Here is a 114,711-nt window from a genome sequence, read left to right as displayed (position 1 = left end):
GTCGAGGATTGCGTCCGTGTCGTAGCCTTCCTCGAACGCGGGGATGATGAAGGCCATGACGCCGGCTGCGTTCAGCGCGGCACGCACATACTGGTGCTGGACGGCATGCCAGTTGGCACCGTCGAGGGTGCGGATATCGGCAGGAACGGCGACGATCGGCTTGGTCATTTTCGGTCCGGAAAGCTCTCGATTTTTCTATTGTGAGAGCCGAGATCGGCGTCAATGTCAACGTCTCCGCGCAATGACGGGCCAAATTGCGGCTATCGGAGCCATCCAGGCGGAAGGCGCCTGCTAAACTGCTGATTCTTGATGGAAACACGGCGTCTGCCCAATTGCTGCCGTGATGCGAAAGTCTCATCGACTAAAGCTTGAAACGCAGGCGGCCACATGCTTAGCTCGCCTCCATTGCACCGGGTAGGGAAGAATTGTCCGTGCATACCATCTATACGGGAGGTTTTTGATGGATCGTCGTTCGTTTATTAAGAAGGCCGGAACTGCAGGGGCAGGTGCCGTTGCGGCAAGCGCACTCGCCGCACCAGCGATCGCGCAGGAGAATCCGAAGATTTCGTGGCGCATGACCTCTTCGTTCCCGAAGAGCCTGGACACGATCTTTGGTGGCGCGGAAGATATCGCCAAACATGTTTCTAATGCAACCGGCGGCAATTTCACGATCCAACCTTTTGCGGCCGGCGAGATCGTCCCCGCGCTGCAGGCAGCAGATGCAGTGACTTCCGGCACGGTCGAGGCGGCGCACACTACCTCCTATTATTTCGTCGGCAAGGATCCGACTTACGCCATCGGTACGGCCATTCCGTTCAGCCTCAACAGCCGTCTGACGAATGCATGGTATTATCAGGGCAACGGCAACACGTTGATGAATGAGTTCTTTGCCACGCAGGGTATATACGGCCTGCCGGCCGGCAATACCGGGGCGCAGATGGGCGGCTGGTTCCGCAAAGAAATCAATACGCTGGACGACCTCAAGGGCGTCAAGATGCGCATCGCCGGTCTTGCCGGGCAGGTCATGTCCAAGCTCGGCGTCATCCCGCAGCAGATCGGCGGCGCGGATATCTATCCGGCGCTCGAAAAGGGTACGATTGATGCCGCGGAATTCGTCGGTCCTTACGACGACCTGAAGCTCGGCTTTCACAAGGTGGCGAAGTACTACTATTATCCGGGCTTTTGGGAAGGCGGCCCGACGGTGCACGGGCTGTTCAATCTTGAAAAGTGGAGCAGCCTGCCGAAGCACTATCAGGCGGCCCTAACCGATGCCTGCGCCTTCGCAAATACGAACATGCTGGCGAAATACGATATGAAGAACCCTTCAGCGCTGAAGCAGCTCGTCGCCGAAGGTGCGACGCTGCGTCCCTTCAGCCAGGAAATTCTGGAAGCTGCTTTCCAGGTTTCGACCGGCCTCTACGCTGATATCTCGAGTTCGAACCCGTCTTTCAAGAAGATCTACGACGACCAGACCGCATTCAAGCGTGACGCTTATCTCTGGATGCAGCTCTCGGAATATACGTTCGACACTTTCATGATGATCCAGCAGCGGTCGGGCAAGCTCTAGGCGGCTGATTCCTTCTGCGCGTTCATCACATCTGCCAAAAAGAAGCCCCGGATCGAAATTCGGGGCTTCTTCATTGCATTCAATTGATCTTCGGCGGCTGGCTGAGATCGGGTGGCGGTGCCGGCTGTGCCGGATTGGCCGGCGCGGGCGTCGCAGGAGCCGGTTGCTGACCGGGCAAGCCGTTCAGTGGCGGCAAGGTGAGACCCGGAATCTGTGGTGAACCGCCGCCGCCAGGTGCCGGCGGCAACGAGAGCTGGTTGCCGCCGAAGCCGGGTATTTCGATCTTGATCGTATTGAGGTCGACGGCCGGACCCTTGTTCAGCCAGTAGGTCACGGATTGCGGCCAGAAGATCACGACTGCAACAAGGATGAGCTGCATGACGACCCAGGGGATTGCGCCCATGTAGATATCCCGCGACTTCACGTCGCGGCTTGCGATGGAGCGCAGATAGAAGAGCGCGAAGCCGAAGGGCGGATGCATGAAGCTGGTCTGCATGTTTACGCAGATGAGCACGCCAAACCAGATCAGGTCGATACCGAGCGCCGAAGCAACGGGTGCCAGCATTGGGATGACGATGAAGGCGATTTCGAAGAAATCGAGGAAGAAGGCGAGGACGAAGATGAAGACGTTGACGAAGATCAGGAAGCCGACCTGGCCGCCGGGGATGCCGGACAGCATGTGCTCGATCCAGCGCGAACCATCCATGCCCTGAAAGACGAGGCTGAAGCAGGTTGAGCCGATCAGGATCATCACCACCATCGAGGTGATATGCATTGTCGATGTCATGGCTTCGCGGACTAGCGGCCAGGTGAGGCGGCGATGGAGCGCTGCGAGTACCATGGCGCCCACGCCGCCGAGGGCGCCGGCCTCCGTTGGCGTTGCAAGGCCCATGAAGATCGTGCCAAGCACGAGGAAGATGAGGACGACGGAAGGCACCATGCCGGCCAGCACCTTCATTAGCAGTCCCCAGTTGAACTCGCCGCGCACCTCCTTCGGCAGCGGCGGCATCAAGCCTGGTCGGAAGATGGACAGGAACAGGATGAAACCCAGGAAGATCGCGACCTGCAGGACCGAAGGGCCGATGGCGCCGAGATACATGTCGCCGACCGATCTGCCGAGCTGGTCGGCAAGAACGACGAGCACGAGCGAGGGCGGGATGACCTGCGTGATCGTGCCCGATGCTGCAATGACGCCGGTCGCGAGCCGCGGATTATAGCCGTAGCGCAGCATGATCGGCAGCGAGATCACACCCATGGTGATGACCGATGCCGCAACCGTGCCGGTGATGGCGCCGAGAACAGCGCCGACGAGGATGACGGCATAGGCCAGACCGCCTGGAACGGCGCCGAAAAGCTTACCCGTTCCTTCGAGGAGATCCTCCGCCAGGCCGCACCTTTCCAGAATGGCGCCCATGAAGGTGAAGAAGGGAATGGCAAGCAGCAGGTCGTTGGAAACGATGCCGAAGACGCGAAGGGGCAGGGCCTGCAAAAAGGCCTCGCTGAAATGGCCGGTTGCTATGCCGATGATGCCGAAGAAAAGGCCGACGGCCGCGAGCGAAAAGGCGACCGGAAACCCGTAGAGCATGAAGATGACCATGCCAAGAAACATCGCCGGCGGAATGATACCGAAGTCAAACAAGTCCGTTCCTCCCGGAGAGCTTTATTGCAGGGGCTTTTCGTATTTCGTTTCGAGCTGGATGTAGCCACTCAACGCGGCGACCCTCTTGATGAGTTCCGAAATACCCTGCAGCACCAGGAGTGCGAAACCTGCGAAAAGAATAAGCTTGACCGGCCAGCGAATGAGCCCTCCGGCATTGGCGGATATCTCACCTTGCTGGAAGGCGATCACGAAATAGGGCCAGCACAGGTAAGCCAGGAAGAAGCAGGCCGGAATCAGGAAGACGATCAGGCCGATGATATCGATCCAGATTCTGGCTTTGTCGGAAACCGATCCGTAGATCAGATCCACCCGCACGTGCTCGTTGTTGCGCAGCGTATGAGCTGCTCCGAGCACGACGATGTAAGCAAAGAGATACCATTGAATCTCCAGCCACCCGTTCGAGCTGTAATTGAAGAGATAGCGGACGGTTGCGTTGCCCGCGCTGATGAGGCAGCAGAAAAGCACCATGTAATCCGCGGTTTTTCCGATAAACTGGCTGACGCTATCGATCAGCCGGCTGACGCTTAGGAACGCCGGCATGCCTTCTCCCCTTATCTGCCTTTGCGGCAAGTTCTCCCTTTTTGAATTTGCTTAAACTACGGTTTCCGAAATTGAAAGAATAAACGGCCCTGTAGGATTTTAGTCGTAGATACTGGCTGCCGCGGCATGGCTGCAGCATGTACGATCAGCAACCTAAGCGTGGTTTATTTTTCCACGAACCTCGCCATAAGGCTGTGAAGAGTGTTTTAAACTTTGAAATTCCCTCTAAGGTTTTAGAAAAAACAACCAAATACATAGAGTCAAGGAAATCAATTTTTAAAGGGTTCTCCGTATTATCCCGGCGCACAGGGAAAGTATGGATGAAGCCACATAACCCGAACAGGGTCCCTACGGACGTGTATCTGTCGTTTGTGAGTTCTCTTTCCGGGAACCGCATGACGCTCCTTGCCGGCGTTATTGTGCATGTCGCGACCTTCCTGGCGGTTGCAGCCAAGACGCAATCCCTCGTCTACGTGCTGCTGTCGGCTGCAGCTCTCCTGGTCTTCTGCATCCGCATGGTCATCTTCCGGCGGTTCGATCGTGTGGACAAGGCGAAACTGTCGCGCGTCGGCATCGAGCGCTGGGAGCGGATACTCGTTGCCGCTGCAGCCTGCACCACCGCCATCCTCGGCATCGGCAGCGGCTACGCCATCTTCGTCGTCCGCGATTCCTTCGCTGAGCTCGCCTGCATCTCCGTCACCATGGCGACCATGGTTTCTGTCGTCGGCCGCAATTATGGCTCGCGGCTGGCGGTTGACCTGCAGACTTTCTCCTGCTGCCTGCCGATGATCGTCTGCAGCCTGATGGCGTTGGATTTCTATCGCGGCATCCTCTCGATCTTCCTCATTCCCTTCTGGCTGACGACGCGGGCGATGGCCAATGGCGTGCGCGAGTTCCTTTATGAGAATGTCATAGCCCACCGGCAGATATCGCTGATCGCCGATCGTTTTGATACCGCGCTCAACAATATGCCGCACGGCCTAGTGATGGTCGATCCATCGAACCGTATCCAGGTGATTAACCGCAAGGCCTGCGAGCTTCTCAAGATCGGCGATCCGGACCGATTGAAGGATCGCGATCTTGGTGCCGTCCTGCGCTACGGCGCGCGCTATAGCTTCATGGACGCCTCGCAACCGGAGCTGATCCTGCGGCAGCTGACCCAGGTTGCCGAGGAAGGCCTGTCGCGCACTCTGATCCATTTCCCCGAGAGTCTGTCGCTGGAATTTTCTGCGAAACGCCGCGCGGACGGCGGCGCCGTTTTGATCTTCGAGGACGTGTCGAGCCGCGTGAAGGCGGAGCAGAAGATCCTGCATATGGTCCGCTTCGATGCCCTGACCGGCCTGCCGAACCGCGAATATTTCGGTCATCTCGTCCAGGAATACCTCGACCGTCACCCGAAACGGCGCGGGCCGCTGGGTTTCATGGTTCTCGACATCGACGAGTTCAAGCACGTTAACGATATGCGCGGCCATATCACGGGTGACCATCTGCTCTGTGCGATCGCGGCGCGGGTCAAGGTTGAAGCAGGCAATGCCATCGTCGGCCGTCTCATGGGCGACCAGTTCGTCATCTTCTTCCCGCATACCAAGAGCAGCGAAGCGCTCGATGCCGAAATCCGCAGGGTGCATACCGCTATCCAGGGCAATTACGACGTGGACGAGGTGACCTTCCTCGTGTCGCTCAGCGCCGGCTATGCGGTCCTCGAAAGCAATGCATTTGCAATGGAAGAATGGAGCATCAAAGCGGACCTCGCGCTCTTTGAAAGCAAATCGCGGTTGCGTGGCGGCATCACCGGCTTCGAACACGAAATGGATGGCCGCTATATCGAGCAGCAGAAGCTGAAGGCGGATTTGCGCGAGGCGGTGGCTGCGGACGCGTTGAGCGTCGCCTTTCAACCGATGTTCAAAGCCGATGGAACGCGCATCGAATGCGCCGAGGCGCTGGCGCGCTGGGTCCACCCGGAAAAGGGCGCTATTCCGCCGGATGTCTTCATCGGTCTTGCCGAGGAGATGGGCATCATATCGGACATCACGCGGTTCATACTTTTCAAGGCCTGCATCGAATGCGTGACTTGGCCCGATCACATCGCGATATCGGTCAATCTTTCGGCACGCGACCTGCGTGACAACGATATCCTTGCCGTCGTTTCGGAGGCGCTTTCGACATCCGGCCTCAAGGCGTCGCGGCTGCATCTCGAAATTACGGAAAGCTGTCTCATCGATGAGCCTGCGGCGGTGCGCGCCATTCTCGCGGAACTGCGCTCCCACGGCATCACCATAGCGATCGACGACTTCGGCACGGGCTTCTCCAGCCTTAGCTATCTCGATACATTGCCGCTTGATATTGTGAAGATCGACCGCTCCTTCGTTCGCAATATCGCGGAAGATACGCGCCGACTGAAGCTATTGCGCGGCACGGTCAACCTTGCTCGCGAACTCGGGCTCAAGATTGTCATCGAAGGTGTGGAAACTCTCGAGCAACTGGCGTTGCTCAACAAGCATCGCAGCGCGGATCTCGTGCAGGGCTATGTCTTCTCTGCGCCAGTACCCTCAAAAGAGATCGGCATCCTTTCGCAAGCACTGAGCCGCCGCGCCGCCCAGCGCCGCCGCAGCAAGGTCGCTTGAGCCGACCGCGCCCTCGCTGTAAGAGCCCGCCTAACCGCGGCTGTTAACCTTAATAATTCAAATACGTCAAAAATTATTGATAGTTCTTGCTCTTTGCTCGGCCAGATATGATTAATGGCCCGTTAACAGCGGGGGCATTAATGGCGTCAATCCCTTTGAATACAAGTGACTTTTCAAGGAAGCTTCTCGAAATTCTGGATCACGTTGAATATCGCCGCATCGAAAGCACCGAGGACATGGAGGATGTCGAGCGGTTGCGCTGGAAGGCCTACAAGGCTCACGACGTGCTGGCGCTCGCCCCCAAGGGGCTGTTGGACGATAGCGATTTCGACAGCCATGCCTATGTCTTCGGCCTCTACTACTACGGCGAATTGGTCAGCACCATCCGACTCCACTATGCGACGCCGGAGCATCGCGTCACCCAATCCGGTGGCGCCTTTCCCGAGGCGATCGATGCGCTTCTGGACGCGGGGCTGACCCTGATCGATCCGGCGCGCTTTGCGGCCGATCCCGAACTGACCGCTGACCTGCCGTGGATTCCCTATCTGACGCTGAGGCCCAGCATCGTCGCGGCGGCGTATTTCCGTGCCGCCCGCGTTCTTCAGTTCTGCCGGCCTCCGCATGCCGCTTTCTACAAGCGTGTCTTCTATGCTGATACGATCGTGCCAGGCCGGCTCGCGAAGAATTACGGAATCGACATGACGCTGATGGCGACGAATGTCATCGAAGTCGGCCGCAAGCTTCTGACGCGCTATCCCTTCTTCATTTCCAGCGCCAGCGAACAGCGCATGATGTTCTCCCGCGACCCCGACAGCACGCTGCCATCGCTCACCATCATCCCCACCGCTCGCTTCGTGCCGGAGGGCCAACTCGGCACCGATCTGCCGCTTTGAAAGCCGCGCTCATGAAATGCCGAAGCGTACCGGCTGCGGCATTCTCATGCATTGCGCTTTTCCCAGGCTTTGTGTAAGCCCTGAATGGGATCAGTCCCTCGCGAAGGCAGGGGAATCATGGCATTCAGGCGGCCCGTATCATCCATGCGGGCGGGTATTGAGGGAGACGAAATTTCATGGCCGAAGAAAACAATGGACCCGTCGAAGTCGGCGCGCCGATGGACTACACGGAACATGAACAAACCTATAATCTGTTCATCTCGGCTGCGAAATACGGCACGATGTTCCTCGTCGCTTTGCTGCTTGGCATGGCAGCTGGTTTTTTCACCAGCAGCGGCTTTCTCGGCGGTCTTCTGGTCTTTCTCATCATCTTCGTTGCCGGCATCGTCCTGCTACGCTGACCGCAGCAGGCGAGGAGCGGCATTTCCGAATTTTTGAATAGGTGCTTGGCCCGAGCGGGTGAGCCCGCGGTGGTCTGGCTGACCCGGAGGAGGGGCAGTTGGGCAATATCGTTTTCATTGCAAAAGAATCGACCGGTTCCGAGACACGTGTTGCGGCGTCCGCAGAGACCGTGAAGAAGATGAAGAACATCGGCTTCGACGTTGTGGTCGAGGCAGGCGCGGGCGCTCAGTCGCGCATACCGGACAGCGAATTCGAGGCTGCAGGGGCGCGAATCGGCTCCGCAAGTGATGCGGCAACTGCGGACGTGGTGCTGAAGGTGCGCCGCCCGACAGAGGCGGAGATCGCAGGCTATAAGAGCGGTGCAGTCGTCATCGCGATCATGGATCCCTACGGAAACGACGAGGTGATTGCAGCGATGGCGAAAGCGGGCCTTTCTGTCTTCGCGATGGAACTGATGCCGCGTATCACTCGCGCGCAATCCATGGACGTTCTTTCATCTCAGGCAAATCTTGCGGGCTATCAGGCCATCATCGAAGCGGCGGCGGCTTATGATCGCGCCCTGCCAATGATGATGACAGCGGCAGGCACCGTTCCGGCCGCCAAGGTTTTTGTGATGGGGGCAGGCGTGGCAGGCCTCCAGGCGATTGCGACGGCGCGCCGCCTCGGCGCTGCGGTCTCGGCCACGGACGTTCGCCCCGCTGCCAAGGAGCAGGTCGCCTCGCTCGGCGCCAAGTTCATCGCTGTCGAGGACGGGGAGTTCAAGGCGGCGGAGACGGCGGGCGGCTACGCCAAGGAAATGTCCCAGGAATACCAGGCAAAACAGGCAGCCCTCGTTGCCGAGCATATCGCCAAGCAGGACATCGTCATCACCACGGCACTGATCCCTGGACGCGCTGCGCCGAAGCTCGTATCGCGCAAGATGCTGGCTTCGATGAAGCCCGGCGCCGTTGCCGTCGATCTGGCGGTCGAGCGTGGCGGCAATGTCGAAGGGGTGGTTGCAGACGAGGTCGTTGAGGTCGAAGGCGTGAAGGTGATCGGCTTTGCCAACATGCCGGGCCGGATCGCCACCAGCGCTTCGGCGCTCTATGCCAAGAACCTCGTCACCTTCCTCGAGACCATGGTCAACAAGGAAACGAAGAGCGTTATCTTGAACCTCGATGATGAACTCATCAAGGCAACCATGCTGACCTATGCGGGCGATGTCGTGCACCCGGCATTCGGCGGGACGAAGAAGGGGGACAACTGATGGCCAGTGAAGCAATGGACAAGGCGCTGGAGCAGCTCGACCAAGCGGTCAACGCAGTCGTGACTGCGGCCGCGCAGGCACCGGAAGCGGCAAGTGCGGCGACGGGCGGGGCGATCGATCCCTTCATCTTTCAGTTCGCGATATTCGTGCTGGCGATCTTCGTCGGCTATTACGTCGTCTGGTCCGTGACCCCTGCGCTGCATACGCCACTGATGGCCGTCACCAACGCCATCTCCTCGGTCATCGTTGTCGGCGCTCTGCTTGCGGTCGGCATTTCGGCAAGCGGGCTTGCGACCGGCCTCGGCTTCGTCGCGCTTGTTCTCGTCTCGGTCAATATCTTCGGCGGTTTCCTCGTCACGCAGCGCATGCTGGCGATGTACCGCAAGAAAGACAAGTGAGGCCGGACGAATGACCAATATCGCAGCTTTCCTCTATCTCGTCTCCGGCGTGCTTTTCATCCTGGCGCTCCGCGGCCTCTCCCACCCGGCCACCAGCCGCAAGGGCAATCTCTACGGCATGATCGGCATGGGGATCGCGATCCTCACGACGCTGGTGCTGGCAACGCCTTCTTTCACCGGCTTCGTGCTGATCGTGCTCGGACTGGCAATCGGCGGCGGGGCGGGCGCCTATATCGCCCGCGTCATTCCGATGACCTCGATGCCGCAGCTGGTGGCAGGCTTCCACTCATTGGTTGGTCTTGCCGCCGTGCTCGTTGCGGCCTCCGCGCTTTATACACCCGCCTCCTTCGGCATCGGCGATATCGGCTCGGTCCGTGGAGAGGCGCGTATCGAGATGGCGATCGGCGCTGCGATCGGTGCGCTCACCTTTACCGGCTCGATTATCGCCTTCCTGAAGCTCGACGGGCGGATGTCCGGCAAGCCTATCCTCCTGCCCTTCCGGCACATTATCAACATTGCGCTGCTGGCACTGATTGTGCTCTTCATCGTCGGGCTCGCTGCAACGGAAAGCCATTTCGACTTTTGGGCCGTGGTGGCGCTTTCGCTGGCGCTTGGCGTGCTGCTGATCGTGCCGATCGGGGGCGCGGACATGCCGGTGGTCGTCTCAATGCTGAACTCCTATTCCGGCTGGGCGGCCGCCGGGATCGGTTTCACGCTTGGCAATCTCGCCCTGATCATAACCGGTGCGCTGGTCGGCTCTTCGGGCGCGATCCTCTCCTATATCATGTGCAAGGGCATGAACCGTTCGTTCATATCCGTCATCCTCGGAGGCTTCGGCGGCGAGACTTCTGCAGGTGCTGCGGATAATTCCGACAAGACCGTCAAACTCGGCTCGGCGGAGGATGCAGCCTATCTGATGGCGAACGCTTCCAAGGTCATCATCGTGCCGGGCTACGGCATGGCGGTCGCACAAGCGCAACATGCGCTGCGTGAACTGGCCGACAACCTCAAGAAGGCAGGCGTCGAGGTCAAATACGCAATCCATCCGGTCGCAGGCCGCATGCCCGGCCACATGAACGTGCTGCTGGCCGAAGCAAATGTGCCCTATGACGAGGTCTTTGAGCTCGAGGACATCAACTCCGACTTCGGCCAGGCCGATGTCGCTTATGTCATCGGTGCCAACGACGTCACCAATCCAGCGGCGCGCGATGACAAGACCTCGCCGATCTACGGGATGCCGATCCTCGATGTCGACAAGGCCAAGACCTGCCTCTTCGTCAAGCGCTCGCTTGGCTCCGGCTATGCCGGCATAGACAATACGCTCTTCTACAAGGACGGCACGATGATGCTGCTTGGCGACGCCAAGAAGGTTACCGAAGAGATCAACAAGGCGATCGGCCACTGAGCCATGGCCCGGCTCCGAGCCGAGTGTTCATAGCGGCGTGCCAGTCGAAGAAAAAGGCCCGCCTGGGCGAGCCTTTTTCCATCTCCGCTGACCTTTATCAGGTAGCAGCGGGCGCCAGCGTCATTTTCTCCACGCCGATCGCGAGATTGAGGCCCTCCTGGGCCTGGACATTCAGCGGCTGCAGCATGAAGGCCTGGTTGGTTCCACCGGCGATCACCTTGGCGCCGGCACCTGCGCCGAGGCTGGCATCGGCACCAATGCCGTAATATTCGCCAGCAAGCGCAAATTCCGGAATGTTGGTGCCGGTCCTGGCAAGAACCTGCCAGATCATGACGCTCTTGCCAGTCTCACCGATATCCAGGCCGAATTTTTCGATTTTCCCGGCATAGACGGCCTTAGGGCCGCCGCCAGCAGGGGTGTAGGTGCAGATCAGATTCTTCCGTGAAGTGACGATCAGTCCCTGACCGCCTTCCGATCCGCAGACCAGACGGCCGAGGCTGACATAGTTTGCAGCGCTTGCCGGGCTTGCAAAGGCTGCTGCCGCCACTGCCGTCGCTGCGATCATCATGTGCTTGATCATGGCCGTTCTCCTTTCGGATGACCTATCGGAAACGAATTGATCCTTTTGATTGTTCCGGCGGTTACTCGCGCTCGAGCGTGCTGCGCGGAGCTGTCAGCGTCCAGGTCATGCCTTCCGGCAGGTAGTCCACCTGCACCGTTCCTCGAAAAGCGGCCGCGGCATGCGTCTTGATGACCGTGGTTCCGAAGCCGGAGCGGGATGGGGTCGCGACCTCAGGGCCGTTCCGTTCTTCCCAAATGAAACGCAGCATCGCTTCGGGCTGATCCTCTGTCTGAATATTCGCCCAGGAGAAGGAGACGCGGCCCTGCGGTATGGAAAGCGCCCCATATTTAACTGAATTGGTGGCCAGTTCATGCAGCGTCAAGCCGAGGTTTTGGACGGCCTCGGGCTTGACGACAAAGTCCTCACCGGAAATCTCAAGCTGTTCTGCCGCCTGCGGGAAAGCCTCCAGATGAATGTCGATGACCCGGCGGAGCGATGCGCCGGACCATTGTTCGCTTGTCAAAAGCTCGATCGAACGGACGAGGCCGTCTAGGCGATCGGAAACGGCGGCTTGGAAGCTCTCGACACTCTCGGCCTGTTTGGCGAGCTGGCGCATCATTGCCTGGGCCAGCGTGAGCAAGTTCTTCGTTCGATGCACCAGCTCATGCATTATGAAATGCAGACGGTCTTCCGTCTGGCTGCGGTCGAAAGAGGCATTGGACAGAGCTACGGCGACCTGGTTTGCCTCGATGACGCTAGTATCGATCGGCGCCACGATATGGCCCTCTCCCATGCGGCTTGCCATGTCGGCGATGTCGCGGATCGTGGTGCGCACCTGCCGCGCCACGGCATAGGCCGCGAGCACCGCGACCAGAAGTAATGCGATGCCGCCGACAATCAGGAAGCGCCAGGTCGTGAGGATCGATGCCTGTGCCGTGGCGATTGGCCCCCAAACCACCGTTTTCCAGGACCAGCCCGGAATTTGAGCATAGCCCAGGAGCTGATCCGGCAGAATATCCTCGTCCTCGAAGACGCCGCGCGAAGCGATAAGCGACGGCAGGATGCGCGTGTCGAACGGCGTTCCGGGGTCAATGCTCGCCATGCCGCTCGAAGCCACCACATGGCCACCCTGATCGATGACCGCAGCCGACCACCCCGATGGAAGCCCTTCGGTCGTGACAAGTCTGGCGAGATCCTTGGCGTTCTGGGTGACGATCAGCGCCGCAACCTGACCTGCATCCAGGGGCATCGTGACGTTGTAGACCCATTCGCCGCTCGTCGTTCCCTTGAAGACATCGGATGCTTCGATGCGGCCGGAGTTGAGGGCCGATTCCATCGCCGGGATGTTGGCCGTCTTGCCAAGCGGCGTGCCGAAATCACGGCGCGTGTTCAGAAGTTGCTGGCCGCTTCGGTCGACGGCCAGGACGTAAAGCGTGTCGCCGCGCAGGGCCGTTTCTGTGCGTTCATGGAAGGCAGCGAAATCGTTGTTCTCGAGCTCCGGCGAGGTCGAGAGCAGGCGAAGGGTCGTCGCCATGTCCTGCAATTGACGGTCGATCGTGCGGGAGAGGGTCAGCGCGTCTTGCGCCGTCTCGCGTCTTAACGTCGTCCGCTGATTGTCCTCGAGCTGCAAAAGCAGGAGGGTGACAAAGGCAAAGATTGGCACAGCGATCGAGACCGCCATGGCGACGAGATAGGTGCCAATAGAGGCTTTCGGAAACAGCCGCGCGCGCAGACTCATGGGCATATTCTTTGCAGGCTTTCGAGGGCGAATTGCCCGGCCGGATTTTCGCAAACAGTTGCGAAAGCAAAAAACTGCATCGCCGTCAGTGCCCTCAATGCGTTCGGATTCCCGATAGCCTGCTATCGAAGCAGGGGCATGTTAGGGGCAGGGGGAAGTGGTTGCAACACACTAAAACATCCTGACGGAAGAATTGTAATCGCCATACAATTGCGCCGTCAGGCAAACCGGGAGAACCGAAATGGGCTCAAGCTTGCGTCAGTTGCGCCTGACAGAATCTCGTTTGCCGCCAGCGCGCCGATCAACGGAGCAAGCGTCACGCCGGAATGCATGACCGCAACATAGAGGCCACTGATGCCACAATTGCCGATAATCGGGAAGCCGTCCCGCGGCGTCGGGCGGTATCCGACCGTGAGGAAGTCCATTGTCAGCGCATCGCTTCCAAAAAGGTTTGCTTTGACTTTTGCAAAGAGAGTCGCGGCGGTCGCCAGGCGGTCTTCACCGGGATCGCCGCCGCCGAAGTCGCTGCCGGCGATGATGCGCCCTTCGGCGGTTTGGCGCATATGCAGCTCCGTCGCGATCACCAGGCTGTTCAGCCGCTTCCCGAAGGGGCGGGAGTGCACGATCAGGCCAGGCGGCGCATCGATCGGCAGTGTGATCCCGGCCGATGCAGCGATCGGAACGGATCCTGCCCCGGAAGCGAGGACGACATGGTCCGCTTCGATCAAACCTTGGGACGTGACGATGCCCGTAATGTGCTCGCCGCTGCGGATGAGGCCGCGAACGGCACCGCCGATGAATTTTGCGCCTCGCGCTTCTGCATCCGCCAGCATCATGCGCGCTGCGGCAACCGGCTCGACTGCGCCTTCCTCAGCGACGGCGAGGGCGAAATCGGGAGGATTGCGGAGATAGGGTTCGCGACGCGAGATTTCGCTGCGATCGATACGGCTGATTCCGTAGCCCCAGCCGCTGTGCTCCTTCTCGAACGCCGCGAGTTGATCGGGAGGCAGGTCCCAGCAGATACCGCCGCACCAGGAAAGCGGCAGGCCCGGAAGCTCGGCGGCAAACCGCTTCCACTCCGCCATGGAACGGCGCCGGAAATGAAAGTAGAATTCCGGGTTTCCCCAGCTGGCGTTAATCCAGGCAAAGGAATTGGGTGTCGCAACGCCGCCCGTTTCTTGGGCGATAACGGTCACAGCGGCATCGGCCTTCGCCAAATGCCAGGCGATCGATGCGCCGATGATGCCGGCGCCGACGACGATCACATGCTGTTTCGCCGCCATCGCTGGTTCTCCACGATCTTCGGGTATCAGCCGCTGGTGGTGGCACCGACGCGGGCCAGGCCGTCACGCGCCGGCTGGTATTTCGGGTCCAGGCCGATCGCATGGCGATAGGAACGGGCAGCCTTCGCCTTGTCGCCGCGACGTTCATAGACAAGCGCCTGGTTGGCCCAGGATTCGGCGATGTTGCCGTTGAGCTCGATCGCATGGTTGAAGTCGGCGAAGGCATTGTCGTCGTCGTTCAGCGCGATATAGGAAATGCCCCGGCCGTTATAGGGCTCGGGCGAATTTGCTGACAGCGAGATCGCCTTCGAGAAATCGTCGATCGCCTTGTCCTGCTGATTGCGCTTCTGGAAGATCAGGCCGCGATTGTGATAGGCGCGGCCATCCGTCGTGTTGAGCTGGATCGCACGGTCGAAATCGTTGAATGCCGCATCGTCCTGGCCGGCCTGACGATAGACGTTGCCACGGCCGATATAGGCGACGTCATAGCTCGGGTTGATCTGCAATGCCGCATTGTAGTCGGAGATCGCCTGTTGTGGCTGGCCCATGTTGCGATAGACAAGCGCGCGGTTGGCATAGGCCTGGAAGAAGCGCGGATTGATCTGCAGAGCGGTGTTGAAGTCGTTTAGCGCGGCCTTGAATTGACCGCCGCGGCCATAGGCCGAACCCCGCACGTTATAGCCCTCCGGATCACGCGGATTGGCATTGATCACCGAAGTTAGCGAGGCGATGTTCCCTTCAGAGCCCTGGGCCTTGTCGAGGCGGATCACAGCATCGGAGGTGTTGTCGGTCTGGCAGCCGGCGAGACCGACTGCGGCAAGGACTGCGAGCACCGGCAGCAGCGTCGCCTTCGGCGCGCGCAAGGACCGGGGCGAGATGAACAAGAAATCAGCCATTCGTGCGCTTTCCCCATGCGTCATATCCGCGGTAATCGGATATGCGATCTTCAGCGGCAAAATAAAAAGGCGGCGGCGACACGTAATCGCCCCCGCCAACATGCATCTGAAAACGTCGAAATAACGACGGCTCCGCCTAGCGTGCAACCAGACCTTCGCGCTGTGCCCGCTTGCGAGCCAGCTTGCGAACGCGGCGAACGGCTTCGGCCTTCTCGCGAGCGCGCTTCTGCGACGGCTTCTCGTAGTAGTCGCGCATCTTCATTTCGCGGAAAATGCCTTCGCGCTGCATCTTCTTCTTGAGAGCGCGGAGAGCCTGATCGACATTGTTATCGCGGACAAGTACCTGCACGAGAATCACGTTCCTTTGGTTTTGGTTGACACCAGCGGCGACAGCGCCAGGGCAAAATAATACGGTTCGCGCGGCCGGAGCCTTGCGATTGGTGATGGGGGATACCAGATCGGAGGGGTGAAGTCCAGACTGATATGGCGATCTGCCGAAAAAATGGCGGGCGCGGCCCTCCGCTACCCTGGCGGACACGGCATCTCGATGCATTTGCTATTGCCGTATTTGAAAATGCACCTATATGTAGCGCATCGAATATTGCTTGCGACCTTTGTCCACACGCCGAAAGCGTTCTGTCAGATTTCCTCTCAACATCGATAAGAACCGGCGAGTGTTTCTCCGGTAAGGCAACGATTGAAAGGAGATCGTTCATGAATTCAGGCACAGTTAAATGGTTCAACAGCACCAAGGGTTTTGGTTTTATCCAGCCGGATGACGGTTCGACTGACGTCTTCGTGCATATTTCCGCAGTGGAACGCGCCGGGATGAGCACACTGTCCGATGGACAGAAGGTACGCTACGATCTGGTCCGGGATAAAAAGTCCGGCAAGAACGCAGCGGACAATCTCCAGGCCGCATGATTTGTCATTAGCCCTGGCTGACCACGGATGTACTGGCAGCAGGCTGAATGATGGGAGAGGTCGGGTAAAGCGCCCGGCCTTTTTGTTTAGGCGATCCGACCATCTGACATTTGAAAGGGTGCCGCGATGCCAAAGCCGAGCTATTCGAACTATAAAGTCGGCGACCTTGTGGTGCTGAAGTCCGGTCTCACCCGAACGGCGGCGGCCAACAGGCGATGCAAGGTTGTCGGCGTACTGCCGAACGACCATGGACATGTGCAGTATCGTGTCCGGTTCGAGGCTGAAAACTTCGAGCGCAGGATAACTGCACTTGATATCGATGCGACCGAATCCCCACCGCGGATCGTCGGTACTCAGGCAATTCAAACTTCCAATGCCGAGCCTTGGTTGAAGGTTTCCAGCATCAAGATTCGAAAGTAACGTCTTCACTCGTTAACAGCACGGCATGTCATGCCGGCGAAAGGAAAAGATTTTGCAGGTTCTCGTCAGGGACAATAATGTCGATCAGGCTCTTCGCGTGCTCAAGAAGAAGATGCAGCGCGAAGGGCTGTTTCGCGAAATGAAGGCGCGTAGCGCCTATGAAAAGCCGTCCGAGAAGCGGGCCCGCGAAAAGGGCGAGGCTATTCGCCGGCAGCGGAAACTCGCGCGTAAGAAGATGCAGCGCGAAGGTTTGCTGCCGATGCCCAAGAAGGCGGCAAATACGCGCTAATGACCGCTTGCGGGGCTGGCTTCCAACTACGCTAACCATCCAAGGGAAAAGCGAATGACTGCCACAAAGGACGCATTCTTCAACGCCACGAAGATGTCGGCCCGTGACAAGGCCGAAGCGACGGATCACACGGCGCGGGCGATCATCGCAGATGAGGCGAAACTGCGCGAAAAAAAGACGGAGAAGTTGAAAGCTCTCCGTCTTCAGCGGGAAGCCGAAGCTGAGCCGGAGCTTCCGGCAGCAAAACGGAAACGCAAGGCCTCAGTCAAATCGGCCGGCCAATAGGTCTATTGCAAACGTGATCCTCTCCTCCGGCCGGTAGTCTGCCTAGCCCCATTTCCGCGCTCCGACACAATTTGTCTTTATGCTGCGAGCCAGTTCGTAAGACAGGATGGTGTTCAGGGCTAAAGCGGCGTAGCTTTTCCTTGCTGCTCAGCAAGCTTGCAGCGTAGGGGCGCCATCGGTTCATGACACGCACGCAGCAAATCGGCGTCATCATCGGCTTGGCGATTGTTGCCATGCTCACGCTGCTGCGGGCCGGTGATCCGCAGCTCCTGCGATCGATCCGCGATGTGACCTTCGACGAGTACCAGCGCGTGTCGCCGCGGCCGTTCGAAGAGCTGCCCGTGCGGGTGATTGATATTGATGAGGCGTCGCTGCGGGAATTCGGCCAGTGGCCGTGGCCGCGCGATAGGTTGGCCCTGCTTGTCAACAGACTGTCCGAGATGGGTGCGGCGGCGATTGCTTTCGATATACTTTTTGCCGAACCGGACAGGCTTTCACCTCGCGCTGTCGTCGGCAATGTGCCGGGGATCGATCCGTCGCTTCTGGCGCAGTTGCCGGACAATGACAACATTTTTGCTGATTCGATTGCCGATAAGCCCGTCGTGCTCGGCTTCGGCTTATCCAACGAGGGAACATATCGTCCATCGGTCAAGGCTGGTTTCGCCTTCACCGGCGAAAGTCCCGTCGAGGCACCTCCGCATATCAAAGCTGCAACGCCGTTGCGGCCGCGTCTTGAAGCGAATGCCGCCGGTGTTGGCCATATTAGCCTTAACCCAGGCAGCCCCTCATCGGTAGTGCGGGCGGTTCCGCTGTTTCTGACGGACGGCGAGCAGCTTTATCCTAACCTGGCGCTCGAAGCACTGCGTGTTGCCCAGGGTGCTTCGACCTATGTGCTGGCAGGCGCACCGGACGCAGTCGGTGTCATGACATCGGCCAAGATCGGCGACTTCGTCGTTCCCGTGACGGCGGCAGGCGAGCTCTGGCTTTACGTCAGCGCCGACCATGCGGAGAGATATGTCTCCGCGCGGCATGTGCTTGCGGCGGAAGGAGCATCGCCGGAGGTCAGCGCGGCGATCAACGGCAGCATCGTCTTTGTCGGCACCTCGGCTGCCGGATTGCAGGATATCCGCGTTACGGCGCTTGGAGAGAATGTGCCGGGGGTTTCGCTGCATGCGCAGACTGTCGAGCAGATCCTGAACAGCCGCTATCTGTCGCGGCCGGATTGGGCCGATGGCCTGGAGATATTCGCCATCGCGATGCTGGGCAGCCTTCTGGTGATATTGACGACCTTCGTCAGCCCGGCCGTGGCGCTCGCCTGCGGTTTGGCGATCACTGCGCTCGCTCTTGTCGCGTCTTGGCTTTGCTTTTCCTATTCCGGGCTTCTCTTCGATCCGTTGGCGCCGATCATCAGCGGATCGATCACCCATTTTTCAGCGACATCGTTCCGCATCCTTGTAATCGACCGGGAGCGGCGCGAGGTTCGCCGAGCCTTCGGACAGTATCTGTCACCGTCACTCCTCTATCGTATCGAGCATACGCGCGACGCATTGCGCCTTGGCGGCGACGATCGGGAACTGACGGTCATGTTCGTCGATGTACGTCATTTCACCGAAATCAGCGAGCGCCTATCGCCAACGGCCGTCGTCAGATTCCTCAACACGCTGCTCGATGCGTTGAGCCGCCATGTCGTCGCCAATGAGGGCACGCTCGACAAATTCATCGGCGACTCGATCATGGCCTTCTGGAATGCACCAGTCGATGTTGCCGGTCACGAGACGAAGGCGGTGCGTGCGGCACTGGCCATGCGGGAAACGCTTGCCGAACTAAATGCTGCCGACGCCTTCGGCTTCGGCACGGACAAGCCCGTCGGTATCGGCATCGGCATCCATACCGGCGTTGCCTGCGTCGGAAACATGGGGGCCGAAACGCGCTTCAACTATTCGGCCGTCGGCGATGCCGTGAACGTTGCTGCGCGCATCGAATCCTCCTGCAAGGAAGTCGGTTTCGATATTCTGATTTCGGAGGATACGGCGCGGCTGCAGCTAGGTGCCGCGCTGCTAGAGGCGGGCATTATCGGTCTGAAGGGAAAGAGCAGCCGCACGCGTCTATTCGCTGTCGTTGGCGATCAGCGCTTGGCACAATCAGCGGAATTTGGGGAACTGCAGCGCCTCCACAATCAGCTTATTGAAGCCTTTCGCTCGCGCTCGCCCGACGCTCGCCGGATCGTCAGCGCCATCAGGCTGAGGGCCAAGATGATGGCTCCTGGATTGGCAGAATTTTATCGCCGGATTTCCCGCAGGGCTGATCATTTCCGCGATGAACCGGTTTCCGAGGAAGCGCGGCCGGCTGAGTGAGGTGTTAACGATGGCGGTTCCGTTCGCCACGATCCCTGTCATGATCCTTGTCATGACGATCGGCCTTATCGCGACCTTTGTCGTGATCCCCCCGGTGGTGGTCATATGATTTATGCGGCCCGTCAGGGTCGTGCGGCCTATCGGTGTGATCACGCGGCTTGTCCGTGTGAGGCCTGCCAGGTTCCCGCGGCTTCTCGGGCTTTGGTTCCGGAGGCGGGGTGCTCGGTGCCTGTCGCTGAGGCGCTTCAGGGCGCCGTTGCAACGCCGCGGTCAACCCGCAGCCGCCGCCCATCATGCCGGTAAGCGACTGGCCGCCGGAAAGGAATGGCAGCGCGTCTGACGTTCCGAGCCTGCGAAGGACGCCCTGGTTGACGCGCGCCACATCCGTCATGTTTCCGTTAGGTGTCGCAACGACGCAGTCGCAACGGCGTGTCAGCTGCCGGCAGCCGCCGGGGCCGCAAAACTGAGCGGCACCATTCAGCATAACGACGGCTGTTGTTCCATCGGGGCCGACATAGAAATCGAAGGCAGTGCCGCGCACACCGATCGTACCTGCAGGCGTCAGGATCTGGTAGGCGGACGATTTCGAACTGCCGCTGATCCAGCGGAACGTTCCCTTCGCTGCGCGGATGCTCAGCCTCTTCACCGATTGCGAATCATCGAAGATGTATTTGTCGATGACGACCGACGAGCCCCAGCCGACCGCAAGCTTCGTACCGTCCCGGAAGACAAACTGGCCAAGTCCGGATTGCGAGGTACGAATGCGCTCGTCGCGATGGACAGCGGCATTTACCGTCAGCGGTCCCGATTGACCGGTGACCTCCGTCTTGATCCGGATCGCCTGGCCGACCTGCTCGGTTGCGGAAACCGGCATGGGGCTGGAAAGCACCGCGCAGAGCACCGCAGCTGTAACAGGACGCAGATACGACATGGAAATACCCCTAAGCATAGGAATATTAGCATATGATACTGCCACCCGTCTGCCTGCCCTCTTGGGTTAGTTCGACTAATCCGGCACGAATGCGGTTCAGCCGGTGGAGTGTCATCAGCACTTGTTTCAGGCATGTCAAACAAAAGCCCGTTCGCGTCGCAAAAGAAACGTTGTGCCGCATTTCGATTTGCGATTTGTATGGCCACGAAGGAAATGCCTTTCCCTGAAGGAGACGAAGGCGGATGCGGAAATATTCGGTTTTTGCCGTGGCACGGGAAGCGCTCAGAGGCCATAAGGGCTGGGACAGGCAGTGGACTTCGCCGGAACCGCGCGCGGAATACGACGTCATCATCATCGGCGGCGGCGGGCATGGTCTGGGGGCAGCCTACTACCTTGCCAAGGAGCATGGCATTACCAATGTCGCGGTGCTGGAAAAAGGTTGGCTCGGCGGTGGCAATACCGGTCGTAACACTACCATCATCCGCTCGAACTATCTCTATGAAGAGAGCATGCACATCTACGAGCATTCGATGAAGCTCTGGGAGAATCTGTCGCAGGATCTCAATTACAATGTGATGTATTCACCGCGCGGCGTGATGATGCTCTCCCACAACATTCACGACCAGCAGTCCTTCAAGCGGCATATCCATGCCAACCGGCTCTACGGCATCGACAACGAATGGCTGACGCCAGAGCAGGCAAAGGCTTATTGTCCGCCGCTCGATATTTCGGCAACGGCGCGCTACCCGATCAACGGCGCGGCTCTGCAGCGCCGCGGCGGTACGGCACGTCACGATGCAGTCGCCTGGGGTTATGCTCGTGCGGCGTCGGATCGCGGCGTTCACATCATCCAGAATTGCGAAGTCACAGGCCTCCGCCGCGGTCCTGATGGCAGGGTGACGGGCGTTGAAACCAATCGCGGCTTCATCGGCGCGAAGAAGATCGGCGTCTCCGCAGCCGGCCATACGACGACCGTGATGAAGATGGCGGACGTTCGCGTGCCGCTGCAATCGAGCCCGCTGCAGGCCCTGGTTTCCGAACCGCTGAAGCCGATCTTCCCCTGCGTCGTCATGTCGAACACGGTGCATGCCTATATCTCGCAGTCTGACAAGGGCGAGCTCGTCATCGGCGCTGGCACGGACCAGTACAATTCCTATTCGCAGACCGGCGGCCTGCAGATCATCACGCATACGCTCGATGCGATCTGCGAGCTCTTCCCGATGTTCCGCCGCGTGAAGATGATGCGCTCCTGGGGCGGTATCGTCGACAACACGCCGGACCGTTCGGCGATCCAGTCGAAGACGCCGGTTCCGGGACTCTATGTCAACTGCGGCTGGGGCACTGGCGGCTTCAAGGCGACACCGGGCTCGGCTAATCTGTTTGCGCACCTGATCGCCCGCGACGAGCCGCACAAGTTCAACGCCGGGCTAACGCTGGAGCGCTTCCGCACCGGAAGGCTCATCGACGAAGCGGCCGCCGCAGCGGTGGCGCATTGATGAGGTCGCCGATTGATTTGCACGGGACGGTGCGATGGGTCTTCCCTTCTCCCCACTGGGGAGAAGGTGGCCCGCAGGGTCGGATGAGGGGGCGGCACGGTGGGCCGTTAATTGCCCTTCGCTTCCACTCAGGCCGTTCGCCGCGTTCGCTCCTCACCCCCCTCATCCGCCCTTCGGGCACCTTCTCCCCGCGGGGGAGAAGAGGGAGAATAAAATGCTACTGATCTACTGCCCATACTGTCAGGAAGAACGTTCCGAGCTCGAATTCCGCGGCGCAGGCGATGCGCATATTGCGAGGCCGCAGAACATCGCTTCGATTTCCGACGAGGAATTTGAAGAGTATTTCTTCCTGCGCGACAATCCGAAGGGTCTGATCTTCGAACGCTGGCGGCATATCCATGGCTGCGGCCGCTTCTTCAATGCGGCGCGCGATACAGTCAGCGACAAATTCATCATGACCTACAAGGCAGGCGAGCCGAAGCCTGAAATAGGCGCTGCCAGTGTTCCGCACGCCCCCGTCGAAACCTATGAAGCGACGGAAGGAGAGGCGAAATGAGCGGCGCGAACCGAATTGCAGGCAAGGGACGCCTGACGCCGGCGAGGACCGCCCGCTTCACCTTCGACGGCAAGAGCTATACCGCGCTCGAAGGCGATACCGTCGCCTCGGCGCTTATTGCGAACGGTGTGCATCTCGTCGGCCGCTCCTTCAAGTATCACCGCCCGCGCGGCATCCTTTCAGCCGGCGCGGAAGAGCCGAATGCGCTTATCGACGTTTCCCGAGACTCGGCTCGCAAGCAGCCGAACGTGCGCGCAACGGTCCAGGAAGTCTTCGACGGAATGATCGTCAATTCGCAGAACCGCTTCCCGTCTCTCGCTTTCGACGTCGGCGGCGTCAACAATCTGCTTTCGCCGTTCTTCGCGGCGGGCTTCTACTACAAGACCTTCATGTGGCCGAAGGCCGCCTGGAAGCACGTCTATGAGCCAATCATCCGACGTGCTGCCGGTCTCGGCGTGGCGCCGACGGAAAGCGATCCGGATCATTACGCAAGCCGCTACGCGCATTGCGATGTGCTGGTGGCAGGTGCGGGCGTTGCCGGGCTTTCGGCCGCCCTTGCCGCGGCTGAAGCAGGTGCCAGCGTCATTATCTGCGACGAGCAGGCGGAATGCGGCGGCGCGTTGCGATTCGACAGTGGCATGAAGATCGACGGCATCGAGGGTTACACCTGGGCGCAGCAGGCGACTGCCAAGTTGAAGGCGATGGACAACGTGCAGGTTCTGACCCGCACGACGGCCTTCGGCTACTACAACCACAATTTCATCGGTCTTGCCGAGCGCGTGACCGACCATATCGCCAAGCCCGACCGCGGCCTGCCGCGCGAGCGCCTCTGGCAGGTCCGCGCCAAGCGGGTGATCCTCGCTGGCGGTGCGATCGAGCGGCACATGGTATTCCCGAACAACGACCGTCCGGGCATCATGCTGGCGTCCGCCGCGCGCATGTACCTGAACCATTACGGCGTCGCCGTCGGCGCAAAGGTTGGCGTCTACACGGCGCATGACTCGGCCTATGAAGCCGCCTTCGATCTGAAGCGAGCAGGCGTGGCAATCGCTGCGATCGTCGATTGCCGCCAGACGCCGGGGGCTGCAGTTCTTGCCGAAGCGCGTTCGCTCGGCGTCGAGGTGCTGACTGGACAATCGGTTATCAATACTTCGGGCAAGCTTCGCGTCTCATCGATGACCGTTGCGCGTAACGGCGGCGGTTCGCCGCGCAAGATCGTCATCGACGCATTGCTGGTTTCGGCCGGCTGGACGCCGTCGGTGCATCTCTTCTCTCAGTCGCGCGGCAAGGTGAAGTTCGAGCCGGAAAGCCAGCGGTTCCTGCCCGGCACCTATGCGCAGGACTGCCTGTCGGTCGGCGCTTGCAACGGTACGGACGGCCTGCAGCAGACGATCGAAGAGTCGCTGGCGGCCGGTGAGCTGATGGCGCAGGCCGTCGGAAAATCCGGCAGCGGCAAGATCAGTATTTCGGGCGAACAGGCCCATGACTGGACAGGCGGCATGATCGGCGCTGCCGAAGGCGCCGGACCGGAAGCGAGCGCCAAGGCCTTTATCGACTTCCAGCACGATGTCTGCGCCAAGGACATCCGTCTTGCGGTGCGCGAAGGCATGCACTCGATCGAGCACATCAAGCGCTTCACGACGAACGGCATGGCTTCCGACCAAGGCAAGCTCTCTAACATGCACGGTCTGGCGATCGCCGCCGAAATGCTCGGCAAGGAAATCCCCCAAGTGGGCCTCACGACCTTCCGTGCGCCCTATACACCGGTCACCTATGGCGCGCTCGTCGGCCATTCGCGCGGCGAACTCTTCGACCCAACGCGCAAGACGCCGATGCATCAGTGGGAAGAAGATCACGGCGCTGTCTTCGAAGATGTCGGCAACTGGAAACGTGCCTGGTTCTATCCGCGTGCCGGCGAGACGATGCATCAGGCGGTTGCCCGTGAGTGCAAGACGGCGCGCGAGGCTGCGGGCGTCTTCGATGCCTCGACGCTAGGCAAGATCGAGGTCGTCGGCCCGGATGCGGCGGAATTCATGAACCTCATGTACACCAATGCCTGGGATACGCTGAAACCGGGCAAGTGCCGCTACGGCATCATGACCCGCGAAGACGGCTTTATTTACGACGACGGCGTCGTCGGACGCCTGAGCGAGGGTCGCTTCCACGTCACGACGACGACCGGAGGCGCGCCGCGTGTGCTTCATCACATGGAAGACTATCTTCAGACGGAGTTCCCGCATCTGAAGGTGTGGCTGACTTCCGTGACGGAACAGTGGGCGGTGATTGCCGTGCAGGGGCCGAAGGCGCGCGAGATCGTCGCACCGCTCGTCGAAGGAGTCGATATTTCCAACGAGGCCTTCCCGCATATGAGCGTTGCCGAGTGCAAGGTCTGCGGCGTGCCTGCGCGCCTCTTCCGTGTGTCGTTTACCGGCGAAGTCGGCTTCGAAATCAACGTTCCTGCCGACTTCGGTCAATCGGTGCTGGAAGCAGTCTGGGCGAATGCCGAGCCACTCGGCGCGTGCGTCTACGGTACCGAGACGATGCACGTTCTTCGCGCCGAGAAGGGCTATATCATCGTTGGCCAGGATACGGACGGCACGGTTACGCCGGACGATGCTGCTCTTTCTTGGGCTGTTTCGAAGAAGAAAGCGGATTTCGTCGGCATTCGCGGGCTGAAACGTCCCGATCTCGTCAGGGAAGGGCGAAAGCAACTCGTCGGCCTTGTCACCAAGGATCCAAAGGTCGTGTTGGAAGAAGGCGCACAGATCGTCGCCAACCCGAACGAGCCGAAGCCGATGATGATGCTCGGTCATGTGACCTCGTCCTACTGGTCGGAAAACCTCGGCAAGTCGATCGCCTTCGCACTGGTCGCGGGCGGCCGGGCGCGCATGGGCGAGACGCTTTATGTACCGATGCCGGACAAGACGATTGCCGTCGAGGTGACGGACATGGTGTTCTTTGACAAGGAAGGAGGCCGGATCAATGGTTGATGTGGCAATTCGTAAATCCGCCCTTTCCGGTCGCCACGGCGGTTCTGCCGCCGTGCGGCTGACGCCTGCACCGGCGGCGAGCCGGTTGGCGCTCCGGGCGCCGGCAGAATCCCTCAAGGCTCTTTCTTCGGCCCTTGGCGTGACGATCCCGGATGCGCCAAAGACATCAGGCCACAAGGACGGACGCTCGGCTCTGTGGCTCGGTCCGGACGAATGGCTGGTGATCGATGAAAGCGGCGCGGACCTGATGGCCGCCTTTTCCGGCGCGGACGTGCTGCATTCGGCGACGGATGTATCCCATCGCAATGTCGGCATCATCGTTTCCGGCCCGGGCGCCGAAGTGACGCTTTCGGCCGGCTGCCCGCAGGACCTTTCGATCGGCGCATTTCCGGTCGGCACCTGCTCGCGCACGCTGTTCGGCAAGGCGGAAGTCGTGCTCTTCCGCACCGAGGATCATACGTTCCGGATCGAATGCTGGCGGTCGTTTTCCGACTATGTCTTCGGCCTGCTCGCCGAGGCGGCGGGAGATGCTGGCCATTGACGGGCTGGCGGCGAAATTGCTGAAAGCGGCTAAGGACGCAAAGCCGTTCTCAGCAATTCAATGGCCTTTGAAACGGAAGGGCCTTTGATCGGCGGCGGAACCGCTCGTTCGCAAAATTCCCGCGATACGAAGAGCGTCAACTCCGCGCCATCAGTGGTCTTGCCGGGAGATTCGGTAAAGCCCTCAAGCACCCGATATCTCGCATCCTCCCAGAAGCGTGTTTCCACCCAATCATTGGGAATCATGTGGAAATGGATCGGATAGCCCGGGGTGTGTCCGTATCGACCGATATAGACGCGCCGCGCTTGCAGGACCTGTTGCAGAGCGTCCTGAGCCTTTGCCAGCAGCGGGCCCAGTTCTGTAAGCGCGCTGTCGGTCAATTCGGAAAGTTCACTTGCAGGCGTCTTCGAACCGACCATGAGATAGCCCGGCAACGCTGAATTCATCCTGTGGTTTACAAGCCATCTCCCGGTTTCGAGGACATGGAACTGTGCTGGGATTTCCAAACAGCCTGCTCCTTAGGTTTCCTCCGGCCGGTCCTTCGGGTCGAACTGGATGATGGTGATCCAGTTGGCGGTAAGCGCTGGCTTCCTCTCGTTCTCGATCTCGATGGACACCTCATAGGTGGTCATCAGCATGCTGGCGCCGCGGAAGCGTGCGTCCGCGAGGACGAAATGGCCGCGGATGCGGGTGCCAGATTTGACCGGAGCCATGAAGCGCACCTTGTCGAACCCGTAATTGATGCCCATCGTCTGCTCGCGAACTTTTGGCAGCGCATTGTAATTCATGGCGGAAAGCAGCGAGAGTGTCAGGAAGCCATGTGCGATCGTGCCGCCGAATGCACTCTCGGCTGCGGCGCGGACCGGATCGGTATGGATGAACTGATGGTCGTTGGTGGCGTGCGCAAAAGCGTCGATCATCGGCTGATCGACAAGAATCCAATCCGAAAGGCCTGTTTTCGTGCCAATGAGCCCGCGGACTTCCGCGAGCGAAATTTCTTTGACCATAAATTCCCCGTGAAGAAGCCGCCTGCTCAATTGCTTACAGTGGATTTGTGACAATTACGACAACGATTCACATCCGTTGCGGCTTGAATCAATTCCCAACGCAAAAGATGACCGACCGCGGCGGAACGGTCACTGTTCCGCCAAGCTTCCTGGAGTTACCCGATGCACTCAATAGCCGCCACACGGCAGTGTCCGGGGCTGGGAGAAGGAAGTCGTGTGCCCTGTCCGATCGATTGAAAAGCACGGCCAGACGCACCTCCCTGCGGCTATCGCCATCGCGTGTTGTGAGTAGCATGCCAAGCGTGGAAAAATTCGCCGTCTCCCACTCGCCGATGGTCATCGGGTTGCCGGAGGGCGATATCCATTCGACATCGCCATCGCCGTCGAAGAAACCGCTTTCCGAGAAGACGGAGAAGCGCTTTCGCAATGCGACGACGAAGGCGGTATGAGCGATCAGTTCCTCATCCAGCGCCTTCCAATCGACCCAGGTTATCTCGTTGTCCTGGCAATAGGCGTTGTTGTTACCGCGCTGGGTTCGCCCGCCTTCATCACCCGCAGTCAGCATAATGCTGCCGCGGCTGGCAAAGAGCGTCGAGATCAGCGCTTTCAGATCGTCGCGGCGTTTCTTGATGATATCCGGATAGCGCGTCTCGCCTTCGATGCCGTTGTTCCACGAATGGTTCTCGCTGTGCCCGTCGCGGTTTTCCTCGCCGTTCGCCTCGTTGTGCTTGTGACTATAGGAAACGAGGTCCTTCAGCGTGAAACCGTCATGGGCGGCGAGGAAGTTGACGCTGCGCGTCGCTGTCCCGCCGTTCCGCGAGAAGATGTCGGAGGAACCCGCCAGTGCTGTTGCGAGCGGCCCTGTCTTCCAGTCGTCGCAGCGCCAATAGCAGCGGATATCGTCGCGAGTGCGGTCATTCCATTCGAGGAAGGGAGCCGGGAAATTGCCAAGTTGGTAACCGCCAGGACCGATATCCCAGGGCTCGGCGATCATTATGCGGTCGGAGAGCACGTCATCGTCAAGGATCGCCGAAAGGCTGCCCCCCTGGGCTTCGAAGCCGTTTGCCGTGCGGCCGAGCACAGGCGCCAGATCGAAGCGGAAACCATCGACGCCGGCCCCGAGGACAAAGTGGCGGAGGCTGTCGATGACGAGCTGGCGGATATAGGGGTGATCGCAGGCAACCGTATTGCCCGTCCCGGTGTCGTTGACGAGCTCACCGGGGCGCTCGGGCTGATGGCGGAAGAAGGAGAGATTGTCGAGGCCGCGCAACGAAAGTGTTGTGCCGTATCGATCGCTTTCGCCAGTGTGATTGAAGACGAGATCGAGGATAACGCCGATGCCTTCGGCGCGAAGCTTCGCGACCGTATCGCGCAGTTCCGCCATGCCACCCGGCACGAGGCGGGGATCGAGCGCCATGAAGGCAACGGGATTGTAGCCCCAACCGTTTGCGAGCTCGAGCGGAGGCAGGTGGCGCTCGTCGATCCAAGCGGTGATCGGCATCAGCTCGACCGCATCGACGCCGATACGCTTGAGATGAGCGATTACCGAGGGATGGGCAAGTGCAGCGACGGTGCCGCGCTGCGTCTCGGGAATATCCGGATGGAGGATGGTGAACGGCTTGACCGCGACCTCATAGATAAAACCGCCGGGCTCGAAGAGCGGCTTTTCCAGCGTCACTTTCGTATCGCGGGTCACCATAGCCTTCGGCATCAGGTTCTGGGTGTCTTCACCAAAGACGCCGAGGCGCGGATCATGACGGAAGGGCCGGTCGAGCTGCTTGGCGTACGGGTCGACCAGAAGCTTGGACGGGTCGAACCAGAGGCCGTTTTCCGGCGCATAGATGCCGTCGGCTCGAAAGCCGTAACGGGTGCCTTCCTTCAGACCGTCGACAAAGAGCCGGTGCACATGGCCGTCTTCGCGCGCCATCGGCAGGCGCGCGAATTCCTTGTTGCCGGTTTCATCGAAGAGGCACAGCTGGATCTCCGCGGCGTGCTGAGACCAGACGGCGAATTCGACGCCAGTTTCGAAGAGGATCGCGCCTCCTTTAGCCCTGTTGTCCGCCCGCATGAGCCTCCGATCAGGTGATCACAGAAGGTGCATCACGGCCCGTGCGCTTGCGGATATCCGCAATGCTTTCCGCAGCGGCGATCAGGTCGGCCAGCGCCTCCTGCGTCTCGATGTTGTGCCGGGTCGAATCCGGCTCGTAACGCTCGAGGTATACGCGCAGCGTCGCGCCGGACGTACCGGTGCCGGAGAGGCGGAACACCACGCGCGAGCCGCCCGTGAAAAGAATGCGAATGCCCTGGTGCTCGCTGACCGACTTATCGACCGGATCGTGATAGGCGAAGTCGTCCGCCTTCTCGACGGTCAAGACGCCGAAAGTCTTGCCCGGCAAGGTCGAAAGTTGGCTGCGCAAGTTATCGATCAGCACGTTGGCGGCATCGGTATCGACGCCCTCATAGTCATGGCGGGAATAGTAGTTGCGGCCATAGGTCTGCCAATGTTGGGTGACGACGTCTTGAACGCTTTCGCCGCGGACAGCGAGGATGTTCAGCCAGAGAAGCACGGCCCAGAGACCATCCTTTTCGCGGACGTGGTTGGAGCCGGTGCCGGCGCTTTCTTCACCGCAGATCGTCGCCATGCCGGCATCGAGCAGATTGCCGAAGAATTTCCAGCCGGTCGGCGTTTCGTACATGCCGATGCCGCGTTTTTCCGCGACACGGTCGGCGGCGCCGCTGGTCGGCATGGAGCGCGCGATGCCTGCCAGGCCGCCGGAATATCCGGGCGCGAGATTGGCGTTGGCTGCTAGAATCGCCAGGCTGTCCGATGGGGTGACGAAGATGCCGCGGCCAACGATGAGGTTGCGGTCGCCGTCGCCGTCCGAAGCTGCGCCGAAATCGGGCGCGTCGTCGCCCATCATCTCGTCATAGAGCTCCTTGCAGTGGACAGGGTTCGGGTCCGGATGATGCCCGCCGAAGTCCGGCAGCGGCATGAAATTGCGCACCGATCCCAGCGGCGCGCCGAGACGGTTTTCGAAGATTTCCTTGGCATACGGGCCGGTAACGGCGCTCATCGCATCGAAGGCGATGCGGAAACCGAGGCTGATCAGATTGCGGATCGCGCCGAAATCGAAGAGCTCCTCCATCAGCGCGGTGTAATCCTCGACCGAATCGATGACCGAAAGCATCATGCCGCCGGGCAGTTCTTCCTTGCCGATGCGATCGAGGTTCACGTCCGGGAAATCAGCGATCTTGTAGCTGTCGATCACCTTGGTGCGGGCATAGATTGCGTCCGTGATCTTTTCCGGCGCCGGCCCGCCGTTATTGACGTTGTATTTGATACCGAAATCCTCGGTCGGGCCGCCGGGATTGTGGCTGGCAGAAAGGATGATGCCGCCGAAAGCCTTGTATTTACGGATGATGTGCGAGGCCGCCGGGGTCGAAAGGATGCCGCCCTTGCCAACCATGACTTTTCCAAAGCCATTGGCGGCGGCCATTTTGATCGCCTTCTGGATGACTTCGCGATTGTAGTAGCGTCCGTCGCCGCCAATGACGAGGCACTTGCCCTGATAACCTTCCAGCGAATCGAAAATCGATTGGATGAAGTTCTCAGCATAGTTCGGCTGCTGGAAGACCGGGACCTTTTTCCTGAGACCCGACGTGCCGGGTTTCTGGTCCTGATAGGGCGTTGTGGATACAGATTTGTTCATTTCTGTCACTTGCCTTTCGGGGCGAGGCTTGAATAGAGGGCAGCGTAGCGCTCGGCGCTCTTCTCCCACGAGACATCCGATTTCATGCCTTGCTTTTGCAATTGGGTCCAGACTTTTTGGTCTGCGAAGAGATGTAGTGCACGCCGGATTGCCTGCAACATACCCTCTGCGGTGACGGGAGAAAACTGTATCCCCGTTGCGACTTTCGCTGCAAGCGCGGCGTGATTGGCGTCGATCACGGTATCGTTGAGACCGCCGGTGCGTGCCACGATCGGCACGCAGCCGTAACGCAAGCCGTAAAGCTGGGTGAGACCGCACGGTTCGAAACGCGAGGGAATGATGATAGCGTCGCAACCGGCCTGCATCAGGTGTGACATCGGCTCGTTATATCCGATCGAGACGCCGATCCGGCCAGGATGACGGGCGGCGGCGGCAAGCAGCGAGCCTTCAAGCGCTGGATCGCCGGAACCGAGAATGGCAAGCTTGCCACCAAGGGCGACGATTGCGTCGGCGGTCGCGGCGATCACGTCCATCCCCTTTTGCCAGGTAAGGCGGCTGATGATGCTGAAGATCGGCGCACCGTCGTCATGCAGGCGGAAGAACTCGGCGATCGATTTGCGGTTCTCTTCGCGATTTCTCAGCGTCGTGATGCCGTAATGGGTATGGACGACCGGATCAGTCGCCGGGTTCCAAACTTCAGCGTCGATGCCGTTGACGATACCGTGGAGCACCTCGCGGCGGCTGGCGATGGCGCCTTCCAGCCCCATGCCGAACTCGTTCGTCAGGATTTCTTCGGCATAGGTGGGGCTGACGGTCGTGATCGCGTGCGCAGTCTGCAGGCCGCCTTTCAGGAAGCCGATATGGCCGTAGTATTCGATGCTTTCAGTCGAGAACGCATGCGGCGGCAGGCGCAGGCCCGGGAAAATATCAGCGCCGAACTGGCCCTGGAAGGCCATGTTGTGGATCGTCAGAACGCTTGGCAGCTCTGGCGTCGGATAGTAGCGCATATAGACCGGCGTCATCGCAGCCTGCCAATCATGGGCATGCACGAGGTCCGGGCGCCAGTCCGGCATCAGGCCCGCGGCGATTTCGGCAGCTGCCAGCGACAGCGCCGCGAAGCGCCGCCAGTTGTCGGCATAGTCCTTGCCCGTCTGGTCGAGATAGGGACCGCCCGCACGATCGTAATATGCGGGGGCGTCAAGCACGAGGATATCGAGGCCTTCATACTCCACTTCCAGCACCGTCGCGGGCGCTCCCAGCAGATCATCGAACTGCAGGCGGACGACAGGATCGCGAATGACCTTCATGACTGCCGGGTAGCCGGGCATGAGGGTCTTCGTCTCGATGCCGAACCGCTTGAGTGCGATTGGCAGGGCGCCGGCCACGTCGGCAAGGCCCCCTGTTTTGATCAAAGGGAAGACTTCGGACGAAACCGAAAGAACTTTCATATGTCTAAAGATCCAACTTATCGATCATCGGTTGCGTAATCAAGCAAATACCGCTTTCCGTGCGCCGGAACCGCTTAGCATCGAGTTCCGGATCCTCGCCGACGACAAGGCCCTCCGGAATGACGACGCCATGATCAATCACGACGTTTTTCAATTGCGCGCGCCGGCCGACCTTTACGCTCGGCAGGACGACGGCTCCCTCCAATTTGGAATAGGAGTTAGCGCGAACACCTGTGAAAAGAAGGCTTTTATGAAGCGTGGCGCCGGAGATGATGCAATCGCCGGCAACGACCGAGGAGGTTGCCGAGCCTCGGCGGTCCTCGTCGTCATGGACGAATTTTGCCGGCGGCGAGATTTCCGCATAGGTCCAGATCGGCCAGGATTTGTCGTAAATATCAAGCTCCGGAACGATCGCCGTCAGGTCGATGTTCGCCTGCCAGTAGGCTTCGATGGTCCCGACGTCGCGCCAATAGGGCTCATGCTCGAAATCCGAACGGACGCAGGACTGGCCGAAGCGATGGGCGACCGCATTACCGTTCTTGACGATATAGGGGATGATATCCTTGCCGAAATCCTTGCTGGAATTCGGATCGGCGGCGTCGCGGCGAAGCGCGTCGATCAGGAACTTCGTGTGGAAGACGTAGATGCCCATAGACGCCAGCGCGAAATCGGGTTTGTCCGGAATGCCTGGCGGATTGGCGGGCTTTTCGACGAAATCGATGATCCGGTCGGTCTTGTCCACATGCATAACGCCGAAGCCGACGGCTTCCATGCGCGGCACTTCGAGGCAGCCGATGGTGACATCCGCGCCCGAATCGACATGCTGCTGCAGCATCCATTCGTAATCCATCTTGTAGACGTGATCGCCCGCAAGAATGACCATGTACTCGACGCCGTAATCCTCGATGATGTCGATGTTCTGATAGACGGCATCAGCAGTGCCTTCGTACCATTGCGTTTCCGAGACGCGCTGGCTGGCAGGCAGGATGTCGAAGCTTTCGTTTCGCTCGGGACGGAAGAAGTTCCAGCCACGCTGCATATGGCGGATCAGAGAGTGCGCCTTATATTGCGTCGCGACGCCGATGCGGCGGATGCCGGAATTCAGTGCGTTCGACAGCGCGAAGTCGATGATGCGTGATTTGCCACCGAAATAGACCGCCGGCTTGGCGCGCCGGTCGGTGAGTTCCTTGAGGCGGCTCCCCCTGCCGCCGGCCAGAACGTAAGCCATTGCGTCGCGGGCAAGTGGCTGAATGCGCTTTTCTACCATTGTCTACTCCTCCCACCAGTCTTCAAGTCTCAGGTTCAAGCATGATCGTCGCCAGCGGCGGCAGGGCGATTGACGCGGCAATGCTGCCGCCGGCGTTGACGGCCTGCACGCGCCCGCCATTACCCTTGCCGCTGCCGCCGTAGATATCGGCATCGGTGTTCAGGATCTCCCGCCAGCGGCCTTCGAACGGTAGGCGGATGGAATAGTTCTCGCGGTAAGCCGGCGTGAAATTGGTGATGACGGCGATCGGCTTCAGGTCCGGCGCCTTGCGTAGCCATGCAAAGACGGAGTTTTCGTGATCGTCGGCGATCAGCCATTCGAAACCGTCGCCCTCGCAATCGCGGGCATGCAGCGCCGGCTTGGAGCGGTAAGTGAGGTTGAGGTCGCGGACGAGACGGCGCATGCCCTCGTGCATGCGGTATTGCAGCAGGTTCCAGTCGAGCGAGGTTGCCTCGCTCCATTCGCTCCATTGCGCAAACTCCTGGCCCATGAAGAGCAGTTTCTTGCCGGGGTAGCCCCACATGAAGGCATAGTAGGCGCGCAGGTTTGCGAATTTCTGCCAGTCGTCGCCGGGCATCTTTGCAATCAGCGAGCCTTTGCCATGCACCACTTCGTCATGGGAGAGCGGCAGAACAAAGTTTTCCGAATAGGCGTAGAGCAGGCCGAAGGTCAGCTCGTTGTGGTGATGTCTGCGATATATCGGATCACGTTTCATGTAGCTCAGCGTGTCGTGCATGAAGCCCATGTTCCACTTGAAGCCGAAACCGAGACCGCCGTCATGCACCGGCTGCGAGACCTTCGGCCAAGAGGTCGACTCCTCGGCAATGGTCATGACGCCGGGGTGCTCGGCATAGATGCGGGTATTCATGTCTTGAAGGAAACGGACGGCCTCCAGGTTTTCGTTGCCGCCATATTCGTTCGGGATCCATTCTCCGTGTTTGCGCGAATAATCGAGATAGAGCATCGAGGCGACGGCATCGACGCGCAGGCCGTCGAGATGGAATTTCTCTGCCCAATAGAGTGCATTGTTGACCAGATACGACTGAACCTCGGTACGGCCGAAATTGTAGATGGCTGTATTCCAATCCGGGTGGAAACCCTTGCGCGGGTCCTCATGCTCGTAAAGTGCGGTGCCGTCGAACCAGCCCAGGCCGTGTTCGTCGGTGGGGAAGTGTGCGGGCACCCAGTCGAGAATGACGCCGATGCCGACCTTGTGGCAGCCATTGACGAAGCGGGCAAAACCCTCCGGTTCGCCGAAGCGGGCGCTCGGTGCGTAAAGCCCGGTGGTCTGGTAGCCCCATGACGGGTCGTAGGGATGTTCGGTGATCGGCAGGAATTCGATATGGGTGAAGCCCATGTCGACGCAGTAGGGGATGAGGGTGTTTGCGAGTTCATCCCAGGAGAGGAACGAACCATCCTGGCGGCGTTGCCATGAACCGGCATGGACCTCATAAATCGAGATCGGCTGGCGGCGCTTGTCGGTTTCGCTCCAGTGCTTGAGGTGGTCTTCGTCCTGCCATTCCGGCAGAAGCTCGGGCGCCACGACGGAAGCGGTTTTCGGGCGCAATTCGCTGCGCCGCGCAAATGGATCGGCCTTCAGCGGCAGGAGGACGCCGTCATGGCCCCGAATCTCGAATTTATAAGGAACGCCCGTCGGAACATCCGGCGCAAAGATTTCCCATATGCCGGCGCTGGCGCGGAAGCGCATCACATGACGACGGCCGTCCCAATTGTTGAAATCGCCGACGACGGAGACGCGCTGGGCGTTCGGTGCCCAGACGGCAAAATGGATTCCCTGCGCGCCCTCATGCTTAATCCAGTGCGCACCCATCTTGTCGAAGAGGCGAAGATGCGAGCCTTCACGCGCGTAGTAATCGTCCATCGGACCAAGCACGGGCCCGAAGCTGTATGGGTCGGTGACGGCCCATTCCGCATCGCCGCGCCGGGCGCGGTAGCGCACGGGTTGCCGTTTCGTCAGCGCTGCTTGCCCTGCGAAAAAGCCATCCGCATGGAGCTGCTTCAGTTCACCAACAACGCTGCCGTCGAGCGTCAAGGCGGTGACTTCTTCGGCGCCGGGAATGAAGCACCGGGCAGCGTAGCTGTCGCCTGCATGGTGCACGCCAAGTACGGCAAATGGATTTGCATGCGAACCGGCAAGGATTGCCGCGATTTCGTCTGCCGAAATTTCCCAGGGACGCTCTACTTCAAGGGCGGCTTTCGGCGTTTTCATCCGGCTCTCCAGATTTCATCGGCATACTGCCGAATCGTGCGGTCGGAGGAGAACCAGCCCATTCGAGCGGTATTGTTGATGGTCTTGGCATACCAGGAGGACGGCTTGTTCCAGATCTGGTCCACGTCTCTCTGCGCGGCCGCGTAGGCATCGAAATCGGCGGCGACCATGAACCAGTCGTGCGAATAAATGCCATCGATCAGCTGGGCGTAGCGATTGCGGTCATCCGGCGAGAAGACGCCGCCGGCGATCGAAGCCAGCGCCTGCGACAGTTCGCGGGAGCTTTCGATGATGGCGCGCGGGTTGTGTCCGTCGCTGCGGGCGTCGGAGACTTCGTCCGCTCGAAGGCCGAAGATGACGATGTTGTCGGCACCGACATTGTCGCGCATTTCGACATTCGCCCCGTCCAGTGTTCCGATCGTAAGCGCCCCATTCAGACCGAATTTCATGTTGCCGGTGCCGGAGGCTTCCATGCCGGCGGTCGAAATCTGCTCAGACAGATCCGCTGCGGGCACCATGACCTCGGCAAGCGAGACATTGTAATTGGGTATGAAGACCACTTTCAGGAGGCCACGGACAGCCGGGTCGTTATTGATCGTGCGGGAGACGTCGTTGATCAGCTTGATGATGAGCTTGGCGTTGTGGTAGCTCGGCGCCGCCTTGCCGGCGAATAGCTTCACGCGCGGCACCCAGTCGAGTTCCGGATGCGATCGGATCTGGTCATAGAGGGCCACCGCCTCGATAACGTTAAGCAGCTGGCGTTTGTATTCGTGGATGCGCTTGATCTGAATGTCGAACATCGCGGAAGGATCAATCTTCACGCCCATGCGGCTGGCGACAAGATTGGAAAGCGCCACCTTGTTCGCGCGCTTTACGGCGCCGAACCTTTCCTGGAAGCTCGGATCGGTGGCGAATTTTTCGAGCGGCTTCAGCTTCTCGGCGTCATCCATGAATTCGTCGCCGATCGCCTCGCGGATGAGGCCGGTAAGCCCGGGGTTGCATTGCTGCAGCCAGCGGCGCGGGGTGATGCCGTTCGTCTTGTTGTTGATGCGGTTCGGATAAAGCTTGTGCAGGTCCGCAAAGACCGTGACCTTCATAAGTTCGGTATGCAAGGCGGAGACGCCGTTGATCGAATGCGAGCCGACGAAGGCGAGGTTGCCCATGCGCACCCGGCGATCTCCGCTTTCGTCGATCAGCGAAATCGACCGGATTTCGGTGTCGGTGAAGTTCTTTTCCCTGCGGGCCTCAAGCAGGATCTTGGCGTTGATCGCGTAGATCAGCTGCATGTGCCGCGGCAGCAGCCGTTCAAAGAGCGGGATCGGCCAAGTTTCGAGAGCTTCCGGCAGGAGCGTGTGATTGGTGTAGGAAATCGTGCGGCGGACGATGTCGAAGGCTTGCTCGAAATCCATGCCGTGGACGTCGCACAGCAGGCGCGTCAGCTCGGCCACCGAAACGGCTGGGTGGGTGTCGTTCAGCTGGATCGCGACCTTGTCGGGCAATGAGGTGAAATCGTCATATTGCTGCAGGTGGCGGCGCAGGATGTCCTGAAGCGAGGCGGAGGAGAAGAAGAATTCCTGGCGAAGACGCAGCTCCTGCCCGGCCGGCGTTGCGTCCGCCGGATAGAGCACCCGCGTCAGGCTTTCGGCCTTGTTGCTTTCGCGCAGAGCGCCGATGTGGTCGCCGGCATTGAAGGCGTCGAGCAGGATCGGGTCGATCGGCTGGGCCGACCAGAGACGCAACGTGTTGACGCGCTTGCCGCGCCAGCCGACCACCGGAGTGTCGAAGGCAGCGGCGATGACGCGCTCTGCCGGTTTCCAGACATAGCGCGGCTCGCCTTCGGCGTCGTTGGCGACGTCGACGGCGCCGCCGTAGCCGATTTCATAGGCGCTTTCGCGGCGTTCGAACTCCCAGGGATTGCCGTGCGCCAGCCAGCTTTCCGGCAGTTCCACCTGCCAGCCGTCGGCGAGTTGCTGGCGGAAGAGGCCGTGGACGTACCGGATGCCGTAACCATAGGCCGGCACCTCGACCGTCGCCATGCTTTCCATGAAACAGGCCGCGAGGCGTCCGAGGCCGCCATTGCCGAGGGCGGCATCCGGCTCGAGGCCGGCGATCACGTTGACGTCGACGCCGAGGGAGGTCAGCGCATCGCGCACCTGCTCCATCAGGCCCATGTTCGTGACGGCATCGCGCATCAGGCGGCCGATCAGGAATTCGAGCGACAGATAGTAAACGCGCTTGTCGCCGGTCGCGTAGACCTTACGCGTAGACTCCATCCATTTGTCGATGATGCGGTCGCGAACGACGAGGATAGTCGCCGTCAGCCAGTCATGCGGCTTGGCAACCTTTGCATCCTTGCCGATGCGGTAAGTCAGGCGTTCGATGATTTCTTCGGCGAGAATTTCCGGCCGGGAACTGCGCGGAGCGGGAGAGGGGATGGTCGGCTTGGAAACGGTATTCATCGTCATATCTCGCCAATTTTGATTTATTTTCAGTGCGTTACGTCTGACGAAGCCGACTTTGCACGCACGCCGGTCACGGCAGTTTATGCATCGTTACCAAGCACTTGCAACAAGGGATTTAGCGAAAGCAAAAATTTGCGGAACCTTCACATTCGCCGGCATAAGGGACTTGATTTCAATTGGTTTTCCCGGTCTGATGCACGAGATTAGCGCTAAACGAAAAGCCGCCCCGGTTTGTTCCGGAGCGGTTTTTTTGTTGAGAGCGCGGGGTTTATTGGGTGAGGCGCACGCTCTGCTTGGCGGCCGAGGAACCGATTATCTTGAAGGCGGCGACAAGCGAGGCCATGTTCTCGGCGGCGAAATAGGTAGAAGAGCTCGTCGCGCAATAGCTAAGCAGCGCCTTGCCGCGATCAGGAGCCATGAACGCAACCGTATAGACCGTGATATTTTTATCGCGCGCCAAGTCGCACCATTCTTTGGTTTCAGTGTCGGCTGAAGTGTAATTGTTGTTGCCGTCTGTCATGAAGACAATGTATTTGTCTGGCGTCAGGCCGTTCTTATTCAAATGTGCTGTATTCTCGGCCGGGTCGCTAAGCTTGTTATAGGCGGCCTTGAAGGCAGCACTTGAATTCGTCCCACCTGTCGCGGTTAGAGCGTTGACGTAGGTCGAGACGCGCGACGTTCCCCAGGCCAGCTTCAATGCTGACTGCATTTGGTCATTGTAAGAGACGCTGCCGGTGCGGACGTATTGCAGATTAGGATCGGCGGTATTCAACTGGGTCAGCAGGCTGGAAACTGCCAGCTTCAATGCCTCGATCTTGGTGTAGTAGTCCGTAACAGTTCGTTCACAGGTCTTTGGGCTCCATTGCGTGCCACAGTTGTAGCTTTCCGTCTTCGTATACGAAGACGTGGTATCTTCAGCCATCGAGCCCGAACGGTCGAGCACGAGATACATTGAGAGCGAGCTCTCTGTGACGGTATTTTCGGTGCTGCTTTCCGTCTTGGACAATGAACCGATTTCGGTGCTCTCTCTGCCCATGATGCGCACCAGGGCGCTGTTGGCCATGTTGTAGGCAGTTTTGACCTCAACTTTATAAGTCTTGCCGCCCGAACCGGATGTAGTTTCGGTGACAACGACAGACATTCCATCCTTTAGGGCCGCGATGGTATCCGAATCGTCGAGGTAGTTTGACATCTGGCCAATGACAAAGTTCTTGGCAAGCTCCTTGGCGCCATTCACATCGACGTCTTCGGCGACGAGCGCGGAGGCCGCGGCCAGAGCAGCCGAATCGGAGGCTTCCTGCAACTGGCGTTGCGAAAGCATCATACTGGATACATCGACTGCTATACCGGCCGCACCAATCGCCACCGGCATTAGAATCGCCGTCATCATGGCGAAATTGCCTGAACGGTCGCGTAGGATGCGCGCAATATTGGAGCGTAGAAAAGATATGGGGGACATCATGTCACCTGAAAGTAAGAAGGTTTATTCGGCCTTCATACTTACAGCGCGGTTGTTACCGCAGGTCTTAATGTAATCGTTAAAATTGCAGATAACTTGCGATTTCGGGACATGATCTACTGCGTTTGTCGATAATCCTTCTCGCCAGGCGGATAGCTGGCGCGTTTGCGCATTAACGTCTGTGGCGGCGGTTGCTGCCTCAGTCCTGCACGCTTTCCATCGCCGTTGGTACATTCCGGCACGGAGGCCAGGAAAGCATGCCGATGCTTCGGCGAAGTCCGGTTGATTTCGGGATTCCAGCAGGCAAAAAGCTATTCCTCTTCCGATTACTTGATCGGAATAACGTCGACCGCCTGGACGGCGCGGTGGCCGCCGTAGCTTTTCAGGACGCCGATGACGGGGGCGACGTCGGAGTAGTCGCGGCCGTAGGCGACGACGATGTGGTCGGTGCCGGCGGGCATGTCGTTGGTCGGGTCGAGCTCAATCCAGCCCAGCGTTTCGCCGCACCAGACGCGGACCCAGGCATGCATGGCATCCGCCCCTTCGAGCCGTTCCTTGCCGGGCGGCGGGATAGTGCGCAGGAAGCCTGAGACATAGCCTGCCGGAATGCCGAGGCTGCGGAGTGCGAGGATCATCACATGGACGAAATCCTGGCAGACGCCGCGTTTCAGCTTGAAAGCGTCGAGGGCGGTGGAATCCACCGTCGTCGCTTCCGTGTCGTAGGTGAAATCCCTGTTGATGCGGGTGCACAAGGCGTTGGCGATCTGCAGGACGGTGAGGCCGTGCAGAGCGCAGTCCCTGGCATAGTCGGAAATCGCGCGAGTTTCCGTGAGGCGCGGGCTGCTGGCGAGGAAATGATGTGGAGAGTCCGGCTCCAGCGACCAGATGCCGGCGACTTCCTCCGGAAGGCGGTCGAGGTCCGGCGAGAAATCGGCGGCGATCGAGCGGCTATCGACCTGCACGCGGGCCTGCATGCGGATATCCAGCGTCTCGTGCGGCGACCGCAGCAGGAAGGACGTCGCCGGATGGCGGAAGAAATCGGTAAAATGCGATTGCTCATCCGGCTGCGGAGAAATGGCAATCGAGCCAGCAACCAGCCGCTGGCGATCGGGCAGAGACAGCGGCATCAGCCGCATGATGTGGCGCGCGCCGGAGGCTGGCGTCTCGTAGGTGTATTCCATGTGCAGGGTGAGGTCGTAGAGCACGGCGGTCACCCGAGATAGGTCTGGGCGAGAAGGTCGGAGAGCTGCTCCAGCTCGCGTTCGAACTTCTTGTAGATCTCGCCCGTCATCGCTTCCGGCGTCATGACGGCGAGGCCCGAATGCAGACGCATGGCCTCGCGGTAGAAGGGCGACATCTGGCCGTTGACGAAGGCGTTCGGCAGTTGCTCGACCTCGCGATGGATCTCATTCATCTGGAAGAGAACCGAGCGCGGGTTCAGCGGATCGAGCGCCAGAAGATCGGTGACGGTCAGGCGCGCGGTGTTGACGTTGTAGCGGCGGCGGTGGGTCATGACGCTGTCGCCGATTTCGAGCAGCATGTCCAGCGCGCCATCCGGAGCTTCGGGACCGGACATATGGCCGAGGAGCCGCGTCATGTGCAGTCCGCGCTCGATGTAGCGGCCGAGCGAGAGGAAGCGCCATCCGGTGAAGCGATACATGTTTTCGTGCACGAGACCTGCGAAGCCCGCGAGCTTGCGCAGCAGGATCGTCATGGCATGGCTGGCGTCGTCGCCCGCGGCAACGCTGACGTGGAAACGGTGCGCGGTCTTGGCAAGATCGTTGAGCGCCAGCCAGCCGTCGGGCGAGAACCGGTCGCGGATATTGCTGGCGGAATAGACGGCGCTGTCGATGTTGCGCAGCAGCGTTTCGGGCACGGCTTCTTCCGTGTCGATGTCGACGGCGGCGAGATATTCCGAAACATCGGCAAGCAGCGGCTGGCTCGGATCGGCGGCTTCGGCATAGCGCGCATGCCAGGCACGAAGGATACGCAGCGCTCCTTCGGCGCGCTCGATATAGCGGCCGAGCCAGAAGAGATTGTCGGCCGCCCGGCTCGGCAGGCTGCCCGGCATGTTGCGCGTGAAGCTTCCTTCGGCGGGCAGCAGCGTATGGCGCTCGACCGGCTTGTCGCTGACGATCCAGACGTCCGCCGCCGCGCCGCCCGACTGCATGGCGATCGCGGCAGCATCGGCGCCGGCGCCGATGCGGGCAAAGCCGCCCGGCATGATCTGCCAGCCATTGGCGGTGCGGGCAGCAAAGACGCGAAGCGACATCGGCCGCGGCGTCAGCTTCCCGTCCACCCAGGCCGGCGTTGTCGACAGCGTCACGACTTCCTGGCCGACGAGTTTCGGACCGTCGGAATTCAGCCAGTCGGTGATCGAGTCCTTTGCGGTTGCGCGGAGTGACGAGCCGAGCACGGATTCGCCGCTGTCGTCGAAGAAGGGCGCGCGCGAATAGGCGGGACCGATCACCATCTTCTCGATGTTCTTAGCGACATGCTCGCGTTCTTCCTTTTGCCCGCACCACCATGTGGCGATCGACGGCAGGTGCAGTTTTTCGCCGAGCAAGCGGCGACAGATCGTCGGCATGAAGGCGAGCAGGGCGCGCGTCTCGAGGATGCCGGTTCCGAGAGCATTGACGATCGTCACCGATTCGGCACGCAGCGCCTCGACCAGACCAGGCGTGCCGATATGCGAATTCTGGTTCAGCTCCAGCGGATCGGCGTAGGCGGAATCGAGGCGGCGCCAGAGCACGCCGATCGGCTTCAGGCCGGCCACCGTGCGAACCATGACGCGGCCGTTGACCACCGTCAGATCTTCGCCTTCGAGCAGCATGAAGCCGAGATAGCGGGCGATATAGGCGTGCTCGTAATAGGTCTCGTTTGCCGGGCCGGGGGTCAGAACGCCGATGCGGTCGTCGCCGGAGTGCTTCATCGCCTGCAGCGCGTCGCGGAAGGCGCCGAAGAAGGAGGCGAGGCGATGGACCGGAGTTTCGGCATAGATATCGGAAAAGGCGCGGGTGGTGGCAACGCGACTTTCGAGCGCGAAGCCTGCACCTGACGGCGCTTGCGTGCGGTCGGCTAGTACCCACCAGTTACCGTCCGGTCCGCGGCCGATCTCGAAGGCACAGAAATGCAGGTAGTGGCCGGTCGCGGGCTTTATCCCGGCAAGCGGGCGCTGGAATTCCGGATTGGCCGCAATCAGGGCGGGCGGCAGAAAGCCTTCCTCGACCAGTTTGTTGTCGCCATAGATGTCGGCGACGATCGCCTCGAGCATATCGGCGCGCTGCACGAGGCCGGCGGAAAGCGCCTGCCATTCGCGCTCGTCGATCAGGACCGGGATATGCGACAGTGGCCAAGACCGCTCGCCGGTGCCCTTGCTGCCATAAGCGCGGTAGAACACGCCGGCATCGCGCAGATAGCGGTCGGCACGGGCGAAACGCTCGGTTAGTTCCTGCTGCGGAATTGCCCCGAAGCCCGCAAGAAAGCGCTGCCAGACCGGACGGATTGCGCCGTCGTTGTCAACCATCTCGTCGGCAATGCCGGGCAGAGGCGCATAGCCGAAGGCCGCATCGTTGCCGCCGCGGCTTTGAACCTCGTCCCTGCGCTTCGCCACTGCCGGTTTCTTGCCCATTAAAACCTAGCTCGTCAAATGCCTGTGGGCCTGCGGAGATCCAGCGTCAGCGGGAATTCCGGCGAACCCGTCTCGGCGAGCGGAATGAAGCCGCCGGCCGTATGCCCCCACGGCTCGAATCGGGAGAGCCGCCTTGCTTCCGCTTCGTTGCCGTTTACCGGGAAGGTGTCATAGTTGCGCCCGCCCGGATGGGCAACATGATAGATGCAGCCGCCGATCGAACGCTTCGACCATGTATCATAAATGTCAAATGTCAGCGGCGTGTTCACCGGCAAAACCGGATGCAGGCCCGAGGACGGCTGCCATGCCTTAAAGCGGACCCCGGCGACGGACACACCGGACGTGCCTGTTGGCGTCAGCGGCACGGTTCGGCCGTTGCAGGTGACGGTGTAGCGTGAGGAATTGCTGGTTTCGAGGCGAACCTGAAGTCGCTCGACCGAGCTGTCGACGTATCGAACGGTGCCGCCGATCGCGCCTTCCTCGCCCATGACGTGCCAAGGTTCGAGCGCCTGACGGAGCTCGAGTTTCGAGCCCTCGTATTCCACTTCGCCGCAGAAGGGGAAGCGGAATTCGAGTTGCGCCTTGAACCATTCCGGACTGACATCGAAACCGTTCTCCTTGAGATCGGCGAGCACGTCCAGGAAATCGGCCCAGACGAAATGCGGCAGCATGAAGCGATCGTGCAGGGAAGTGCCCCAGCGCACGAATTTGCCATCCGCGGGATTTTTCCAGAAACGGGCAATGAGGGCGCGGACCATCAATTGCTGAGCCAGCGACATGCGGGCATTCGGGGGCATTTCGAAGCCGCGGAACTCGACGAGACCGAGACGGCCGGTTGGCCCATCCGGCGAAAAAAGCTTGTCGATGCAGATTTCGGCCCGGTGCGTATTGCCTGTCACGTCGATCAGCAGATTGCGGAACAGACGGTCGGCCAACCAGGGAAGCGGTTGCGGGCCGCCGCCGGGTGCGGGGACATGGGCAAGCGCGATTTCCAACTCGTACAGGCTGTCGTGCCTGGCCTCGTCGATGCGCGGCGCCTGGCTGGTTGGTCCGATGAACATGCCGGAGAAGAGGTAGGAGAGCGAAGGATGCCGCTGCCAATGCAGCACAAGGCTCTTCAAGAGGTCGGGCCGGCGCAGGAACGGACTGTCGTTCGGGTTGGCGCCGCCGACGACGACATGGTTACCGCCGCCCGTGCCCGTATGACGGCCGTCGATCATGAACTTGTCGGCGCCGAGGCGGGTCATCCGCGCTTCTTCGTAGATCGCGGTGGTGATCGCGACGCAATCCTGCCAGTTCGAGGCGGGATGGATATTCACCTCGATGACACCTGGATCCGGTGCGACACGAATGACGTTGATGCGCTCGTCCTGTGGCGGCGAATAGCCCTCGATATGGACGGCAAGGCCAAGTTCAGCCGCCGCGTTTTCGGCGGCTGCGATGAGCTCGAGGTAGTCTTCGATGCGCTCGACGGGCGGCATGAAGACGCAAAGCCGGCCGTCGCGCGGCTCGACCGATATCGCCGTGCGAACCGCGCCGCCGATTTCGCCGAGCGTCTGTTCCACGCGGCTCTGGCCGCTCTCGTCGCGCTGAAAGGAGGCCTCTGGCATGGCGCGGCCGGCGGGCACCAAAACTTCGGGCAGGGGCTGGCGGGGGATCGATGGGTCGGCGATGTGGATATAAGGATATTGCGATGGCGGCACGTAAGGAAGTGTGCCAAGCGGCAGACGGTATCCGACCGGACTGTCGCCCGGCACAAGGAAGATCTTGCCGCGCCGGGTCTGCCATTTCTCGCTGATCCAGCGGTGTCCCGCGGCCTTGGCATTCCAGGCCTGTACCGGAAGAATGTAGCCTGTCGGAACCGTCAGGCCCCGTTCGAAGACGCGGGCGATGCGGCTGCGCTCTTCCGGATCCTTCAGCTTGGAATTCGACGGATCGACATTTTCGGGAAGGCTTCCTTCCTTGACGATCCATTCAGCGGGATCTTCATAGGCGGGCAGCACCATGTCAGGCGCAATCGCCAGCTCGCGCGCGATGCCGGTGAGCAGCCGCTCGGCGTCGTCGGCCTTGGCGGCGGTATCGGCGCCTTCTGCCGCGATCAAATCCGGATTCTGCCAGATCGGCATTCCGTCCTTGCGCCAATAGAGCGAGAAGGTCCAGCGCGGCAGGCTTTCGCCGGGATACCACTTGCCTTGTCCGTAATGCAGGAAGCCGCCCGGAGCGAAGCGCTGGCGCAGCCTGCGGATCAGGCTGTCCGCCTTCTCCCGTTTTGTCGGGCCTACGGCGGCGGTATTCCACTCTTCCGATTCGAAATCGTCGATCGACACGAAAGTGGGTTCCCCACCCATCGTCAGGCGCACGTCTTCTGCTTTGAGGATGCTATCCACTTTTTCGCCAAGCGCGTCGAGCTCGTTCCAGCTCTCCTCCGAGAATGGCTTGGTGATGCGCGGATGTTCGGCGACACGGGCCACGTTCATGTCGAAGGCGAACTCGGTATTGGCTTCGCCGAAATAGCCGCCGGAGATCGGGGCAGCATTGCGGTAATGCGGGGTCGCTGCCAGCGGGATATGGCTTTCACCAGTCAGCAGCCCGGATGTGGGGTCGAGACCGACCCAGCCAGCGCCGGGTAGATAGACCTCGGCCCAGGCATGAAGGTCCGTGAAATCGACTTCCGTGCCGGAGGGGCCGTCAAGAGCCTTCAGGTCTGGCGTCAACTGGATGAGGTAGCCGGAAACGAAGCGCGCGGCGAGGCCGAGATGACGGAGAACCTGAACGAACAGCCAGCTGGTATCGCGGCAAGAGCCTTTGGCTATTTCGAGTGTTTCCTCCGGCGTCTGGACGCCAGTTTCCATGCGGATGACATAGCCGATCTGCTGCTGCAGGCGGGCGTTGAGGCCAACAATCATGTCGACGGTCGGCTGATCCGGCGAATAATCGAGCGTTTCGAGGAAAGCCTTGAGCCGCGGGCCGGGGTCCTCCGCCTTCATGTAGATCGAGAGGTCTTCCTGGATCGTCTCAGGATAGTCGAAGGGCCATTTGGTAGCTTCCTCCTCGACGAAGAAGTCGAAGGGGTTATAGACCGTCATGTCGGCGACCAGATCGACCTCGATCTTGAATTCGGTCACCGGGTCGGGAAAGACGTAGCGGGCAAGATAATTCCCGTAGGGATCCTGCTGCAAGTTCACGAAATGGTTCGACGGTGTGACCTTCAGCGAATGACTGAGCACGCGCGTCTTCGAATGCGAGGCAGGCTTGAGGCGGATGACCTGCGGCCCGAGGCGGACCGGTCTGTCGTATTTGTAATGCGTCAGATGATAGATGCTGGCTTTGATCGACATATGTTGCCTTATCCGGCGCCGCCTCACTGTGCGGCATGAGCTGGTCCCATTGTCGATAGTGTGCAATGCAGCGAGAGAAAGCAAGGCGGAAGGCTAACGCTGCAGCCTTTACGACACTTTTGCAAAGGCGACGACGGCTTTGAGCCCCTTGCCGCGGGCCGCTGGCGAGAGCGTGAGCATCGCATTGAAAAGATTGGCGATTTCCTCAACGATCGGGAGGCCGAGGCCGGCGCCTGGCGCATCGGAGTTGCCGCCGCGTGAAAAGCGGCGGCGCACGGCTTCGAGCTTCTCCGGCGGAATACCGGGACCATTGTCCTCAACCTCGAGACGCACGGCATCACCTTCCTGCGCGATCCGCACGGTGACCTCGGCACCCTTGCCGGAATATGCGATAGCGTTTCCCGCGAGATTGCGCAGCAATTCGCCGATCAGCAGGGGTTCGGCGCGGATCATCGCAGGACCTTCACCTTCGAACCCCAGGTCGATACCGGCTTCGGCGGCAGCGGGGATCAACTCGCCCGTGATGTCCTGGGCGATGGCGGCGATGTCGATCTTCGAGGCTGCCAGAGCCTCCTTGGCCGTTGCGGCGTCAATCTTTGCCATCAGCAGCAGCTGGGCGAGGATGCGTTCGGCATGCGCGACGGCCTGGTCGCCCTTCAGGGCCGAGTCCTGCGCTTCAGGCAGCGTTGCGGCGCGGGCGGAAAGCGCGAGCTGGGTCCGGATGATGGCAAGCGGCGTGCGCAATTGATGGCTGGCATTGCCGGTAAAATTCCGAAGGGCGTCAAGGGCGGACTGCAGGCGCACCATGAAGCTGTTCACCGTATCCACCAGCGGCTGCACCTCGCTCGGCACCGATTGCTCGATCGGATGCAAGTCGTCCGGGCTGCGCTCGCCGATCGCATCGCGAAGTTTGTAGAGCGGGCGAAGCGCGACCGAGACCGAGATCCAGACGATCACGGCCGCACCGGCGATCATGAAGGCGAGGCGGACAGCCGAACGAAGAAGGATGGCACGTGCGAGATGGCGCCGGGCGATCGTCGTTTCCGCGACGGTGACGACGAAGGGAACGGAGCGGATACCGGTCGAGGCGGAGCGCTCCAGCGTGGCGACGCGGATCGGTTCGCCGCGGAAAATATCGTCTGCGAAGACGGCCGCGTCGCCTTTGGTTTCCTTGAGAACCGGAAGCTCCTGATAGCCGGTGATGAACGTTCCGGGCGGGCCATCGACGCGGTAGAACACCCGATCCTGCGCAGCAGACGTAAGCATTTCCAGTGCGACATAGGGGATATCGACTTCCAGCGTACCGTCCTCTGCCACGACAACGCGCTCGGCAATGGCAAGCGCCGAACCGGCAAGCACACGGTCGGACACGATGTTCGAGGTCTCGACCGCCTCCCGGTATGTGTCGGCAAGTGCTAGCGTGCCGATGACGGCGGTGGAGATCAGCAGCCAGAAAAGCAACCGGCGCCTCAGCGAATAGGCGGCTTTCATGAGGCCTCGTGAAGCTTGTCGAGATAGTAGCCGATGCCGCGTGCGGTCTTCACGGTCAATCCATGCGGCGCAAGGCGCTTGCGCAACCGGCTGACATATTGCTCGATCGCGTTGGCGGAAATGTCATCGTCGAAGGCCGTCAGCGACTGGGTGATTGCCTCCTTGGACACGACCTTGCCGGCACGCATGAAGAGGATTTCAAGCAGTCCGACTTCGCGAGCGGGAATATCAAGCTGCATGTTTCCGGCGGAAAAAGTTCGGGATTTGAGGTCGAAAGACACGCAGCCATACATCACCGTCGCTGAGTGCAGGCCCGCCTGGCGCCGGAGCAGCACGCGGACACGCGCTTCGAATTCGGCAATGTCGAAGGGCTTGATGAGGTAATCGTCGGCGCCGAGATCGAGGCCCCTGACCCGCTCCTCCGGCGCTCCGCGTGCGGTCAGGATCAGGACCGCCGCCTGGTTCTGCCGGGCGCGCATGCTGCGCAAGACGTCCAGCCCGTCCATCTCCGGCAGGTTGAGGTCGAGGATCACGAGATCGAAATTTTCCGCCGCGATGACCGCATCGGCGGATGCGCCGTCATGGACGACGTCGACGGCATGCCCCGTACCGCGCAAGATCGCAGACAGGCCGTCGGCCAGCGCGATGTTGTCTTCGGTGAGCAGGATGCGCAACAGTGTTTCCCCAATGTTCTGCGAGAGATTATCAGGTATGGGGAATGGATGTCATAGTGAAATTGTGTGGGGTGATGGTTGGGTGCGGAGCCCCTGGCCGGCTACACAGTACACCGCTCCCTACCCCCCTCGATCCGTTCGCGCTCCTTCATCGCCTCCGCCAGCAGTTTGCGAAAGCGGGGGTCGTCGCGCAGATTGTCCAGGTCCGAATCGTGGGTGAACCACTTGATATGGTAAACCGAGCTGCGCGGCAGCAACTCCTCCAGGATATCGATCGCCTTGTCCACGTTTCCCAGCACGGCATGGACGCAGGCGAGGTTGTACTGGGCGACGATGTCGTCTGGATCGATGGCGATGGCCCGTGCTGCCCAGTCGCAGGCGCGCACTGCATCGCCGAGATGGGCAAGCGCCAGCGCGCCGCGATGAGCCGGGCCTGAATTTTCCGGGTTGAGGTTGAGCGCCCGTTCGGCCCGCTGGAGGCCGAGGCGGGCCCAGTTTTCCTTATCCAACGTCCGGCCGAGCGATAGATAGGCGGACATCAGGTGGATGGGAGAGACGTAGTCATCCGGCCGGATTTCGGCGGCGCGGGTAAAATATTGCACCGCCTCGGCGAAATTGCCACGCATGAAGAAGAAGCGGGCATAGTGGAAATTCGCTTCGTAGAGATTGGGGTCGAGGGCAAGCGCGCGCTCGAAAGCGGCCATGGCCTTGTCGTCCTCGCCGTTCTGGTGGAGCGCCAGGCCGCGGGAGGCATGGGCCTCGGCAAGGTCCGGATCGATCTCCAGGGCGCGGGCACTCATTTCGAGAATGCCTTTCAAAGGCACATCCGCCGGTGCCCAATCGCGGATTGCCGCGTCGCAATCGGCGATGCCAGCATAGGCCCGGCCGTAGTCCGGGTCGAGTTCGACCGCCTTGAGGAACATACGGCGCGCAAGCTGCAGGTAGGATTTCGTCCAGGTATGGGAGAGCTGGCGGCCGCGCAGATAATAGGTATAGGCCTCGACATTGGCGGTCGGCTCGACGGCAATCGCCTTTTTCTCCTCCGGCAGCAGGCGCACCTTCAACTGGCTGACGATGGCATGGGTGATCTCATCCTGAATGGCGAAGATGTCGGTCAGGTCGCGATCGTAGCGTTCGGCCCAGAGATGGTCGCCGTTCATCGTGTCGACCAAATGGCTCGAGATACGCACGCGCTTGCCGGCGATGCGAACGCTGCCTTCGAGCATATAGCGAACGCCGAGTTCCTGAGCGACCTGCTTCACCTTTACCGACGTGCCCTTGTAAGTGAAGACGGTGTTGCGTGGAACGACGTGCAGACTGGAGATCTTGGAGAGGTCTGTGATGATGTCTTCGGTTATCCCGTCCGAAAAATAGTCTTGATCGGCGTCGCCGCTCATGTTCGTGAAGGGCAGGACGGCGACGAAGCAGGTATTGCGGTTCTGTGCCACGAAGCGCGCCGAAGTCGGCGCGTTGAAGGCGACCGTGTAGACCGGGACGGCCTGCCTGATATTTTTGAACACGTGTTCACCTAAAAAGTCGAAGCCGAGATTGAGGCGCGAGCCCACCTGATCGCGAACGATGGAGGAAACGGCGATGCCGCCCGGAGGCGCGACGCGCTCCAGCCGCGCCGCCAGATTGACACCGTCGCCGAAGACATCGCCATCCTCGACGATAACATCGCCGAGATTGATGCCGATGCGGAACTCCACGCGCTCCTCCTTCGGTACGTCCTCGTTGCGGACGGCCATGCTGCGCTGGATCTCGGCGGCGCAGGCGACCGCGTTCACCACGCTCTGGAACTCGGCGAAGATGCCGTCGCCAGTAAGTTTGAAGATGCGGCCCTTGTAGTCTGAGATTCGAATATCGATCAGTTCGCAGCGGTGGCGGTTCAGCGCCTGCAACGTGCCGGACTCATCGATACCCATCAGCCGGCTGAAGCCGACGACATCGACGGCGAGAATAGCACTCAGTCGCCGTTCCATGACTCTCTCCATGGATTCTCTCATGTCAGTCTCGCTTTTCCAGATTTTGACCGCGCAAAGCCATCCCCCTGCAAGACGCGTCTTGCGATATCGGCGTGCTTCGCGGCTGGTTGAACCTATTATGTTGTGGCCACGCATCAATACACCGTTCGGGCGAAGATTGCGCCAAACGCTAATCCTTTAGGATTGGTTGGCGGTGGCAACCTGCCAAAAGCATATTTTGAGGCAGTGCCTCGATTCGCAACACGAGCCGATCCGCGCCTCAGCGGCACTCTCTTGAAATTCCTGATGCGGTCGGCTGCTTGTGCCCTTGCGGCCGCTGATGCATTGTTGGGCGCATGAGGATCCGTTTCATTCTGCTTTTGTGTCTTACACCGCACCTCGCGCTTGCGGATCAGGCCTTTTATCCCGCGAAATCCGGCAAGGCGGATGCACGAGTGCTGACGGTCTATTCCTCGCTCGACGAGCCGCTAGCCCAACCGATGATCCATGGCTTTCAGAAGGCCAATCCGGATGTCGCCGTGCGTTACGAAGACATGCTGACGGGCGAGATCTACGACCGGATCGTGCGGGAGACGGATGCCGGGAAGAAAACGGCGGATTTTGCCTTTTCGTCGGCGATGGACCTGCAGGTGAAGCTCTCCAACGACGGCTACGCGCAGGTCAGCAATCTGCCGATGAGCGGGCAATGGCCGAAATGGGCAAACTGGCGGAACACCGCCTATGCGCTCACTTTCGAGCCGGCCGTTTTCGTCTATCACAAGCCGAGCTTCACGCATGAGCCGGTACCAAGTTCACGGGCGGAATTCGTCGATTATCTGAAGCGCAAGGGCAACGCGGTCTACGGCCGGATCGGCACCTATGACATCGAACGCTCCGGCGTAGGCTTTCTTTTCATGGCGCGCGATCAGGAGCAGTTCGGGGACATCTGGTCAGTGATCCGGGCCATGGGAGCTGCTGGCGTCAAGCTTTATTCGACGAGCTCGGCGATCCTGGAGCGGGTCGCCGACGGGCGCTTCGTGCTCGGTTACAACATCCTCGGCTCCTATGCGGCGGACTGGGCGTCCCGGCACCCTGATGTCGGCATCGTGCTGCCAAAAGACTATACCGTCGTAATGTCGCGGATCGGCCTAGTGCCGCAGGCCGCTGCCGAGCCGGAACTCGGGCGGCAATATCTCACCTTCTTCATGTCGAAGGAGGGACAGACGATCATGGCCCGCGAGCTCCAGATTCCCGCTGTCAGCCCGGAGGTCGCGGGCGAGAATACGGCCAATACCCTGCAGGAACTTCTCGGCGCCCAGCTCCGGCCCGTTCCGGTAAGCCCTGGCCTGATGGTCTATCTCGACCAGGTCAAACGCGCGCGGCTGATCGCCCATTGGAACGAGGTGCTGCGGACGCGGTAGATGATGGCGGCGTTCGCATTCCCGTCCTTTGCTGAAGCGGATTTGAGGTGTGTGCCGCTGGCGTGACCGGGCGCCCCATGCTCGAATTACGGCAAAAAAGTGTCATCGGCGCTGGATATCCTGGTAATGTCAGCTAAATGACAGCTTGATGTGGTGCGGTTCTGGCACTTCTCTCCGTGGAGGCGGAGGGCAGACGTTTCGGGAGGAGTTTCCGTCGCTATTGCGGACCATCAAGTCCGCTGCCCGGCATTGCTTCCCGATTCCCTTGAGAACAATACGCGGCGCTCACCGCGGTCACGGAGGACACATCGTGAAGCATACTTTCCTTGCTACGCTTTTCGCAGCGGCTATCGCGCTGCCGGCCTATTCGGCCGACTACACCATCATGGCGCCTGCCGCACCTGGCGGCGGCTGGGACCAGACGGCCCGTTCGCTGCAGACGGTCATGCAGAAGGAAGGCATCTCCGGCAATGTTCAGGTTCAGAACGTTCCGGGCGCCGGCGGCACCATCGGTCTGGCGCAGTTCGCCAGCCAGAACAGCGGCAATCCGAACGCCCTGATCGTTGGCGGCTATGTCATGGTCGGTGCGATCCTGACCAATCAATCGCCTGTCACGCTGAAGGACGTCACACCGATCGCTCGCCTGACCGGTGAGTATGAAGCCATTGTCGTTCCGGCGTCGTCCGACATCAAGACGATGGGCGATCTCGTTGCCAAGCTGAAGGCTGATCCGGGTTCGGTGTCCTGGGGTGGCGGTTCGGCCGGCGGTACCGACCACATCGCGGTCGGTCTCATCGCGAAGGCCTCCGGCGTCGATCCGACGATGATCAACTATGTCGCCTTCTCGGGCGGCGGCGAGGCGCTTGCCGCTATCCTCGGCGGACAGGTGACGGCCGGGATTTCAGGCTATGGCGAATTCGAATCGCAGGTAAAGGCCGGGCAGCTCCGCCTGCTCGCCGTCTCGAGCGATCAGCGCATTGAGGGCGTCGACGCCCCGACGCTGAAAGAATCTGGCGTCGATGTCAGCGTGCAGAACTGGCGCATGGTCGCCGCCGCTCCCGGCCTGACGCCTGAGCAGACGGCTGCTGTGACTGCTGATTTTGACAAACTTTCCAAGTCGGCAGGCTGGCAGGAAATCCTGAAGACGAAGGGCTGGGCCGACACATACCTCGCCGGCGATGCCTTCAAGGTGCAGCTCGAGAAGGACGTTTCGGCTACCGAGAGCATCCTCAAAGAGATCGGGCTTGTTAAATGAGCAGGGGCAACGCACCCTTGGCAACGAAGCGCCGCCCGGATTGGGCGGCGCTGATCATTGCCATCTGTCTTTTCGTCGTTGCGGCCGTCATGCTTTGGGACGCCACGCATATGAGAGCGATCGCGCAATATGCCCGCATCGGGCCGGCCACCGCGCCCAAGGTCGTGGCGTTCGGGTTGATTGGCCTCGGCATCTGGACTGTCTTTGAGGCGTTGCGCGGAGATTTTTCCGAGCGCGAACGCCAGGAAGTCGCTCCCGTCATCTGGATCGTTGCCGGTCTTGCGGCACAAATGCTGCTTCTGAAAACGGCCGGCTTCTCGATTGCCACCGGCATTCTCTTTGCGTTTACGGCACGCGGCTTCGGGCGCCGCAAGCTCTGGCTTTCGATTCCCTTCGGCATCGTCTTCAGCTTCATCGTCTGGGCCATCTTCTCACAACTGCTGCAGCTCACCTTGCCTGCCGGGCCGCTCGAAAGACTCTTCTTCTAGGATTGGATGCGATGAGCACCTTTGAATTCCTCTTCCAGGGTATACTGGTCGCCATGCAGCCGATGAACCTGCTTTACGCATTCGTCGGCGTTACGCTTGGCACGGCTGTCGGCGTTCTGCCAGGCATTGGCCCTGCGCTGACGGTTGCCCTTCTCCTGCCTGTCACCTACCGGCTCGATCCGGCCGGCTCGCTGATCATGTTTGCCGGTATCTACTACGGCGGCATGTACGGTGGCTCGACGACCTCCATTCTGTTGAATACGCCGGGCGAGAGCGCCTCGATCGTCACTGCGCTTGAAGGTAATAAAATGGCACGCGCGGGCCGCGGTGGTCCGGCGCTGGCGACAGCGGCAATCGGTTCGTTCGTGGCCGGCCTCATCGCCACGCTGGGGCTTGCTTTCGTCGCGCCTTATATCGTCAAACTGGCGCTGATCTTCGGCCCGCGCGAATATTTCGCCCTGATGGTACTCGCTTTTGTGACCGTTTCGTCGGCCTTCGGGGACTCAGCGCTGCGCGGCTTGACCTCCCTCTTCATAGGCTTTGTCCTTGCCATGGTCGGTATCGACCAGCAAACGGGTCAGGCACGGCTTTCGTTCGGGATTCCCGATCTCCTTGACGGTGTCGAAGTGACGACGCTTGCGGTTGCCATGTTTGCGATCGGAGAAACGCTTTACATCGCCGCCCAAGGCAATCGCGGCGAGGAAAAAGTGGAAGCCGTCCGGGGCTCGCTGTGGATGACGGCGCAGGATTGGTCCCGTTCTTGGAAACCCTGGTTGCGCGGCACGCTGATCGGCTTCCCGATCGGCGCCATGCCGGCCGGTGGTGCCGAGATAGGCACGTTCCTTTCTTATGCGACCGAGAAACGTCTTGCGAAGAATCCCGAAGAATTCGGTCAAGGCGCGATCGAAGGTGTTGCAGGTCCGGAAGCGGCAAACAATGCGTCGGCGGCTGGCACCCTTGTGCCGCTCCTGACGCTCGGCCTGCCGACGACGGCAACGGCGGCGATCATGCTCGCCGGCTTTCAGCAGTACGGGCTGCAGCCTGGGCCGCTGCTGTTTGCGTCCAATCCGCAGCTTGTCTGGGGGCTGATCGCCAGCCTTTTGATCGCCAATGCCATGCTGCTCGTGCTCAACCTGCCGATGATCGGCCTATGGGTGCGTCTGCTGACGATTCCGAAGCCCTGGCTCTATGCCGGCATCCTGCTGTTTGCGACGCTCGGCACGATCGGCGCCAATCCGTCGGTGTTCGAACTCGGCATGCTGCTCGCCTTCGGTGTTCTCGGCTATATCATGCGGCTCTTCGGCTATCCGATCGCGCCTGCGGTCGTCGGCCTCATCCTCGGGCCGCTTGCCGAACAGCAGTTGCGGCGGGCACTCGCCATCAGCCAGGGCGACGTGACGACGCTTGTCATGTCGCCGATTGCAGCCGGGCTGCTGATCGTTGCGGCTGCGGCCTTTATCATTCCGCTGATCTTGAGAATACGCGGCCGCGGCGAAGTTCTTTCGCAACTTGCTGCAAGCGAAGACTAAAAGAAAAAATACTGCTCGAACCCCTGCCTTGCGGCCGGCCATGAAACATGGGCCGGCTGCTTGTTTTTGCATGGCAGGCCTGAATTCCCGTCACTTGTGGAAAATGCTGCGGCGCATCATATGTGAGCAGTCAATAATGAAGCTAAGTGAGAAAAATAAATGTCCTCCTACAGCAAGTCCATTCGGGAAGGTTTCTTCGGCCGTGCCTTCGCTGTGATCGGCGCCGCAAATGCCGTAAGCGCAGCTTTCGAAGCTGGTCGCCGTCCGAAGGGTCGGGACCTCAAGGTTCTCGGTATCGCGCCGGACGCCTTCGACCATATCGGCCGTTAATCTGCCGATATATTACGAATGAAACAGCCCGCAACCGGTTGGTCGCGGGCTTTATTTTTGCCCCGGACAAGCCGCAACGCATGAAACGCTGCGGCTTTGCTTGCATCAGGCCTTCAGCCGCTCGCGGGCAGGTGAACGGGCTTCGGCTTGCGCCTTCGCTTCCGCTTCCGCTTGGGTTTTCTTGCCTTTCCGCTTGTTGTGGCGGATCGAAGACCAGAGCGAGACGCCGATGAGTGCTGCACCACCGAGACCGGTGACGACTTCCGGAATGTGGAAGAGGGTCTGGACGTACATTATGATCGCAAGGATCAGGATCGCGTAGAATGCGCCATGCTCCAGGTAGCGGTAATGCGTCAGCGTCCCCTTTTCGACGAGCATGATCGTCATCGAGCGTACATACATCGCGCCGATGCCCAGACCGATGGCGATGATGAAAAGGTTTTGCGTCAGGGCGAAAGCGCCGATGACGCCGTCGAACGAGAAGCTTGCATCCAGCACCTCGAGATAGATGAATGCGCCGAGGCCGCCGCGTGCCGCCTCTGACATGGCCCTTTGCGAGGCATCCAGCAGTGCGCCAATCACTTCGACGACCAAGAATGTGACAAGACCGTAGATCGCGCTGTAGACGAACGTCGTCGATTCTTCGCCCTCAAGCAGTGAAGCGAAAGTGAGAATCAGCAGGAGAACGAAGGCGATCTCGATGCCCTTGATCGTTGCGCCACGCGACATCAGTTTCTCGAGAGAGACGATCCAATGGACGTCCTTTTCATGGTCGAAGAAGTAAGTAAGGCCGACCATCAGAAGAAAGGTCCCGCCGAAGGCTGCGATCGGCAGATGGGCCTCGTTCATGATGCGTGCATATTCGGCCGGTTGCCGCGCTGCGAGGAGCACGGCGTCGATCGGGCCGATATTTGCGGCAATCGCCACGATTGCCAGCGGAAAGACGATGCGCATGCCGAAGACGGCAATGATGATGCCCCAGGTCAAGAACCGGTGCTGCCAGGCTGGCGTCATTTCATTGAGCTTGTTGGCATTGACGATCGCGTTGTCGAAGGAGAGGGAAATCTCCAGCACTGCCAGAACCGCGCAGATGAAGAAGATCGTCGCCATGCCGCTGATCGTGCCGGTGGACTGCCAGCCCAGCAAAGCGCCGAGCGCCAGGCCAAATGCCGTCATGATGAAAGCCCAGCGGAAATAGCCAAGCGTGGGTTTATGGCTGATGGATTGCTTCATGGCCGCACTCCTTTGGTGCGGACATCGTTTTTGAAGGATGATGTGATTGAAAAGCGCGGCATATCGCAAGGGATATGCGCGTGAGGAATTGTGAGCTTTTTCATCGAATGAAAATCCGCCGGCTATTTGCAGGCGGTACCGACATCACGAGAGCGCCGTAAAAACTCTCGCCAGAGGGGCCCGGCACCAGTGTTTGTCCTGCAGCCGATGCTTCTGCACGGGGGGCAACCATGCGCATCATTTTGGCTGCAGACAGCCTTCTAGGTAGTTAACCTGCGGCGGCAGTCAAGGCGGCCGCAGTACGCGCCGGAGCTTTTCTTTGGAACCATGCAGCCGCCCGCCCGTTAGGCTCTGGTTGAGGCAATGGAACTCCATTGCCGGCGCGATAAAAAGGAGGGACAACGATGCAGGCTTCGACTCATTCTCCCGACAAGCGGGCGGAAGCGGCTGACCGCATGAAGCGGGCAAAGCCAAACCGCATGCAGAAGGTGCAGGTGCTGCCGCCGCACCATGTCGATCTGACGCTGCCGCAGACGCCGATGGACGACATTCATTTTCCGGCTCATGTCACCGGTGCTGATCTTTCAAAAGGCGGTCCCGACACTGCAGCGTCCAAAGGCCGCAAACAGCGCCGCTAGATTTTTTCAGACGGCGCGGGAACCGTCGTCGGGGTTTTTGCATTTAAAGCCCGGACAAAAATGTGAGGACCACATGACGACTGATCTCGTGCCGCAGGACATCTATTTGAAACACGAAAGCGAATGGCAGGCTCTCAAGGAAGCCTTCGGGAACGGCATCGATATCCAGAAGCGCAAAACGGCACTCGGGAATATCACTGGCGGTGGGACGAACGTGCCTCCCGAGAACGACAGGTCAACAGGGCAGCCCGCTAATTCTGATCGCAATTAAAAGGAAGCGCTTGCATGCCTGGCGTTTTCTATGAGTCGGCCTCATCCTCCGGCGGCAGATTTTTTCCGGAATCGCGTTCCAGGCGCTGCTCCATTTTACCCAGAGCAAACAGGACGCAGACTGCAGCCGCCGTCGCGAAGAAGGCGACCGGCCAGTAACCGAAGCCCATGGCAAGGCCGATCGCGCCTGAGAGCCACATGCCAGCTCCGGTCGTCAGTCCTTTCACCTTACCTCTCGAGAAAACGATCATGCCTGCGGCCAGAAATGCGACGCCCGCCGTCACGGCCTCGATGACGCGCAGCGGATCGATGCGGACCTGCTGGTCGTTGGCAAAACTCGGCACCTGCACGGCTTCGATGGAAATGATCCCGAAGAGCGCTGCAGCAAGGCTCACCAGAATATGAGTGCGGAGGCCCGCAGGATGGTCGCGCACCTCGCGTTCGAAACCGATGACGCCGCCGAGGACGATCGCGCCGATGAGCCGCGCAAAGATGACCGAATAATGAATACCGGTTTCGGGGAACATGTCGGCAAAAATGACGTCCATGACGGGAACTCTTCCGGTGAAAACATCTCCGCGAGCTAACGTCCTGCGTGGCTCTTTGTTCGCCGGGAGGAGTGTGAGCGCTCATGCCAACCTTTCGGAAAGGATTGGGAGGCGATAATCGGCCATCACGGGATTCGGACCAGATGGCTAGAACTGCACCTCGCGGCCGCCGCCGCAAATCATCCGCAAAATCGAAGGGCAGGGGGCAGGGCGGAGCCTTGCCCTGGCTCTTCGCAGGCGCCGTTGCCGTAAGCGGCATTGCTCTTTACGACAACTGGAAGAGCGTGCGGCCGATCCTTGCCTCACGGGCGCTGGATACAGCTGCGATTACCGCTGCAATCAAGCCAGATGCGCCCAAAGCGGCTGTCGCCAAGAGTGTGCCGAGGCAGGCCGCTGTTTCGCAGCCGCAGCGCCCCGTGCCGCCTGCCGCCGTTCCGGTTCCTGCCGCGCAGCCTGTGAAGCTGTCCTCGACGGCCGCATCACCCGCCAGTTCGGAAAACGCCCGCGCTGCCTTCGGCTATTGCGGGCAGGGCGAGCATATGAACTGCGTCGGAGACGGCGGGACTTTTTGGTATAAGGGTGAAAAGATCCTGATCGCGGATATGGCCGTGCCGGACGTCGGCGCCGCGCGTTGCGAAGGAGAGCGGAGGATCGGCTTTGCCGCAAAATCGAGGCTGCTCAAATTTCTGAATGCCGGGCCCTTCGTCATGAACGCTGCCGGCAAGCCGGTCGGTGCCGGTGCGCCGCACGTGATTTCGCGCGGTGGCCGTTCCTTGGGCACTCAACTGATTAACGAGGGACTTGCCCGCAAGCCAGGCGCTGCCGGTGGGTGGTGCACCTGAGGTCTATTTCTGCTTCGGAGCCTTACCGCTGGTGCGGAAGCTGCCGGTGAAGGCCGTATCCTTGCTCTCGGCGGTGCATTCGATCACGATAGGCTTGCCGCCGTAAGGATTGCCGAAGGTGCAGGTGCCTGCCACCTTGACCTGGCCTGTCATTTTCTCGCCGGCGCCCGTCGTTACCATCTTGAGCGGAATGCGGGCATTGCCGTTGGATGCCGGCTTGATCGCGGTGCCATCGCCTTGAAAGCCAAGCATCTTGCCGCCTGACGTGAAGATGAAGGTCACTTGACCGTTCGGCAGTCCCACGCTGGCGAGTTCGCCCTTGCAGCCCTTCGTTGCATCCACTTTGCCAACGACGAGTTTTGCGCATTTGCCCGCGAGTGTCGAAACGCCGGCACCTGGAAAATTCTGGGAGGCGGCGCTGGCGCCGGAGGCGAAAGCTGCGGCGGAAAGCGCCGCGGCTGCAATCACTATCAGTCTCATCTGTTCAGGATTCCTGTCATGCTGGTTTGCCGGACGGGCGTCGCATGTTTCTGTGTCCGAAATTTGCCGCACTCAAAGAAAACGGGCCGCTGCAGGGATAGCGACCCGTTCCGGGAAGCGTGGCCGTCAACAACAACGGCCGGCCTCAGTCTTCCGTCTTGCTTGAGCGGGGCTGAATAGGTCTTCGCCTGTTCAATGGCGCCGGTTGGCGTCCTCGACGGACCAGCCGAAGCGCCATGCTTCGTAGCGGGCGTACCACACCTCAAGCTCCGTGACGTCGCGGATCGGCATCAGTTCCGGCCGCGACATGGGGTTGTCGCTCAAAGTGTAGCCAAGGACCCGGTCGCGGATTCCGCGCTCCTGCATGTCGAGCAGTTCTTCGATTTCCATCGCTTGCCCCCAACCGCCGGCCCCTCAGCCAGCCTGCCTAGGCAAACATTTCTCCTTGCTAATGTCCAGAGGGCCGGTGTCGATTCCCGCTATTCACAGGATTAGCTCAAATGGAGCAATACCTTCGTCACGGTCATGGAACCCTCCTTCTTCCGGCTTATAAGCCCCCGCGGGAACAGGAGAGACTCTCCAAAATGTGTTGTAAAAATATCGTTAAAATGCTCTGTCACAAGTTTTTGTTCATCTCCCGTTCAGAAAACGGTTTGGGAAAGCTCCGATATGGGTCAAGCTGTTCCTTGTGAATAAGGAGATACTGAATGATTCGATTGACCGCGGTGCTGACGCTGTTCTCAGTCTATGCGTTCACGATGTTCTTCATCGCAGCCATCCCTGAGACGCCGAACCTGCAAACCGCAGCAACTCTATCTGAAGACGCCACGCTTACGAAGTAAAAGTGCTTGTTGGGGTTTTGGCTGGCTTGTCAGCCGTGTTGAGCGAGAGCGCAGTTCTGCGCTGTGAGGCGCGATTGCTCGCTTCCTGGAAGATAACTCGCCTACCAGCGGCTTGGCGAAATCCCCTTTCTAGCGTGGAACAACGCTTTGACCGCTCAATATGGGGAAGATCCGGCTTCATGGACCAAGACGGTCTTTGCAGATCTCCTCAACGAGCGCCTGCAAGTCCTTCACGCGAGTGACAAGCCATTGCAGCTCTTCACTGCTGATCGTGTATTTCGACGAGTATCTCGCCTCGACGTACGCGCGAGACAAAAGCTCAAAGCAACGGCGGGCAAAACGCGTGTCGCGCGGCCAGGCGGAAACCAGTCGCGCATCGGCGCTTTCGGCTTGCGAGCGCAGCACCTTGATGCGATGAGATTTCGGACTGTATAGCGTCAGAGTCAGTAAGACGCAGTGGTAAAAGCGCTCTGTCGCTTGGTGAAGGTCGAAGGCTGCCTCAACTGAGTAACTTTTCGAAGCTGCAATCTCTGCAAGTTCGAATCGATGGCAAGCGGTCGGAAACCACTGATCAAAATACCGCTGCGCTTCAGCCGTTGCCTCCTCTGGTGTCAGCGCCTTCGGCTGGGCGAGAGGATGGCCGGGCTCCTCGTAGAGCACGATGCCATCCCTGGCGATGTCGGTAAAAAACGGCCGGCCGCGTGCCAACTGGTCGTTGACGTCTGAAAGGCAGTGCACGATCGGGATCACCGGCGTTTCGATCCGGTGGCTGATCTGCTCCTGCAGCAAGCGTTCCTCCAGCGCCTCCCACAGCTCATGCTCTTCGGCAAAGCTCTTGGTGTTGACGACGATCAGAAGGTCATAGTCGGAGCGATAGCCGCTTGAGCGATCCTCGACCCAGTCGCCGCGGGCAAACGAGCCGTAGAGCACCACCTTGAGCACCTTGCCGGCCGCTTTCTTGCCGGACAGCTTGCTGGCGCGGAACTGCTCGACCTCGAAAAACAGGATCTGCAGAATGCGGGCGAGCTCCCGGCGCTTCTTGTCGGGCAAATGGTCGAGATGGTCTGTCAGGGTCACGGCCGCGTCAAAGCCTTCGGTGGGAATCGTATCCATCGTAACGGCTCATCGGTTGTTGCGCATCTAAACTCTTTACGAGAGACGCGCATTAAATGCAACCGATAGCTATTTGTTCTGGCGGCAAATCAGCAACATTGCATGCTGCTGGCGCGGTGGCGATAACCCTCTCGAGTATTGATGTCGGCTTCGTTCACGGCCGTACAGGCCGCTCCGGTCTATTGGGTCGCTGATAGTGAGCGCCACTGGCAAGCGCCCACTGCAGTAATCCAGCCTCGCTTTCCTCCGGGCAAGTGCTTTGAAGAACTTGAGGATGGCTTCTTGTCGGTCTTTCGGAAGCTCCGAAAACGGCACTGGATGATAGTGTTTCAAGGTTTGCTGAATCTGGGAGGAGCACTATGTAAAAAGGGCCTCTCGATTTCTCGAAAGGCCCTGAATTTTAAGCGATCTGAATGGTGGGCGTGACAAGGATCGAACTTGTGACCCCTACGATGTCAACGTAGTGCTCTCCCGCTGAGCTACACGCCCATCCGATGGCGGCGCATAGATCACAAAACCTTGGGAGCCGTCAATAGGCTTTTTTGAAGTTTTGTGACGCGCCGGCCGCAAGCCTTATGCGGCAAGCATTTTGTTTACTTCATCAACGAGATCGCGAAGATGGAAGGGCTTGGAAAGCACCTTTGCATCCTTCGGCGCCTTCGAATCGGGATTGAGCGCGACGGCTGCAAAACCGGTTATGAACATAACCTTGAGGTCCGGGTCGAGTTCGGTCGCCCGGCGCGCGAGCTCGATGCCATCCATCTCCGGCATGACGATATCGGTCAGGAGCAGGGAGAAGGGCTCTTCACGGAGCCTGTCATAGGCGCTTGCGCCGTTGTCGTAGGACAGGACCTTGTAACCGGCCTTTTCGAGCGCCTTCACGAGGAAGCGGCGCATGTCGTTGTCGTCTTCGGCGAGCAGTATCTTCTGAGTCATTATCCAGACCGATTGTGAATAGGTTTTGGTGGGAGGTGCCAGCTATTTACACTAGACTTTAGCCGGTAAACAACCGGTGAATTGCCTACCCCAGGCTGTCATCCCCGCTACATAGTATGGACTTGAGGTGAGGCAACTGGCAACATGGGCGAAGCAGCCGTCCTGTGACATGGTTAAGAGGGAAAAAGGTGCCGGAAATTCGCGAATACGAGCTTTTTGAGATCCGTGAGCCCGTGTCGCAGACCATTCCCTTCGTTTATAATTCCCCCCACAGCGGCCGTATTTATCCACCGGAATTTATCGCCCAGTCGCGGCTCGAGGGCATTTCCATCCGCCGGTCGGAGGATCACTATGTCGACGAGCTCTTTTCCGCCGCCAGTCGGCTCGGCGCGCCTTTGCTTCTCGCCAATTTCCCGCGCGCCTATCTGGATGTGAACCGCGAACCCTACGAACTCGATCCGCGCATGTTCGATGGGCTGTTGCCGCCTTATGCGAACATCAATTCGCTGCGTGTTGCAGGCGGGCTCGGGACCATTCCGCGCATCGTTGCCGAGAATATGGAAATCTATGCCCGTCGGCTGCCGGTGCAGGAAGGGCTCGATCGGGTCGAGAGTATCTATAAACCCTACCACGCCGCGCTGCGTCGCCTGATTGCGCGCACCCACGTGCAGTTCGGCTTCGGCGTGCTGATCGATTGCCACTCCATGCCGGGCAATGTGCGTGTCGCAGGCAGCAATACGCGGCCCGACTTCATCATTGGCGACCGGTATGGCACCAGCGCATCGGCCGAGCTTTCGCGTATGGCAATCAGTATTCTCGAGGAGATGGGTTTCACCGCCATCCGCAACAAGCCTTATGCTGGCGGCTTCATCACCGAACACTACGGTCGGCCGGCGCGAGGGTTGCACGCCCTGCAGATCGAGGTGAACCGGGCGATCTACGTGGACGAAGTGACCCTGGAAAAGCACACGGATTTTCCGCTGATCGTCAACGCCGTAACGGGTTTCATGCGGCAGATGGCGAGCTACGTGGAACAATTCTCGATCGATACGGCGCTTGCTGCCGAATAAGCTCCTAGACAGTCGCTCAAAAAAGAACCGCGCTGTTCAGCGCGGCTAAGTCTAGGGAGGAAACACCCAAGGAGGGTATTTACAGTCAGAAGACTGTATGAAGACGCTACTGCTGCGCTGCACAATTGTCAATCATTATTTTGCAATGCAAAATCTTTAGGCAGCTATCGAGAAAATGCCTGAAACGTTTGCATTCGAGCGCAATTCCGCTAAGAAATGCGCGCGACACGGCCCAGAAAAACGGATTGCCCATGCTCCCTGACCGCACGTTCTTCAATCGCCTGGCGGAAGCCGCCAAGGCTGAAACGCTGCCGCGATTCCGGTCCGGCCTCGATGTCACAAACAAGCTTTCGAGCGGTTTCGATCCCGTTACCGAGGGCGATAAGGCAGCGGAAGCTGCAATCCGCAAGCTGATTGAAGAGCGTTTTCCTGATCATGGCATTCTCGGCGAGGAACATGGCAATGTCGGGCTGGATCGCGACTATGTCTGGGTCATCGACCCGATCGACGGCACGCGGGCCTTCATTTCCGGCGTGCCGGTCTGGGGAACGCTGATCGGGCTGCAGAAGAACGGCCGGGCGATCATGGGTATGATCGAGCAACCCTTCACTGGTGAGCGCTATTTTGCGGATCAGAACGGCTCGATCTATTCCGGGCCGGAGGGCGAACGGCGCTTGAAGACACGCGATTGCGGCATGCTTTCGAAGGCGATCCTCTTCACCACGTCGCCGCATCTCTTCACCGGCTTCGAAATGGAGAGATATCGTGAGATCGAAAGCCAAGTCCGGCTTTTCCGCTACGGAACGGATTGCTATGCCTATGCACTGCTGGCGGCCGGCCATGTCGATCTGGTGATCGAAAACGGCCTCAAGCCTTACGATGTCGGCGGGATCATTCCGGTGATCGAAAATGCCGGCGGCATCATCACGACTTGGGAGGGCGGGCGGCCGGAAAACGGTGGCTCGATCATCGCTGCCGGCAGCCGTGCTGTTTACGACCAGGCACTTGCGATCCTGCAGCGCTAAGCTACCGTCCGCTCAGACACCGATCCCCTCGACCTCTTTCCTGGCCTCGGCGTCGCTACCGGGGATAAACGCATGGAACGCTGCGAGTGCTGCGGCGCGATAGGCATCGCGCTCCTGAAAAATCTCATGCCGCGCGCCATTGATGGGCACGAGCTGGCCGGCACGGAAATAGCGGGAGAGCCGTTCCTGCGCGATATAAGGCACGACGCCGTCGCGGGTCGGGGCAATGACGATCGTTGGGATGGTGATCGAAAAGAGATGGCTCGGCATTAGAACCCTCTCGATCGCCTTGAAGGATTCGTGCAACCAGCGTGCTGTGGGCGGGCCGAGTGTCAGTTCCGGGTGCTCCTTCATCATAGCGACGTTCCGTTCGAAACGCACTTCGTCCGATGTCAGCGGATTGTCCTGAAAAGGCAGTTCCCGGAGTTTGCGGCTTAGCGGCAGCGAGCCGAGCCCGAGCGCGCAAGCCGTGGCGGCGAGGCGGCGGATGGTCGAGGCTGACGCCGCCTGGCCGATCAGGCCGATGAAGGGCGCGGAAAGCACCATGCGTTCGATGCGCGTCGTCAGATAGGGTGCTGCCGAAAGCGCAATCAGGCCGCCGGTCGAATGGCCGAGCAGATAGAATGGCAGGCGGGTGTCGGGCAGCACCACCTTCTCCAAAAAGGTGTCGAGGTCCCGTTCATAGTCGGAAAAGCGCCGCACATGGCCATGCTGCCGCTTCTTGATGAGCCGTGGCGAACCGCCCTGACCGCGAAGATCGAAGATCGCAACCCAGAGGCCCTTTGCCGTCAGATCGCGGATCGTCTCGAAATATTTCTCGATACATTCATTGCGCCCCTGGAGAATGACGACCGTGCCTTTCGCAACGGAGGTATCGGACCGGAATACCGCATAGCGCAGCTTCCAGCCGTCATGCGTCTCGAAATAGCCCTCTGTGCGGCTTGCTGGAACCGGATTGTCAGGTGTGGAGATGAGGACGCTGTCCATAAGCCGCTGCTTTCGATGCCGCCTTGAATGTAGGGGATAATGCACGGAGATGGAAAATCAACTCTTAAGCTGGAGCAAGAAAAAGAGACCGGCGGGGCGATCTGAGGGGATGCCCGGCGCCGGCCGCAAATCGGACTGAAGAAGAAGGGACGATGCACTTCAGCCATCGGGCCAGTTTGATTACCCGACGATACAATGTTTACAGAAGTGCGGCTGAACGCATGCCGAACCGCGCGTTCATGCCCTGTTCACCTGGCTTCAAACGGGGGCTTGAACTGCGGAAAGTCGATCACCATCTCAATTCTGCGGGTGCCAAAAGGGGTCCGCTGAACCGTCCCGAAGCTGCCGAATATGGGGTTTCAGGGGCATCTATCGCAACACGTCGCTTCCTCAGGAGGACATCATGCGTCACGTCGACTTTTCTCCACTCTATCGCTCGACCGTCGGTTTCGACCGTCTCTTCACCATGCTTGATAGCTTGTCTCAGCCGGATCAGGGCAATACTTATCCGCCCTACAATATCGAGCGAACCGGTGAAAACACCTACCGTATCACCATGGCGGTTGCCGGTTTCGATGAAAGCGAAATCTCCATCGAGGCTCAAGCTCACGCGCTGACCGTCAAGGGCGGAAAGAGCGAAGAGAATGCGGAGGGCAGCGAGTTCCTCTATCGCGGCATCGCCAAGCGCGCCTTCGAGCGCCGCTTCCAACTTGCCGACCATGTCGAGGTAACCGCTGCTTCGCTGAAGAACGGCCTGCTCCATATCGACCTTCTTCGCAGCATCCCGGAAGCCATGAAGCCGCGCAAGATCGCGATTGCCGCAGAGCCGGTAAGCGCGCCGAAGGCTATCGAGGCCCAGGTCGCCAACTAACCGATCCCTCCCAGGATAGGAAAAGGCAGGCGGCGCTCCGTTGGGGCGCCGCTTTTTTGTTACCTGCGGATCAGGCCGGGCTTGCAGCCTCTTCGGCTTCCTCTTCCGTTATCCGGTGCGCGGCCGCTGCGGCATATTTCTGCGCGATCACGGCGCAGACCATCAACTGAATCTGATGGAAGAGCATCAGCGGCAGGACGATTGCGCCGATCGACTGGCCGGCGAAGATGACGCTTGCCATCGGCACGCCGCTTGCCAAACTCTTCTTCGAGCCGCAGAAAGTGATGGTGATCTCGTCGGCCTTGTTGAAGCCGAGAAAGCGGCTGCCGTGCATCGTGAGCATCAGGACGATCGCAAGCAGCAGCATGTCGAGCACGACGACGACGGCGATGTCTCTTACCGAGAAGGTGTGCCACAGTCCCTCGACCACCGCGGTGCTGAAAGCGAGATAGACGACCATCAGGATCGAACCGCGATCCACCGGCATCAGGACCTTTTTCTTCGCGCGGATCCAGTTGCCGATCCAAGGCTGCAGGATCTGGCCGGCCACGAAGGGCGCAAGCAGTTGCAGCAGGATCTGCTCCAGCGCATCCCAGGAAAAGCCGCCATGGCCACCAACGGAAAAGAGCAGGCCGACGAGCAGCGGCGTCAGGAACATGCCGAAGATGTTGGAAGCAGAGGCCGAGCAGATGGCCGCCGGCACATTGCCAGCTGCCATCGAGGTGAAGGCAATCGAAGACTGCACCGTGGATGGCAGGACGCACAGGAAAAGAATGCCGAGATAAAGCGGCCGCGGCAAGATCGAATCCGGGATCAGGCTAAGCCCCATGCCGAGCAGCGGGAAGATGGCGAAGGTTGTCAACAGAATGACGAGGTGCAGCCGCCAGTGCAAGAGGCCCGCAATGACGACGTCACTGGAGAGCCGTGCGCCATGCAGGAAGAAGAGCAGAGCGATGGCAAGATTAGTGGCGACGCCAAAATAATCCGCGAAAGTGCCGCTTGCCGGAAGCAGCGAGGCAAGAATGACAGTACAGACGAGCAGGATCGTGAAGGTATCGGGCAAGAAGCGGCGCATGATGCTCTCTCGGCATTTTCAGAAGCTCGTTGCTTTGTCGCTAATTATGATTCAGGATGCAAGGAATAACAGTTATCGCGAACTGGGATTTCCGTGCTTGATTTGACGCAATTGCGCAGTTTTGTTGCCGTCGAGCAGATGGGCAGTTTCACGCTCGCGGCCGAGCGGCTGGGTCTTGGGCAATCGACCGTCAGCCAGCATATCCAGCGGCTGGAGACTACCCTCGGGCGAAAACTGCTGGCTCGCGATACCCACAAGGTCGTACTCACCGGAGATGGGGAAGCGCTGCTTTCGCATGCGCGCATGATGCTTTCGATCGAGGGACAGGTTCAATCGCTTTTCAAGGATAGCAGCCTGCGTGGCCGGCTCCGCCTCGGTGTCTCGGAAGATTTCGTGACAAGCCAGCTTCCGGCCGTGTTGGAGGATTTCGTGCGGTCGCATCCGTCGGTTGATCTGGAATTGACGGTAGCGCTCTCTGGAGCGCTCTACGAGATGCAGGACAATGGCGAGATCGATCTGGTGCTCGCCAAGCGCCGGCTCGGCGATGCCCGCGGCACGCTTGTCTATCGCGAGCCGCTCGTCTGGCTGGCGCGCGATCCGGACCATGTGTTTGCGCAGGGACCGCTGCCGCTGATTGCCTTCCCGCCGCCGAGCGTGACACGGACCATTGCGCTCGAGGCCCTCAGCCGGATGCAGGTGCCTTGGCGGATCGTCTGCACCTGCGGCAGCCTCAGTGGCTTGACAGCCGCGGCGCGGGCTGGAATGGGCGTGCTGGTGCAGCCGCGCAGCATGGCTCCTTCCGGATTGAAAGAGATTGGTGCGGCAAGGCTGCCGCTGCTGGAGGATGTGGAATTCGTGCTGGTGCCGCGCAAAGGGGCCGATCAGGCGCTGGTGTCGGCGCTTTCGGAGGATATTCTTGGGAAGGTGCGGGGCCTGCGATCAGCCGCATAGAAATAGAAACCCGCTTGGTGGCGGGTTCCGGTTGCTTGCCGATCAATAAGGCGAAACGCACTGCCGGCGCGGGCCATAGTACGGCTGGAAAGTATTGTCCCAGGCCCTGTAGGAGCGGTATTGATTATAGCACCAGCGGGTATGGGCGTTGCCGCCATTGTAGCCCGCCGGAGCATAGTAACGTGGCTGAGCCAAAGCACCGCCGATGATCGCACCGAGTGCCAATCCGCCAATAATGGCCGCGGCGTCGTTATTACGATGCCGGTAATAGCGGCGGCCGTAATAGCCGTCATAGTTCCGATAGCGATAGCCACCATAATTTCGGTAGCGATAGCCACCATAATTTCGGTAGCGATAGCTGCCGTAGTTCCTATAGCCCGGATAATAGCGGCGTCCATTCCATCGGCGGATGATCAGGCGGCGGTCTTGAACCTGCTCTATGTTCGAAACCACCTTCGGTTTTTCGAAATTGACAACCGGAAATGCTTCGGCAGGTGGAATACCGGCAAAAGCCGTCACAAGTGACATGAGCGCGACTGCTAACTTTTTCATGGCTCTTCACCTTTCGCTCATAAACGAGAAACCCTCCTTAAAGTTCCAGTCGATGGAACATTCGCAGCATTTCGCCCGCAAAAGTTAACCGGCTGCTTACCGTTTTAAGCCCCTCTCAACCCTTTCGCTTAGCTGTTTGGTGAGATTCCGACTCCTAGTTTAGGAACCGGTAACGGTCGTCGCTCGGGGCAAGGGAGGACGGACCGATGATGTATGGCGCACTATTCGTATCCGGGCTGGTGGCCTGTGTAATGATGATCCTTGTGATCGGGCACGAAGCGGAAAAGGCGGCTCGCGGTGCCCCGCAATCCGCCGTCTACGGCCATCAGAACTAAATGTAATCGGCCTTTATGCCGCCAGGCATTTCAGGAAGCCGTCGACATCGGCTTCCGTCGTGGCGAAGCTGGTGACGAGGCGGATCAACGTCTCGTTGCCGCCGACGAGTTCCGGGGTTGCGGCTGGAACCGGCCACTCGTAGAACTTTGCACCCCTTCCCTCGGCGATCTTCGCCGCCGCCGTCGTGACGACGGCGAAGACTTCGTTCGTGGCGGTGGGCCATGCGAGTCTCGCCGAATTGCTGGCGCCGATGCCTACGCGAAGGCCGTCCGCCATGCGGTTCGCGTGGCGGGCGAGACCGAGCCAGAGATCGTTCTCGAAATAGGCGTCGAACTGGGCGGCGATGAAGCGCGACTTGGAGAAGAGCTGCGCGGCACGCTTGCGGGTGAAGGGCATCTCTCTGGCCTGATCCGGATTGAAGAAGACGATCGCCTCCGCGCACCAGCAGCCGTTCTTGGTGCCGCCGAAGGAAAGCATGTCCACGCCGCGTTTCCAGGTCATTTCGGCAGGCGTTGCGCCAAGCGCCACGAGTGCGTTGGCAAAACGTGCGCCATCCATATGAAGGGCCAGGTTGCGCTTCCTTGCAATGCCGGAAATCTCACCGATTTCCGGCAGCGAATAGACGGTACCGATCTCGGTGGCCTGGGTAATAGTGACGGCACTCGCGCGGCCGTGATGCACGTCATCCTCAGGGAAGCTTGCGATCTTTGCCGAAAGCTTTGCCGGATCGATCTTGCCGGACTCTCCGGGCACAGCGACAAGGCGGGCGGAACCTGAAAAAAATTCCGGTGCGCCGCATTCATCCTCAATGACATGGGCCTCCGAATGGCAGAAGGCGACGCCGCCGGGGCGTTGGACGCTCGCAAGAGAAAGGGAGTTCGCAGCCGTACCCGTCGCGACAAAGAAGACAGCGACTTCGCGCTCGAAGACTTCGCAAAAGCGCACCTCGACTTTTTTATCGAGATTGCTGGTGCCGTATGCGGAAGCGAAACCGGCGGATTCGGCGAGCAGGCGTTGGGCAATGGATTCATGGGCGCCAGCCCAGTTGTCGGAAGAAAAAAACATGAAGAACCGTCGGGGAAAATGTGGGGTTGGCAAGTTCGGCAGGGACATTACGCCAAAGCTTCACGGGATCAAACATCTGCCTTGCAATGCATCACAAAAATTGAACTCCGCAATCAATAAACAAAATAGTGCGGCAATATGTAATTTAATTTCGTCATTCCTATTAATTCGGCAATCTTCAGTCCCAAATTGACGATTTTTTAATCGCGCGCTCTTGCGGAGCGCATAGGTTTCTGGCATAGAACTGATGAATTAGGACAGTGTTGCTGTCCTATTTTGGCCTTTACGGCCGAAGAGGCGCCGAAAGCCCTGACCTTTGCAGGGTTTCACGCTATAGTCCACTCAAGCGCAGCCTTGGCAGCGCGGAGGCGACTGGCAGGCGCGGAGCGCGGCGGCTTGCTTTTAGCGGGTCAACGCGACCGGATCTTCGATAATGCAACAGCGCTGTCACGCGCCGAACCCAGTATCAAGGGCGGCGCGCGACGAAGAGACGCCCGCTCGCGGGCTTTGACAGGAGGGAAAGATGACGAAGACGCCATCCACGGGTTTTGACCAGTTCGCAGCGGACGTGCGCGCAACGGCCAATACGCGTAAATCCGCCTCCGGTCTGCCGCGGAAACAGGGGCTTTATGATCCGCGCAACGAGCATGACGCCTGCGGCGTCGGCTTCGTCGCGCATATGAAGGGTCAGAAGTCACATCAGATCGTCAAGGACGGTCTCTTTATTCTGGAAAACCTGACGCACCGCGGTGCTGTCGGCGCCGATCCGCTGATGGGCGATGGCGCCGGCATTCTCGTGCAGATTCCCGACCGCTTCTTCCGCGAGGAGATGGCCAAACAGGGCGTTATCCTGCCGAAGGCCGGCGAATACGGCATGGGCCATATCTTCATGCCGCGTGATAAAGGGCAGATCGAGCACTTCAAGAAGGTGATCCAGGATGTGATCACAGAGGAAGGCCAGGTCTTCCTCGGCTTCCGCGACGTACCTGTCGACAACTCGTCGCTCTCCAAGGCACCAGATATCGCCGCGACGGAGCCGCACCATGTGCAGGTCTTCATCGGCGCCGGCGAGGATGCAGCGACGAACGACGAGTTCGAGCGCCGTCTCTTTACGCTGCGCAAGGTGATCTCCAATCGCATCTACGACGAGTTCGAAGGCGAGGAGAGCAACTTCTATCCGGTGTCGCTGTCGTCGGCGACCGTCGTCTACAAGGGTATGTTCCTCGCCTATCAGGTCGGCGCCTATTATAAAGACTTGTCCGACCCACGTTTCGAAAGTGCGGTCGCCCTCGTGCACCAGCGCTTCTCGACCAACACCTTCCCGTCGTGGAAGCTGGCACACCCCTATCGCATGGTCGCACACAACGGCGAAATCAACACGCTGCGCGGCAACGTCAACTGGATGGCGGCGCGCCAGGCTTCCGTGTCTTCGCCGCTCTTCGGCGAGGATATCTCCAAGCTCTGGCCGATCTCCTACGAAGGCCAGTCGGACACGGCCTGTTTCGACAACGCACTCGAATTCCTCGTGCGCGGCGGCTATTCGCTGTCGCATGCGGTGATGATGCTGATCCCGGAAGCCTGGGCCGGCAACCAGTCGATGGCGGCCGAGCGCAAGGCATTCTACGAATACCACGCAGCGCTCATGGAGCCGTGGGACGGACCGGCTGCCGTCGCCTTCACGGACGGCAAGCAGATCGGCGCGACGCTCGACCGCAACGGCCTGCGTCCGGCCCGCTATCTCGTCACCAACGACGATCGTGTTATCATGGCGTCGGAAGCGGGCGTGCTGCCAGTTCCGGAAGAAAATATCGTCCAGAAATGGCGCCTGCAGCCCGGCAAGATGCTGTTGATCGATATGGAAGAAGGCCGCATCATCTCGGATGACGAGGTGAAGTCGCAGCTTGCGACCCAGCATCCCTATCGCAGCTGGCTCGATCGCACGCAGCTCATCCTCGAAGACCTGAAGCCGGTCGAACCGCGCGCGCTGCGCCGTGACGTTTCGCTGCTCAACCGCCAGCAGGCCTTCGGCTATACAACCGAAGACACGAGAATCCTGATGTCGCCGATGGCGACGACGGGTCAGGAAGCGATCGGCTCGATGGGTACGGATACGCCGATTTCGGCGATGTCCGACAAGTCGAAGCTGCTCTACACCTACTTCAAGCAGAACTTCGCGCAGGTGACGAACCCGCCGATTGACCCGATCCGCGAAGAGCTCGTCATGAGCCTCGTTTCCTTCATCGGGCCTCGGCCGAACATCCTCGACCATACGGGCATGGCGAACGCCAAGCGCCTCGAAGTGCGCCAGCCGATCCTGACCAACGGCGATCTGGAAAAGATCCGCTCGATCGGTCACACGGAAGATCGCTTCGATACCAAGACGCTCGACTTCACCTATGATGTGGAGCGCGGCGCCGAAGGCATGCCGGAGATGCTCGACCGCCTTTGCGAACGCGCGGAAGCGGCGGTCAAGGGCGGCTACAACATTATCGTGCTCTCTGATCGTCAGATAGGGCCGGACCGCATCGCGATTCCCGCGCTGCTGGCGACCGCTGCCGTGCACCACCACCTGATCCGCAAGGGGCTTCGCACCTCCGTCGGTCTCGTCGTCGAAACCGGCGAGCCGCGCGAAGTACATCACTTCTGCCTGCTCGCAGGCTATGGTGCCGAAGCGATCAACCCTTATCTCGCCTTCGACACATTGCTTGACATGCATGCCAAGGGCGAGTTTCCAAAGGAAGTGGACGCCAGCGAAATCGTCTACCGCTACATCAAGGCGGTCGGCAAAGGCATCCTCAAGGTCATGTCGAAGATGGGCATCTCGACCTATCAATCCTATTGCGGCGCGCAAATCTTCGACGCAATCGGCCTGCAGTCGGATTTCGTCGACAAGTATTTCTTTGGCACTGCAACGATGATCGAAGGCGTCGGCCTGGAGGAGATCGCCAAGGAAACCGTTGCTCGCCATACGGCCGCCTTCGGCCGCGACCCGCTGCTTGCCAGCACGCTCGACATCGGCGGCGAATATGCTTTCCGCATGCGCGGCGAAAGCCACGCTTGGACGCCGGACGCGGTCGCCGCCCTTCAGCATGCGGTTCGCGGCAATGCTGAGGATCGCTACCGCGAGTTCTCCGACATGATGAACACTACGGCACTGCGCATGAATACCATCCGCGGCCTGTTCAACGTCAAAAGCGCCGAGCAGCTCGGCCGCAAGCCGATTTCGATCGACGAGGTCGAGCCGGCAGCCGGTATCGTCAAGCGCTTCTCCACGGGCGCGATGTCCTTCGGTTCGATCAGCCGCGAGGCCCATACGACGCTGGCGATCGCTATGAACAAGATCGGCGGCAAGTCGAACACCGGCGAAGGCGGCGAAGAGTCCGACCGCTACATGCCATTGCGCGACGGCTCGATGAACCCGGAACGCTCGGCGATCAAGCAAATCGCGTCGGGACGCTTCGGAGTGACGACCGAATATCTCGTCAACGCCGACATGCTGCAGATCAAGGTCGCGCAGGGTGCCAAGCCTGGCGAAGGCGGGCAGCTGCCAGGTCACAAGGTCGATGCGACGGTTGCCAAGACCCGTCACTCGACGCCCGGCGTCGGCCTGATCTCACCGCCGCCGCACCATGACATCTATTCGATCGAAGATCTGGCGCAGCTGATCTACGACCTGAAGAACGTCAACCCGGCATCGGACATCTCGGTCAAGCTCGTCTCAGAAGTCGGCGTTGGCACGGTTGCCGCCGGTGTTGCCAAGGCGCGCGCCGACCACATCACGGTTGCCGGCTTTGACGGCGGCACGGGTGCTTCGCCGCTCACCTCGCTGAAACATGCCGGCAGCCCTTGGGAAATCGGCCTTGCCGAAACCCAGCAGACGCTGGTGCTGAACGGCCTTCGCTCGCGCGTCGCCCTACAGGTCGACGGCGGTCTGAAGACCGGCCGCGACGTCATCATCGGGGCGCTACTCGGTGCAGACGAGTTCGGCTTTGCGACGGCACCGCTGATTGCCGCTGGCTGTATCATGATGCGCAAGTGCCATCTCAACACCTGTCCGGTGGGGGTTGCGACGCAGGATCCGGTTCTGCGCAAGCGCTTCAAGGGCACGCCCGAGCACGTCATCAACTACTTCTTCTTCGTCGCCAACGAAGTGCGCGAAATCCTGGCCTCGCTCGGCTTCACCAAACTCGATGACATCATCGGCGCTTCGGAACTGCTCGAGAAGGACGAGATGCTGGCGCACTGGAAGGCCAAGGGGCTCGATTTCAGTCGCATCTTCCACAAGGTCGATGCCGCGAAGGAAGAGACTTACTGGACGAGCCGTCAGAAGCACCCGATCGACGACATTCTCGACCGCACGCTGATCGAGAAGGCCGAGCCTGCGCTCTCCTCGAAAACGCCGGTTGCCTTCGAAGTCGACATCAAGAATGTCGACCGTTCGGTGGGCGCCATGCTTTCGGGCGAGGTTGCGAAGCGCTACAACCACCGCGGCCTGAAGGACGACACGATCAACGTCACGCTGAGGGGCACGGCGGGTCAGAGCTTCGCTGCGTTCCTCGCACGCGGCGTCACCTTCACCCTGATCGGCGACGGCAACGACTATGTCGGCAAGGGCCTCTCGGGCGGCAAGATCATCATCCGGCCCCCGGAAAACTCGAAGATCGTCGCTGAAGACTCCATCATCGTCGGCAACACGGTGCTCTACGGTGCGACCGAAGGCGAGTGCTACTTCCGCGGTATAGCGGGCGAGCGTTTCGCCGTCCGTAACTCGGGCGCAATCGCTATCGTGGAAGGTGTGGGCGATCATGGCTGCGAATACATGACGGGCGGCGTGGTGGTCGTGCTCGGCGAAACGGGACGCAACTTCGCGGCCGGTATGTCCGGCGGCGTTGCCTACGTTCTTGATGAGGCTGGCGATTTCGCCAAGCGCTGCAACATGGCCATGGTTGAGCTCGAACCAGTTCCGGAAGAGGACGACATGCTGGAGAAGCTGCACCATCACGGCGGCGACCTCATGCACAAGGGACGCGTCGACGTCTCCGGCGACATGACGCGTCACGACGAGGAGCGCCTTTATCAGCTGATCTCCAACCATCTGCACTACACGGGCTCGACCCGCGCCAAGCAGATTCTGGACAACTGGGCCGACTATCGTCCGAAATTCCGCAAGGTCATGCCGGTCGAGTACCGCCGTGCGCTCGAGGAAATGGAGCGGAGCCGGATGGGAGTTGCCGCGGAGTGAGTGCTCTAAATCGCTAAATCTGCCACTGCTCTGACGAGCGGCATGGAGGATGCTGGAAAGAACGATGATGAAAAATCGGTTTTCGCTGCTTCATTCCTTCATCTCTCTGTGCCTCGCCGTTGCAGTTTCCGCCGGAGCCTCTTTTGCCGCCGGCGGCCTTGAAACGGAATTCATAGCCCTGGGCGCAGTCATGGGACTGGCCTACAGGTACTGGGGGCCTTTGGGTCTTGGGCTTTAAGATGATGAGGGACGAAAATATGGGTAAGGTCACAGGGTTTCTGGAAATCGACCGGCAGGTAGCGAAGTATCAGCCGGCGTCGGATCGCATCCGGCATTTCCGCGAATTCACGATCCCGATGTCGGACCCGGAAGTGCAGAAACAGGCCGCCCGCTGCATGGACTGTGGCATTCCCTATTGTCATGGCCCGACCGGCTGCCCGATCCACAACCAGATTCCGGACTGGAACGACCTCGTTTACAACAACAACTGGGAAGCGGCGATTCAGAACCTGCATTCGACCAACAACTTCCCGGAGTTCACCGGCCGTGTCTGCCCGGCGCCCTGCGAGGAGGCCTGCACGCTGAACCTTGAAGATGCGCCGGTTGCGATCAAGACGGTCGAGCAGGCGATTGCCGACAAGGCTTACGAGCTCGGCTTCATCCGTCCGCAGCCGGCAACGGTCCATACGGGCAAGAAGGTCGCGGTCATCGGCTCCGGTCCCGCTGGTATGGCGGCCGCCCAGCAGCTCGGCCGCGCCGGCCATGAGGTCCATGTCTACGAGCGCGAGAGCCGGCCGGGCGGCCTGTTGCGCTACGGCATTCCGGACTTCAAGATGGAGAAGAATTTCATCGACCGTCGTGTCGAGCAAATGAAGGGCGAGGGCGTCACCTTCCATTGCGGCGTTAATGTCGGCGTCGATCTGAAGGTCGAGCAACTGCTGTCGGATTACGATGCGGTGCTTTATTGCGGCGGCTCCGAAACGCCGCGCGAAGCGGGCATTCCCGGCATCGAACTTGCCGGCGTCCACGACGCGATGCCTTACCTCGTGCAGCAGAACAAGCGCGTCGGCCGCGAAAATATTGACAGTGTCGGCTGGGCGTCAGATCCGATCCTGGCGGGCGCCAAGCATGTGGTCGTCGTCGGCGGCGGCGATACCGCTTCGGACTGTGTCGGCACGGCCTTCCGTCAGGGCGCCGTCAAGGTCACACAGCTCGACATTCGTCCGCAGCCGCCGGAGAAGGAAGACAAGCTCGCCGTCTGGCCGTTCTGGGCAACGAAGATGCGCACGTCATCCTCGCAGGCCGAAGGCGCCGTCCGCGAGTTCCAGGTGGCGACGCTGGAATTCATCGGCGAGGATGGCGTGCTGACAGGTGTGAAGTGCTGTGAAGTCGATGAGCGCCGCAAGCCGGTTCTCGGCACGGAATTCGTCATCAAGGCGGACCTCGCCTTTATCGCCATCGGTTTCCGCGGCCCGTTCACCGACAGCGTGCTCAAGGATCTCGACGGCAAGCTGACGCTCAACACCGACCGCCGCGGCTCGACCAATGTCGTTGCTAACGACAAGGACTACAAGACCTCCGTCGACAAGCTGTGGACGGCAGGCGATGTCCGCCGCGGCCAGTCGCTGGTCGTCTGGGCGATCCGCGAAGGCCGCCAGGCAGCACGCGCGATCGATGAGGCGCTGATGGGCTCCACGGTTCTGCCGGGCTGATACTGTCGCTTGAAGCCGAACATGACATGGACCGCTCGCAAGAGGTTGTGGGCGGTTGATCTATTGAGCAGTCTGTAGGGCAAACTGCTGATTTGGCCATGCGGAGTGCTTAATGACTATGAGCTTTCGGAAAGCTTTGCCGGACGATGCGGCGAATGTAGCAGCCCTGACGACCCAGGTCTGGCTGCACACCTATGCCAGGACGGGAATCCGTCAGGCGCTTTCAGATTATGTGCTGACACAGTTCACGGCAGAGAATTTCCGGCCTCACCTGGCCGGTGACACCCAGTATTTCATCCTGTGCGAGATCGACGGACATCTTGTCGGTTATCTGCGTCTCGATTTCGATGCGCCGTGTCCGGAGCTTTCCGACGTCACGACACAGGTCGTCACACTCTATGTCCAAGAGCACTTCATCGGAAAGGGCATCGGCGCCGAATTGCTGCGGGAGGCAGACCGCCTCTCGGCCAGGCGTAGCGCGACGCACATATGGCTGGCCGTCAACCATCAGAACGCCCACGCTATCCAGTTCTATGAACGGCAGGGCTTTGAAAGGCGGGGCTCGACCTACTTCGAGTTCGAAGGCGAGCGTCACGAAAATCTCATCTACCTTCGCATTGTCGCTCAGCCGAAGGGCTGAAGCTTATTTGGCCGAGACCTGCTTCGGCACTTTCGAGGCCGGAAGGCTGTAGTCGTCCACGCGTCCTGCCGGCGCCGGTTCCATCTGGCCGTCGTGCACCAGCATGTCTCGCGGCGACCTCGTCAGCGTGACCGGAGGCTGCCTGCCGCCGAGGAGCTCGGTGCCTCCGTCGAGATTGGGATCCGAAAGGCTGATCGGCTGTGTATGCGCGGCCGGATCCGACGGCAGCCCTAGATGGGGCAGATTGCTTGTGTCGAGGCGCATGAGGTCGGGGCTTGCCTGCGTGCCGAGAAGACGACGGGCCGGCTTTTCCACGTAGAAGGCCACCTTGCGGCGTCCGGCCTGTGTCAAATTGATGCCGTCCGACGTGCGCAGGCGCACCTGCTGACCATTGATGTCGGAACCGGTAACGACGAACTGTCCGTTCTCGTCTACAAAGCCATCCCAGATATCGATGAACTCACCGCCGATGCTTTCGACCTGCTTGCGATAGAGCTGGTTCATCTGAACGGCGTCGGCCGTCATCGAGGGTGATTCGAAGGCGGGCAAGCCGACCCAAAGCAATGGTATCTTGCGGTTGGTTATTTCCTTGCCGAAGTTCAGTACGCGCTTCTGATATTCGCCATACCAGGCGTCCGTGCGGAACTTCTCCTTGGTGCCGCCGATTGCCATCTGCTGCCGGTCGTTGGCGCCGATCATGACGACGACCATCGCCGGCTTCAGTTCGTCCATCATGTTTAAGAGCTGTTCGGGCCAATCGTAATAGTCGTCCCGCACCAAGCCGGAAGCAACGTTGCCCCGGGCTTCGACGACGACGCCGGGTGAGGCCTTGAAGGCTTCCATCATGCCGTCGCCGAGGCCGCTCGCAAGGAAATCGCCGACGATCAGGATTTTTTGTGCGTTCTCGAGCTTCTGGACCACGGGTTCCTGGGGAACCGGCGCTGCGGGCCGCGGAGTAGCAACTGTCTTGGGTGTGACTGCAGTGCGTCTACGCTGGCGCTGCGGGGCGCGCCGGACCTCGGGGGGGGCTGGATATTCATCGATATAACGGCGTCCGAGGAAGAAATCGAAGATCGAGCGGCGGTAATAGTAGCGCTCTTGGGCATCGGCGAAATCGACGGGAGCTGTGATGCCGAAAGAAAACACCAGAACGGCGGATAGCAGCGTCCTCCAGCCCGGTTTTAGCCCCTCACCCGATCTACGCATCGTCATGCCCCACCTCTCGCGACATTTTCGCATGGAGGGGACGCAGGCGTCCACTCTCCATGAAATCTATGTCGCGGATTTTTCCTTTCTAGCGCCGGAGCGCGTTCAGGAGGGGGAGCGAAGGTTCGCCATCGGCCTGCATTCCGAGGCGTTCCTGAACAGCCGAGATCGCGGCTTTCGAACCTGAGCCGAAATTGCCGTCGACCTCGCCATTGTAATAGCCGAGCGTCTTCAAGCGATTTTGCAGCTCGAATTTTTCCTTCATGTCGAGCGTGCCGTCCGGGCGCGGCCAACGCTGCTTCACGCCGCCATAACCGGCGATTTCATCAGCAAGCAAACCGACGGCGAGCGCGTAGCTGTCGGAAGCATTGTACTTCTTGATGGTGAAAAAGTTCGCGGTCATCAGGAAGCCGGGACCGCCGGCGCCGGCCGGCATCTTCAGCACGGCCCTTGTTGAGCCGTCGCGGAAGCCCTTGCCGTTGGGGCGGGTGACGCCCATCGCTGCCCACTGCGCGATCGTATGCGTCTTACCGGCCTGCTTTGCCAGGCTCGCCGGAACCGAGACTTCGTAGCCCCATGTTCTGCCGGTGTCCCAGCCGTTCTTTGCGAGAAGATTAGCGGAGGTCGCAAGCGCGTCCGGCACGGAATTCCATATGTCGCGATGGCCGTTGCGGTCGGCATCGACCGCATAGAGCAGATAGCTTGTCGGGATGAACTGCGTATGGCCCATGGCGCCTGCCCAGGATCCCGTCATGCCATCGGCCGAGATATCGCCGTTCTGCAGAATCTTCAGCGCGGCGACGAGCTGCTTCTTGGCGTATTTGGCGCGGCGGTCGTCCGCGTAGGCAAGGGTCGCCAGCGCGCGCGGCACGTAGTGTAGGCGGTCGTCCTTTTGGAGCACGGCGCCATAATTTGATTCCATCGACCAGATCGCCAGAATGATGTTCTTGTCGACGCCAAAATGCCGTTCGATCGCGGTAAGGGTTGCCGCATGCTTTGCGGCCATTTTGCGGCCGATCTCGGCTGTATAGGGGTTCACGCGGGAGTCTACATAGTCCCAAATCTTGGCCCTGAATTCCGGCTGATAGGCCGCCTTTTCAAGGACTGTTGGGTCCGGTTCAGTCACGCCTGCGAAAGCTTTCCGGTAGGTTGCCTTGCTGATGCCATTTTGCGCGGCAGTTTGGTAAAAGTCCGCGATCCACTTCTGGAACCGCTGGTCGGCAGCCGCGTTATGGGGAGCCAGACCTGCGGAAGCGGTCACAATGAGGGCGAGAGCAAGACCATGAAGGGAGTATTTGCGATTCTGGGCCATCGGCAGTCGTATCCGTCATCTTCGTTACACGTGCGGCGGAGTTGCGGTTTCCGGCCAAACCCGACACTACCGGAACGGAGTCAACAAATTCTTTACCATGACCGGCTTCTCCCGTCATCCTTTGCAAAACGGTAGCGATTCTAATCTAGTTCACCCTAAATAGCTTGAGTGTAAAAGCGATCCAGCCCCCTAGGAGGTCTACGTGGGACAGCAGAAAAAAGTTCGTAAAGCGGTATTTCCGGTTGCAGGTTTGGGGACACGGTTCCTCCCGGCCACCAAAGCCGTTCCGAAGGAAATGCTGACTGTCGTCGATAAACCGATCATCCAGTATGTGATCGACGAGGCGCTCGAAGCCGGCATTGAACACTTCGTTTTCGTGACGGGCCGCAACAAGCATATCATCGAAGACTATTTCGACATTCATTTCGAACTCGAGCAAACGCTGAAGGAACGCAGCAAGCAGGCGGAAATGACGCTGCTCGCCAATCAGCTTCCGAAAGCAGGCACGGTCAGCTTCACACGTCAGCAGGAGCCGCTCGGCCTCGGCCACGCCGTATGGTGCGCCCGAGAGATCGTCGGCGACGAACCTTTCGCCCTGCTGCTGCCGGACATGATCATGAAGGTGGAAGGCAAGGGCTGCATGAAGGGCATGATCGATCTCTATGCCCAGAGCGGTGGCAACATCATCGCCGTTGAAGAGTGCGATCCGGAGCAGGCGCACAGATACGGCATCGTGGGAGCGGGCGAACCGATCGGCGAGGGTTTCCGCATCACTGGTATGGTCGAAAAGCCAGCCAAAGGCACTGCACCCTCCAACTTCTTCATCAACGGCCGCTACATCCTGCAGCCGGAAATCTTCAAGATCCTCGAGACGCAGGAGCGCGGTGCCGGCAATGAAATCCAGCTGACCGACGGCATGCTGAAGTTGCTCAAGGAACAGGATTTTGCAGGCTACCACTTCCGTGGCACGACCTACGACTGCGGCGCGAAGGATGGTTTCATCCTGGCCAACGTGGCGTTCGCACTCGAACGTGCGGATATTCGCCCGACCGTCGAAGACGGTTTCAAGGCACTGCTGAAAGGCCTTTGAGGCTAGCGTTTCAGCTTGAGACCGACGCCGGCTCGCCATTGCTGCGAGTCGGCGCCTACATCCCGCGTCGTCAGCTCGTATCCCAGCGTGCTGGTGAAATCGAGATAGCGGTTGATGTTCCAGGTCAATCCGCCGCTCGCGGTGTAGACCGTCTCGTCGCTGCTGCCGCCGGACGGATAGTCCCGCAAAGTCACCCCACCCAGCACCGTTGCTTGAAGATTGGCGCGCAGCTGATGCGTGATCGCCGTCGTCAGCACGTGCGAGATATAACCGCTCTGACCAGCCGTCGTTGAAGGTTGGATGCTGGTCGATAGATCAAAACGAACGTCGGTTCCACGCAGCGGCGACCAGAGGAGGTTTGCGTCGACGGTTGCGGTGTCGATCGAGTCGAGGCGGCTATCATCAAAGGTTGCAGTTTCGTAGCCGAGACCGACTTCGCCTTTCAGCTTTTCTCCGAGATCGATTTCGACGCCGGCTATGACACCGTAGCTGTCGCCGGAGCGTGCAAAGCCTGCCGAATCCCGCGTTTCATCGTAGACCGTTGTGCCGATGGAGGCCTCGATGAAGGGAATGAGTGCGGGCGAAAGCTCGTAGCCGACGCGGGTCCGCAATGTGCCTGACGTCTGGTTGCGGTCGCTGAGCGAGACCCTCGTGCCGTTCGAAAGCACGGCGTCGGAGTAGATCGTCCGTGTCAGATCGAGTGCTGCGGTACCGCGCAAGATCCCGAAATCGCGCTCGACGGATGCGCCCGCCGAAAACTCCTGCACGTCCGATTGCTGCTCGGCATCGGCGATTGCGTCGGGATCGTCGGTGTCCTCGCGATAGAACCGGTATCCGCCCTTGATATGCGCGACCGTGTCGTCATGCAGGTCGAGGCGAAGGTCGCCGTCGATGTCGAAGGCGGGCTGCTCTTCGCCGCTACCGCTGATATTCTGCTGCCATGTGCCCTGGCTGGTGATGAGGAGCTGATGCAGCGCCCAATCGGAGGTCAGTGTTGCGTAAGCATCGGTTTCGAGGAAAGCACGGGTTTCCTTCGTGCTGCCGTCCTTCGTGGTTTCGGTATTGATCGACTGGGTAACGGAGGGGCGCAGTACGAAGGTACCGACGTGGATGCCCGCCGTCTCCTGGGCCGAGAGGGTTTCCTCCAGTTTCCGTGGCGCCCTCCTGTCATCGACCGCTGGTTCGCGGGTGTTCAGGCGGCGTATCTCCTCATCGAGGATGGAGCCGGTCGTTTCATCGGACGGATCCTGATTCGTTGCCCCGGCTGTCGTTGATGTTCCGGCTTGTTGACCTGAGTTGGATGGGATGCCGCTGATTAATTCATCGTTGGAAGGATTTGCTATATCGCTATCATCGACCGCGCCATTGCCGGCGGGAAAAGACTGCTGTGCATTCGAGGAACCGCTATACGACTGCGAACTGGATGCAGACGAATAGCGGGATGTGCCGCTGCTGATGCTGCTCTGCGTGGACTGAGCAAACCCAGGGCCAGGTGGAAGAAACACAGCGCAGAGAACGATAGAAGACACGGCAAAACGCGTCGCGCGGAGCGGCGTCAAACTGCTCGTCTCATTTTCCTTGGCCATCCGGATTCCGCGTGTGGCATGCTCAATTTGTTACCCGAACGTAAAGCCTTGTGGTTAATCATTCGTTTCGGCTGCAGCGCTCTGTTCACAGGTTGCAAAGCGGCATGGGTGGACACCTTAAATGAAAAGCGCTAACGCATGGCCATGAGGAAAGCGGTCAAACTTGTTGAAAACAGTGTGCTCGAATCCGCCAAGCGGACGATCGAGACGGAGAGACGCGGCCTGGAGGCGTTGGAACGCGCCTTGAATGACGGCCTGTCTGAGCCCTTTTCTCAAGCGGTTGAGACGATCGGCGGCATTAGCGGCCGAGTCATCGTGACTGGTGTCGGCAAAAGCGGGCACATTGGTACAAAATTGGCGGCTACTCTTGCTTCGACGGGCACGCCGGCGTTTTTCGTTCACGCCGCGGAGGCCAATCACGGCGACCTCGGGATGATCGCGAGGGACGATCTTGTCCTCGCCATATCCAAAGGCGGCGAAAGCGCAGAACTGCGCAGCATCATTGCCTATACACGCCGATTCTCCATTCCTTTGATCGCGCTCACGTGCAGCGAGCGCTCGTCGCTGGCGACAGCATCTGACATCGTATTGCTGATCCCGAACGAACAGGAAGCCTGCCCGAACGGGCTTGCGCCAACGACATCGACATTGATGCAACTCGCCCTCGGGGATGCGCTGGCGATCGCGTTGCTTGAAGCGCGCGGTTTCACGGCGCGGGATTTCCATGTTTTCCATCCGGGCGGAAAGCTCGGCGCCAGCCTGACGCATGTCGGCGACGTCATGCACACTGGCGAGCGCGTGCCGCTGGTGCCGAAGGGGACGCCGATGCCGGAGGCGATCCAAGTGCTGTCGCGCAAGCATTTTGGCTGCGTCGGCGTTCTAGAGGAAGACGGGCGGCTCTGCGGCATCGTTACCGAGGGGGACATTGCCCGCAACCTTACACGCAATCTGTCCGAGCTTTGCGTCGACGATATCATGACGCGCACGCCGAAGACCGTGAAGCCGACGGCGCTTGCAACAAGCGCGCTGGCATTGCTGGAGCAGTATCAAATCGGCGCACTGATCGTCATCGATGACGACAACAGACCGGCGGGCCTGGTGCATTTTCACGATCTCTTGCGGATCGGCGTCGCCTGATTAGAGCGGCTCGACCGTCAGGTCGCGGCCATTGCTTGCGACCACCTTCACCTGCGTTCCGGCCGGGAGGTTCGGGCCTGTCACCCGCCAGATCGTATCATCGAGGCGAATGCGGCCGCGGCCTTCGGCGATCGGTTCCGAGAGCGTTGCCGTTCGGCCGACGAGACTTGCGCCCCGCTGATTGAGGAAGGGCTCGTCAGTCACATTATGGCGAAGCGTTAGCCGGCGGCCGAGGAGTGTCGCGGCAACGGCCAGGACAGCGAACAGGATGAGCTGCGTTTCCCAGACCCAGAAGGCGGCATCCCAAAACAGTAGCGACAGAACGCCTATGGCGAGTGCGGCGAGCCCGATCCAGACGAGGAAAAAGCCAGGCACGATCATCTCGGCGGCAAGCAGCACCAGGCCCACGATCCACCAGCTCCATGGTCCCAATTCTGCAACGATGCGTGCCAGCATTCGTCAGCGCTCCGGGGTTTGGTTGAAGGGATTGACCGGTGGGTTCGTGCGCGACGGCACTTGACGCGGACGTGGCGGGGAGGGCGGATTGTTGCCGTCGCCGAAGACCTCCCTAGCGATCGCGCCGATGCCGCTCAGAGAGCCGATAATGGACGAGGCTTCCATCGGCATCATGACAATCTTGGAATTGGAAGCCGAGCCGATCGCGGTAAGAGCCTCGGTATATTTTTGGGCGACGAAGTAGTTGATCGCCTGCACATCGCCGGCGGCGATTGCTTCCGAGACCATCTTTGTCGCCTTGGCCTCGGCCTCGGCCAGACGCTCCCGGGCTTCCGCCTCGCGAAACGCTGCCTCGCGCTGGCCTTCCGCTTCGAGGATCGCCGATTGCTTGGCCCCTTCGGCGCGAAGGATCTGGGCATTGCGCGAACCTTCGGCTTCCAGAATTTGGGCACGTTTCTCACGTTCGGCCTTCATCTGCCGTGCCATGGCGTCGACGAGATCGGTCGGTGGACGGATGTCCTTGATCTCGATGCGCGTGACCTTGATACCCCAGGGCTGCACCGCGTCATCAACGACGCGCAGCAGCCGGTCGTTGATCGCATCACGGTTGGACAGAAGCTCATCGAGATCCATGGAGCCCATGACGGAGCGGATATTGGTCATCGTCAGGTTGAGGATGGCGTTTTCGAGATTGGAGACCTGGTAGGCGGCCTGAGCGGCATTCAGGACCTGGTAGAAGGCGACGGCATCGGCGGCGACGGAAGCGTTGTCGCGGGTGATGACTTCCTGGGTAGGAACATCGAGCACCTGCTCCATGACGTTCAAGCGGGCGCCGATGCGCTCGATGAAGGGCGTGATGATGTTGAGGCCCGGCTCCAACGTCCGCGTATAGCGTCCGAAGCGCTCGATCGTATAGCGATAACCCTGCGGCACCGTCTTGACGCCCGCAAAAAGCACCAGGATGACGAAGACGACGAGCGCAATAACGACGATATCGAAACCGCCCAAGACCATGAAACCCCTCCCTCGGCGCAGGCCGCGCCACAACATCGGATGTGGTGAGTTAACATGTTCTTTGCAATTGGGAAATGACGACCGTCAGACCCAGCCGAGCAACTCGCGACGCACGACTTTTTCCAGCACGCGCATGCCGTCGTCGCTGTCGTTGAGGCAGGGGATATGCGCAAATTTCTCGCCGCCGTTCGCGTGGAAGGAGTGAGCCGCCTGCTCGGCGATCTCTTCCAGTGTCTCCAGACAGTCGGAGACGAAACCCGGATTAAGGACGGCGATGCGTTTGACGCCGTCCTGCGCCAGCTTCTCGACGGTCTTGTCCGTATAGGGTTGCAGCCATTCTTCCGGCCCGAAGCGGGACTGGAAGGTGACCATGAACTTCTCCTCCGAAAGGCCGAGCTTTTTGCGGAGCAGGTGCCCTGTCTTCTGGCACTGGAAGTAATAGGGATCGCCTTGTTCGGAATAGGAGAGTGGGATGCCGTGGAACGAAGCAAGGATCATCTCCGGTTCCCAGTCGAGCGTCCCAAGACGCTTCGTCACCGAACTGGCGAGCGCCTCGATATAGGTTTCATCGTCATGGTAGTCCGGCACGGTCCGCAGCGCCGGCTGCCAGCGCATCTTCAAGAGATGCTGGAATGCCTTGTCGTTGACCGTCGCGGTCGTTGCTGCCGCATATTGCGGATAGAGCGGGAAAAGAACGATGCGGTCGCAGCCTTCGTCCTTTAGTGCGTCGATGCGCGAGCCGATGGAGGGCGTGCCGTAGCGCATCGCCCAATCGACCTTGACGTTCGGCAGGTCTTTCAGACGCGCGGCCATGAGATCGGACTGGTTGCGCGTGTAGGTACGCAGATAGCTCTCGTTATTATCCTTGTTCCAGATCGTCTCGTAGGCCTTACCGACCTTCTGGGGGCGGGTGTTAAGGACAATGCCGAAGAGGATCGGATACCATTTCCACGGCGACCATTCGATGACGCGTTTGTCTGTCAGGAATTCGCGCAGATAGCGTCGCATGGATGTGTAGTCGGTGCCGTCAGGCGTGCCGAGATTGACGAGAAGAACACCGACCCTGCCGAACTTGACGGGTGGATGCTCCGCCGGGAGGTATGAAGTTGCAATGGTCATCTTGGCCCCAACGCTTAATAGTCTCTACCCGCTCATGCGCAGTCGGGCTCGGTTGGCTCATCCCTATAAGTAGAAAAACCGGCCCGGGAAACCCCGGACCGGCTTTCAAGCTCGGGACAAATCGTCTTACTTCGCGGGAACCTGAAGCTCCTTGCCCACCATCAGACGGCGCGGGTCTGGATTGCCGTTGGCTTCGGAGATCTTCTTCCAAAGTTCGCCGTCACCGTAGAATTGCTTAGCAAGATCCCAAAGCGTGTCACCTGCCGCGATAACGTGGTTTGCCGGCGTTGCAGCCGGTGCAGGTGCAGTGGCTGCGGGAGCAGGTGCCGTCGCAGCTGGAGCCGCAGGCGCTGCAGCCTCAGCCGATGCGAGCGCCGTTATGCGGCCGTCGGTATAGGGCTTGTAGGGGTTATGGGCCGCCAGATATTCGACGGTCACGTCCGCAAGATCCGGGCCGAAATCATAGGCGTTCTTGCCGGCCGTTTCGAAGATCGAATAACCGTCGCCGCCGCCGCGCATGAAATTGTTGGTGACGACACCGTAGCTCTTGGCGGGAGCGATCGGGACGAATGCATCGCCTTCCCTCACTTGGACGTCGCTGATGCGGCTGCCTGCCGGCTTGGATTTGTCGAAGCTGTACTTCAGGCCGGCAACCTGCGGGAAGCGGCCAGCGCCCTCGTCGATCTGGCTGACGCCGTTTTCCAGCGCCTTGACGATGTCCGAGCCCGTCAGCTGGAAGGTGGCCACCGTATTCTGGAACGGCAGGACGGTGATGACCTCGCCCTGGGTGATATCGCCACCGTCGATCGAGGCGCGCAGGCCGCCGCCGTTCTGGATGGCGATCTGCATGCCCTGGTTTTTCGTGCGGTCCAGCATGGCGTCGGCGACGAGGTTGCCCATCGAGCACTCCTTGACGCGGCAAACCGTGCGGTCGCCCTCGATCGGAGCTTCGGATGCGCCGATGACCTTCTTGCGGAGTTCTTCGATCGGTTTTGCCAGCTCCTGGATACGGGCAACGAGGGCCGGGTCGGGCGTGAAGGAGGAGTCGATCAGGATCGGATCGCCCTTGGCGCTCTTGACGACGCCGCTGTCGTCGAAGTCGACGACGAGATCGCCGAGATACTTGCTGTAGGAGGCAGCCTGCACGACCGGCACCTTGTAGCCGCCCGGATTGTCTACCATCGTCGGGTAGGGGCCTTCCGCCTTTGGATCGGTATTCGAAAGCAGGCTGTGCGAGTGGCCGCCGACGACCACATCGACATCCGGAATCTTGGCGATGGCTGCGAGATCGCGCGGATAGCCGACATGGGTGAGAGCGATGATCTTGTTGATGCCCTGCGCCTTTAGTTCCGCGATGGCGGCGGTGATCGTCTGGACATCTTCGGCAATCATCACCTTGGGGCCGGGAGAGGAAAGCTCTTCAGTATCATTGGCCACAGCCCCGACGATGCCGATCTTCTGGCCGCCGACATCGAGTACTAATGAAGGCTTGATGCGATCACCGACCTTCGCGCCGTCGGCGGCAAGGACGTTGGCGGAAATGACCGGGAACTGCACCTTGTCGAGGAAGGCGGCGAGACCGTCCTCGCTGTCGTCAAATTCATGATTGCCGACGGTCATGACGTCGAAATTCATGGCGTTCAGCATTTCGGCTTCCGCAGTACCCTTGTAGGTCGTGTAGAAGAGCGAGCCCTGAAAGTTGTCGCCGGCGTTCAGCAGCAGGACGTTCTGGCCGGAGAGCGCCTGACGGCGCTGGTCGATCGCGGTCTTCAAGCGGGCGGCGCCGCCGAAGCACGCGTTCTTGCCTTCGTCCTCCGCCGAGCAGGTGGAATCGAACTTGTTGATCGACTCGATGCGTGAATGGAAATCGTTGATATGAAGAATATTGAGCTGGTAGTCCGCGAAGGCTGCGCCGGCGCTGAGGGCCAGCATCGATGCGGTCAACAGACCGAAGCTAAATGACTTGGTCATCCTGTTCTCCTGATTTGATGGCGAGGCCCGTACCCCTGGCTCCGCCCTTCCCTTATTCGTTTTGGCGGTTACCCGGCGGGCGGATGTTTTCATCAACGATGACCGACCGCAAGTGCAAAAAGCCGTGTTTCCCGAGGTGCTTTCCAAAAGGCAAAAACGAAAAAAGCTCCCGCGAAGGGAGCTTCTTCATTGAAGGTGTGCTGGGAAATTACATGCGGCGCGTCAACGTGAATTGCGAACCTGCATCCGAGGTGCAGTTCAGCTGACTTTGGTTGACGAGCGCGCAATTGACCTTCGACTGCGTCTTGCGAACCAGCGATGTCATGCTGATTTCGACCAGTGACGGCGAAGTGTTGATGTACGTGCCGGACGCGAGCAGCTGGTTGCTGTCGGTCGTGCGGGTGGTGAAGGTGCCGGCCTGGAAGGTAGAAATGATGCCGTTCGGATCAGCCCAGGAACCCTCGACGCCGGTCGGCGCAGCGCGTGTCGCTACCGGCATGGGGCGGTCTGAGACGCAGGCGGCAAGCGCTGCCGCTGCACCCGCAAGGACGAGAATGTTTCTAAACGTCATATGGTTCTCCCGGCGATTCGGAGCGGACTCTATCCGCGAAAGTCCTGAAAAACATGGCCCGAGCCCGCCGCCATGGCAAGTCTCCTGCAACGATGAAGCGAAATTACACAGCAGGCGTTACAAAAATGTCCGCCTTTGCCCGGCAAATTGGGGCGAAGTTTCTGATGCGCTGATAATTAGCATTCCGTTTTAATTGACTTGCTCATATTAATGCCGGTGACGCGAAAGCCAGCTGTCTCATAGACATGCTTGGCGCGCTTGTTATCCTCGGCAACGCGCAGCCTTATCTGCTCGAAACCTGTCTGTGACAGGTTGGCTTCCAAGGTATTCAACGCCCGCTTGCCAAAGCCTTTTCCCTGATGCTCTGCAAAGATATAGAAATCTTTGATGAATACGAAGCGCTTCGCTGGATCGGGACGATACCAAAGATAACCCACGACGCACTCAATTTCCGACGCTTGGTCTATGACACAGAGCATGACTTCGCCGGGCGTGTTGACGCCAAGCGGCAGGTCATTTGCAATTTCCCGATTGGCCTGTGCCACGGCTTCATGGCGGGAAAGACCGTAATTGGCCGAGATCTCGGTGGCATAATCCGTGATGAAATAATCGAGGTAAGCCGGATATTCGCTTTCACGCATTGGTCTGGATGAGATCACGGAGGGTTCCTCTCTATGAGCCTGTTGCCCCAGCAGTGTGCCATGTAGAAATAGGATTTCCCAATCGAGAAAAGTCGGGACGTCGCGCTTGGCGACCTTCACGCTTGTCGTCCTACCGATAAGATCGTTTTCGGATGTGGAGTGGAGCGGATTATCTGCCGCCCCACTACACTCGCCCCGCGTAGGCATTGATGCGAGTTTGAATCTCCTGGTTACGAACGGACCAGGATGTTCTTGAATTGCCAGGGATCCTTCGTATCGATGTCTTCCGGGAAGAGGCCCGGGCGGCCATCGAGGGGGGTCCAGTCGGTGTAGTGACCTTCAACCGGGCCGAGATAAGGCAGTTGCACTTCGAGGCAGCGCTTATAATCGATCTCGTCGGCCTCGACGATGCCGGCCTTCGGATGTTCGAGGGCCCAGACCATGCCTGCGAGAACCGCGGAGGTCACCTGCAGGCCCGTTGCGTTCTGGTAAGGCGCGATGCGACGGGTCTCATCAAGCGAGAGACGCGAGCCGTACCAGTACGCATTCTTCTCGTGGCCGTAGAGGAGCACGCCGAGTTCGTCGATGCCATCCTCCAGCTCGTCCTCGTCGAGGACGTGGTGGACCGGCTGCGACGTACCGCCGTTGCCGAACATTTCATGCAGCGACAGGATCGCGTCATTGGCCGGATGGTAGGCATAGTGGCAGGTCGGGCGGAAGGTGACCTCGCCATCCTTGTCGCGGACCGTGAAATAATCGGCGATCGAGATCGATTCGTTATGGGTGACCAGGAAGCCGTATTGCGGACCTGGCGTCGGGCACCATGTGCGGACGCGGGTGTTGGCGCCTGGCTGCTCCAGATAGATCGCGGCCTTGCAGCCCTTCTTCTGCTTCTTGGCGTTCTTCGGCATCCAGTTTTCATGGGTGCCCCAGCCGAGTTCGGCGGGCTGCAAGCCTTCGGAGATGAAGCCTTCGACAGACCAAGTGTTCCAGAAGACGTTGAGCGGTTTCGGATGCTTGGTGCGCTGGGTGTCGCGTTCGGCGATGTGAACGCCCTTGACGCCGACCTTCTTCATCAGCTTCGCCCAGGCTTCGCGGTCGTGCTGATCCGGTTCTTCGAACTTCACGCCGATCTCGTTGGCGAGATTGACCAGCGCCTGCTTGACGAACCAGGACACCATGCCCGGGTTTGCGCCGCAGGTGGAGACAGCCGTCGCCCCGCCTGGGTTCCTTGCCTTTTCCTTGCGCACGGTTTCGCGCAGCGCATAGTTGGTGCGGTCAGCATTCTTCATGTTCTTGTCGAAATAGAAGCCGAGCCAGGGTTCGACGACGGTATCGATATAGAGCACGTCGAGCTTGCGGCAGAGCTTCATGATGTCGAGCGAGCCAGTGTCGACCGAGAGATTGACGCAGAAGCCCTGCCCTCCGCCTTTGGTCAGAAGCGGCTTCAGGAGATCCTTGTAGTTGTCCTTCGTCACATATTCCTTGATATGGAGGATGCCGTACTTCTTCAGGATTTCCATGTCGGCCGGCTCGTCGCGCGGGTCGATAACAACCATCCGGCTCTTGTCGAACTTGAAGTGGCGCTCGATCAGCGGCAGCGTGCCGCGGCCGATGGAGCCAAAGCCGATCATCACGATCGGACCGGTAATTTCGGCATATACCGGGTGGGTCTGTTCCGTCATTCTTTTCTCCTGTGGAAGGCGGCGAAGGCGATGAGCCTCTAAGGATTCTTCTGAAATGGCGCAAGAAATGCGAGGTGACCGGCTCTAATCATAAATCGGCGTCACAATAAAGAGCGTTTGCGGGAAATCGATTGGCAGACAGGCGATAGCCGGCGGGCGAGCATGCGCAGCTTTGCGACGAGTGCGGCCTTCTGCAAGGCCAGACCTTTGTAAGCGGTCTGATGTTCGTCAAGCGTCTCGAGCTGGTTCGCGAAGCTTTGCACCAGTACTGCCGCCTTTGGATGGTGCTCGATCGCGGCTACGGGATCGACATAGACGCGGATGGTGAAGACGATATCGCCGGAGCCTGGCAGCTTGCGCAATGTCTGGCGCTCGACACGGGCGAAGCGTTCAGCGAGTGTAAAGGCCGCGGCCTGCGGCGGACGGCTATGTTTGGACGCAGGCAGGAAAAGATCGCCTGTGGCGTTCACAGACCAGTTCATGCGCTCGACGGGCTGAGCGGTCTGCAGACTGTCGAAGATGCGGGTAATCAAGGTCGCGTTGCGCGTCCCTTCGCCGAAACCGGGCACGTCTGCATGGATCGCCTGCATCGGCCGGCCAAACTTTTCCTTGAGCGACCAGGAAGAAGGGAAGGCAACGTAACCGGCGACGAGGTGCCAGCCGTCGTCCTTGCGGCGCATGATGACGAGGTCGTCGGCAATAAGTGAGCCGGCCTTCAGAAGTGGCGGAAGGGATGGCTCCCAGACATCGACGGGTTTGCCGGCTACTTCAACAAGATTGCCAATGCGGCGGTAGAGGGCCGGATAGGCCTCGCAAAGGTAATTCACGAGAAGGTCGAGGCATTCCTGCTGTGCGGTTTCGGTGTCCTCCTCGGCCACGAAAATCTCATCCCGATGGGCTTCAAGCAGATGTTGCTTTTCGCCGAGATAGCGCGGCAGATCGGCATCCGGCTCGATCCAGCGGCCGATATCGAGCGGCATGAGGCCGATGGTGAAGGGTTTGGAGGAACCGTCATAGGGAGTGTAGGTCGGGAGCGTCATAGCGAAAACCTAGCCTAACGCCGCGCGGTGGAACAGCTGGCGATTGTCCTTCTTTCCAATTGACGATCCCCGCCGCGCATTTGCGCCTCAGCTTTTGAGAAGCTCCAGCCCCGCGGCCACCGTTGTCACCGCGACTTCCGTGATGTCGTATTCCGCAACGCCGTGGACTGCAAAGGGATCGGCGGCGACATAGGCCTCGATCTCGGCACGATTTCCGATGGCGAGAACCACGCCACCGGTGCGGGGGACTTTGCGGCCGGAGGCAAGGAACCAGCCCCGCGCATAGCCTTCCTTGACCCAGGCCATATGCGGCTCCATGAGCTTGTCGGCTTCTTCGTTCGGCTTCACATAAGTGAGCGCGAGGATAAACATGGCAGAATCCTTCCGGCTTATCGTTCGTCTTAGGATTTATGCGCGGCTCAGGTGGTAAGCCTTGCGGGTATGAGGCCGCGGAGAGAGTTTCCGACGAAAATCCGGCTGCTCTCCAGGTGGTTCATCCGAATGTGGCCCACCCGCGCCTTTCGCTGACAGATCAGTTCCGTGCGCAGCACGCCGGCGAGCAGGCCGCAGGCGATCGGCGGCGTGCGAAGGGTGCCGGAACCATTGTCCAGGAAGATCGAAGTGATCGTGCCCTCGCAGACCTCGCCGCGTTCATTCAGCATCAGCACCTCGTCGGCCTGGTGCGGCGTGTATTCGGCGCGGGCAGCCTCGTAGACGGCGCGGCGGGTGGTCTTGATCCGAAGCAGCTTGTCGGCGCTGTCGAGGCGCGTCGAAGCGATGCGGATGTTCCACACCGTGCAGGGCGCAAGTGGTGTGAAGGGCGCGGTGGTGACTTCTGTGCGGCCATGAGTATCGAAGGTCAGCCGGATGCGCAGAGCGCCCGTCGCGCCCTGGACGGATGCATTGAGCTCGTCGAGCGCATGCCGCGGCTCGGGAAAGCCGATCCGCCGGGCGGATCGCGTCAGACGGGCAAGATGCAGCCGGAGGCGGACGAAGCCGGTTTCCGGCTCCCACCGCAATGTCTCCAGCAGCGAGAAATTGCTCATCGCGCAATCTCCTCATCGCCGACCGCGAAGCGGGCCTTGAGCAGGCATTCTTCATATTCGGCCTCAGCCGTGGAATCGAAGACGATGCCGCCGCCGACGTTGAAGATCGCCTTGCCGTCATCGAAGAGGCTGATGGTGCGGATCGCAACGGAAAAGCGCATGGAGCCCGTCGGCGAAATCATGCCGATTGCGCCGCAATAGGCATCGCGCGGCGTGTCTTCGAGTTCATGCAGGATCTGCATGGCGCTGAGCTTCGGCGCGCCGGTGATCGAACCGCAAGGGAACAGGGCGGCAAAGATATCGCGGATGGAAAGGCCGGGCAGCAGCTTCGCCTGCACATGGCTCACCATTTGGTGCAAGGTCGGGTAGGTCTCGATCTCAAAAAGCTTCGGAACATCGAGCGTGCCGACCTCGGTGATGCGCGAGATGTCGTTGCGTAGCAGGTCGACGATCATCCGGTTTTCGGCTTGCGTCTTCGTGTCCGCCTGCATCGCCGCGATGATGGCGGCATCTTCGGCCGCGTCGGCACCGCGCTTGGCGGTGCCCTTCATCGGATGAGTCTCGATCCAGCCTTCCTCGTCCGTCCGGAAGAAGAGTTCGGGAGAGCGCGATAGGATAACAGGACCGCCGAGATCGACGAGCGCTCCGTATTTCACGGGCTGACGTTCGATCAGCGACCAGAAAGCCGCGCGCGGATCGCCGTTCCAGCGTGCTTCGATGGGCATCGTCAGGTTTGCCTGGTAGCAATCACCCTGGCGCAGATGCCAATGCAATCGGTCGAATCGCTCTTTGTATACGGGAAATGCCCAAGCGGCTTTGGGCGCGGTCAGGAACTCCTCGTTTTCGAGGCGCTGTTTGGGCTGCGCGAGCGGATGATCGCCCTTTTGCGGGTCGTCGAAGATGCCGAAGCAAAGCAGCGGCGTCGGCCTGTTCTCTTCCGCGAAGTCTGCGAGCTTTTTCTCAAAAAGGTAGCCCGCCTCGTAAGATATATAACCCGCCAGCCACCTTCCCTGGGCTCTGGCCGCTTCCATCCGCACCAGGCCTGCAAAGAATTCATCACGCGTCCGGGCGGTGATAACCTCGGCGGGATCGGTGAAGAGCATCACTTGTCCGGTCGTGTCGTCACGGAAGAGGATGTGGGGTTGGAGGCCGATCATGGCGATGTTGTTCCGTGGGAATGCCCCTCATCCGCCTGCGGGCACCTTCTTCCAACTCGCGGGGAGAAGGGATATGCCGCAGCGGCTGCTTGAAATCTCGACGTTGCGCGTGGCAGGTCCCGTCGCCCCGTTTGCGTGGAGAGGGTTAGGGTGAGGGGCAACTTCTTGCTTAGCCCCTATCCAACGCCTCAAGCTCATCGATCAGCCCTTCGATCATGGACAGGCCCTTGCTCCAAAACGACGGATCGGTGGCGTCGAGGCCGAAAGGTTTCAGGAGTTCGGAGTGATGCTTCGTGCCGCCGGCCTTCAGCAGCTCGAAATACTTGTCCTGAAAGCCCTTGTCGGCCTTCTGATAGACCGCATAGAGCGAGTTCACCAGGCAATCGCCGAAAGCGTAGGCATAGACGTAGAAAGGCGAGTGGATGAAGTGGGGGATATAGGCCCAGTAAGTCTCGTATCCTTCCGAAATCCTGATCGCGGGGCCAAGGCTTTCCGACTGAACCGAAAGCCAGAGCTCGCCGATGTCTTCGGCGGTCAGTTCGCCTGCCTTGCGGGCCGTGTGAAGCTCGCGTTCGAATTCGTAAAAGGCGATCTGGCGCACCACCGTGTTGATCATGTCCTCGACCTTCTGGGCGAGCATCGCCTTGCGCTCGCGCCTGTCCGCCGTCTTGTCGAGCAGCGCGCGGAAGGTCAGCATTTCGCCGAAGACGGATGCGGTTTCGGCGAGCGTCAGCGGGGTCTGGCACATCAGCGCGCCCTGTGCACCGGCCAGCACCTGATGGACGCCGTGGCCGAGTTCATGGGCAAGCGTCATGACATCTCGAGGCTTGCCCATGTAGTTGACCAGCACATAGGGGTGCGCCGAGGGAACCGTCGGGTGAGAGAAAGCGCCGGGCGCTTTGCCGGGACGCACGGGTGCGTCGATCCACTGTTCGTCGAAGAAGCGGCTGGCGATTGCCGCCATTTCCGGCGCGAAATTGCCGTAGGCCGAAAGAACGGTATCCTTCGCTTCGCTCCAGGAAATCACCGCATTGGAGGTTTCCGGGAGCGGCGCGTTGCGGTCCCAGAAATTCATCTGGTCCATTCCGAGCCACTTCGCCTTCATCTTGTAATAGCGGTGCGAAAGGCGCGGATAGGCCTGCTTGACGGCAGCCGCCAGCGCATCGACCACGTTGCGCTCAACGCGGTTCGCCAAATGGCGGCTGTCGGCGATATCCTCGAAGCCGCGCCAGCGGTCGGAAATATCCTTGTCCTTGGCAAGAGTATTGGTGATCAGCGTGAAAGTGCGGATATTCGCCGTGAAGGTTTCGGCAAGCGCCATCGCTGCCTTGCGGCGCGCTTCCGGATCCTTGTCCTGCAGTAGATTGAGCGCGACTTCGAGCGGCACTTTCTCGCCGTCGATATCGTAGCGGAGTTCTGCCATGGTCTCATCGAAGAGGCGGTTGAATGCAGCTGCACTCGTCATCGATTTTTCGAGGAAGAGCTGTTCCAGCTTGTCTTCCAGCTGGTAGGGCTTGTCCTTGCGCAGGTCGATCAGCCAAGGGCGGTAATGGCCGGCATCGGGGTCGTTCGCCATGCATGCATCCATCACCGCGTCGTCGATGCGGTTCAGTTCCAGCCCGAAGAAGAGAAGGTGGCCGAAGAATTCGGTGACCTTCGCCTGGACGTCGCCGTAGAGCTTGCCGTTCACCGGGTTGGTCGTATCGGAGAAATAAGTGAGACCCGCGAAAGAGCCGAGACGGCCGATGAGGTCATCCAACGCCTCGTATTCCTTCAGCGCCTGGCCGATGCCTTCAGCGCCTGCTTTGGTCGTTGCCTCCGCCAGCTTGCCCTTCCATCTTTCTTCGAAGGCGATCGCGTTCCGGCCCGCCTTTTCCATGTCGCTTGTGAAGGCAGTCGAGGTGGCGGAGGGGTAGAGATCCTGCAGCTTCCAGACCGGAAGGTCGCCGAGCGCCGGATCAGCCGCGGCAGAGGCAACTGTTGCCGAAAAATTAAGACCGGCGCCGGGGAGCACGAAATTCATGGCTGGGTTCCTCTTCCTCATTTCGAACAGGTCTGACTGTCTAAGCGCCGGAAGGCCCCGTATCAAGGGGCTTTCGGGATGCCGGAGGCCCCGCTTCGATACGGATTCGGTGTCGCCACAATCGTTAAAATGCAATTATTTCTCAAAACTGGATGTTCAAGCCTTTCTGACAGAGTGACCTCAGGTTTCGCATGAAGTGAGGCGACAATGACCAGTTATAGTGAGCTCAAGGGTGCAGGGCAGATTCTCGTGGTCGAGGACGACCCGGTACAGCGCCGTCTGCTGAAGAATGCAATCGAGCGTCACGGACATGTCGTCCATCAGGCTGAAAACGGCCGGATCGGTCTGGAGATGGTGAAGCGCGACGGTGGTCTCTTCAACGTCATCCTTCTCGACCTGATGATGCCGGAAATGACCGGCCTCGAATTCCTCGAGGCGCTCCATGAACTCGGCACGCAGATCCCGGTGATCGTGCAGACCGGGCAGGGCGGCATCGAAATGGTAGTGCAGGCCATGCGTGCCGGGGCCTTCGATTTCGTGGTCAAACCGGTTTCACCGGAGCGCATCGCAACCTCGATCGCCAACGCGATGAAGCTGGACCAGCGCGAAGTGCGGGCCCGCTCGGGCCGCCGCTCGCGCTCCGGCCTCGTCGGCTTCGATGACATCGTTTCCGCAAGCCCGGCAATGATCCGCGTCATCGATCTGGCGCAGCGTGCCGCGCAATCCACTATTCCGGTCGTGCTCGAAGGCGAGTCCGGCGTCGGCAAGGAATTGGTGGCGCGTGCCGTCCAATCCGGCGGCGACCGCGCGGGTAAGCCCTTCGTGACGGTGAATTGCGGTGCAATTCCGCACAATCTCGTCGAAAGCATCCTCTTCGGCCATGAAAAGGGCGCGTTCACCGGCGCCACTGAGCGCCATACGGGCAAGTTCATGGAAGCCGACGGCGGCACGATCTTCCTCGATGAAATCGGCGACCTGCCGCTCGACGTGCAGGTCAAGCTGCTACGCGCGGTGCAGCAGGGCGAAGTCGAAACCGTCGGCGCGCGGACGGCGCACAAGGTCAATGTCCGTCTCATTTCCGCGACGAACAAGGATCTGATCGAGGAAGTGAAAAACGGCCGCTTCCGCGAGGACCTCTATTATCGCCTCAATGTCTTCCCGATCACCATTCCCGCGCTGCGCAAGCGCAAGGAGGACATTCCACATCTGGTGCGTGTCTTTACCGACCGCTTCTCATCCGAACAGAAGAACGGCCATCGCATGACGGTCAGCGCGGGTGCGCTGGCATTGCTGACTGCCTATGACTGGCCGGGCAACATCCGCCAGCTCGAAAACGCGATCTTCCGAGCCGTCGTACTCGCCGAAGGCCCGGAACTTACCGAGGCGGACTTTCCGCAGATCGCTGCCCAACTGCCGCAATATGACGTGGTCGACCACCTAGCGCTTGTTGCCGACAATACGCATCGCGAGCACGAAGTGGACCTTGCAGAATATCACGTTCCGCCAACCTTTGCGGGTGAGCCGTTCGGGCACCACAACGAGGTGCCGGAGAATGCGATCGCAAGCGTCAATCCGGCCGGCGAAGTGCGCAAACTTGCCGACGTCGAGGAGGAATTGATTCGATTCGCTCTAAAATTCTACCGCGGCCAGATGAGTCAAGTGGCACGAAAACTCGGCATCGGACGTTCAACGCTTTACAGAAAACTGAAAGATTACGGTATCGATCCCGACAATCCCCAGAAAGACGCGGCATAAGCGGCGTTCCGTTAATATTCCCGCAAGCATGTTTTGTTACCCGTTATAAACCACTTGTTAGTCGATCGTTGACTATGTAAAGAAAAGGTTGATCGTCTGTGGCATTTTTGCCATCGTGTCACCGCATTTGACAGTCATTGGGACAGCTCGGGGACCTGGGCAGCCTGACGGGGATTGAGTTTGCCGGATCTGAATGAGAACACCAAGCCTTCGCGCTTGAGCTGGCGTACCCTGTGCGCCGACATTGGCGGAAAGGTGGTTAGGACGGCGACGGCTGCCCTTCTCGCACTCACGGTTTCCTCACCAGTATTCGTTGGCACACCGTCCGAGGCGGCGGGCGAAACGCGCAGTCTGAAACTCTACTTCATCCATACCGGCGAAAAGGCCGTGATCACCTACAAGCGCAACGGTAGGTTCGACCCGAAGGGTCTTGGGCAGCTAAACCGATTCCTTCGCGACTGGCGCAAGAACCAGCCGACAAAGATGGACCCCCATCTTTTCGATCTCATCTGGGAAGTCTACCGCCAGAGCGGTTCCAGGGACTACATCAACGTTGTCTGCGGCTTCCGTTCGCCCGCCACCAATTCGATGCTCAAGTCCCGTTCGCGCAATTCCGGCGTCGCCGAAAAGAGCCAGCATATGCTCGGCAAGGCGATGGACTTCTTCATTCCGGATGTGAAGCTCGCAAAGCTACGCGCGATCGGCATGAAAATGCAGGTCGGTGGCGTTGGCTTTTATCCGAAGTCCGGTTCGCCCTTCGTGCACATGGATGTCGGCGGCGTTCGCGCTTGGCCGCGCATGAGCCGCCAGGAGCTGGCGCAGCTCTTCCCGAACGGCAACACCATTCACATCCCTTCTGACGGCAAGCCCCTGCCGGGCTACCAGCAGGCGATGGCCGACTACAAGCGCCGGGTGAGCACCAATCAGCTCGTCATGGCAAGCGGCGGCGACACCGAAACGAGAAAGCCGAAGACATTGTTCGCGGCCCTTTTTGGCGGCGGTGCGGACGAGGAAGAGGATAGCGCGGAGGAAGCCGCTCCGGTCGCGGTTGCCAAGGCAACGCCGCCGAAGGCCGAAGCACCGGCTACTGCCGAAGCTGAAGCCCAACCGACCGAGGTTGCCGCTGTGAATGCGCCGGTGCCGCAGGTTCGTCCTGCCTTTGCCGGCCAGCTTGACGGTGGCGAAGTTGCAAATGCGCTCGTTTCGCCGAATTCCGGCAATGCTGCGCAACAGGCGCTTGCTGCTGCCACCGAACAACAGGGGCAGCAACAGTTCGCCGATCTCAGCACGTATCACGTTCCGGTTCCTTCGCTGCTTGGCCCGCGCAACGCGCCGGGTGATGCGGAAGTGGCATCCAACGATCCAACGGTTCCGACCCCGGCCGATCGCCCGGCACTCGCTGAAAATCTGCTTGCGGCAGCGGCCGCGGATCCGGAAGCGGGTGCGGACGAAGCCGAAGCGGATCAGCTTTCCCCGGCACTCGCTCAAGCGCTTGATCAGAACAATGTGGTCGACAAGCAAGTGGCTGCCCTTGCACCCGCCACGGTCGAGCAGGCCATCAGCGCGGCAATGCCTGCGGCCAAGCCGGTTGAGAAGAAGGCGCCGGTACAACTTGCCGCGCTTGCTCCCGTCAAATCTGCAAGCTTCGGCGACGCCTTCGACCTGCCGCAGACTTCCGAGGACGGCATTGCCAACGGGGTTGCGACCAAGGGTGGGCGGCCGACGAAGGAGGCTGCCGCCGCTGCCGACGCAAGCCGTGCAACGGTCCGCACCGAGCCGAAGCTGACCCAAAAGATAATTTCGCGGTGGGCGCTGACCAATTCGCGCATGGAAATGATCACGAAGCCGGTCAAGGCCCCTCGCTTCGTCAGTCAGACGCTGCGCGCCCAGCCGACGGCCGTCTATGCCGAAGGTTTCAACGTCAAGACCGCGTCGATCGATCCGGCCCGCTTCAGCGGCTCGGCGGTCAACTTCATGGAAGTGCGCAAGTTCAATACGAACTGAGCAGCTTGATCAGTAACAACGACCAGGCCGCCGGAGAAATCCGGCGGTCTTTGTTTACGCGCTGGCCACATCCTCCCGCACTGGAGGCGGGAGGAAATTGATGGGCCCGAAGGTTCAGGCCTTCAGGAATTCGAGCACGTCCTTGTTGAAACGGTCGGTATGCGTCTGGGCGAGGCCGTGGGGGGCGCCCTGATAGACCTTGAGAATCGAACCCTCGACGATCTTCGAGGATTCCAATGCGGAAGCGCCGATCGGCACGATCTGATCATCGTCGCCATGAATGATGAGCGTCGGTTTGTCGATCTTCTTGAGGTCGTCCGTGTAATCGACCTCGGAGAATTCGTGGATGCAATCCAGCTGTCCCTTCAACCCGCCCATCATTCCCTGCATCCAGAAACTGTCGCGGATGCCTTCGGAGAATTTCGCGCCATCGCGGTTATAGCTGTAGAAGGGCGCCACGAGATCCTTGTAGAACTGCGAGCGGTTTTCGAGTGTGCCCTTGCGGATACCGTCAAAAACTTCAACCGGCAAGCCGCCGGGATTCTTGTCCGTCTTGAGCATCAGTGGCGGCACGGCGCCGACCAGCACGACCTTGGCGACACGCTTCGTGCCGTGGCGTCCGAGATAATGGGTGACTTCGCCCCCACCGGTGGAATGGCCGATCATGATCAGGTCCTTGAGATCGAGCTCTTCGATCAACTCGGCCAGATCATCGGCATATTGGTCCATGTGGTTGCCGTCCCAGGTTTGGCTCGAACGCCCATGGCTGCGGCGGTCATGCGCGATGACGCGATAGCCATTGTTGCCGAAGAAGACCATCTGCGCATCCCAGGCATCGGCCGAGAGCGGCCAGCCGTGAGAGAAAATAATAGGCTGGCCCTTGCCCCAATCCTTGTAGAAAATCTCCGTTCCGTCCTTCGTGGTAATCATCGACATGATTTGAGTTCCTCTTGAGCAGGGTTGATTTTCGGCTTGGCTTTGGTACCGGCGTCATGCGGGACACCGGATGGGAATGAGCGAAGCTCGCGGCTTCGCGCATGTCCGGATAAAGAATGCATATGCACTGTCGGAATGGCTGCGCGATGCGCGGCAGTGTCGAGAAAATGTCCGGCAGCTGTTGGCTGCCATTACGTCAAATAACTGAATATTAAGCGGAACCGGACGCGGCTCCAGTATGCGGCGGAAGGATATTATCGCGCCGAATGCAAAGCAACGGGAAACAGCGGGCTAACTCCAAAAGCATGATTCAAGAAACCGCTGGGGGGCCTGGCTCCGAAAGCAGCAAACGATAATCCTCAGCCTTTGGGCAGGCGGCATCAGGGCATTTATCGAAGGTTCGGCGCCAGCGCGGCAATTGCTTGCTCCGCGGCGCGCACACCGCTTTCGTAGGCGCCATGCGCGGTCGAGAAGTCCGTCGTATGCGTTGCTTCGCCTGCAAAGAACAGCCGATCGTCGAAGGGACGGGCGAGTGCCGAACGGGCGTCGACTTGTCCCGGCAGAGCGTGGCTATAGGCGCCGCCGATCGACGGGGTGCCCGACCAATCGGAAGCGACAAGGGGATGAAGGCAGCGGCGCACCGACGAGCCGAAAAGTTCGGCGAGCTGGTCGATCGCGCGGGCAAAACCAGCGTCGGATCCGTCGGCTGCGATGGCCCGCGCGCCAGCCCCACCCAGGAAGCATTCGATCACCTGCGAGCCGAACGGGCGGATGTAGTAGGCGCCGGTCGCCGGATCGTGAGCATCACCTATAACATAGCTTTCGGGCGCAAACGGGCTGTCGCCGACAATCTCCAGGAAGAGTTTCTCATTACTGCCGAGCGGCAAGCGAGCAGCAGCGTCACGCCATGGATCGAGCACCGATGGCCAGATGGTCGAGTCTCCGGCAAGAACATTTGTCGATACCGTGCAAATGGCAGCGCGCGGCCGAAGCGTGCCGCTCGATGTCCGAAGCGCAATACGGCGCCCTTCGAACGTCAGGGCTTCGATGGCTGTAGCCAGGTGAAGCTTGATACCGGCCGGAAGGCTCGACGAAATCACCGTGCCGTAGCCGGTCGGCACGCGCCAATTGCAACCGGTCGACGCCATGTTGTAGGCAGCATAGTCCATCGCGGAGATATGCTCGAGCTCGTCACCGCTGATATATCCGCTCAGTGCCTGGAGATAGGCTATCCATGGGCTATCCGGATCCAACGCATCTGATGCGCGGTCGCTGACTGGGGGTGTCGTCGAAATCCGCTCGCTCCATCGCGCAAAGGCGCGTCCAGCTGCCTCCCGTTCCGCTTTCGGAAACCCCAGGTCGCGGAACTGCTCGCCCCATGCTGTGGGGCCTCGGTCGACCACGAAGCCCTTTTCCTCCGCGATGCGGGTCCACGGGTTGCGGTCGGCGGAATGAAGCCAGCCGCAGCCGAGATCGACGGCTGCTACCGGCGTCTCATACGTCCAGGCGCGCCCTCCAAGGCGCGGCAAGGCCTCCAAAATCGATACAGAAAAGCCGCCTCCAGCCAGACGTCGTGCGGCCCCGATACCTGCAGCTCCGGCGCCAATGATTGCTATGTCTGGGTCTGAATTCATTGCGGGGATGGACTCGATGTGGTCACGCATCATGCACCACCCCAAGAATATGGCGCAAGCGGCCAGGTTCGTCTGGTGCGAAAAGTCAGCCCACAGACGCCAGCCTTCTACCGTTTCGCGTTGGCAGGCGCAAAAGAGAAGCCGCCGGGTCGTCCGGCGGCTCTGAAACTGGTAGGGGGCAATCTTCAGCCTTCCGGCGGGGACTCGATCATGCCGAGTGCGTGCAGGTAGGTATCGAGGATAGCTTCCTCTTCCATGCGCTCCTGCTCGTCCTTCTTGCGAAGAGCGACGACTTTTTTCAGGATTTTGGTATCGAAGCCCATGCCCTTGGCTTCGCCGTAGACGTCCTTGATGTCGTCGGCGATGGTCTTCTTTTCTTCTTCCAGCCGTTCAATGCGCTCGATGAAAGCGCGTAGCTGATCGCGGGCGACGCCATGAGCATCGGACATCGTGTTCTCCTGATTTTCTCGTCTTGAATTCGGTGGGGAGTGACTGCCGCGAAGCTGCGCCGCGGTCAAGTCCAATCGGACGTGATGAACCTATTTGTGCGGCTTGTTCAGTTCAAATGCAGTTTTTTGCATCTCCGAGCCTTCGTTCTGATGCAGATTCTTCCAGTCTTCGTAGGGCATGCCGTAGATGATCTCGCGCGATTCGTCCTTCGACAGCGGCACGCCCTCAGCCTCCGCGGCTTCGCGATACCAGTTCGACAGGCAGTTGCGGCAGAAGCCCGCGAGATTCATCAGGTCGATATTCTGAACGTCGGCACGTTCGCGCAAATGAGCGACGAGGCGGCGGAAGGCGGCAGCTTCGAATTCGGTCTGCTGCTTCTTGCTGAGTGCGGTCATCTCGCTCTCCTTCATTCGTAAGGGCCGGTGCGCGACACATGGACATTGTATTCGTGCAGCGCCGGATCGGCATTCATGGCCGCGAAGATCGGAGCCAGGCGTTCGGCCCATTCGCAAACGCCGGCCTCGTTTTGGATCAGGTCCTGACGGACCTCGAGCAGGGCATGCGGTATGCCGGTGACCATGCAGTGCCGGTACATCGTATCGCCTTTGAGCGCGCCGTCATACGGTTCGTTGTCACCGATCATGAGATCGGGACTGCGCCTCAGCATGTCAAGCAGCGGGGCGACGGCGCGATGGTCGCTGTCCCAGAGGACGGCGGCATGCCATGGCCGCGGAACGCCTTTCCAGGCCGGCGTATAGGAATGAAGCGAGAGCACGAGCGGCGCCTTGCCGGTCGTATTGGCGACCTTGTCGATCGTTCCGGAGACGGCGTTGTGGTAGGGCCGGTGGAACTCCTTGATGCGGTAGTCCCACTCCTCATCCGTGATCGGATGATTGCCGGGAATGATCGCACCGTCGGAGATCTTCATGATCAGCGTTGGGTCGTCCTCACCGCGGTTGGGGTCGATCAGAAGACGCGAAAAGCCGCCGAGAACGGCTGGAACCCCCAGCCTCGCGGAAAGCTCTCTCGCCAAACCTTCTATGCCGATGTCATAGGCGATATGGCGGGAAAAGGCGGATTGGGGAAGCCCGAGCCTGCCATACCGCTCAGGAAGCCGATTCATTGCGTGATCGCCGAGAATCACCATGCCGCTGTCATGATTTCCAGGTAAAATTTCGAAAGGTTTGAAGGGGTTCATCAGGAAATGCCGATCGTCATTTGGCGCTCGCCGTCACTGATCGCATGCAGATGGGCCAAGTTCAAGCGCGATACGGGGCAGCCTATGGCAGGTCGCCGTTCACGAGGAGGTTACGAAAGGAATATAATCGATTAGCATCGCGTTGACATTCGTTTGATGGCAGCGCAAGAAGGCACGGACAACGAATAACCGTGGGAGCCATTCGGAAGCCGTGTTGATGCAAGCCGCACCAAGTTTCCTCACCCGGTCCGGGATTGCCCGTTTCGCCTTGTTTGCATTCGCTGCCCTCTCACCGTTTTTCGCTGCCGATGCTGCCCGCGCCGATTTCCGCGTCTGCAACGGCACGCAGAACCTCGTGGGTGTGGCGATCGGATACCGTGCCAAGGACGGGTGGATCACTGAAGGCTGGTGGCAGGTCCCTGCAACGACCTGCGCGACGCTGATCGAAGGAGAATTGCAGTCACGATACTATTATCTCTACGCAGAGGATGCCGCGCGGGGGGGACGTTGGACGGGTGACATCCAGATGTGCGTAGCGGAAAACGAGTTCAAGATCACGGGCGTGAAGGACTGCTATGCCCGCGGTTATCAGAGGATGGGATTCAAGGAATACGACACGGGCCGCCAGGGCAGCTGGATGGTCCAACTTTCCGACACTCCCGGCACGCAAGAAAGCCCGAATTGATGAAGCGTAACCGCAAAGTGAAAATCCTCGCGACGCTCGGCCCCGCCTCGAGCGATGAAGCGATGATCGAAAAGCTGCACCAGGCCGGTGCCGACGTTTTCCGCATCAACATGAGCCATGCAAGCCATGACGTGATGCGCACGCTGATCGAGCGCATCCGTGCGGTAGAGGCGCGCTCCGGCCGCCCGATCGGCATCCTCGCCGATTTGCAAGGGCCGAAGCTTCGCGTCGGAAAGTTTGCGGAAACCAAGGTTGAGCTGAAGCCCGGCCAGACCTTTACGCTCGACAACAATGACGCACCCGGTGATGCAAGCCGCGTCTTCCTGCCGCATCCGGAAATTCTGGAAGCCGTCAAGCCCGGCCACCGCCTGCTGATCGATGATGGCAAGCTCGCATTGCGCGCCGAAAAGTGCGACGGCAAGAGCATCGTCACGACGGTCATTTCCGGCACGAAGATTTCGGACCGTAAGGGCATCAGCCTCCCCGACACGTTGCTCGGCGTCGGTGTTCTGACGGACAAGGACCGCATCGATCTCGATGCCGTTCTGGCGACCGATGATGTCGACTGGGTCGCGCTTTCTTTCGTGCAGCGCCCGGAAGATCTCGCGGAGGTCCGCAAGATCGCCAGGGGCCGGGTCGGCCTGATGTCGAAGATCGAAAAGCCGCAGGCAATCGAGCGCATCGAAGAAATCATCGAACTCTCCGATGCCTTGATGGTTGCCCGCGGCGATCTCGGCGTCGAGATGCCGCTCGAATCCGTCCCGGGCATCCAGAAGCAGCTGATCCGCGCCTGCCGCCGCTCCGGCAAGCCGGTCGTCGTCGCGACCCAGATGCTGGAATCGATGATCTCAGCGCCGGTGCCGACGCGCGCCGAAGTGTCGGACGTTGCGACCGCCGTTTTCGAGGGTGCGGATGCCGTCATGCTTTCGGCTGAATCCGCCTCGGGCGACTATCCGGTCGAAGCCGTCGCGACGATGGCGTCGATCGCCACCGCCATTGAGCGTGAACCGCATTATCCGGGCATCATTTATGCTCAGCGCGCCCAGCCGGAAGCGACCGGCGCCGATGCGATTTCGCTCGCCGCCCGTCAGATTGCCGAGACGTTGAAGCTTTCCGCGATCGTCTGTTACACCTCGTCGGGCACGACGGGGCTGCGCGCGTCGCGCGAGCGTCCGCAGGTGCCGGTTCTGGCGCTCTCGCCGATCATCAAGACGGCCCGGCGGCTGGCGATCGTCTGGGGTCTGCACTGTGTCGTCACGCACGACGCGACGGACCTCGACGACATGGTGAACCGGGCCTGCCGCATCGTCGCCGGCGAGGGTTTCGGCAAGCCGGGCGACCGTATCATCATTTCGGCTGGCGTGCCTCTCGGAACGCCCGGCGCCACCAACATGCTGCGCATCGCCTATATCGGCTCCGATGGCCAAAGCGGCATCTGATCCATTTGCATTCAATCGAACAAAAGCCCGTTGCTTTGGAAGGCAACGGGCTTTTTCGTTTTCTGCTTGATCGCGGTCCAGGCAAATGCAAGCTTCCGGTATCCGAGCTCCGGAGGGACTTATGGATATCGTCACGCTTTTCGCTTTCGCTGGGGTTTCCTTCGTCGGTATCGCGACGCCGGGGCCGACCGTGCTCCTGGCGCTGACCAATGGGTCGCGTTACGGTACGCGCCGGGCGATCGCCGGCATGGTGGGTGCCGTGCTTTCCGATTTCGTGCTGATCGGGGCTGTGGCGATCGGTCTCGGCGCGCTTCTTGCGGCCTCCGAGTTCTGGTTCTCGGTGCTGAAATATGCAGGTGCTGCCTATCTTGCCTTTCTCGGCATCATGATGCTGCGCTCGAAGGGAACGATCGATACGACCGTGAACGCGGAGGCCGCCGGCGGCGCCGGTTCGACCTTTGCGATCGGAGTGAAAAGCTTCACGGTGGCGGTCACCAACCCGAAAGGCTACCTGTTCTTCTCGGCCTTCCTGCCGCAGTTCATCGATCCTTCGCTGCCGCAGCCGGTCCAATATGCGGTGCTTGCCGTCATCTTCGCCTCGCTCGATTTCGCAATCATGTTCGCATACGCCATCTTCGGCTCGCAGGCTGTCCGCCTGCTCAAGAATTCCGGCGCCATGTGGCTCGACCGTATCAGCGGCGGAGCACTCATTGCGCTTGCCGGATCGCTGGCATTTTATCGGCGCGCGACGACCTGACTTACGGCAGGGAAACATGCCCGACGCGATAGATCTGGTCGCCGTTGGAGATCAATGGCATGTCGCGATAAAGCGTGAAGCGTACAAGGCTCCAGCCGGACGGCTCGAAGGCGGATATCAAAGCCAGCACGCCGCCTCGTGCCGCTTCCGCATGTGACCGCGCGACCTCCTCCCGGCGGATTTCGGCAAGCGGTGCGTAGGGAGGGATCGGCAGAATATCGCGGCTTGCAAAGTTTGCGGCTCTCAAGTCCGCCACCTCGGCATTCCATACGATCCAGTGCCTTACCTGCGGCCAGCCGAAAGACTGCGTCAGCGCCTCGAAGCCCGGTCCTGTCAGGAAATCGCTCGCGCCTTCCGGCTTCTGCCAAAGATAGAATGGCGCATAGAGGTTCTCCCGGCTGCCGAATTCGCCTTTGCGCGCGCTGAGATAGGCCTTGAATCCGAGATTCGGGAAGCCGTCCAGCATCGGCCCCTTGTCGCGGATCCGGCGATCGATGATCGCCATGTCGTAGTCCGAAGGCAGGGTGAAGCTGTATTGCATGGCGATCATCGGGACGTCTCCATGGACTCGAAGGCGCGACGTTCCCAACCGGGTTCGGTCATCTGCGCCTTGCCGCCGCCGAACGACCATTCGTCCTCCGACGTAGTCGTCACGACGATCATCACATCCTCTGCCCTCAGGCCCGGCGACTCGCCAAGGAGTTCGACTGCTCGCTTGAAGAACGCCTTACGGGTTTCCGTTGAACGTGGCTTTCCTGCGGTGATTGCGATGAGCGTGAAATCATCCGAGCGAGGGCCGCTTAGATAATGCCGGTCGAAAATCAATTCGCCGGGCTCGTGCTGATGAATGACTTGAAAACGATCGTTCGGAGGGACGTTAAACGTCTCGACCAGGGCGCGGTGAATACCGTCTGAAAGCGCATGGAGATAGTCTCGCGACTTGCCTTTCAGGAGGGAGATTCGAACGAAGGGCATTTGTGCCTCCTTATCGTGAATTCTTGACAGGAGGAGCATCGCACGGCACGATAATGCATAAAATCAGAATTTTGTGGACAAATAGTCCTGAAAAACAGGATTAAGCGATGCGCAGGACGAACTTCGACCTCGATGTACTGCGAACCTTCGCGACCGGAATGGAACTCGGCAACTTCGCCAAGGCGGCGGATCGGCTGGGGCGCTCCACGTCGGCCGTCAGCGCGCAGTTGAAGAAACTGGAGGAGCAAGCCGGTACGCCGATTTTTCGCAAGGCGGGCCGTGGTCTGGCGCTGACGGAGGCGGGCGAGACGATGCTCGCCTACGCCCGGCGGCTGCTCGAACTCAACGATGAAGCGGCAGCGGCCGTCCACAGCGTCGAGCTGGAAGGCTGGGTGCGGCTTGGCCTACAGGAGGATTTCGGCGAAAACCTGCTGCCTGATGTTCTCGGCCGTTTTGCCCGCGCCCATCCGAAGGTGCGGATCGAGGCGCGAGTCGTTCGCAACGCGGAACTGCTCGAACGGGTCACGACAGGAAAACTCGATCTGGCGCTAGCCTGGAGCGATCGAACCCTGACCGCACATTGCGAAAAGATCGGCGAGGTGCCGATGCGCTGGATCGGTCCTGCCGTAGGCGTGCCCGGCTGGAACGCCGAAAGCGGCGAGCCGCTGCCGCTCGCCTCGCTGGAGGCGCCATGCGTGCTGCGGACAGCCGCGACCAATGCGCTCGACCGCGCAAACATTGCCTGGCGGCTGGCCTTCGTTAGCCCCAGTCTCGGCGGGTTGTGGGCTGCGACTGCGGCCGGGTTGGGCGTGACTATACGCACACCGATCGGGTTGCCGGCAAAGGTGAGGCCGCTGAAGCCCGCGGCACTGGGATTGCCGGAGCTACCGTCGCTAGGCCTCGTGCTTCATCGCGCGGAAGCCGACCCCGATCCGGCGACGGCACGGCTTGCTTCCATCGTGCTGCAGGCGGTGCGCGAGGCGATCTTAGATTTTGTGCCTCAGCGAATACCGGAGAGTGCGTAGGCGGTGACTTTCAATTGTGCATGAGCCCAGTCACCGTGGCAGCATCCGCCGGAATGCGGCAGCGGCCATCGCTGCCAACTGTTCGTGAATTTCTTTCCGGCTGCGATCCCCTGTTTCGTCGCAGAGTGGTTCTTCTCCCTCTTTCCGAAGGATGTCCGGCGCGTCGTTTTTGCATTCGCTGAAGGCGTCGTATCGCGTGGCGTCGGGCACGGTGTCGTAATTTGCAGTGGCGATTCTTCCCGCAAGGCCGGCGGCGTTGAGCCCGGGCCAGATGGTGTCGGCATTTCCGAGATTAACGATGTCGACTGGAACGGAGATATCGGCCAGACTTTCCGGAGTGAAGTTCGCGCTTAGTTCGGGATCGACAAGGAAGATCGCCCTGATGCGGCTGTCGAGATGGGAGCGGGCGAGGCGGCTAGCATCGACAGCGCGGAGATCGACACCTGTTCGCGCGAAATCGGCGCAATCCACTCCTGTTCCGCCAGGATCGCAGGAACGCATGAAATTCTCTGAGTCGAAACGTGCGCCGGCGAGCGCGAGAGCGGACGTGCCTCCGACCAGGAAGCCGAGCACGCCGACCCTCTTTGTATCGATCCGGCCCGACAGGGACATATCAGCTTCGAGGGCGGTGAGTGTCGCTGAAAGGTCTGCTGGCCTTAGCCAGATCTCGTCCAGGAGTTCTTGCGGCGCCTGGGTGTGAGGGTCCGGTTGCCTGAGCATTGCTACGGCAAAGCCGCTTGCGGCCAGTCGCGACGCCATCCATGCGCCGATATTCGGACCTGACTTCAACCCGCCGTGAGAAAGGAGGATGAGAGGCCAGGAGCCCGCAGCGGCGGGAGCGTTAAGCCGCGCGGTGACGCCTTGGAAGAGGGCGTTATCGCCTATCAGCATCTCCGTTCCGCCCGCAGTCGGAGGATACCAGAGCGTGATTTGCATCGTTTCGTGCCGTGCGGGAACAGGGACGGAAAGGTTGCTGACGCCGACTATGTCGGTAGCCTTGATCTGTGTCAGAGGCAGCATTACGACAGTAGCCGTCGCAACGAGAAGAAAAAGCGTATGTTTCATATGAAGGCCTCGGGCTTGGAGACCGCGACGCAGCGGCCTTAGCGATTTGCGTCACAGTCCACGCGGTCGCGACCTCGAACATAATCAAGGTCGTTCACAATCGTGATCTGGGGCGGGCACCCCGAGGAATTGCCGACCCGAAAAGGTCGCAGAATCATTGTCGCGCGACCGTTTTCTGAGGTCGAAGCCTGAAAATCAGGATGCGCTGGTCAAGCTATGTGGGCGAGTAGGGCGTCTCAGCCGAAACGTGCTAACGCTGCGGCAAAGACGTGCGTATCGACATTGCCGCCCGATGTCACTGCGATGATATTGTCGCTTTCAAGCGCGTCGCCATGGAAGAGCGCGGCAGCGAGCGCGACCGCCCCGCCGGGCTCAACGACAATCTTCAGCCGCTTGAAAGCGAGCGCCATAGACCTCAGCGCCTCCTCGTCGGTGACGACGATGCCGGCGCCGGCGAGCCTCTGCAGGATCGGGAAGGTGATCTTGCCGGGTTCCGGTGTCATGATCGCATCGCAGATCGTGCCCGTCATCACTGCGTTGCGTTCGATCTTGCCGGAGGCCAGCGAACGCGTGGTGTCGTCGAAGTTCTCCGGCTCGCAGGGCCGCACGGTGAAGCCCGGCGCGCTTGCCTCAAGCGCCAGCGCGATGCCGGACGTCAGTCCGCCACCGCCGCAGGGAACGAGGACTTCCGCCGACTTCACGCCTTCCTCATCTGCCTGCTCGGCAATTTCAAGCCCGGTCGTGCCCTGTCCGGCAATCACCAACGGTTCGTCGAAAGGCTTGATCAGCGTCAGGCCGCGTTCCGCCGAGAACCGGGCGCCGATCGCGTCGCGATCCCCATTTTCGCGATCGTACAGCACTACTTCGGCGCCAAAGGCGCGGGTATTGTCGATCTTCAGTGCGGGCGCGTCCGACGGCATGATGATGACGGAGGGAATGCCGTGAAGCTTTGCGGCAAGGGCGACGCCCTGGGCATGGTTGCCGGAGGAAAAGGCGATGACGCCTTTCGCACGCACTGCAGGATCGAGGCCGGAAACGGCTGACCAGCCGCCGCGGAACTTGAACGACCCCGAATGCTGCAGGCATTCCGCCTTTACGAACACATGCCTTCCGGCAATCTCGTTAAGGAACGGAGAGGAAAGAAGCGGCGTTCGCCGTGCATGGCCCCGGAGGCGGGCGCGGGCGGCGACGATCATTTCAATGCTGGCCATTATGAGCTCTTTCGGCTGATGGTTCGCCCATGCATATGATGCCCGCGATCCATTGTGAACGCCGATTTTGTCACGGTGACACAAAAGCCGGCGCTTTCGCATCAACGGTGTCAGCCATGCCGCTGCGCCGCCGGAATTCTGTGGGACTGGTGCCGGTCACGCGCAGGAACTCGCGATTGAAGTTCGATTTGCTGATGAAGCCGGAATCGAACATCACGCGCGTCACCGGTTCATCCGTCTTGATCAGTTGATCGCATGCCGAGCGGATGCGGAATTCATTGACATATTGCGAAACGCTGACGCCATGGATGCGGTTGACGGCAATCGATACGCGGCGGGCAGGCAGGCTCATCTTTCGGGCGATACGGTTGAGATTGAGCTCGGGATCGCGATAGATCTCGCGGGATTGCATCAATGCGTTGAGGGAGGCGGCAACCGCGCCGTCCTTTTCCGTCGGCATCGTTGGCGGGGCGGGGGGCGTTTCCGGGCTCTGCTCTTCAGCCGGTTGGCCGCCGCTGGCGATGGACGCGGCGCCTCCGAGAATGAGGAGCGTGATGACGTTTCCGAGTGCCACGATGGCACCGCCATGCGTGCCGCCAGTACGGTCAAAATCCAGACTGATGAAGATATCGGCGAACGCCGCGGCAATGAGCGCCGTTGCGGTGGTCAGAAGCGAACGATAGGAAAGCAGCGCGCCGTCCAGCCGCGAGGCGATAAGTCCGTCCGGGCCATGGCGCGCGAGCCAGAGCAGGGCGGCTCCGTAGCCAAGGAAGATGAGGATCAAGGCAAGGCCCATCGGCTCGTGCCAGAAGAGCAGTAGCGTGGCGACGAGAATCGCTGGAAGGGCGTGCGGCCACAGCCGGGCGAATGAGGGAGGCCCTTCCAGCGTAAGGCTCCGGAAACTGACCCAGGCAAGTGCGGCGATCACAGCGGCCAGAATGGCCTGCGCCGGCATGATCGCGAGGACGTTGTAGCCCCAGCGAATTCCGATCAGCACGGACTGCAGCGCATAGATGCCGATGAGAAGCAGGAATGGCCGCTTCTCCGGCGCATGCCAGTCCTCCTGCCGCAGCAGACGGATCAGCACAATGAAGAGCAGCAGGGCAACGACGAAGGGAAGCGGAATAAAGATCATGAGGCGGCGTCCGGATGGATGGGTCGATATCAGCACGAAAATGGCCTCGATCGCAATTGCGGGCGACCCGGATCACGATTGAGGTCTCAACAGGAAGGGCAGGAGGTCACTTTCTTCGGGCCAGTCGCTTCGACGGCGCCATCAAGGAAAAAGCCGATGTCGATAATCCTGTCCATTCCCCTGTTTTTCATGATGCTGGTTTCCAGTTTCGCCGATGTGAGGCCGGCCGGCGAGACCTTCGATATTTCCAGCATCCGCACGATCGTGATCACTGGCGACGCAAGCTCGATCAAGATCACCACAAAGTCGGATGAGCCCTATCGCACGAGGACCAGCGGACGTCGGAGCGGCTGGTTCTCATCCTGGTATTCGAACTGGTTCTTCAATATCTGCAAGGACGAAACCCGCGTGGAGCTCGAGGGAGCGACGCTGACGATCGACGTGATGATGTCGGCCTGGAGCGACATTGCCGATTGTTCGCCGGAAGTGTCGGCCAATATTCCGCCCGGCAGCGCAGTGCGCATAGAGCAGCAGGCGTTCATGGCGAAACTGAGCGGCGACTTCGCAAGCCTTGGCACATCGGGAAAGGCTGCGGACATCACGCTTGATGGCCACGCTTCCGCAGTCGATATCTCCGGCGCAGCGGTGCGCGCGAGCCTCACCTACGATGCCGTCAAACGCGACGAGAAGATCGAGATCGCTGCACAATCGCTCGATGCCTATCTTGGCTTCGGCAAGGACGTGCCGGTCGATTATACCGTGATCGCCAAGGCATCCTACATTGACAGCCTCGTTCCGAGTGTTCCGGGCGCACGCCCGCTGGTGAATATCAGAGGCGATTATGTACGCGCCCGGATCCGCTGATGCGGCAGGCGGCTCAATAGCCGTTTGCCGAACCCTCGATGGCGCGGCTGTCCATCGCACCGTAGTAGCGTGGGCCGCCACCCTTCTCGATATCGGAAAGGCTCTTGCCGCCGACAAGGATGCCGGCCGCTTGGCCCCATTGGGGCGGGCCGCTGCCATCGTCGAAGCTGTAGCCCATTGCGGCGAGCGTCTTTACCGTATCCGGAGACAGGGTATAGGGTTCGAGGTAGATCTTGTCCGGCTGCCATTGATGATGAATGCGCGGTGCGTTGACGGCCTGGCTGATGTCCATGCCGAAGTCGATGACGTTCAGGATCGCTTCCAGCGTGATAGTAATGATGCGTGAGCCGCCGGGGCTGCCGATCACCATGAAGGGCTTGCCGTCCCTGGAG

At 60.1% G+C, this 114,711-nt stretch carries 102 protein-coding genes, 1 tRNA gene and 2 pseudogenes (2 of these 105 running past the window's edge); 44 read left to right on the top strand and 61 right to left on the bottom strand.

What is annotated here, in order from left to right; translation table 11 throughout:
- Nucleotides 1-168, bottom strand: partial view of a gamma-glutamyl-gamma-aminobutyrate hydrolase family protein gene (locus N2599_RS15125; protein WP_027507971.1) — the 5' portion only. It extends 615 nt beyond the left edge of the window; 168 of the gene's 783 nt are visible here — the first part of the coding sequence; the start codon lies at nt 166-168; its stop codon lies off the left edge, out of view.
- 292 nt (nt 169-460) lie between these two features.
- Here N2599_RS15125 and N2599_RS15120 point away from each other — a divergent pair, with 292 nt between their 5' ends.
- On the top strand, nt 461-1,567 hold the full coding sequence (locus tag N2599_RS15120; RefSeq protein WP_027507972.1) for a TRAP transporter substrate-binding protein: 1,107 nt from the start codon (nt 461-463) through the stop codon (nt 1,565-1,567).
- 79 nt (nt 1,568-1,646) lie between these two features.
- Here the strand turns inward: N2599_RS15120 and N2599_RS15115 are convergent, their stop codons facing one another.
- Both N2599_RS15115 and N2599_RS15110 read right to left on the bottom strand, forming a co-directional pair.
- Nucleotides 1,647-3,206, bottom strand: coding sequence for a TRAP transporter large permease (locus tag N2599_RS15115; RefSeq protein WP_027507973.1), 1,560 nt, complete (start codon nt 3,204-3,206; stop codon nt 1,647-1,649).
- 21 nt (nt 3,207-3,227) lie between these two features.
- Nucleotides 3,228-3,767, bottom strand: coding sequence for a TRAP transporter small permease subunit (locus N2599_RS15110; RefSeq protein ID WP_027507974.1), 540 nt, complete (start codon nt 3,765-3,767; stop codon nt 3,228-3,230).
- 320 nt (nt 3,768-4,087) lie between these two features.
- Here N2599_RS15110 and N2599_RS15105 point away from each other — a divergent pair, with 320 nt between their 5' ends.
- The 6 genes from N2599_RS15105 (at nt 4,088) to N2599_RS15080 (ending at nt 10,735) form a co-directional block, all read left to right on the top strand.
- Nucleotides 4,088-6,391, top strand: coding sequence for a putative bifunctional diguanylate cyclase/phosphodiesterase (locus N2599_RS15105; protein ID WP_027507975.1), 2,304 nt, complete (start codon nt 4,088-4,090; stop codon nt 6,389-6,391).
- Between the two features lie 140 nt (nt 6,392-6,531).
- On the top strand, nt 6,532-7,284 hold the full coding sequence (locus tag N2599_RS15100; RefSeq protein ID WP_027507976.1) for an N-acyl amino acid synthase FeeM domain-containing protein: 753 nt from the start codon (nt 6,532-6,534) through the stop codon (nt 7,282-7,284).
- A 176-nt stretch (nt 7,285-7,460) separates the two neighbouring features.
- The gene (locus N2599_RS15095) at nt 7,461-7,685 is read left to right on the top strand and encodes an aa3-type cytochrome c oxidase subunit IV (RefSeq protein ID WP_027507977.1); all 225 of its coding nucleotides are present in this window, start codon (nt 7,461-7,463) and stop codon (nt 7,683-7,685) included.
- 98 nt (nt 7,686-7,783) lie between these two features.
- Entirely contained in the window at nt 7,784-8,932 is a 1,149-nt protein-coding gene (locus N2599_RS15090) for a Re/Si-specific NAD(P)(+) transhydrogenase subunit alpha (protein WP_027507978.1), read from the top strand.
- The gene (locus N2599_RS15085; RefSeq protein ID WP_027507979.1) at nt 8,932-9,330 is read left to right on the top strand and encodes a proton-translocating transhydrogenase family protein; all 399 of its coding nucleotides are present in this window, start codon (nt 8,932-8,934) and stop codon (nt 9,328-9,330) included. The genes N2599_RS15090 and N2599_RS15085 overlap by 1 nt, the downstream gene beginning before the upstream one ends.
- 10 nt (nt 9,331-9,340) lie before the next feature.
- Nucleotides 9,341-10,735, top strand: a complete 1,395-nt coding sequence (locus N2599_RS15080) for an NAD(P)(+) transhydrogenase (Re/Si-specific) subunit beta (protein ID WP_027507980.1) — start codon at nt 9,341-9,343, stop codon at nt 10,733-10,735.
- Nucleotides 10,736-10,832: 97 nt separating this feature from the next.
- On the opposite strand, the gene N2599_RS15075 is transcribed toward N2599_RS15080, so the two are convergent.
- The 5 genes from N2599_RS15075 to rpsU (N2599_RS15055) form a co-directional block, all read right to left on the bottom strand.
- Nucleotides 10,833-11,315 (bottom strand): DUF992 domain-containing protein, encoded by a 483-nt coding sequence (locus tag N2599_RS15075; RefSeq protein ID WP_027507981.1) that lies wholly within the window; start codon nt 11,313-11,315, stop codon nt 10,833-10,835.
- 61 nt (nt 11,316-11,376) lie between these two features.
- A complete protein-coding gene (locus N2599_RS15070) occupies nt 11,377-13,035 on the bottom strand; it encodes a sensor histidine kinase (RefSeq protein WP_027507982.1) in 1,659 nt (552 codons plus the stop codon).
- A gap of 218 nt (nt 13,036-13,253) precedes the next feature.
- Nucleotides 13,254-14,318: an NAD(P)/FAD-dependent oxidoreductase gene (locus tag N2599_RS15065; protein ID WP_027507983.1), complete on the bottom strand. Its 1,065-nt coding sequence runs from the start codon at nt 14,316-14,318 to the stop codon at nt 13,254-13,256.
- Nucleotides 14,319-14,344: 26 nt separating this feature from the next.
- A complete protein-coding gene (locus tag N2599_RS15060) occupies nt 14,345-15,214 on the bottom strand; it encodes a tetratricopeptide repeat protein (protein ID WP_027507984.1) in 870 nt (289 codons plus the stop codon).
- 136 nt (nt 15,215-15,350) lie between these two features.
- Nucleotides 15,351-15,563 carry a 30S ribosomal protein S21 gene (rpsU, locus tag N2599_RS15055; RefSeq protein ID WP_003585885.1) on the bottom strand — a complete coding sequence of 71 codons (213 nt, stop codon included), beginning with the start codon at nt 15,561-15,563 and terminating at the stop codon, nt 15,351-15,353.
- Nucleotides 15,564-15,928: 365 nt separating this feature from the next.
- On the opposite strand from rpsU (N2599_RS15055), the gene N2599_RS15050 reads away from it, so the two are divergent.
- The 5 genes from N2599_RS15050 (at nt 15,929) to N2599_RS15030 (ending at nt 19,486) form a co-directional block, all read left to right on the top strand.
- Nucleotides 15,929-16,138: a cold-shock protein gene (locus tag N2599_RS15050; protein WP_027507985.1), complete on the top strand. Its 210-nt coding sequence runs from the start codon at nt 15,929-15,931 to the stop codon at nt 16,136-16,138.
- Nucleotides 16,139-16,264: 126 nt separating this feature from the next.
- The gene (locus N2599_RS15045; protein WP_027507986.1) at nt 16,265-16,558 is read left to right on the top strand and encodes a hypothetical protein; all 294 of its coding nucleotides are present in this window, start codon (nt 16,265-16,267) and stop codon (nt 16,556-16,558) included.
- 52 nt (nt 16,559-16,610) lie between these two features.
- The gene (rpsU, locus tag N2599_RS15040) at nt 16,611-16,847 is read left to right on the top strand and encodes a 30S ribosomal protein S21 (protein ID WP_022715889.1); all 237 of its coding nucleotides are present in this window, start codon (nt 16,611-16,613) and stop codon (nt 16,845-16,847) included.
- Nucleotides 16,848-16,901: 54 nt separating this feature from the next.
- Nucleotides 16,902-17,132, top strand: a complete 231-nt coding sequence (locus tag N2599_RS15035) for a hypothetical protein (RefSeq protein ID WP_027507987.1) — start codon at nt 16,902-16,904, stop codon at nt 17,130-17,132.
- A gap of 182 nt (nt 17,133-17,314) precedes the next feature.
- Complete coding sequence (locus N2599_RS15030) at nt 17,315-19,486, top strand: CHASE2 domain-containing protein (protein ID WP_027507988.1); 2,172 nt, start codon at nt 17,315-17,317, stop codon at nt 19,484-19,486.
- 4 nt (nt 19,487-19,490) lie between these two features.
- Here the strand turns inward: N2599_RS15030 and N2599_RS15025 are convergent, their stop codons facing one another.
- Nucleotides 19,491-20,417 carry a FecR family protein gene (locus tag N2599_RS15025; protein ID WP_027507989.1) on the bottom strand — a complete coding sequence of 309 codons (927 nt, stop codon included), beginning with the start codon at nt 20,415-20,417 and terminating at the stop codon, nt 19,491-19,493.
- Nucleotides 20,418-20,659: 242 nt separating this feature from the next.
- On the opposite strand from N2599_RS15025, the gene N2599_RS15020 reads away from it, so the two are divergent.
- From N2599_RS15020 to N2599_RS15005, 4 genes are all read left to right on the top strand, one after another.
- Nucleotides 20,660-21,913, top strand: a complete 1,254-nt coding sequence (locus N2599_RS15020) for a sarcosine oxidase subunit beta family protein (RefSeq protein ID WP_027507990.1) — start codon at nt 20,660-20,662, stop codon at nt 21,911-21,913.
- 214 nt (nt 21,914-22,127) lie between these two features.
- Nucleotides 22,128-22,469 (top strand): sarcosine oxidase subunit delta, encoded by a 342-nt coding sequence (locus tag N2599_RS15015; RefSeq protein WP_027507991.1) that lies wholly within the window; start codon nt 22,128-22,130, stop codon nt 22,467-22,469.
- Nucleotides 22,466-25,459 (top strand): sarcosine oxidase subunit alpha, encoded by a 2,994-nt coding sequence (locus N2599_RS15010; RefSeq protein WP_027507992.1) that lies wholly within the window; start codon nt 22,466-22,468, stop codon nt 25,457-25,459. The genes N2599_RS15015 and N2599_RS15010 overlap by 4 nt, the downstream gene beginning before the upstream one ends.
- On the top strand, nt 25,452-26,000 hold the full coding sequence (locus tag N2599_RS15005) for a sarcosine oxidase subunit gamma (protein WP_027507993.1): 549 nt from the start codon (nt 25,452-25,454) through the stop codon (nt 25,998-26,000). The genes N2599_RS15010 and N2599_RS15005 overlap by 8 nt, the downstream gene beginning before the upstream one ends.
- Before the next feature lie 29 nt (nt 26,001-26,029).
- Here N2599_RS15005 and N2599_RS15000 read toward each other — a convergent pair whose 3' ends face one another.
- The 15 genes from N2599_RS15000 to N2599_RS14930 form a co-directional block, all read right to left on the bottom strand.
- Complete coding sequence (locus N2599_RS15000; RefSeq protein WP_027507994.1) at nt 26,030-26,506, bottom strand: HIT family protein; 477 nt, start codon at nt 26,504-26,506, stop codon at nt 26,030-26,032.
- 12 nt (nt 26,507-26,518) lie between these two features.
- A complete protein-coding gene (locus tag N2599_RS14995; RefSeq protein ID WP_027507995.1) occupies nt 26,519-27,007 on the bottom strand; it encodes a MaoC family dehydratase in 489 nt (162 codons plus the stop codon).
- An 88-nt stretch (nt 27,008-27,095) separates the two neighbouring features.
- Nucleotides 27,096-29,075: a glycogen debranching protein GlgX gene (gene glgX, locus N2599_RS14990; RefSeq protein WP_027507996.1), complete on the bottom strand. Its 1,980-nt coding sequence runs from the start codon at nt 29,073-29,075 to the stop codon at nt 27,096-27,098.
- A gap of 10 nt (nt 29,076-29,085) precedes the next feature.
- Complete coding sequence (locus tag N2599_RS14985; protein ID WP_027507997.1) at nt 29,086-30,717, bottom strand: alpha-D-glucose phosphate-specific phosphoglucomutase; 1,632 nt, start codon at nt 30,715-30,717, stop codon at nt 29,086-29,088.
- A 5-nt stretch (nt 30,718-30,722) separates the two neighbouring features.
- Nucleotides 30,723-32,165, bottom strand: coding sequence for a glycogen synthase GlgA (gene glgA / locus N2599_RS14980; RefSeq protein WP_027507998.1), 1,443 nt, complete (start codon nt 32,163-32,165; stop codon nt 30,723-30,725).
- A 4-nt stretch (nt 32,166-32,169) separates the two neighbouring features.
- Nucleotides 32,170-33,432, bottom strand: a complete 1,263-nt coding sequence (gene glgC, locus N2599_RS14975) for a glucose-1-phosphate adenylyltransferase (RefSeq protein WP_027507999.1) — start codon at nt 33,430-33,432, stop codon at nt 32,170-32,172.
- 22 nt (nt 33,433-33,454) lie between these two features.
- Nucleotides 33,455-35,662, bottom strand: a complete 2,208-nt coding sequence (glgB, locus tag N2599_RS14970; protein ID WP_027508000.1) for a 1,4-alpha-glucan branching protein GlgB — start codon at nt 35,660-35,662, stop codon at nt 33,455-33,457.
- Nucleotides 35,659-38,121 (bottom strand): glycogen/starch/alpha-glucan phosphorylase, encoded by a 2,463-nt coding sequence (locus tag N2599_RS14965; protein WP_027508001.1) that lies wholly within the window; start codon nt 38,119-38,121, stop codon nt 35,659-35,661. Before N2599_RS14965 ends, glgB begins: the two co-directional genes overlap by 4 nt.
- Nucleotides 38,122-38,392: 271 nt before the next feature.
- On the bottom strand, nt 38,393-39,514 hold the full coding sequence (locus N2599_RS14960) for a VWA domain-containing protein (protein ID WP_245209201.1): 1,122 nt from the start codon (nt 39,512-39,514) through the stop codon (nt 38,393-38,395).
- A 395-nt stretch (nt 39,515-39,909) separates the two neighbouring features.
- Nucleotides 39,910-40,797 carry a transglutaminase family protein gene (locus tag N2599_RS14955; RefSeq protein ID WP_027508003.1) on the bottom strand — a complete coding sequence of 296 codons (888 nt, stop codon included), beginning with the start codon at nt 40,795-40,797 and terminating at the stop codon, nt 39,910-39,912.
- On the bottom strand, nt 40,794-43,214 hold the full coding sequence (locus N2599_RS14950; RefSeq protein ID WP_027508004.1) for a circularly permuted type 2 ATP-grasp protein: 2,421 nt from the start codon (nt 43,212-43,214) through the stop codon (nt 40,794-40,796). The genes N2599_RS14955 and N2599_RS14950 overlap by 4 nt, the downstream gene beginning before the upstream one ends.
- A gap of 14 nt (nt 43,215-43,228) precedes the next feature.
- On the bottom strand, nt 43,229-46,552 hold the full coding sequence (locus N2599_RS14945) for a transglutaminase family protein (RefSeq protein WP_027508005.1): 3,324 nt from the start codon (nt 46,550-46,552) through the stop codon (nt 43,229-43,231).
- A gap of 108 nt (nt 46,553-46,660) precedes the next feature.
- Nucleotides 46,661-48,043 (bottom strand): sensor histidine kinase, encoded by a 1,383-nt coding sequence (locus N2599_RS14940; RefSeq protein ID WP_027508006.1) that lies wholly within the window; start codon nt 48,041-48,043, stop codon nt 46,661-46,663.
- Complete coding sequence (locus N2599_RS14935; RefSeq protein ID WP_027508007.1) at nt 48,040-48,717, bottom strand: response regulator; 678 nt, start codon at nt 48,715-48,717, stop codon at nt 48,040-48,042. Before N2599_RS14935 ends, N2599_RS14940 begins: the two co-directional genes overlap by 4 nt.
- Nucleotides 48,718-48,818: 101 nt before the next feature.
- Nucleotides 48,819-50,699 carry a TPR end-of-group domain-containing protein gene (locus N2599_RS14930; protein ID WP_027508008.1) on the bottom strand — a complete coding sequence of 627 codons (1,881 nt, stop codon included), beginning with the start codon at nt 50,697-50,699 and terminating at the stop codon, nt 48,819-48,821.
- A 338-nt stretch (nt 50,700-51,037) separates the two neighbouring features.
- On the opposite strand from N2599_RS14930, the gene N2599_RS14925 reads away from it, so the two are divergent.
- The 5 genes from N2599_RS14925 to N2599_RS14905 all read left to right on the top strand — a co-directional run bounded on the left by N2599_RS14925 (nt 51,038) and on the right by N2599_RS14905 (nt 55,704).
- Nucleotides 51,038-52,102, top strand: coding sequence for an ABC transporter substrate-binding protein (locus N2599_RS14925; protein ID WP_086995232.1), 1,065 nt, complete (start codon nt 51,038-51,040; stop codon nt 52,100-52,102).
- Nucleotides 52,103-52,412: 310 nt separating this feature from the next.
- The gene (locus N2599_RS14920; protein WP_027508010.1) at nt 52,413-53,357 is read left to right on the top strand and encodes a Bug family tripartite tricarboxylate transporter substrate binding protein; all 945 of its coding nucleotides are present in this window, start codon (nt 52,413-52,415) and stop codon (nt 53,355-53,357) included.
- Complete coding sequence (locus N2599_RS14915; RefSeq protein WP_027508011.1) at nt 53,354-53,845, top strand: tripartite tricarboxylate transporter TctB family protein; 492 nt, start codon at nt 53,354-53,356, stop codon at nt 53,843-53,845. Before N2599_RS14920 ends, N2599_RS14915 begins: the two co-directional genes overlap by 4 nt.
- Nucleotides 53,846-53,856: 11 nt before the next feature.
- Entirely contained in the window at nt 53,857-55,374 is a 1,518-nt protein-coding gene (locus N2599_RS14910; RefSeq protein WP_027508012.1) for a tripartite tricarboxylate transporter permease, read from the top strand.
- Between the two features lie 159 nt (nt 55,375-55,533).
- On the top strand, nt 55,534-55,704 hold the full coding sequence (locus N2599_RS14905; protein ID WP_086995223.1) for a hypothetical protein: 171 nt from the start codon (nt 55,534-55,536) through the stop codon (nt 55,702-55,704).
- A 105-nt stretch (nt 55,705-55,809) separates the two neighbouring features.
- Here N2599_RS14905 and N2599_RS14900 read toward each other — a convergent pair whose 3' ends face one another.
- Nucleotides 55,810-56,937, bottom strand: coding sequence for a DUF475 domain-containing protein (locus tag N2599_RS14900; RefSeq protein ID WP_027508013.1), 1,128 nt, complete (start codon nt 56,935-56,937; stop codon nt 55,810-55,812).
- 404 nt (nt 56,938-57,341) lie between these two features.
- On the opposite strand from N2599_RS14900, the gene N2599_RS14895 reads away from it, so the two are divergent.
- Together N2599_RS14895 and N2599_RS14890 are read left to right on the top strand one after the other, a co-directional pair.
- On the top strand, nt 57,342-57,575 hold the full coding sequence (locus N2599_RS14895; protein WP_027508014.1) for a hypothetical protein: 234 nt from the start codon (nt 57,342-57,344) through the stop codon (nt 57,573-57,575).
- 73 nt (nt 57,576-57,648) lie between these two features.
- On the top strand, nt 57,649-57,846 hold the full coding sequence (locus tag N2599_RS14890; protein ID WP_027508015.1) for a hypothetical protein: 198 nt from the start codon (nt 57,649-57,651) through the stop codon (nt 57,844-57,846).
- A gap of 28 nt (nt 57,847-57,874) precedes the next feature.
- On the opposite strand, the gene N2599_RS14885 is transcribed toward N2599_RS14890, so the two are convergent.
- Nucleotides 57,875-58,393, bottom strand: a complete 519-nt coding sequence (locus tag N2599_RS14885) for an MgtC/SapB family protein (protein ID WP_027508016.1) — start codon at nt 58,391-58,393, stop codon at nt 57,875-57,877.
- A 143-nt stretch (nt 58,394-58,536) separates the two neighbouring features.
- Between N2599_RS14885 and N2599_RS14880 the strand changes: the two genes are divergently transcribed.
- Nucleotides 58,537-59,235, top strand: a complete 699-nt coding sequence (locus tag N2599_RS14880; protein WP_027508017.1) for a hypothetical protein — start codon at nt 58,537-58,539, stop codon at nt 59,233-59,235.
- A gap of 3 nt (nt 59,236-59,238) precedes the next feature.
- Here N2599_RS14880 and N2599_RS14875 read toward each other — a convergent pair whose 3' ends face one another.
- Nucleotides 59,239-59,715 carry a hypothetical protein gene (locus N2599_RS14875; protein WP_027508018.1) on the bottom strand — a complete coding sequence of 159 codons (477 nt, stop codon included), beginning with the start codon at nt 59,713-59,715 and terminating at the stop codon, nt 59,239-59,241.
- 192 nt (nt 59,716-59,907) lie between these two features.
- Nucleotides 59,908-60,105, bottom strand: a complete 198-nt coding sequence (locus N2599_RS14870) for a CrpP-related protein (protein ID WP_051336431.1) — start codon at nt 60,103-60,105, stop codon at nt 59,908-59,910.
- Between the two features lie 317 nt (nt 60,106-60,422).
- On the opposite strand from N2599_RS14870, the gene N2599_RS14865 reads away from it, so the two are divergent.
- The gene (locus N2599_RS14865) at nt 60,423-60,557 is read left to right on the top strand and encodes a hypothetical protein (RefSeq protein WP_022715855.1); all 135 of its coding nucleotides are present in this window, start codon (nt 60,423-60,425) and stop codon (nt 60,555-60,557) included.
- A 177-nt stretch (nt 60,558-60,734) separates the two neighbouring features.
- On the opposite strand, the gene N2599_RS14860 is transcribed toward N2599_RS14865, so the two are convergent.
- The 3 genes from N2599_RS14860 to cpdR1 all read right to left on the bottom strand — a co-directional run bounded on the left by N2599_RS14860 (nt 60,735) and on the right by cpdR1 (nt 62,606).
- Nucleotides 60,735-61,670, bottom strand: a complete 936-nt coding sequence (locus N2599_RS14860) for a HEPN domain-containing protein (protein WP_037140855.1) — start codon at nt 61,668-61,670, stop codon at nt 60,735-60,737.
- Between the two features lie 414 nt (nt 61,671-62,084).
- Nucleotides 62,085-62,159: transfer RNA gene (locus N2599_RS14855), tRNA-Val, on the bottom strand.
- 84 nt (nt 62,160-62,243) lie between these two features.
- Nucleotides 62,244-62,606: a response regulator CpdR1 gene (gene cpdR1, locus N2599_RS14850; RefSeq protein ID WP_003542883.1), complete on the bottom strand. Its 363-nt coding sequence runs from the start codon at nt 62,604-62,606 to the stop codon at nt 62,244-62,246.
- 188 nt (nt 62,607-62,794) lie between these two features.
- On the opposite strand from cpdR1, the gene N2599_RS14845 reads away from it, so the two are divergent.
- A complete protein-coding gene (locus N2599_RS14845; RefSeq protein ID WP_027508020.1) occupies nt 62,795-63,676 on the top strand; it encodes an N-formylglutamate amidohydrolase in 882 nt (293 codons plus the stop codon).
- Between the two features lie 251 nt (nt 63,677-63,927).
- Nucleotides 63,928-64,701 carry a histidinol-phosphatase gene (gene hisN / locus N2599_RS14840; protein ID WP_027508021.1) on the top strand — a complete coding sequence of 258 codons (774 nt, stop codon included), beginning with the start codon at nt 63,928-63,930 and terminating at the stop codon, nt 64,699-64,701.
- Nucleotides 64,702-64,713: 12 nt separating this feature from the next.
- Here the strand turns inward: hisN and N2599_RS14835 are convergent, their stop codons facing one another.
- Nucleotides 64,714-65,688 (bottom strand): alpha/beta fold hydrolase, encoded by a 975-nt coding sequence (locus N2599_RS14835; protein WP_027508022.1) that lies wholly within the window; start codon nt 65,686-65,688, stop codon nt 64,714-64,716.
- 403 nt (nt 65,689-66,091) lie between these two features.
- Here N2599_RS14835 and N2599_RS14830 point away from each other — a divergent pair, with 403 nt between their 5' ends.
- Entirely contained in the window at nt 66,092-66,559 is a 468-nt protein-coding gene (locus N2599_RS14830; protein WP_027508023.1) for an Hsp20 family protein, read from the top strand.
- A gap of 70 nt (nt 66,560-66,629) precedes the next feature.
- Here the strand turns inward: N2599_RS14830 and N2599_RS14825 are convergent, their stop codons facing one another.
- The gene (locus N2599_RS14825) at nt 66,630-67,634 is read right to left on the bottom strand and encodes a bile acid:sodium symporter family protein (RefSeq protein ID WP_027508024.1); all 1,005 of its coding nucleotides are present in this window, start codon (nt 67,632-67,634) and stop codon (nt 66,630-66,632) included.
- Nucleotides 67,635-67,727: 93 nt separating this feature from the next.
- Here N2599_RS14825 and N2599_RS14820 point away from each other — a divergent pair, with 93 nt between their 5' ends.
- Nucleotides 67,728-68,585 carry a LysR substrate-binding domain-containing protein gene (locus tag N2599_RS14820; RefSeq protein WP_027508025.1) on the top strand — a complete coding sequence of 286 codons (858 nt, stop codon included), beginning with the start codon at nt 67,728-67,730 and terminating at the stop codon, nt 68,583-68,585.
- 42 nt (nt 68,586-68,627) lie between these two features.
- On the opposite strand, the gene N2599_RS14815 is transcribed toward N2599_RS14820, so the two are convergent.
- Complete coding sequence (locus tag N2599_RS14815) at nt 68,628-69,137, bottom strand: BA14K family protein (protein ID WP_027508026.1); 510 nt, start codon at nt 69,135-69,137, stop codon at nt 68,628-68,630.
- A gap of 206 nt (nt 69,138-69,343) precedes the next feature.
- Between N2599_RS14815 and N2599_RS14810 the strand changes: the two genes are divergently transcribed.
- Complete coding sequence (locus tag N2599_RS14810; protein WP_260307423.1) at nt 69,344-69,472, top strand: hypothetical protein; 129 nt, start codon at nt 69,344-69,346, stop codon at nt 69,470-69,472.
- 13 nt (nt 69,473-69,485) lie between these two features.
- On the opposite strand, the gene N2599_RS14805 is transcribed toward N2599_RS14810, so the two are convergent.
- Nucleotides 69,486-70,538, bottom strand: a complete 1,053-nt coding sequence (locus N2599_RS14805; RefSeq protein ID WP_027508027.1) for a threonine aldolase family protein — start codon at nt 70,536-70,538, stop codon at nt 69,486-69,488.
- Between the two features lie 523 nt (nt 70,539-71,061).
- On the opposite strand from N2599_RS14805, the gene gltB reads away from it, so the two are divergent.
- From gltB to N2599_RS14785, 4 genes are all read left to right on the top strand, one after another.
- Nucleotides 71,062-75,780, top strand: a complete 4,719-nt coding sequence (gene gltB, locus N2599_RS14800; RefSeq protein ID WP_027508028.1) for a glutamate synthase large subunit — start codon at nt 71,062-71,064, stop codon at nt 75,778-75,780.
- Nucleotides 75,781-75,844: 64 nt separating this feature from the next.
- Nucleotides 75,845-76,018: a hypothetical protein gene (locus N2599_RS14795; protein ID WP_156915194.1), complete on the top strand. Its 174-nt coding sequence runs from the start codon at nt 75,845-75,847 to the stop codon at nt 76,016-76,018.
- Between the two features lie 19 nt (nt 76,019-76,037).
- Nucleotides 76,038-77,492, top strand: a complete 1,455-nt coding sequence (locus N2599_RS14790) for a glutamate synthase subunit beta (protein ID WP_027508029.1) — start codon at nt 76,038-76,040, stop codon at nt 77,490-77,492.
- A 112-nt stretch (nt 77,493-77,604) separates the two neighbouring features.
- The gene (locus N2599_RS14785) at nt 77,605-78,132 is read left to right on the top strand and encodes a GNAT family N-acetyltransferase (protein ID WP_084606371.1); all 528 of its coding nucleotides are present in this window, start codon (nt 77,605-77,607) and stop codon (nt 78,130-78,132) included.
- A 3-nt stretch (nt 78,133-78,135) separates the two neighbouring features.
- Here the strand turns inward: N2599_RS14785 and N2599_RS14780 are convergent, their stop codons facing one another.
- Together N2599_RS14780 and N2599_RS14775 are read right to left on the bottom strand one after the other, a co-directional pair.
- A complete protein-coding gene (locus N2599_RS14780; protein WP_156915203.1) occupies nt 78,136-79,338 on the bottom strand; it encodes an SGNH/GDSL hydrolase family protein in 1,203 nt (400 codons plus the stop codon).
- Nucleotides 79,339-79,426: 88 nt separating this feature from the next.
- Nucleotides 79,427-80,650: a lytic murein transglycosylase gene (locus N2599_RS14775; protein WP_027508032.1), complete on the bottom strand. Its 1,224-nt coding sequence runs from the start codon at nt 80,648-80,650 to the stop codon at nt 79,427-79,429.
- Between the two features lie 202 nt (nt 80,651-80,852).
- On the opposite strand from N2599_RS14775, the gene galU reads away from it, so the two are divergent.
- Nucleotides 80,853-81,740 carry a UTP--glucose-1-phosphate uridylyltransferase GalU gene (galU, locus tag N2599_RS14770; protein WP_027508033.1) on the top strand — a complete coding sequence of 296 codons (888 nt, stop codon included), beginning with the start codon at nt 80,853-80,855 and terminating at the stop codon, nt 81,738-81,740.
- Between the two features lie 2 nt (nt 81,741-81,742).
- On the opposite strand, the gene N2599_RS14765 is transcribed toward galU, so the two are convergent.
- Entirely contained in the window at nt 81,743-83,326 is a 1,584-nt protein-coding gene (locus N2599_RS14765) for an outer membrane beta-barrel protein (RefSeq protein WP_027508034.1), read from the bottom strand.
- Nucleotides 83,327-83,464: 138 nt separating this feature from the next.
- Here N2599_RS14765 and N2599_RS14760 point away from each other — a divergent pair, with 138 nt between their 5' ends.
- Nucleotides 83,465-84,463 carry a KpsF/GutQ family sugar-phosphate isomerase gene (locus tag N2599_RS14760; protein WP_375714111.1) on the top strand — a complete coding sequence of 333 codons (999 nt, stop codon included), beginning with the start codon at nt 83,465-83,467 and terminating at the stop codon, nt 84,461-84,463.
- Here N2599_RS14760 and N2599_RS14755 read toward each other — a convergent pair whose 3' ends face one another.
- The 12 genes from N2599_RS14755 to N2599_RS14700 all read right to left on the bottom strand — a co-directional run bounded on the left by N2599_RS14755 (nt 84,464) and on the right by N2599_RS14700 (nt 97,186).
- A complete protein-coding gene (locus tag N2599_RS14755; protein WP_027508036.1) occupies nt 84,464-84,919 on the bottom strand; it encodes an NfeD family protein in 456 nt (151 codons plus the stop codon). It lies immediately after the preceding gene.
- A 3-nt stretch (nt 84,920-84,922) separates the two neighbouring features.
- A complete protein-coding gene (locus tag N2599_RS14750) occupies nt 84,923-85,933 on the bottom strand; it encodes an SPFH domain-containing protein (RefSeq protein ID WP_027508037.1) in 1,011 nt (336 codons plus the stop codon).
- An 84-nt stretch (nt 85,934-86,017) separates the two neighbouring features.
- Nucleotides 86,018-87,052 carry a ferrochelatase gene (gene hemH / locus N2599_RS14745; RefSeq protein ID WP_027508038.1) on the bottom strand — a complete coding sequence of 345 codons (1,035 nt, stop codon included), beginning with the start codon at nt 87,050-87,052 and terminating at the stop codon, nt 86,018-86,020.
- A 126-nt stretch (nt 87,053-87,178) separates the two neighbouring features.
- Complete coding sequence (locus N2599_RS14740) at nt 87,179-89,023, bottom strand: 5'-nucleotidase C-terminal domain-containing protein (RefSeq protein WP_027508039.1); 1,845 nt, start codon at nt 89,021-89,023, stop codon at nt 87,179-87,181.
- A 208-nt stretch (nt 89,024-89,231) separates the two neighbouring features.
- Nucleotides 89,232-89,594, bottom strand: a complete 363-nt coding sequence (gene omp10 / locus N2599_RS14735) for an outer membrane lipoprotein Omp10 (protein WP_027508040.1) — start codon at nt 89,592-89,594, stop codon at nt 89,232-89,234.
- A gap of 176 nt (nt 89,595-89,770) precedes the next feature.
- Entirely contained in the window at nt 89,771-90,355 is a 585-nt protein-coding gene (locus N2599_RS14730) for a GNAT family N-acetyltransferase (RefSeq protein WP_244915029.1), read from the bottom strand.
- A gap of 110 nt (nt 90,356-90,465) precedes the next feature.
- Entirely contained in the window at nt 90,466-91,920 is a 1,455-nt protein-coding gene (locus N2599_RS14725) for a homospermidine synthase (protein WP_027508042.1), read from the bottom strand.
- Nucleotides 91,921-92,021: 101 nt separating this feature from the next.
- Nucleotides 92,022-92,960, bottom strand: coding sequence for a heme-dependent oxidative N-demethylase family protein (locus N2599_RS14720; RefSeq protein WP_051336432.1), 939 nt, complete (start codon nt 92,958-92,960; stop codon nt 92,022-92,024).
- A gap of 87 nt (nt 92,961-93,047) precedes the next feature.
- A complete protein-coding gene (locus N2599_RS14715; RefSeq protein WP_027508043.1) occupies nt 93,048-93,332 on the bottom strand; it encodes a YciI family protein in 285 nt (94 codons plus the stop codon).
- A 47-nt stretch (nt 93,333-93,379) separates the two neighbouring features.
- Nucleotides 93,380-94,006: an aminotransferase class IV family protein gene (locus N2599_RS14710; protein WP_027508044.1), complete on the bottom strand. Its 627-nt coding sequence runs from the start codon at nt 94,004-94,006 to the stop codon at nt 93,380-93,382.
- Complete coding sequence (locus N2599_RS14705) at nt 94,003-95,163, bottom strand: aminodeoxychorismate synthase component I (protein WP_027508045.1); 1,161 nt, start codon at nt 95,161-95,163, stop codon at nt 94,003-94,005. Before N2599_RS14705 ends, N2599_RS14710 begins: the two co-directional genes overlap by 4 nt.
- Before the next feature lie 169 nt (nt 95,164-95,332).
- Entirely contained in the window at nt 95,333-97,186 is a 1,854-nt protein-coding gene (locus N2599_RS14700; protein WP_027508046.1) for a M3 family oligoendopeptidase, read from the bottom strand.
- A gap of 207 nt (nt 97,187-97,393) precedes the next feature.
- On the opposite strand from N2599_RS14700, the pseudogene N2599_RS14695 reads away from it, so the two are divergent.
- From N2599_RS14695 to N2599_RS14690, 3 genes and pseudogenes are all read left to right on the top strand, one after another.
- A pseudogene (locus N2599_RS14695) lies at nt 97,394-98,651 on the top strand (sigma-54-dependent transcriptional regulator); the annotation flags it as partial.
- A gap of 74 nt (nt 98,652-98,725) precedes the next feature.
- Nucleotides 98,726-98,941, top strand: a pseudogene (locus N2599_RS37840) (helix-turn-helix domain-containing protein); the annotation flags it as partial.
- A 180-nt stretch (nt 98,942-99,121) separates the two neighbouring features.
- Complete coding sequence (locus tag N2599_RS14690) at nt 99,122-100,945, top strand: peptidoglycan L,D-endopeptidase MepK (RefSeq protein ID WP_027508048.1); 1,824 nt, start codon at nt 99,122-99,124, stop codon at nt 100,943-100,945.
- A 114-nt stretch (nt 100,946-101,059) separates the two neighbouring features.
- Here N2599_RS14690 and N2599_RS14685 read toward each other — a convergent pair whose 3' ends face one another.
- From N2599_RS14685 to N2599_RS14665, 5 genes are all read right to left on the bottom strand, one after another.
- The gene (locus tag N2599_RS14685; protein WP_027508049.1) at nt 101,060-101,881 is read right to left on the bottom strand and encodes an alpha/beta fold hydrolase; all 822 of its coding nucleotides are present in this window, start codon (nt 101,879-101,881) and stop codon (nt 101,060-101,062) included.
- 389 nt (nt 101,882-102,270) lie between these two features.
- Complete coding sequence (locus tag N2599_RS14680; RefSeq protein WP_245209202.1) at nt 102,271-103,548, bottom strand: flavin monoamine oxidase family protein; 1,278 nt, start codon at nt 103,546-103,548, stop codon at nt 102,271-102,273.
- Between the two features lie 152 nt (nt 103,549-103,700).
- Nucleotides 103,701-103,964, bottom strand: a complete 264-nt coding sequence (locus tag N2599_RS14675; RefSeq protein WP_003585771.1) for a DUF2312 domain-containing protein — start codon at nt 103,962-103,964, stop codon at nt 103,701-103,703.
- Nucleotides 103,965-104,054: 90 nt separating this feature from the next.
- Nucleotides 104,055-104,360, bottom strand: a complete 306-nt coding sequence (locus N2599_RS14670; protein WP_027508051.1) for a DUF1244 domain-containing protein — start codon at nt 104,358-104,360, stop codon at nt 104,055-104,057.
- Between the two features lie 11 nt (nt 104,361-104,371).
- Nucleotides 104,372-105,163, bottom strand: coding sequence for an N-formylglutamate amidohydrolase (locus tag N2599_RS14665; protein WP_027508052.1), 792 nt, complete (start codon nt 105,161-105,163; stop codon nt 104,372-104,374).
- 217 nt (nt 105,164-105,380) lie between these two features.
- On the opposite strand from N2599_RS14665, the gene N2599_RS14660 reads away from it, so the two are divergent.
- The 3 genes from N2599_RS14660 (at nt 105,381) to N2599_RS14650 (ending at nt 108,044) form a co-directional block, all read left to right on the top strand.
- Nucleotides 105,381-105,848, top strand: a complete 468-nt coding sequence (locus tag N2599_RS14660) for a DUF1036 domain-containing protein (protein WP_051336433.1) — start codon at nt 105,381-105,383, stop codon at nt 105,846-105,848.
- Nucleotides 105,848-107,287, top strand: coding sequence for a pyruvate kinase (gene pyk, locus N2599_RS14655; RefSeq protein WP_027508054.1), 1,440 nt, complete (start codon nt 105,848-105,850; stop codon nt 107,285-107,287). The genes N2599_RS14660 and pyk overlap by 1 nt, the downstream gene beginning before the upstream one ends.
- Before the next feature lie 121 nt (nt 107,288-107,408).
- Nucleotides 107,409-108,044 carry a LysE family translocator gene (locus N2599_RS14650; protein WP_027508055.1) on the top strand — a complete coding sequence of 212 codons (636 nt, stop codon included), beginning with the start codon at nt 107,409-107,411 and terminating at the stop codon, nt 108,042-108,044.
- Between the two features lies 1 nt (nt 108,045).
- Here N2599_RS14650 and N2599_RS14645 read toward each other — a convergent pair whose 3' ends face one another.
- Both N2599_RS14645 and N2599_RS14640 read right to left on the bottom strand, forming a co-directional pair.
- Nucleotides 108,046-108,594 (bottom strand): DUF4865 family protein, encoded by a 549-nt coding sequence (locus tag N2599_RS14645; protein WP_027508056.1) that lies wholly within the window; start codon nt 108,592-108,594, stop codon nt 108,046-108,048.
- Nucleotides 108,591-109,019, bottom strand: a complete 429-nt coding sequence (locus tag N2599_RS14640) for a tautomerase family protein (RefSeq protein WP_027508057.1) — start codon at nt 109,017-109,019, stop codon at nt 108,591-108,593. The genes N2599_RS14645 and N2599_RS14640 overlap by 4 nt, the downstream gene beginning before the upstream one ends.
- A gap of 107 nt (nt 109,020-109,126) precedes the next feature.
- Here N2599_RS14640 and N2599_RS14635 point away from each other — a divergent pair, with 107 nt between their 5' ends.
- The gene (locus N2599_RS14635; protein ID WP_027508058.1) at nt 109,127-110,044 is read left to right on the top strand and encodes a LysR substrate-binding domain-containing protein; all 918 of its coding nucleotides are present in this window, start codon (nt 109,127-109,129) and stop codon (nt 110,042-110,044) included.
- A 30-nt stretch (nt 110,045-110,074) separates the two neighbouring features.
- Here the strand turns inward: N2599_RS14635 and N2599_RS14630 are convergent, their stop codons facing one another.
- From N2599_RS14630 to N2599_RS14620, 3 genes are all read right to left on the bottom strand, one after another.
- Nucleotides 110,075-111,109: an alpha/beta hydrolase family protein gene (locus N2599_RS14630; RefSeq protein WP_027508059.1), complete on the bottom strand. Its 1,035-nt coding sequence runs from the start codon at nt 111,107-111,109 to the stop codon at nt 110,075-110,077.
- Nucleotides 111,110-111,345: 236 nt separating this feature from the next.
- Nucleotides 111,346-112,320, bottom strand: coding sequence for a threonine ammonia-lyase (locus tag N2599_RS14625; RefSeq protein WP_027508060.1), 975 nt, complete (start codon nt 112,318-112,320; stop codon nt 111,346-111,348).
- Nucleotides 112,321-112,390: 70 nt separating this feature from the next.
- The gene (locus tag N2599_RS14620; RefSeq protein ID WP_027508061.1) at nt 112,391-113,455 is read right to left on the bottom strand and encodes a helix-turn-helix domain-containing protein; all 1,065 of its coding nucleotides are present in this window, start codon (nt 113,453-113,455) and stop codon (nt 112,391-112,393) included.
- Between the two features lie 156 nt (nt 113,456-113,611).
- Here N2599_RS14620 and N2599_RS14615 point away from each other — a divergent pair, with 156 nt between their 5' ends.
- The gene (locus N2599_RS14615; protein WP_027508062.1) at nt 113,612-114,319 is read left to right on the top strand and encodes a hypothetical protein; all 708 of its coding nucleotides are present in this window, start codon (nt 113,612-113,614) and stop codon (nt 114,317-114,319) included.
- Nucleotides 114,320-114,332: 13 nt separating this feature from the next.
- Here N2599_RS14615 and ggt read toward each other — a convergent pair whose 3' ends face one another.
- Nucleotides 114,333-114,711 carry the 3' portion of a gamma-glutamyltransferase gene (gene ggt / locus N2599_RS14610; protein WP_027508063.1) on the bottom strand. The gene runs 1,367 nt beyond the window's last position, so only the last 379 of its 1,746 coding nucleotides appear in the window; the start codon falls outside the window, past its right edge — the gene reads right to left on this strand; the stop codon is at nt 114,333-114,335.

The sequence above is a fragment of the Rhizobium sullae genome, assembly GCF_025200715.1.
Lineage (GTDB): Bacteria > Pseudomonadota > Alphaproteobacteria > Rhizobiales > Rhizobiaceae > Rhizobium > Rhizobium sullae.
This window is presented reverse-complemented; position numbering and strand designations above follow the sequence as displayed.

Excerpts from the sequence above, each read along its gene's own strand:
- N2599_RS15120 (WP_027507972.1), top strand. The coding sequence starts at position 461 with ATGGATCGTCGTTCGTTTATTAAGAAGGCCGGAACTGCAGGGGCAGGT.
- N2599_RS15110 (WP_027507974.1), bottom strand. The coding sequence starts at position 3,767 with ATGCCGGCGTTCCTAAGCGTCAGCCGGCTGATCGATAGCGTCAGCCAG.
- N2599_RS15105 (WP_027507975.1), top strand. The coding sequence starts at position 4,088 with ATGAAGCCACATAACCCGAACAGGGTCCCTACGGACGTGTATCTGTCG.
- N2599_RS15100 (WP_027507976.1), top strand. The coding sequence starts at position 6,532 with ATGGCGTCAATCCCTTTGAATACAAGTGACTTTTCAAGGAAGCTTCTC.
- N2599_RS15095 (WP_027507977.1), top strand. The coding sequence starts at position 7,461 with ATGGCCGAAGAAAACAATGGACCCGTCGAAGTCGGCGCGCCGATGGAC.
- N2599_RS15085 (WP_027507979.1), top strand. The coding sequence starts at position 8,932 with ATGGCCAGTGAAGCAATGGACAAGGCGCTGGAGCAGCTCGACCAAGCG.
- N2599_RS15080 (WP_027507980.1), top strand. The coding sequence starts at position 9,341 with ATGACCAATATCGCAGCTTTCCTCTATCTCGTCTCCGGCGTGCTTTTC.
- N2599_RS15075 (WP_027507981.1), bottom strand. The coding sequence starts at position 11,315 with ATGATCAAGCACATGATGATCGCAGCGACGGCAGTGGCGGCAGCAGCC.
- N2599_RS15070 (WP_027507982.1), bottom strand. The coding sequence starts at position 13,035 with ATGAGTCTGCGCGCGCGGCTGTTTCCGAAAGCCTCTATTGGCACCTAT.
- N2599_RS15065 (WP_027507983.1), bottom strand. The coding sequence starts at position 14,318 with ATGGCGGCGAAACAGCATGTGATCGTCGTCGGCGCCGGCATCATCGGC.
- N2599_RS15060 (WP_027507984.1), bottom strand. The coding sequence starts at position 15,214 with ATGGCTGATTTCTTGTTCATCTCGCCCCGGTCCTTGCGCGCGCCGAAG.
- N2599_RS15050 (WP_027507985.1), top strand. The coding sequence starts at position 15,929 with ATGAATTCAGGCACAGTTAAATGGTTCAACAGCACCAAGGGTTTTGGT.
- N2599_RS15045 (WP_027507986.1), top strand. The coding sequence starts at position 16,265 with ATGCCAAAGCCGAGCTATTCGAACTATAAAGTCGGCGACCTTGTGGTG.
- N2599_RS15035 (WP_027507987.1), top strand. The coding sequence starts at position 16,902 with ATGACTGCCACAAAGGACGCATTCTTCAACGCCACGAAGATGTCGGCC.
- N2599_RS15030 (WP_027507988.1), top strand. The coding sequence starts at position 17,315 with ATGACACGCACGCAGCAAATCGGCGTCATCATCGGCTTGGCGATTGTT.
- N2599_RS15025 (WP_027507989.1), bottom strand. The coding sequence starts at position 20,417 with ATGTCGTATCTGCGTCCTGTTACAGCTGCGGTGCTCTGCGCGGTGCTT.
- N2599_RS15020 (WP_027507990.1), top strand. The coding sequence starts at position 20,660 with ATGCGGAAATATTCGGTTTTTGCCGTGGCACGGGAAGCGCTCAGAGGC.
- N2599_RS15015 (WP_027507991.1), top strand. The coding sequence starts at position 22,128 with ATGCTACTGATCTACTGCCCATACTGTCAGGAAGAACGTTCCGAGCTC.
- N2599_RS15010 (WP_027507992.1), top strand. The coding sequence starts at position 22,466 with ATGAGCGGCGCGAACCGAATTGCAGGCAAGGGACGCCTGACGCCGGCG.
- N2599_RS15005 (WP_027507993.1), top strand. The coding sequence starts at position 25,452 with ATGGTTGATGTGGCAATTCGTAAATCCGCCCTTTCCGGTCGCCACGGC.
- N2599_RS14995 (WP_027507995.1), bottom strand. The coding sequence starts at position 27,007 with ATGGTCAAAGAAATTTCGCTCGCGGAAGTCCGCGGGCTCATTGGCACG.
- glgX (WP_027507996.1), bottom strand. The coding sequence starts at position 29,075 with ATGCGGGCGGACAACAGGGCTAAAGGAGGCGCGATCCTCTTCGAAACT.
- N2599_RS14985 (WP_027507997.1), bottom strand. The coding sequence starts at position 30,717 with ATGAACAAATCTGTATCCACAACGCCCTATCAGGACCAGAAACCCGGC.
- glgA (WP_027507998.1), bottom strand. The coding sequence starts at position 32,165 with ATGAAAGTTCTTTCGGTTTCGTCCGAAGTCTTCCCTTTGATCAAAACA.
- glgC (WP_027507999.1), bottom strand. The coding sequence starts at position 33,432 with ATGGTAGAAAAGCGCATTCAGCCACTTGCCCGCGACGCAATGGCTTAC.
- glgB (WP_027508000.1), bottom strand. The coding sequence starts at position 35,662 with ATGAAAACGCCGAAAGCCGCCCTTGAAGTAGAGCGTCCCTGGGAAATT.
- N2599_RS14965 (WP_027508001.1), bottom strand. The coding sequence starts at position 38,121 with ATGAATACCGTTTCCAAGCCGACCATCCCCTCTCCCGCTCCGCGCAGT.
- N2599_RS14960 (WP_245209201.1), bottom strand. The coding sequence starts at position 39,514 with ATGATGACGGCGATTCTAATGCCGGTGGCGATTGGTGCGGCCGGTATA.
- N2599_RS14950 (WP_027508004.1), bottom strand. The coding sequence starts at position 43,214 with ATGGGCAAGAAACCGGCAGTGGCGAAGCGCAGGGACGAGGTTCAAAGC.
- N2599_RS14945 (WP_027508005.1), bottom strand. The coding sequence starts at position 46,552 with ATGTCGATCAAAGCCAGCATCTATCATCTGACGCATTACAAATACGAC.
- N2599_RS14940 (WP_027508006.1), bottom strand. The coding sequence starts at position 48,043 with ATGAAAGCCGCCTATTCGCTGAGGCGCCGGTTGCTTTTCTGGCTGCTG.
- N2599_RS14930 (WP_027508008.1), bottom strand. The coding sequence starts at position 50,699 with ATGGAACGGCGACTGAGTGCTATTCTCGCCGTCGATGTCGTCGGCTTC.
- N2599_RS14925 (WP_086995232.1), top strand. The coding sequence starts at position 51,038 with ATGAGGATCCGTTTCATTCTGCTTTTGTGTCTTACACCGCACCTCGCG.
- N2599_RS14915 (WP_027508011.1), top strand. The coding sequence starts at position 53,354 with ATGAGCAGGGGCAACGCACCCTTGGCAACGAAGCGCCGCCCGGATTGG.
- N2599_RS14910 (WP_027508012.1), top strand. The coding sequence starts at position 53,857 with ATGAGCACCTTTGAATTCCTCTTCCAGGGTATACTGGTCGCCATGCAG.
- N2599_RS14905 (WP_086995223.1), top strand. The coding sequence starts at position 55,534 with ATGTCCTCCTACAGCAAGTCCATTCGGGAAGGTTTCTTCGGCCGTGCC.
- N2599_RS14900 (WP_027508013.1), bottom strand. The coding sequence starts at position 56,937 with ATGAAGCAATCCATCAGCCATAAACCCACGCTTGGCTATTTCCGCTGG.
- N2599_RS14895 (WP_027508014.1), top strand. The coding sequence starts at position 57,342 with ATGCAGGCTTCGACTCATTCTCCCGACAAGCGGGCGGAAGCGGCTGAC.
- N2599_RS14890 (WP_027508015.1), top strand. The coding sequence starts at position 57,649 with ATGACGACTGATCTCGTGCCGCAGGACATCTATTTGAAACACGAAAGC.
- N2599_RS14885 (WP_027508016.1), bottom strand. The coding sequence starts at position 58,393 with ATGGACGTCATTTTTGCCGACATGTTCCCCGAAACCGGTATTCATTAT.
- N2599_RS14880 (WP_027508017.1), top strand. The coding sequence starts at position 58,537 with ATGGCTAGAACTGCACCTCGCGGCCGCCGCCGCAAATCATCCGCAAAA.
- N2599_RS14875 (WP_027508018.1), bottom strand. The coding sequence starts at position 59,715 with ATGAGACTGATAGTGATTGCAGCCGCGGCGCTTTCCGCCGCAGCTTTC.
- N2599_RS14870 (WP_051336431.1), bottom strand. The coding sequence starts at position 60,105 with ATGGAAATCGAAGAACTGCTCGACATGCAGGAGCGCGGAATCCGCGAC.
- N2599_RS14865 (WP_022715855.1), top strand. The coding sequence starts at position 60,423 with ATGATTCGATTGACCGCGGTGCTGACGCTGTTCTCAGTCTATGCGTTC.
- N2599_RS14860 (WP_037140855.1), bottom strand. The coding sequence starts at position 61,670 with ATGGATACGATTCCCACCGAAGGCTTTGACGCGGCCGTGACCCTGACA.
- cpdR1 (WP_003542883.1), bottom strand. The coding sequence starts at position 62,606 with ATGACTCAGAAGATACTGCTCGCCGAAGACGACAACGACATGCGCCGC.
- hisN (WP_027508021.1), top strand. The coding sequence starts at position 63,928 with ATGCTCCCTGACCGCACGTTCTTCAATCGCCTGGCGGAAGCCGCCAAG.
- N2599_RS14835 (WP_027508022.1), bottom strand. The coding sequence starts at position 65,688 with ATGGACAGCGTCCTCATCTCCACACCTGACAATCCGGTTCCAGCAAGC.
- N2599_RS14830 (WP_027508023.1), top strand. The coding sequence starts at position 66,092 with ATGCGTCACGTCGACTTTTCTCCACTCTATCGCTCGACCGTCGGTTTC.
- N2599_RS14825 (WP_027508024.1), bottom strand. The coding sequence starts at position 67,634 with ATGCGCCGCTTCTTGCCCGATACCTTCACGATCCTGCTCGTCTGTACT.
- N2599_RS14815 (WP_027508026.1), bottom strand. The coding sequence starts at position 69,137 with ATGAAAAAGTTAGCAGTCGCGCTCATGTCACTTGTGACGGCTTTTGCC.
- N2599_RS14810 (WP_260307423.1), top strand. The coding sequence starts at position 69,344 with ATGATGTATGGCGCACTATTCGTATCCGGGCTGGTGGCCTGTGTAATG.
- N2599_RS14805 (WP_027508027.1), bottom strand. The coding sequence starts at position 70,538 with ATGTTTTTTTCTTCCGACAACTGGGCTGGCGCCCATGAATCCATTGCC.
- gltB (WP_027508028.1), top strand. The coding sequence starts at position 71,062 with ATGACGAAGACGCCATCCACGGGTTTTGACCAGTTCGCAGCGGACGTG.
- N2599_RS14795 (WP_156915194.1), top strand. The coding sequence starts at position 75,845 with ATGATGAAAAATCGGTTTTCGCTGCTTCATTCCTTCATCTCTCTGTGC.
- N2599_RS14790 (WP_027508029.1), top strand. The coding sequence starts at position 76,038 with ATGGGTAAGGTCACAGGGTTTCTGGAAATCGACCGGCAGGTAGCGAAG.
- N2599_RS14785 (WP_084606371.1), top strand. The coding sequence starts at position 77,605 with ATGACTATGAGCTTTCGGAAAGCTTTGCCGGACGATGCGGCGAATGTA.
- N2599_RS14780 (WP_156915203.1), bottom strand. The coding sequence starts at position 79,338 with ATGCGTAGATCGGGTGAGGGGCTAAAACCGGGCTGGAGGACGCTGCTA.
- N2599_RS14775 (WP_027508032.1), bottom strand. The coding sequence starts at position 80,650 with ATGGCCCAGAATCGCAAATACTCCCTTCATGGTCTTGCTCTCGCCCTC.
- N2599_RS14765 (WP_027508034.1), bottom strand. The coding sequence starts at position 83,326 with ATGGCCAAGGAAAATGAGACGAGCAGTTTGACGCCGCTCCGCGCGACG.
- N2599_RS14760 (WP_375714111.1), top strand. The coding sequence starts at position 83,465 with ATGGCCATGAGGAAAGCGGTCAAACTTGTTGAAAACAGTGTGCTCGAA.
- N2599_RS14755 (WP_027508036.1), bottom strand. The coding sequence starts at position 84,919 with ATGCTGGCACGCATCGTTGCAGAATTGGGACCATGGAGCTGGTGGATC.
- N2599_RS14750 (WP_027508037.1), bottom strand. The coding sequence starts at position 85,933 with ATGGTCTTGGGCGGTTTCGATATCGTCGTTATTGCGCTCGTCGTCTTC.
- hemH (WP_027508038.1), bottom strand. The coding sequence starts at position 87,052 with ATGACCATTGCAACTTCATACCTCCCGGCGGAGCATCCACCCGTCAAG.
- N2599_RS14740 (WP_027508039.1), bottom strand. The coding sequence starts at position 89,023 with ATGACCAAGTCATTTAGCTTCGGTCTGTTGACCGCATCGATGCTGGCC.
- omp10 (WP_027508040.1), bottom strand. The coding sequence starts at position 89,594 with ATGACGTTTAGAAACATTCTCGTCCTTGCGGGTGCAGCGGCAGCGCTT.
- N2599_RS14725 (WP_027508042.1), bottom strand. The coding sequence starts at position 91,920 with ATGACGGAACAGACCCACCCGGTATATGCCGAAATTACCGGTCCGATC.
- N2599_RS14720 (WP_051336432.1), bottom strand. The coding sequence starts at position 92,960 with ATGACGCTCCCGACCTACACTCCCTATGACGGTTCCTCCAAACCCTTC.
- N2599_RS14715 (WP_027508043.1), bottom strand. The coding sequence starts at position 93,332 with ATGTTTATCCTCGCGCTCACTTATGTGAAGCCGAACGAAGAAGCCGAC.
- N2599_RS14710 (WP_027508044.1), bottom strand. The coding sequence starts at position 94,006 with ATGAGCAATTTCTCGCTGCTGGAGACATTGCGGTGGGAGCCGGAAACC.
- N2599_RS14705 (WP_027508045.1), bottom strand. The coding sequence starts at position 95,163 with ATGATCGGCCTCCAACCCCACATCCTCTTCCGTGACGACACGACCGGA.
- N2599_RS14700 (WP_027508046.1), bottom strand. The coding sequence starts at position 97,186 with ATGAATTTCGTGCTCCCCGGCGCCGGTCTTAATTTTTCGGCAACAGTT.
- N2599_RS14685 (WP_027508049.1), bottom strand. The coding sequence starts at position 101,881 with ATGTCGATGATTACCACGAAGGACGGAACGGAGATTTTCTACAAGGAT.
- N2599_RS14680 (WP_245209202.1), bottom strand. The coding sequence starts at position 103,548 with ATGATGCGTGACCACATCGAGTCCATCCCCGCAATGAATTCAGACCCA.
- N2599_RS14675 (WP_003585771.1), bottom strand. The coding sequence starts at position 103,964 with ATGTCCGATGCTCATGGCGTCGCCCGCGATCAGCTACGCGCTTTCATC.
- N2599_RS14670 (WP_027508051.1), bottom strand. The coding sequence starts at position 104,360 with ATGACCGCACTCAGCAAGAAGCAGCAGACCGAATTCGAAGCTGCCGCC.
- N2599_RS14665 (WP_027508052.1), bottom strand. The coding sequence starts at position 105,163 with ATGAACCCCTTCAAACCTTTCGAAATTTTACCTGGAAATCATGACAGC.
- N2599_RS14660 (WP_051336433.1), top strand. The coding sequence starts at position 105,381 with ATGCAAGCCGCACCAAGTTTCCTCACCCGGTCCGGGATTGCCCGTTTC.
- pyk (WP_027508054.1), top strand. The coding sequence starts at position 105,848 with ATGAAGCGTAACCGCAAAGTGAAAATCCTCGCGACGCTCGGCCCCGCC.
- N2599_RS14650 (WP_027508055.1), top strand. The coding sequence starts at position 107,409 with ATGGATATCGTCACGCTTTTCGCTTTCGCTGGGGTTTCCTTCGTCGGT.
- N2599_RS14645 (WP_027508056.1), bottom strand. The coding sequence starts at position 108,594 with ATGATCGCCATGCAATACAGCTTCACCCTGCCTTCGGACTACGACATG.
- N2599_RS14640 (WP_027508057.1), bottom strand. The coding sequence starts at position 109,019 with ATGCCCTTCGTTCGAATCTCCCTCCTGAAAGGCAAGTCGCGAGACTAT.
- N2599_RS14635 (WP_027508058.1), top strand. The coding sequence starts at position 109,127 with ATGCGCAGGACGAACTTCGACCTCGATGTACTGCGAACCTTCGCGACC.
- N2599_RS14630 (WP_027508059.1), bottom strand. The coding sequence starts at position 111,109 with ATGAAACATACGCTTTTTCTTCTCGTTGCGACGGCTACTGTCGTAATG.
- N2599_RS14625 (WP_027508060.1), bottom strand. The coding sequence starts at position 112,320 with ATGGCCAGCATTGAAATGATCGTCGCCGCCCGCGCCCGCCTCCGGGGC.
- N2599_RS14620 (WP_027508061.1), bottom strand. The coding sequence starts at position 113,455 with ATGATCTTTATTCCGCTTCCCTTCGTCGTTGCCCTGCTGCTCTTCATT.
- N2599_RS14615 (WP_027508062.1), top strand. The coding sequence starts at position 113,612 with ATGTCGATAATCCTGTCCATTCCCCTGTTTTTCATGATGCTGGTTTCC.